113 protein-coding genes, 5 tRNA genes and 1 riboswitch (1 of these 119 running past the window's edge) are annotated in these 115,343 nt (G+C 48.3%); of the genes, 49 read left to right on the forward strand and 69 right to left on the reverse strand.

Annotated features, from left to right (window positions below; all coding sequences use genetic code 11):
• A partial coding sequence (locus JYJ62_RS11420; protein WP_205342356.1) for an RNA-guided endonuclease TnpB family protein occupies positions 1 to 854 on the reverse strand: 854 nt, incomplete at its 3' end.
• Positions 851 to 1,249, reverse strand: a complete 399-nt coding sequence (gene tnpA, locus JYJ62_RS11425) for an IS200/IS605 family transposase (RefSeq protein ID WP_205342357.1) — start codon at positions 1,247 to 1,249, stop codon at positions 851 to 853. The genes JYJ62_RS11420 and tnpA, both read right to left, overlap by 4 nt.
• Before the next feature lie 361 nt (positions 1,250 to 1,610).
• On the opposite strand from tnpA, the gene JYJ62_RS11430 reads away from it, so the two are divergent.
• Complete coding sequence (locus tag JYJ62_RS11430; RefSeq protein ID WP_205342358.1) at positions 1,611 to 2,678, forward strand: phosphotransferase family protein; 1,068 nt, start codon at positions 1,611 to 1,613, stop codon at positions 2,676 to 2,678.
• A 25-nt stretch (positions 2,679 to 2,703) separates the two neighbouring features.
• Positions 2,704 to 3,471 carry an SDR family oxidoreductase gene (locus JYJ62_RS11435; protein WP_205342359.1) on the forward strand — a complete coding sequence of 256 codons (768 nt, stop codon included), beginning with the start codon at positions 2,704 to 2,706 and terminating at the stop codon, positions 3,469 to 3,471.
• A gap of 149 nt (positions 3,472 to 3,620) precedes the next feature.
• On the opposite strand, the gene JYJ62_RS11440 is transcribed toward JYJ62_RS11435, so the two are convergent.
• From JYJ62_RS11440 to JYJ62_RS11505, 14 genes are all read right to left on the reverse strand, one after another.
• Complete coding sequence (locus JYJ62_RS11440; RefSeq protein WP_205342360.1) at positions 3,621 to 5,015, reverse strand: amidase; 1,395 nt, start codon at positions 5,013 to 5,015, stop codon at positions 3,621 to 3,623.
• 84 nt (positions 5,016 to 5,099) lie between these two features.
• Positions 5,100 to 5,969 (reverse strand): F0F1 ATP synthase subunit gamma, encoded by an 870-nt coding sequence (locus JYJ62_RS11445; protein ID WP_205342361.1) that lies wholly within the window; start codon positions 5,967 to 5,969, stop codon positions 5,100 to 5,102.
• Entirely contained in the window at positions 5,970 to 7,538 is a 1,569-nt protein-coding gene (locus tag JYJ62_RS11450) for a F0F1 ATP synthase subunit alpha (protein ID WP_205342362.1), read from the reverse strand.
• 4 nt (positions 7,539 to 7,542) lie between these two features.
• Positions 7,543 to 8,313, reverse strand: a complete 771-nt coding sequence (locus JYJ62_RS11455; RefSeq protein ID WP_205342363.1) for a hypothetical protein — start codon at positions 8,311 to 8,313, stop codon at positions 7,543 to 7,545.
• Between the two features lie 6 nt (positions 8,314 to 8,319).
• Positions 8,320 to 8,598: a F0F1 ATP synthase subunit C gene (locus JYJ62_RS11460; protein WP_205342364.1), complete on the reverse strand. Its 279-nt coding sequence runs from the start codon at positions 8,596 to 8,598 to the stop codon at positions 8,320 to 8,322.
• Between the two features lie 2 nt (positions 8,599 to 8,600).
• Positions 8,601 to 9,293: a F0F1 ATP synthase subunit A gene (locus JYJ62_RS11465; protein WP_205342365.1), complete on the reverse strand. Its 693-nt coding sequence runs from the start codon at positions 9,291 to 9,293 to the stop codon at positions 8,601 to 8,603.
• Positions 9,294 to 9,608 (reverse strand): ATP synthase subunit I, encoded by a 315-nt coding sequence (locus tag JYJ62_RS11470; RefSeq protein WP_205342366.1) that lies wholly within the window; start codon positions 9,606 to 9,608, stop codon positions 9,294 to 9,296.
• A gap of 44 nt (positions 9,609 to 9,652) precedes the next feature.
• Positions 9,653 to 9,934, reverse strand: a complete 282-nt coding sequence (locus JYJ62_RS11475; RefSeq protein ID WP_205342367.1) for an AtpZ/AtpI family protein — start codon at positions 9,932 to 9,934, stop codon at positions 9,653 to 9,655.
• Entirely contained in the window at positions 9,931 to 10,341 is a 411-nt protein-coding gene (locus JYJ62_RS11480) for a hypothetical protein (RefSeq protein WP_205342368.1), read from the reverse strand. The genes JYJ62_RS11475 and JYJ62_RS11480 overlap by 4 nt, the downstream gene beginning before the upstream one ends.
• On the reverse strand, positions 10,338 to 11,804 hold the full coding sequence (gene atpD / locus JYJ62_RS11485; RefSeq protein ID WP_205342369.1) for a F0F1 ATP synthase subunit beta: 1,467 nt from the start codon (positions 11,802 to 11,804) through the stop codon (positions 10,338 to 10,340). Before atpD ends, JYJ62_RS11480 begins: the two co-directional genes overlap by 4 nt.
• 49 nt (positions 11,805 to 11,853) lie before the next feature.
• On the reverse strand, positions 11,854 to 12,555 hold the full coding sequence (locus JYJ62_RS11490; RefSeq protein ID WP_205342370.1) for an RNA ligase family protein: 702 nt from the start codon (positions 12,553 to 12,555) through the stop codon (positions 11,854 to 11,856).
• Positions 12,556 to 13,104, reverse strand: a complete 549-nt coding sequence (locus tag JYJ62_RS11495) for a hypothetical protein (RefSeq protein WP_205342371.1) — start codon at positions 13,102 to 13,104, stop codon at positions 12,556 to 12,558.
• A complete protein-coding gene (locus JYJ62_RS11500; RefSeq protein ID WP_205342372.1) occupies positions 13,097 to 14,482 on the reverse strand; it encodes an AAA family ATPase in 1,386 nt (461 codons plus the stop codon). Before JYJ62_RS11500 ends, JYJ62_RS11495 begins: the two co-directional genes overlap by 8 nt.
• A 40-nt stretch (positions 14,483 to 14,522) precedes the next feature.
• Positions 14,523 to 15,842 (reverse strand): Na+/H+ antiporter family protein, encoded by a 1,320-nt coding sequence (locus JYJ62_RS11505; RefSeq protein WP_205342373.1) that lies wholly within the window; start codon positions 15,840 to 15,842, stop codon positions 14,523 to 14,525.
• Between the two features lie 190 nt (positions 15,843 to 16,032).
• Here JYJ62_RS11505 and pnuC point away from each other — a divergent pair, with 190 nt between their 5' ends.
• The 3 genes from pnuC to JYJ62_RS11520 are packed head-to-tail and all read left to right on the forward strand — an operon-like array spanning position 16,033 to position 17,395.
• Positions 16,033 to 16,605: a nicotinamide riboside transporter PnuC gene (gene pnuC / locus JYJ62_RS11510; RefSeq protein ID WP_420042845.1), complete on the forward strand. Its 573-nt coding sequence runs from the start codon at positions 16,033 to 16,035 to the stop codon at positions 16,603 to 16,605.
• Complete coding sequence (locus JYJ62_RS11515) at positions 16,602 to 17,180, forward strand: AAA family ATPase (RefSeq protein WP_205342374.1); 579 nt, start codon at positions 16,602 to 16,604, stop codon at positions 17,178 to 17,180. The genes pnuC and JYJ62_RS11515 overlap by 4 nt, the downstream gene beginning before the upstream one ends.
• The gene (locus JYJ62_RS11520) at positions 17,177 to 17,395 is read left to right on the forward strand and encodes a VF530 family DNA-binding protein (protein WP_205342375.1); all 219 of its coding nucleotides are present in this window, start codon (positions 17,177 to 17,179) and stop codon (positions 17,393 to 17,395) included. The genes JYJ62_RS11515 and JYJ62_RS11520 overlap by 4 nt, the downstream gene beginning before the upstream one ends.
• A gap of 47 nt (positions 17,396 to 17,442) precedes the next feature.
• On the opposite strand, the gene arcC is transcribed toward JYJ62_RS11520, so the two are convergent.
• The 4 genes from arcC to JYJ62_RS11540 are packed head-to-tail and all read right to left on the reverse strand — an operon-like array spanning position 17,443 to position 22,145.
• The gene (gene arcC, locus JYJ62_RS11525; protein WP_205342376.1) at positions 17,443 to 18,360 is read right to left on the reverse strand and encodes a carbamate kinase; all 918 of its coding nucleotides are present in this window, start codon (positions 18,358 to 18,360) and stop codon (positions 17,443 to 17,445) included.
• Between the two features lie 2 nt (positions 18,361 to 18,362).
• Positions 18,363 to 19,364, reverse strand: coding sequence for an ornithine carbamoyltransferase (locus JYJ62_RS11530; protein WP_205342377.1), 1,002 nt, complete (start codon positions 19,362 to 19,364; stop codon positions 18,363 to 18,365).
• Between the two features lie 56 nt (positions 19,365 to 19,420).
• On the reverse strand, positions 19,421 to 20,650 hold the full coding sequence (locus JYJ62_RS11535; protein WP_205342378.1) for an arginine deiminase: 1,230 nt from the start codon (positions 20,648 to 20,650) through the stop codon (positions 19,421 to 19,423).
• Positions 20,651 to 20,690: 40 nt separating this feature from the next.
• Positions 20,691 to 22,145, reverse strand: coding sequence for a YfcC family protein (locus tag JYJ62_RS11540; RefSeq protein ID WP_205342379.1), 1,455 nt, complete (start codon positions 22,143 to 22,145; stop codon positions 20,691 to 20,693).
• 253 nt (positions 22,146 to 22,398) lie between these two features.
• Here JYJ62_RS11540 and JYJ62_RS11545 point away from each other — a divergent pair, with 253 nt between their 5' ends.
• The 5 genes from JYJ62_RS11545 (at position 22,399) to JYJ62_RS11565 (ending at position 26,364) form a co-directional block, all read left to right on the forward strand.
• Positions 22,399 to 22,953 carry an iron transporter gene (locus JYJ62_RS11545; RefSeq protein WP_205342380.1) on the forward strand — a complete coding sequence of 185 codons (555 nt, stop codon included), beginning with the start codon at positions 22,399 to 22,401 and terminating at the stop codon, positions 22,951 to 22,953.
• A gap of 65 nt (positions 22,954 to 23,018) precedes the next feature.
• Positions 23,019 to 23,345 (forward strand): cupredoxin domain-containing protein, encoded by a 327-nt coding sequence (locus JYJ62_RS11550; RefSeq protein WP_205342381.1) that lies wholly within the window; start codon positions 23,019 to 23,021, stop codon positions 23,343 to 23,345.
• 3 nt (positions 23,346 to 23,348) lie between these two features.
• Positions 23,349 to 24,218, forward strand: coding sequence for an FTR1 family iron permease (locus JYJ62_RS11555; RefSeq protein WP_205342382.1), 870 nt, complete (start codon positions 23,349 to 23,351; stop codon positions 24,216 to 24,218).
• A gap of 8 nt (positions 24,219 to 24,226) precedes the next feature.
• Positions 24,227 to 25,618 carry a 4Fe-4S binding protein gene (locus JYJ62_RS11560; RefSeq protein WP_205342383.1) on the forward strand — a complete coding sequence of 464 codons (1,392 nt, stop codon included), beginning with the start codon at positions 24,227 to 24,229 and terminating at the stop codon, positions 25,616 to 25,618.
• A gap of 116 nt (positions 25,619 to 25,734) precedes the next feature.
• Positions 25,735 to 26,364, forward strand: a complete 630-nt coding sequence (locus tag JYJ62_RS11565; RefSeq protein WP_205342384.1) for a LysE family translocator — start codon at positions 25,735 to 25,737, stop codon at positions 26,362 to 26,364.
• A gap of 84 nt (positions 26,365 to 26,448) precedes the next feature.
• On the opposite strand, the gene JYJ62_RS11570 is transcribed toward JYJ62_RS11565, so the two are convergent.
• Positions 26,449 to 27,864, reverse strand: a complete 1,416-nt coding sequence (locus tag JYJ62_RS11570) for a Cu(+)/Ag(+) sensor histidine kinase (RefSeq protein WP_205342385.1) — start codon at positions 27,862 to 27,864, stop codon at positions 26,449 to 26,451.
• Between the two features lie 3 nt (positions 27,865 to 27,867).
• Positions 27,868 to 28,551, reverse strand: coding sequence for a heavy metal response regulator transcription factor (locus JYJ62_RS11575; RefSeq protein WP_205342386.1), 684 nt, complete (start codon positions 28,549 to 28,551; stop codon positions 27,868 to 27,870).
• Between the two features lie 230 nt (positions 28,552 to 28,781).
• Here JYJ62_RS11575 and JYJ62_RS11580 point away from each other — a divergent pair, with 230 nt between their 5' ends.
• From JYJ62_RS11580 to JYJ62_RS11590, 3 genes are all read left to right on the forward strand, one after another.
• Positions 28,782 to 29,288 carry a cupredoxin domain-containing protein gene (locus JYJ62_RS11580; protein WP_232365776.1) on the forward strand — a complete coding sequence of 169 codons (507 nt, stop codon included), beginning with the start codon at positions 28,782 to 28,784 and terminating at the stop codon, positions 29,286 to 29,288.
• 87 nt (positions 29,289 to 29,375) lie between these two features.
• Positions 29,376 to 29,858, forward strand: a complete 483-nt coding sequence (locus JYJ62_RS11585; protein ID WP_205342387.1) for a c-type cytochrome — start codon at positions 29,376 to 29,378, stop codon at positions 29,856 to 29,858.
• Positions 29,859 to 29,910: 52 nt separating this feature from the next.
• Positions 29,911 to 32,259 carry a heavy metal translocating P-type ATPase gene (locus JYJ62_RS11590; protein WP_205342388.1) on the forward strand — a complete coding sequence of 783 codons (2,349 nt, stop codon included), beginning with the start codon at positions 29,911 to 29,913 and terminating at the stop codon, positions 32,257 to 32,259.
• Positions 32,260 to 32,354: 95 nt separating this feature from the next.
• Here JYJ62_RS11590 and JYJ62_RS11595 read toward each other — a convergent pair whose 3' ends face one another.
• Positions 32,355 to 33,641, reverse strand: coding sequence for a ferric reductase-like transmembrane domain-containing protein (locus tag JYJ62_RS11595; RefSeq protein ID WP_269751419.1), 1,287 nt, complete (start codon positions 33,639 to 33,641; stop codon positions 32,355 to 32,357).
• On the opposite strand from JYJ62_RS11595, the gene JYJ62_RS11600 reads away from it, so the two are divergent.
• The 3 genes from JYJ62_RS11600 to JYJ62_RS11610 all read left to right on the forward strand — a co-directional run bounded on the left by JYJ62_RS11600 (position 33,616) and on the right by JYJ62_RS11610 (position 35,910).
• Entirely contained in the window at positions 33,616 to 33,915 is a 300-nt protein-coding gene (locus JYJ62_RS11600) for a hypothetical protein (RefSeq protein WP_205342390.1), read from the forward strand. The genes JYJ62_RS11595 and JYJ62_RS11600 overlap by 26 nt on opposite strands.
• Before the next feature lie 111 nt (positions 33,916 to 34,026).
• Positions 34,027 to 34,812 carry a 3-hydroxybutyrate dehydrogenase gene (locus JYJ62_RS11605; RefSeq protein ID WP_205342570.1) on the forward strand — a complete coding sequence of 262 codons (786 nt, stop codon included), beginning with the start codon at positions 34,027 to 34,029 and terminating at the stop codon, positions 34,810 to 34,812.
• Positions 34,813 to 34,890: 78 nt separating this feature from the next.
• Complete coding sequence (locus JYJ62_RS11610) at positions 34,891 to 35,910, forward strand: patatin-like phospholipase family protein (RefSeq protein WP_205342391.1); 1,020 nt, start codon at positions 34,891 to 34,893, stop codon at positions 35,908 to 35,910.
• Between the two features lie 118 nt (positions 35,911 to 36,028).
• Here JYJ62_RS11610 and JYJ62_RS11615 read toward each other — a convergent pair whose 3' ends face one another.
• Complete coding sequence (locus tag JYJ62_RS11615) at positions 36,029 to 38,512, reverse strand: DUF3141 domain-containing protein (RefSeq protein WP_205342392.1); 2,484 nt, start codon at positions 38,510 to 38,512, stop codon at positions 36,029 to 36,031.
• A gap of 240 nt (positions 38,513 to 38,752) precedes the next feature.
• Between JYJ62_RS11615 and phaP the strand changes: the two genes are divergently transcribed.
• Entirely contained in the window at positions 38,753 to 39,334 is a 582-nt protein-coding gene (phaP, locus tag JYJ62_RS11620; RefSeq protein WP_205342393.1) for a TIGR01841 family phasin, read from the forward strand.
• A gap of 240 nt (positions 39,335 to 39,574) precedes the next feature.
• Here the strand turns inward: phaP and phaR are convergent, their stop codons facing one another.
• Entirely contained in the window at positions 39,575 to 40,099 is a 525-nt protein-coding gene (gene phaR, locus JYJ62_RS11625) for a polyhydroxyalkanoate synthesis repressor PhaR (RefSeq protein ID WP_205342394.1), read from the reverse strand.
• Positions 40,100 to 40,363: 264 nt separating this feature from the next.
• On the opposite strand from phaR, the gene phbB reads away from it, so the two are divergent.
• The 3 genes from phbB (at position 40,364) to JYJ62_RS11640 (ending at position 44,102) form a co-directional block, all read left to right on the forward strand.
• Positions 40,364 to 41,110 (forward strand): acetoacetyl-CoA reductase, encoded by a 747-nt coding sequence (gene phbB / locus JYJ62_RS11630; RefSeq protein ID WP_205342395.1) that lies wholly within the window; start codon positions 40,364 to 40,366, stop codon positions 41,108 to 41,110.
• 256 nt (positions 41,111 to 41,366) lie between these two features.
• Entirely contained in the window at positions 41,367 to 43,082 is a 1,716-nt protein-coding gene (gene phaC / locus JYJ62_RS11635) for a class I poly(R)-hydroxyalkanoic acid synthase (protein WP_205342396.1), read from the forward strand.
• Between the two features lie 411 nt (positions 43,083 to 43,493).
• A complete protein-coding gene (locus JYJ62_RS11640; protein ID WP_205342397.1) occupies positions 43,494 to 44,102 on the forward strand; it encodes a TetR/AcrR family transcriptional regulator in 609 nt (202 codons plus the stop codon).
• 63 nt (positions 44,103 to 44,165) lie between these two features.
• Here the strand turns inward: JYJ62_RS11640 and JYJ62_RS11645 are convergent, their stop codons facing one another.
• The 5 genes from JYJ62_RS11645 to JYJ62_RS11665 all read right to left on the reverse strand — a co-directional run bounded on the left by JYJ62_RS11645 (position 44,166) and on the right by JYJ62_RS11665 (position 51,521).
• On the reverse strand, positions 44,166 to 45,536 hold the full coding sequence (locus JYJ62_RS11645) for an APC family permease (protein ID WP_205342398.1): 1,371 nt from the start codon (positions 45,534 to 45,536) through the stop codon (positions 44,166 to 44,168).
• A gap of 97 nt (positions 45,537 to 45,633) precedes the next feature.
• The gene (locus tag JYJ62_RS11650) at positions 45,634 to 47,007 is read right to left on the reverse strand and encodes an aspartate aminotransferase family protein (protein WP_205342399.1); all 1,374 of its coding nucleotides are present in this window, start codon (positions 47,005 to 47,007) and stop codon (positions 45,634 to 45,636) included.
• Positions 47,008 to 47,029: 22 nt separating this feature from the next.
• Positions 47,030 to 48,514 carry an aldehyde dehydrogenase gene (locus JYJ62_RS11655; RefSeq protein WP_205342571.1) on the reverse strand — a complete coding sequence of 495 codons (1,485 nt, stop codon included), beginning with the start codon at positions 48,512 to 48,514 and terminating at the stop codon, positions 47,030 to 47,032.
• A gap of 565 nt (positions 48,515 to 49,079) precedes the next feature.
• Complete coding sequence (gene alr, locus JYJ62_RS11660) at positions 49,080 to 50,165, reverse strand: alanine racemase (protein WP_205342572.1); 1,086 nt, start codon at positions 50,163 to 50,165, stop codon at positions 49,080 to 49,082.
• A 96-nt stretch (positions 50,166 to 50,261) separates the two neighbouring features.
• Complete coding sequence (locus tag JYJ62_RS11665) at positions 50,262 to 51,521, reverse strand: D-amino acid dehydrogenase (RefSeq protein WP_205342400.1); 1,260 nt, start codon at positions 51,519 to 51,521, stop codon at positions 50,262 to 50,264.
• 143 nt (positions 51,522 to 51,664) lie between these two features.
• Between JYJ62_RS11665 and JYJ62_RS11670 the strand changes: the two genes are divergently transcribed.
• A complete protein-coding gene (locus JYJ62_RS11670) occupies positions 51,665 to 52,141 on the forward strand; it encodes a winged helix-turn-helix transcriptional regulator (RefSeq protein ID WP_205342401.1) in 477 nt (158 codons plus the stop codon).
• A 221-nt stretch (positions 52,142 to 52,362) separates the two neighbouring features.
• On the opposite strand, the gene JYJ62_RS11675 is transcribed toward JYJ62_RS11670, so the two are convergent.
• From JYJ62_RS11675 to JYJ62_RS11690, 4 genes are all read right to left on the reverse strand, one after another.
• Complete coding sequence (locus JYJ62_RS11675; protein WP_205342402.1) at positions 52,363 to 53,142, reverse strand: hypothetical protein; 780 nt, start codon at positions 53,140 to 53,142, stop codon at positions 52,363 to 52,365.
• A gap of 92 nt (positions 53,143 to 53,234) precedes the next feature.
• A complete protein-coding gene (locus tag JYJ62_RS11680) occupies positions 53,235 to 53,735 on the reverse strand; it encodes a GNAT family N-acetyltransferase (protein WP_205342403.1) in 501 nt (166 codons plus the stop codon).
• 74 nt (positions 53,736 to 53,809) lie between these two features.
• The gene (locus tag JYJ62_RS11685; RefSeq protein WP_205342404.1) at positions 53,810 to 54,217 is read right to left on the reverse strand and encodes an MAPEG family protein; all 408 of its coding nucleotides are present in this window, start codon (positions 54,215 to 54,217) and stop codon (positions 53,810 to 53,812) included.
• A 278-nt stretch (positions 54,218 to 54,495) separates the two neighbouring features.
• On the reverse strand, positions 54,496 to 55,722 hold the full coding sequence (locus JYJ62_RS11690; protein ID WP_205342405.1) for a benzoate/H(+) symporter BenE family transporter: 1,227 nt from the start codon (positions 55,720 to 55,722) through the stop codon (positions 54,496 to 54,498).
• A gap of 169 nt (positions 55,723 to 55,891) precedes the next feature.
• Between JYJ62_RS11690 and JYJ62_RS11695 the strand changes: the two genes are divergently transcribed.
• Positions 55,892 to 57,379, forward strand: a complete 1,488-nt coding sequence (locus tag JYJ62_RS11695; protein ID WP_205342406.1) for a PLP-dependent aminotransferase family protein — start codon at positions 55,892 to 55,894, stop codon at positions 57,377 to 57,379.
• A gap of 64 nt (positions 57,380 to 57,443) precedes the next feature.
• Here JYJ62_RS11695 and JYJ62_RS11700 read toward each other — a convergent pair whose 3' ends face one another.
• From JYJ62_RS11700 to msrB, 8 genes are all read right to left on the reverse strand, one after another.
• Entirely contained in the window at positions 57,444 to 59,147 is a 1,704-nt protein-coding gene (locus JYJ62_RS11700) for a sensor domain-containing diguanylate cyclase (RefSeq protein ID WP_205342407.1), read from the reverse strand.
• A 141-nt stretch (positions 59,148 to 59,288) separates the two neighbouring features.
• Positions 59,289 to 59,990: a response regulator transcription factor gene (locus JYJ62_RS11705; RefSeq protein ID WP_205342408.1), complete on the reverse strand. Its 702-nt coding sequence runs from the start codon at positions 59,988 to 59,990 to the stop codon at positions 59,289 to 59,291.
• On the reverse strand, positions 59,977 to 61,917 hold the full coding sequence (locus JYJ62_RS11710) for a sensor histidine kinase (RefSeq protein WP_205342409.1): 1,941 nt from the start codon (positions 61,915 to 61,917) through the stop codon (positions 59,977 to 59,979). The genes JYJ62_RS11705 and JYJ62_RS11710 overlap by 14 nt, the downstream gene beginning before the upstream one ends.
• Positions 61,918 to 62,281: 364 nt before the next feature.
• Positions 62,282 to 62,357, reverse strand: a tRNA-Gly gene (locus JYJ62_RS11715).
• A 6-nt stretch (positions 62,358 to 62,363) separates the two neighbouring features.
• A tRNA-Glu gene (locus JYJ62_RS11720) sits at positions 62,364 to 62,439 on the reverse strand.
• 129 nt (positions 62,440 to 62,568) lie between these two features.
• Positions 62,569 to 62,976 (reverse strand): PA2817 family protein, encoded by a 408-nt coding sequence (locus JYJ62_RS11725; protein WP_205342410.1) that lies wholly within the window; start codon positions 62,974 to 62,976, stop codon positions 62,569 to 62,571.
• A 97-nt stretch (positions 62,977 to 63,073) separates the two neighbouring features.
• Entirely contained in the window at positions 63,074 to 63,967 is an 894-nt protein-coding gene (locus JYJ62_RS11730; RefSeq protein ID WP_205342411.1) for an ATP-binding protein, read from the reverse strand.
• Between the two features lie 66 nt (positions 63,968 to 64,033).
• Complete coding sequence (msrB, locus tag JYJ62_RS11735) at positions 64,034 to 64,435, reverse strand: peptide-methionine (R)-S-oxide reductase MsrB (protein WP_205342412.1); 402 nt, start codon at positions 64,433 to 64,435, stop codon at positions 64,034 to 64,036.
• A gap of 213 nt (positions 64,436 to 64,648) precedes the next feature.
• Between msrB and JYJ62_RS11740 the strand changes: the two genes are divergently transcribed.
• The 3 genes from JYJ62_RS11740 to htpX all read left to right on the forward strand — a co-directional run bounded on the left by JYJ62_RS11740 (position 64,649) and on the right by htpX (position 67,266).
• The gene (locus JYJ62_RS11740; RefSeq protein WP_205342413.1) at positions 64,649 to 65,860 is read left to right on the forward strand and encodes a pyridoxal phosphate-dependent aminotransferase; all 1,212 of its coding nucleotides are present in this window, start codon (positions 64,649 to 64,651) and stop codon (positions 65,858 to 65,860) included.
• Positions 65,861 to 65,866: 6 nt separating this feature from the next.
• Positions 65,867 to 66,307, forward strand: a complete 441-nt coding sequence (locus JYJ62_RS11745) for a hypothetical protein (protein WP_205342414.1) — start codon at positions 65,867 to 65,869, stop codon at positions 66,305 to 66,307.
• 86 nt (positions 66,308 to 66,393) lie between these two features.
• On the forward strand, positions 66,394 to 67,266 hold the full coding sequence (gene htpX / locus JYJ62_RS11750) for a protease HtpX (RefSeq protein WP_205342415.1): 873 nt from the start codon (positions 66,394 to 66,396) through the stop codon (positions 67,264 to 67,266).
• A gap of 70 nt (positions 67,267 to 67,336) precedes the next feature.
• On the opposite strand, the gene JYJ62_RS11755 is transcribed toward htpX, so the two are convergent.
• From JYJ62_RS11755 to JYJ62_RS11765, 3 genes are all read right to left on the reverse strand, one after another.
• Positions 67,337 to 68,083: a substrate-binding periplasmic protein gene (locus JYJ62_RS11755; protein ID WP_205342416.1), complete on the reverse strand. Its 747-nt coding sequence runs from the start codon at positions 68,081 to 68,083 to the stop codon at positions 67,337 to 67,339.
• Between the two features lie 208 nt (positions 68,084 to 68,291).
• Positions 68,292 to 69,221 carry an electron transfer flavoprotein subunit alpha/FixB family protein gene (locus tag JYJ62_RS11760; protein WP_205342417.1) on the reverse strand — a complete coding sequence of 310 codons (930 nt, stop codon included), beginning with the start codon at positions 69,219 to 69,221 and terminating at the stop codon, positions 68,292 to 68,294.
• Positions 69,221 to 69,970 (reverse strand): electron transfer flavoprotein subunit beta/FixA family protein, encoded by a 750-nt coding sequence (locus JYJ62_RS11765; RefSeq protein WP_205342573.1) that lies wholly within the window; start codon positions 69,968 to 69,970, stop codon positions 69,221 to 69,223. The genes JYJ62_RS11760 and JYJ62_RS11765 overlap by 1 nt, the downstream gene beginning before the upstream one ends.
• 331 nt (positions 69,971 to 70,301) lie before the next feature.
• Between JYJ62_RS11765 and JYJ62_RS11770 the strand changes: the two genes are divergently transcribed.
• Both JYJ62_RS11770 and JYJ62_RS11775 read left to right on the forward strand, forming a co-directional pair.
• Positions 70,302 to 71,957: an electron transfer flavoprotein-ubiquinone oxidoreductase gene (locus JYJ62_RS11770; protein WP_205342418.1), complete on the forward strand. Its 1,656-nt coding sequence runs from the start codon at positions 70,302 to 70,304 to the stop codon at positions 71,955 to 71,957.
• Positions 71,958 to 72,099: 142 nt separating this feature from the next.
• Positions 72,100 to 73,098: a sulfate ABC transporter substrate-binding protein gene (locus JYJ62_RS11775; protein ID WP_205342419.1), complete on the forward strand. Its 999-nt coding sequence runs from the start codon at positions 72,100 to 72,102 to the stop codon at positions 73,096 to 73,098.
• 121 nt (positions 73,099 to 73,219) lie between these two features.
• Here the strand turns inward: JYJ62_RS11775 and JYJ62_RS11780 are convergent, their stop codons facing one another.
• Together JYJ62_RS11780 and fur are read right to left on the reverse strand one after the other, a co-directional pair.
• On the reverse strand, positions 73,220 to 75,943 hold the full coding sequence (locus JYJ62_RS11780) for a LuxR C-terminal-related transcriptional regulator (RefSeq protein WP_205342420.1): 2,724 nt from the start codon (positions 75,941 to 75,943) through the stop codon (positions 73,220 to 73,222).
• 92 nt (positions 75,944 to 76,035) lie between these two features.
• Positions 76,036 to 76,437, reverse strand: a complete 402-nt coding sequence (gene fur, locus JYJ62_RS11785) for a ferric iron uptake transcriptional regulator (protein WP_205342421.1) — start codon at positions 76,435 to 76,437, stop codon at positions 76,036 to 76,038.
• Between the two features lie 96 nt (positions 76,438 to 76,533).
• On the opposite strand from fur, the gene JYJ62_RS11790 reads away from it, so the two are divergent.
• On the forward strand, positions 76,534 to 77,079 hold the full coding sequence (locus JYJ62_RS11790) for an outer membrane protein assembly factor BamE (protein WP_205342422.1): 546 nt from the start codon (positions 76,534 to 76,536) through the stop codon (positions 77,077 to 77,079).
• Positions 77,080 to 77,096: 17 nt separating this feature from the next.
• On the opposite strand, the gene JYJ62_RS11795 is transcribed toward JYJ62_RS11790, so the two are convergent.
• Together JYJ62_RS11795 and JYJ62_RS11800 are read right to left on the reverse strand one after the other, a co-directional pair.
• A complete protein-coding gene (locus tag JYJ62_RS11795; protein ID WP_205342423.1) occupies positions 77,097 to 77,432 on the reverse strand; it encodes an RnfH family protein in 336 nt (111 codons plus the stop codon).
• Entirely contained in the window at positions 77,425 to 77,859 is a 435-nt protein-coding gene (locus JYJ62_RS11800; RefSeq protein WP_205342424.1) for a type II toxin-antitoxin system RatA family toxin, read from the reverse strand. The genes JYJ62_RS11795 and JYJ62_RS11800 overlap by 8 nt, the downstream gene beginning before the upstream one ends.
• Before the next feature lie 239 nt (positions 77,860 to 78,098).
• Between JYJ62_RS11800 and smpB the strand changes: the two genes are divergently transcribed.
• A complete protein-coding gene (smpB, locus tag JYJ62_RS11805; RefSeq protein WP_205342425.1) occupies positions 78,099 to 78,581 on the forward strand; it encodes an SsrA-binding protein SmpB in 483 nt (160 codons plus the stop codon).
• 28 nt (positions 78,582 to 78,609) lie between these two features.
• Here the strand turns inward: smpB and JYJ62_RS11810 are convergent, their stop codons facing one another.
• The gene (locus tag JYJ62_RS11810) at positions 78,610 to 79,041 is read right to left on the reverse strand and encodes a TlpA disulfide reductase family protein (RefSeq protein ID WP_205342574.1); all 432 of its coding nucleotides are present in this window, start codon (positions 79,039 to 79,041) and stop codon (positions 78,610 to 78,612) included.
• Between the two features lie 117 nt (positions 79,042 to 79,158).
• On the opposite strand from JYJ62_RS11810, the gene arsC reads away from it, so the two are divergent.
• The 3 genes from arsC to JYJ62_RS11825 are packed head-to-tail and all read left to right on the forward strand — an operon-like array spanning position 79,159 to position 80,529.
• Entirely contained in the window at positions 79,159 to 79,512 is a 354-nt protein-coding gene (gene arsC / locus JYJ62_RS11815; protein WP_205342426.1) for an arsenate reductase (glutaredoxin), read from the forward strand.
• Complete coding sequence (wrbA, locus tag JYJ62_RS11820; protein ID WP_205342427.1) at positions 79,509 to 80,114, forward strand: NAD(P)H:quinone oxidoreductase; 606 nt, start codon at positions 79,509 to 79,511, stop codon at positions 80,112 to 80,114. Before arsC ends, wrbA begins: the two co-directional genes overlap by 4 nt.
• Positions 80,107 to 80,529 (forward strand): DUF2069 domain-containing protein, encoded by a 423-nt coding sequence (locus tag JYJ62_RS11825; protein WP_205342428.1) that lies wholly within the window; start codon positions 80,107 to 80,109, stop codon positions 80,527 to 80,529. Before wrbA ends, JYJ62_RS11825 begins: the two co-directional genes overlap by 8 nt.
• A gap of 106 nt (positions 80,530 to 80,635) precedes the next feature.
• Here the strand turns inward: JYJ62_RS11825 and trxB are convergent, their stop codons facing one another.
• Positions 80,636 to 81,580 carry a thioredoxin-disulfide reductase gene (trxB, locus tag JYJ62_RS11830; RefSeq protein WP_205342429.1) on the reverse strand — a complete coding sequence of 315 codons (945 nt, stop codon included), beginning with the start codon at positions 81,578 to 81,580 and terminating at the stop codon, positions 80,636 to 80,638.
• A gap of 184 nt (positions 81,581 to 81,764) precedes the next feature.
• Between trxB and cysZ the strand changes: the two genes are divergently transcribed.
• Together cysZ and JYJ62_RS11840 are read left to right on the forward strand one after the other, a co-directional pair.
• Entirely contained in the window at positions 81,765 to 82,508 is a 744-nt protein-coding gene (gene cysZ, locus JYJ62_RS11835; RefSeq protein ID WP_205342430.1) for a sulfate transporter CysZ, read from the forward strand.
• A gap of 354 nt (positions 82,509 to 82,862) precedes the next feature.
• On the forward strand, positions 82,863 to 83,546 hold the full coding sequence (locus JYJ62_RS11840; protein WP_205342431.1) for an OmpA family protein: 684 nt from the start codon (positions 82,863 to 82,865) through the stop codon (positions 83,544 to 83,546).
• A gap of 24 nt (positions 83,547 to 83,570) precedes the next feature.
• Here JYJ62_RS11840 and JYJ62_RS11845 read toward each other — a convergent pair whose 3' ends face one another.
• Entirely contained in the window at positions 83,571 to 83,879 is a 309-nt protein-coding gene (locus JYJ62_RS11845) for a GIY-YIG nuclease family protein (protein ID WP_205342432.1), read from the reverse strand.
• A gap of 83 nt (positions 83,880 to 83,962) precedes the next feature.
• On the opposite strand from JYJ62_RS11845, the gene JYJ62_RS11850 reads away from it, so the two are divergent.
• The 5 genes from JYJ62_RS11850 (at position 83,963) to JYJ62_RS11870 (ending at position 90,874) form a co-directional block, all read left to right on the forward strand.
• Positions 83,963 to 84,445 carry an asparaginase domain-containing protein gene (locus JYJ62_RS11850; protein ID WP_205342433.1) on the forward strand — a complete coding sequence of 161 codons (483 nt, stop codon included), beginning with the start codon at positions 83,963 to 83,965 and terminating at the stop codon, positions 84,443 to 84,445.
• A 15-nt stretch (positions 84,446 to 84,460) separates the two neighbouring features.
• Positions 84,461 to 85,120, forward strand: a complete 660-nt coding sequence (locus tag JYJ62_RS11855; RefSeq protein WP_205342575.1) for an alpha/beta hydrolase — start codon at positions 84,461 to 84,463, stop codon at positions 85,118 to 85,120.
• A 59-nt stretch (positions 85,121 to 85,179) separates the two neighbouring features.
• The gene (locus JYJ62_RS11860) at positions 85,180 to 87,084 is read left to right on the forward strand and encodes an acyl-CoA synthetase (RefSeq protein ID WP_205342434.1); all 1,905 of its coding nucleotides are present in this window, start codon (positions 85,180 to 85,182) and stop codon (positions 87,082 to 87,084) included.
• A gap of 281 nt (positions 87,085 to 87,365) precedes the next feature.
• On the forward strand, positions 87,366 to 88,781 hold the full coding sequence (gene rhlB / locus JYJ62_RS11865) for an ATP-dependent RNA helicase RhlB (RefSeq protein WP_205342435.1): 1,416 nt from the start codon (positions 87,366 to 87,368) through the stop codon (positions 88,779 to 88,781).
• 215 nt (positions 88,782 to 88,996) lie between these two features.
• Entirely contained in the window at positions 88,997 to 90,874 is a 1,878-nt protein-coding gene (locus tag JYJ62_RS11870) for a methyl-accepting chemotaxis protein (protein WP_205342436.1), read from the forward strand.
• Positions 90,875 to 90,951: 77 nt separating this feature from the next.
• Here JYJ62_RS11870 and JYJ62_RS11875 read toward each other — a convergent pair whose 3' ends face one another.
• Genes JYJ62_RS11875 through JYJ62_RS11885 form a run of 3 tightly spaced genes read right to left on the reverse strand, consistent with a single transcriptional unit; the run spans position 90,952 to position 94,453 of the window.
• On the reverse strand, positions 90,952 to 92,796 hold the full coding sequence (locus JYJ62_RS11875) for a GldG family protein (protein WP_205342437.1): 1,845 nt from the start codon (positions 92,794 to 92,796) through the stop codon (positions 90,952 to 90,954).
• 2 nt (positions 92,797 to 92,798) lie between these two features.
• Positions 92,799 to 93,533 carry an ABC transporter permease subunit gene (locus JYJ62_RS11880; RefSeq protein ID WP_205342438.1) on the reverse strand — a complete coding sequence of 245 codons (735 nt, stop codon included), beginning with the start codon at positions 93,531 to 93,533 and terminating at the stop codon, positions 92,799 to 92,801.
• Positions 93,530 to 94,453, reverse strand: a complete 924-nt coding sequence (locus JYJ62_RS11885) for an ABC transporter ATP-binding protein (protein ID WP_205342439.1) — start codon at positions 94,451 to 94,453, stop codon at positions 93,530 to 93,532. Before JYJ62_RS11885 ends, JYJ62_RS11880 begins: the two co-directional genes overlap by 4 nt.
• A gap of 452 nt (positions 94,454 to 94,905) precedes the next feature.
• Positions 94,906 to 95,114: riboswitch (yybP-ykoY riboswitch) on the forward strand.
• Positions 95,115 to 95,121: 7 nt separating this feature from the next.
• On the opposite strand from JYJ62_RS11885, the gene JYJ62_RS11890 reads away from it, so the two are divergent.
• On the forward strand, positions 95,122 to 95,691 hold the full coding sequence (locus JYJ62_RS11890; RefSeq protein WP_205342440.1) for a TMEM165/GDT1 family protein: 570 nt from the start codon (positions 95,122 to 95,124) through the stop codon (positions 95,689 to 95,691).
• A 74-nt stretch (positions 95,692 to 95,765) separates the two neighbouring features.
• Here the strand turns inward: JYJ62_RS11890 and JYJ62_RS11895 are convergent, their stop codons facing one another.
• Positions 95,766 to 96,722 carry an NAD(P)H-quinone oxidoreductase gene (locus JYJ62_RS11895; RefSeq protein WP_205342441.1) on the reverse strand — a complete coding sequence of 319 codons (957 nt, stop codon included), beginning with the start codon at positions 96,720 to 96,722 and terminating at the stop codon, positions 95,766 to 95,768.
• Between the two features lie 129 nt (positions 96,723 to 96,851).
• On the opposite strand from JYJ62_RS11895, the gene JYJ62_RS11900 reads away from it, so the two are divergent.
• A complete protein-coding gene (locus JYJ62_RS11900) occupies positions 96,852 to 98,942 on the forward strand; it encodes a carboxy terminal-processing peptidase (protein ID WP_205342442.1) in 2,091 nt (696 codons plus the stop codon).
• Between the two features lie 113 nt (positions 98,943 to 99,055).
• On the opposite strand, the gene JYJ62_RS11905 is transcribed toward JYJ62_RS11900, so the two are convergent.
• From JYJ62_RS11905 to tcdA, 5 genes are all read right to left on the reverse strand, one after another.
• Complete coding sequence (locus tag JYJ62_RS11905; RefSeq protein WP_205342443.1) at positions 99,056 to 99,532, reverse strand: sel1 repeat family protein; 477 nt, start codon at positions 99,530 to 99,532, stop codon at positions 99,056 to 99,058.
• A 2-nt stretch (positions 99,533 to 99,534) separates the two neighbouring features.
• Complete coding sequence (locus JYJ62_RS11910; protein ID WP_205342444.1) at positions 99,535 to 99,903, reverse strand: hypothetical protein; 369 nt, start codon at positions 99,901 to 99,903, stop codon at positions 99,535 to 99,537.
• On the reverse strand, positions 99,896 to 100,207 hold the full coding sequence (locus JYJ62_RS11915) for a helix-turn-helix domain-containing protein (protein WP_205342445.1): 312 nt from the start codon (positions 100,205 to 100,207) through the stop codon (positions 99,896 to 99,898). The genes JYJ62_RS11910 and JYJ62_RS11915 overlap by 8 nt, the downstream gene beginning before the upstream one ends.
• Positions 100,208 to 100,454: 247 nt before the next feature.
• Positions 100,455 to 101,219 carry an FKBP-type peptidyl-prolyl cis-trans isomerase gene (locus JYJ62_RS11920; RefSeq protein ID WP_205342446.1) on the reverse strand — a complete coding sequence of 255 codons (765 nt, stop codon included), beginning with the start codon at positions 101,217 to 101,219 and terminating at the stop codon, positions 100,455 to 100,457.
• Between the two features lie 176 nt (positions 101,220 to 101,395).
• The gene (gene tcdA / locus JYJ62_RS11925; RefSeq protein WP_205342447.1) at positions 101,396 to 102,202 is read right to left on the reverse strand and encodes a tRNA cyclic N6-threonylcarbamoyladenosine(37) synthase TcdA; all 807 of its coding nucleotides are present in this window, start codon (positions 102,200 to 102,202) and stop codon (positions 101,396 to 101,398) included.
• Between the two features lie 186 nt (positions 102,203 to 102,388).
• Here tcdA and JYJ62_RS11930 point away from each other — a divergent pair, with 186 nt between their 5' ends.
• From JYJ62_RS11930 to JYJ62_RS11945, 4 genes are all read left to right on the forward strand, one after another.
• Entirely contained in the window at positions 102,389 to 103,198 is an 810-nt protein-coding gene (locus tag JYJ62_RS11930) for a putative RNA methyltransferase (RefSeq protein WP_205342448.1), read from the forward strand.
• A gap of 3 nt (positions 103,199 to 103,201) precedes the next feature.
• Positions 103,202 to 103,576 carry a hypothetical protein gene (locus JYJ62_RS11935; protein ID WP_205342449.1) on the forward strand — a complete coding sequence of 125 codons (375 nt, stop codon included), beginning with the start codon at positions 103,202 to 103,204 and terminating at the stop codon, positions 103,574 to 103,576.
• Between the two features lie 34 nt (positions 103,577 to 103,610).
• A complete protein-coding gene (locus tag JYJ62_RS11940) occupies positions 103,611 to 104,483 on the forward strand; it encodes a neutral zinc metallopeptidase (protein ID WP_205342450.1) in 873 nt (290 codons plus the stop codon).
• Positions 104,484 to 104,548: 65 nt separating this feature from the next.
• Positions 104,549 to 106,156, forward strand: a complete 1,608-nt coding sequence (locus tag JYJ62_RS11945; RefSeq protein ID WP_205342451.1) for an FMN-binding glutamate synthase family protein — start codon at positions 104,549 to 104,551, stop codon at positions 106,154 to 106,156.
• 35 nt (positions 106,157 to 106,191) lie between these two features.
• Here the strand turns inward: JYJ62_RS11945 and JYJ62_RS11950 are convergent, their stop codons facing one another.
• A complete protein-coding gene (locus JYJ62_RS11950) occupies positions 106,192 to 107,019 on the reverse strand; it encodes a CheR family methyltransferase (RefSeq protein WP_205342452.1) in 828 nt (275 codons plus the stop codon).
• Between the two features lie 64 nt (positions 107,020 to 107,083).
• Complete coding sequence (locus tag JYJ62_RS11955) at positions 107,084 to 108,016, reverse strand: chemotaxis protein CheV (RefSeq protein ID WP_205342453.1); 933 nt, start codon at positions 108,014 to 108,016, stop codon at positions 107,084 to 107,086.
• A gap of 77 nt (positions 108,017 to 108,093) precedes the next feature.
• On the opposite strand from JYJ62_RS11955, the gene flgA reads away from it, so the two are divergent.
• The 4 genes from flgA (at position 108,094) to JYJ62_RS11975 (ending at position 110,703) form a co-directional block, all read left to right on the forward strand.
• A complete protein-coding gene (flgA, locus tag JYJ62_RS11960) occupies positions 108,094 to 108,849 on the forward strand; it encodes a flagellar basal body P-ring formation chaperone FlgA (protein WP_205342454.1) in 756 nt (251 codons plus the stop codon).
• 163 nt (positions 108,850 to 109,012) lie between these two features.
• Positions 109,013 to 109,345 (forward strand): flagellar biosynthesis anti-sigma factor FlgM, encoded by a 333-nt coding sequence (gene flgM / locus JYJ62_RS11965; RefSeq protein WP_205342455.1) that lies wholly within the window; start codon positions 109,013 to 109,015, stop codon positions 109,343 to 109,345.
• Between the two features lie 40 nt (positions 109,346 to 109,385).
• On the forward strand, positions 109,386 to 109,853 hold the full coding sequence (locus tag JYJ62_RS11970; RefSeq protein ID WP_205342456.1) for a flagella synthesis protein FlgN: 468 nt from the start codon (positions 109,386 to 109,388) through the stop codon (positions 109,851 to 109,853).
• 103 nt (positions 109,854 to 109,956) lie between these two features.
• Entirely contained in the window at positions 109,957 to 110,703 is a 747-nt protein-coding gene (locus tag JYJ62_RS11975; protein ID WP_205342457.1) for a flagellar brake protein, read from the forward strand.
• A gap of 104 nt (positions 110,704 to 110,807) precedes the next feature.
• Here the strand turns inward: JYJ62_RS11975 and JYJ62_RS11980 are convergent.
• The 6 genes from JYJ62_RS11980 to JYJ62_RS12005 form a co-directional block, all read right to left on the reverse strand.
• Positions 110,808 to 110,883, reverse strand: a tRNA-Glu gene (locus JYJ62_RS11980).
• A gap of 149 nt (positions 110,884 to 111,032) precedes the next feature.
• Positions 111,033 to 111,108, reverse strand: a tRNA-Glu gene (locus tag JYJ62_RS11985).
• 57 nt (positions 111,109 to 111,165) lie between these two features.
• Positions 111,166 to 111,241: transfer RNA gene (locus JYJ62_RS11990), tRNA-Ala, on the reverse strand.
• Between the two features lie 103 nt (positions 111,242 to 111,344).
• A complete protein-coding gene (locus JYJ62_RS11995) occupies positions 111,345 to 113,129 on the reverse strand; it encodes an ABC transporter ATP-binding protein (protein WP_205342458.1) in 1,785 nt (594 codons plus the stop codon).
• A complete protein-coding gene (locus tag JYJ62_RS12000; RefSeq protein ID WP_205342459.1) occupies positions 113,116 to 113,754 on the reverse strand; it encodes a DsbA family protein in 639 nt (212 codons plus the stop codon). Before JYJ62_RS12000 ends, JYJ62_RS11995 begins: the two co-directional genes overlap by 14 nt.
• 274 nt (positions 113,755 to 114,028) lie before the next feature.
• A protein-coding gene (locus JYJ62_RS12005; protein ID WP_205342460.1) for an NADPH-dependent 2,4-dienoyl-CoA reductase crosses the window boundary here: on the reverse strand, positions 114,029 to 115,343 show its 3' portion. It continues 722 nt past the right edge of the window; the window shows 1,315 of its 2,037 coding nt (coding positions 723-2,037); its start codon lies off the right edge, out of view; its stop codon occupies positions 114,029 to 114,031.

A 115,343-nucleotide genomic window follows, 5' to 3' on the forward strand; every position in this document is an offset into this window, starting at 1 on the left:
CACCTGTTTTTAACCATGCCTTTGACATTCAAGTCCTCAATAACAATCACATCGTGGTTTTTGATGAGATTGAATGAGGTTTTTTGCAGAAAGTTTTTACGGCAGTTGGCTATTTTCTCATACACCCTGGCAACTTTTAATCGCTGCTTTTGGTAATTGCGGCTTTCAGACAGCTTACGGTTGGCGGCTTTAGCGGCCAACCTGCGCCGAGCTAAAACCCTTTGCTCTCGCGCCAGCTTCTTTTCGTGCTTGGCTAGAAACTTAGGATTAACAACTGCGGTTTTATCTGATAAAACAATAAAGTCTGTTATTCCTAAGTCAATGCCGACACTTCTATTGGTTTTAGGTAAAGGCTGGGTAATAGTTTCAGCCAGTACACTGACAAAGTATTTGCCTGATGGTGCCCTTGATACCGTAGCACTCTTGATATGGCCATTGATCTCACGATCAATCTTGGCTTTGATGAGACCGATTTTAGGCAGCTTAATTGAACGACAGGTAACAGCTACCGTGCCTTTTTGGTTGTTGGTGGTGTAGCTGTCCTTAATGCCTTTTTTCTTGAACTTGGGAAACCCGAAGCTGCTTTTGAAGAAGCTCTGAAAGGCTCTTTGCAGATCAAGCTGGACGTTGGCCAGCGCCAAGCTGTCCACCTCTTTGAGCCATTGAAATTCTTTTTTGTACTGGGCGGGTGTATTTCTCAGCGTGGTTTTGGTTTTTTCGTAATGCTCTATTTTATCGTGAAGCATTTTATTCCAAACAAAGCGAGCACAACCAAACGACTTAGCAAAGAACTCTTGCTGCTCTGCCGTTGGATAGAGCCTGTACTTATAGGCTTTAAGGATTTGCTCGCTCATTTTTGACCCTGACTCATAATGTATTGCTTTATTACTTCAAGCGGCGCACCGCCTGTTGTTATAAGGCAGAACGACTGCGACCAAAACCTATCCTTCCAGAGCTTTTGCTTAATCGCTGGGAACTCTTTTTTGAGTAATCGGCTGCTTGCTGATTTATAAGCATTTATGAACTTGCTTATCTCGCTTTTGGGGTGGGCCTTGAACAGAACATGAATATGATCTTTGTCGTGATTCCATTCCATGCACTCAATTTTGTAGTTAGGCGCAATGCGATCAAATATCTCTTTTGCTCTGCTCGACACAGCAGCATCAAACACTTCCTTGCGGTACTTGGCGACAAGTATCAAGTGATAGTTGAGCAAAAAGACTGAATGTGCATTTGTGTCTAACAGCATTTATATACAGCGCTCTCAGGATTTAAGACTGATCTTATTTTATCATGCTATCATCTAAAAGCAAGATCAAGAGCGCATTCATCCCACCACCTAAGAGGTGGGGAATTCTGCTGGGTATTTGTTAAACGCCTAACACTGCGGCCTATTACCTAACCGCTGATGCCTGCGCTCGTTCTCAAGCGGTGCTTGGATGCCGAACTGAGCGCAGGCATGCCCTCGACCCGCCTCAGTTATAAAGCAAACAGATAAAGTATCAACACTGAAAATGATAATCCCTGCATGACGCTTGAGCATCGCTACGCTGGCCATTAGATTATAAGGGTAACGACTAGCCAATAATTTATAAGCATAAGGGCTCGATATGTCACTTGCTGATCAAACCATTCAAGCGCGCGACGGTGAAGAGCTGGATGCGACGGTGATTGCGCGCTACCTCAAGCCGCATTTGCCGCACCTTACTGGCGAACCTCGTATTCGCCAGTTTCCCGGTGGCGCATCGAATCTGACCTATTTACTTTCCTATCCCGAGCAGGATTTGGTGCTGCGACGGCCACCGTTGGGTAAAAAAGCTAAATCAGCGCACGATATGGGCCGTGAGTTTTTAATTCTCAACCGACTCAACGCGGGCTTTCCTTATTGCCCCAAAGCTTATGTGCACTGCACTGACCCCAGCGTGATTGGCGATGAGTTTTATGTGATGCAGCGTGTGCAAGGCATCATTTTGCGCTCCGATATTCCCGCCGAACTGAATTTCACTGCAGAAAAGACTAAAGCCCTCTGTGAAAGCTTTATCGATAAGCTGGTGGATTTACACCAAGTCGACTATCAGGCTTGTGGCTTGGCCGAACTGGGTAAACCTGAAGGCTATGTGGCGCGGCAAATCAAAGGCTGGAGTGATCGCTATGAAAAAGCCCTGACCCCAGACGCTCCTTTGTGGACGGTGGTTAAAGCCTGGCTGAATCAGAAAATGCCAGCCGACCACCCGCAGCCAGCGATTATTCACAACGATTACCGTTTTGATAATGTGATTCTTGATCCGGATAACCCGATGCAGATTATCGGCGTACTGGATTGGGAAATGACCACCATTGGCGATCCGTTAATGGATTTGGGCAACAGCCTCGCCTACTGGATTGAAGCAGGCGACCCGCCGCCGGTACAAATGATGCGTCGTCAGCCGAGTAACGCACCGGGCATGCTCAGCCGGCAAGAATTTGTCGATTATTACGCCAAGCAAGCTGGGATTGAGATCACTAATTTTGATTTTTATTACACCTATGGTTTGTTCCGTTTGGCGGGTATTGTGCAGCAAATTTATTACCGTTTTTATCACGGGCAAACCAAAGACCAGCGCTTTGCGCCCTTTGTCCAACTTAACGCTTTGTTAGAACAGATGGCGCTCAACGTCATAAAAAAATCAACGCTATAACGCCATTGCAGAGCAGGGAACCCTTATGTCTAAAACTAATTTATTTGATCTCGACGGTAAAATTGCTTTTGTCTCTGGCGCCAGCCGTGGCATTGGTGCGGCCATTGCGCAGTTACTGGCGCAACAAGGCGCGCATGTGATTGTTTCCAGCCGCCGTCTTGAAAGCTGCCAAGCGGTAGTCGATGCCATTACGGCTGCCGGTGGTAAAGCCACGGCGATGGCCTGTCACATTGGCGAAATGGAGCAGATCAGCGCGGTGTTTGCGCAGATTCGTCAGCAGTTTGGTCGCCTTGATATTCTGGTCAATAACGCTGCCGCTAACCCACACTTCGGTAATATTTTAGATACCGATTTGGGCGCATTCCAAAAAACCGTTGATGTCAATATTCGCGGTTATTTCTTTATGTCGGTGGAAGCCGGCAAATTGATGCGCGAAACTGGCGGCGGTAGCATTATCAATGTCGCCTCGGTGAATGGCGTGTCACCGGCGCTGATGCAGGGTATTTATTCTGTGACCAAAGCGGCAGTGATCAGCATGACCAAAGCTTTTGCTAAAGATTGCGCCAGCTTTGGCATTCGCTGCAACGCGCTATTACCCGGTTTAACCGACACTAAGTTTGCTTCGGCGCTGACCTCTAACGAGGCTATTTTGAAGCATGCACTGCAAATCATCCCCCTTAACCGCGTCGCCAACCCTAGCGAAATGGCCGGTGCCGTGCTCTACCTCGCCAGCGATGCCTCCAGCTACACCACCGGCACCACCCTGACTGTGGATGGCGGGATGCTGGCTTAAGCCTCTGCGCTGGGTCTGTGACGAGCGTAGCCATGGATGGCGCAGTGCCCGCATCGAGCCGCGGATGGGCCCGTTGAGGGATAAACAGACTTAGCGCAGCGCGCCACACGCACAGTGTTCACCACCCCGCAACCCACGCAACAGCTGCACTACAAGAGCGGACAGGCACCCAACAACTGCTGGCCATTGCCCAGCACATTTTCAAAGCCTTGGGCCATCGCCAGTAACCTAGCCTCCTGCCCAGCAGCAGCGGTAAGCTGCATACCCACCGGCATGCCATGCTCATCTAAACCAACCGGCATGCTCAGTGCACACAACCCCATCAAATTAGCCATACTCGGATTACGCAGCATTAACATATTGGCCCGACGGTAGTCATCCAGCAGGGCAATCTCCGTTAGCTTAGGCGGACTAATGGGGACGGTTGGATGTAACCATAGGTCCACCTCCTCAAATAACCCCGCCGCGCTCTGCGATGCCTGCTTTACTAACGCTTTGCGACTCAAGTATTCCAACGCAGTTATAGCACCGCCGTCTTGCACACGCATTTTCACCACAGGATCAAGTTCTTCCAACTTATCCGGCATATGTGCGCTCAGGAAGTGCGCGAACTCGGGCACACTCAAGCCACCCTTTTGAAAATCGGCAAATAACTCAGCACACAGCGGCACGGTGATGGGAATCAGCTGCGCACCAGCCTGCTCCAAGCGTTGCATGGCAGTCTTTACTGCTGCGCAAACGCTACTGTCGGCATCCTCCCAGAAAAAGTTTTCCGGGATACCAATACGCACGCCACGACAATCTTTTTGCGGCGCTATCACCATCGGCTGTGCACGCAAGCGACCCTCAATCGCGGCGTAAGCGTAGCGTAAATCTTCAACGCTACGAGCCAACAGCCCCGCTGTATCTAGGCTGTCTGACAAAGGTACAATCTGATCTTTGGGCCAATGGCCAACCGTTGTTTTCAAGCCCACCGTGCCAGTCACTGAGGCCGGAATACGCACCGAACCTGCGGTATCGGTGCCTAAGGCCAACAGCGCTGAGCCTTGACATAACGACACTCCCGCCCCAGCACTGGAGCCACCGGGGATGCGGTGATTGTGCACGTCCCATGGATTTCTTGGCGTGCCCCAATGGGCATTCACACCAATACCACCCAAGGCAAACTCTACGGTATGAGTCTTGCCGGTAATCAGCACCAACTGTGACAGCAGCGCCTGAACCAATGCGCCCGGCCGCTGCCAGTCGGCACCCAGCGCTGACTTAGAGCCGGCATAAATGGGTAAATTTGGCACGGCAAACATGTCTTTTACTGATAACGGCACGCCCATCAAAGGGCCAAAGTCATAACCTTGTTTGAGTAGCTTATCCGCGTGTTTCGCTGCTGTTAATGCAGCGTCTCCGGCCCAGGTTTTATAAGCATTGAGATGAGACTCGCTCTGCTCATAGGCATCAAGACAGCTTTCAATTAATGCTTGGGCCGATAAGGTGCCCGCTCGAAGCTCTGCCGCTAAGGTGGCGATGGGCTTGTTCATGTTTACCATTGTCAATCCTCGGGTAGGAGCCTCTGAAAAAATACATTCCATAGCCATTATCAAGCACTAATATCGACAATCAAAACACTCTTATTAGGCTAAATGACCAATGACGATATCCATCAACTCATTGGTGATTTCATCTTGGCGCACGCTGCTCAGTTCTTGTTTCACCGCATCCAATTGCTCATCGACCGACTGCTCGGCCTGCTGCATTAAGGCTAAGCGGGTGGCATTTTCGGTGACCATCGCTTCGGCGGAAGCACGAAACACGCTGGCAAACACATGATTACGCACCAGCGAAGCCAACAGTGCTTCGGCGTTCATCGTGTAGTCCGGTAGTGAACGTGACTGCCAGCGCTGCTGCGGCTGTAATAAGGTGTGTTCCAAAGGCAACAACGCGCGGGTTACAGTTTCTTGATAGCCGTGTTCGGCGCGCTGGGTAAAAATCAACGTCACCGCCAGATTGGCCAGCGGCTGGCCACGGCCAAGGCGCTCAATACGAGTAACAATATCACCGGCCAGACGACCAACACCATCGGCAGAGGCTGGTGGCATTAACACCGCATCAGGGGTTAATTCGTGCTCGAGCAAGGCATTGCCCATACGAGCGCCAATACAAAGGATATGCTGTTTTGCTATAGGCTGCTGGGTGCTGTAGTCAGCGACCTTATCCGCCAAAAGCTCGTTGTAGTTACCGCACAAACCATGGTCAGAACCAAACACCACCAACAGACGCGTATTGGCTTGGCTGGCCGCAGTGAGCAGACTGACGCCACCAGTACGGTAAATAAAAGCCGCCAGCCCTTGCAAAACAGTGTGGTGATAGGCCTCAATCGATTGCGCCGCGTGCTCATAGGGTGAGGCATTAATCGCTGACAGCGTTTTCATCGTATGCACGATGCCCCTAATACTGGTTAGGGTGTCATTTTTACGCGACAGATGCTCTAGAGTTTGCGCCATCTATACCGTCGCTCCGCCATCATCCATAGCCTTTGTGTCAAACGTGACTAAAGCGTCACGCGCACAGGCAACAATCAAGACGTGATCGTCATTTTGCAGCGTTTCATTATCGGCAATCCGCTGTTCAATCACCGCGAGTTTTTGCTGCGCCGCATCACGCACCAAACGCAGCGCGCCACTGATCTGCTGTTCATTGTACTGATCAAATAAACCTTCCATGGCGGCGACCAACACCGCCAGCTGCTCCAACGCCGGCATCGGGTCACGCTCAGCTTGGCGTAAGGCGCTGCGTACGGCAGACCCGCGCGCTAAACGCGCCCGGGTCGTATTGTCCAAGCGTGTGCCAAAACGCGCAAAGTCTTCCAACTCTTCAAATTGCGACAAGGTCACTCGTAAGTTGCCAGAGACGCCGCGCAAGGTACGGTTTTGCGCTTTGCCACCGACGCGGGACACCGACAAACCTAAATCCACCGCCGGAAACTGATTTTTGCGCACCAATTGCGGCGATAGATAAATTTGCCCATCGGTAATCGAAATGAGGTTGGTCGGAATATAAGCCGAGAGGTTACCGGCTTGGGTTTCCACCACCGGCAAAGCAGTAATCGAACCGCCGCCGATCTCGGCGCCGAACTGTCCGGCGCGCTCTAAGAGGCGCGCATGCACATAGAAAATATCGCCCGGAAAGGCTTCGCGTCCCGGCGGGCGGCGTAGCAATAATGACAGCTCCCGATAGGCGCGCGCGTGGTGGGTCATATCATCCAAGATGACTAAAACATCCTCACCACGCGCGGAAAAGTACTCGGCCATGCTCAGCGCTGCATAGGGCGCGATATAGGCCAATCCCGGCGCTTCTTCATCACCGGCACTCATAACAATACTACGCTGCAACATCGCGCCATCTTTGAGCGCACGAATCACCCGTGCGACCGCATCACCGCGCTGACCAATCGCGCAGTAGATACAGATCACTTTCGAGCGCGTTTGATTGAGCATGGTATCAATCGCGATCGAGGTTTTACCGGTTTGACGGTCGCCAATAATCAGCTGACGTTGGCCTAAACCCACTGGAATTGCCGCATCAATGGCTTTCAGGCCAGTGGCTAAGGGCCGAAAAATCGGCATGCGATTGAGAATACTCGGCGCTTCGGCTTCGACTGGATGCTCCGCCGCTGCAACGATCGCGCCTAAACTATCGCGTGGACGCCCCATCGCATCGATCACTCGTCCCAGCAATGCGTGGCCGACCGGTACACTGACCACTTTGCGGGTGCGATAGACCGTCTCGCCTAAGCGAATCTGCGCTGACGGCCCGAGCAAAATAACACCTAAACGGCCGGGCTCTAAATCGAGAACAATACCTTGCACACCGCAAGCAAACACCAGTAGCTCATCGGCTAAAGCGCGCGCCAGCCCCGAGACAATCGCGACACCATCCGCCACTTCGGTGACCGTACCGGTTTCGGTTAAGAGTGGCGTCGGTGTCTCACCTGAGCTGAGCCCCTCTAGCCAGGTATGAAAGCTCTGCTCAAGCTGCTGCTTTGGAGAATCTTCAAGTTCATTCAATGCCATGTCCTCAACGCCCACTGGAGGATAAGCGAGCGGAAGCCGTCGCTGTCGAGTCCTCTGCCAGTAAGCCTGCTAACTCATCCATATAGCTATCAGTCGTCCACGCCACCTGTGCACCACCGACCTGCATGACTAAACCGGGTGACTGCTGTGGATCAGTCGCAAAACTTAACAGCACGTCAGGTAAGTACTGCTGCACTTCAGTCTGCAACAGCACTTGGGTTGCTTCAGGCAATGGATTACGCGTGCTCACCTGCGCCTCTAGACTGCCAGCAGCGGCATGCCGTAACTCTGCAGCAATCGGCGGCAACTGCTGCCCCAGATGACGAACAATGGCGTCTTCAAGACTCTCGTCAGCGAGATCATGCAAGGCTTTACGGGTTAATTTTAATAACGCCTCAGCACCGTTGTGTTGCAAGCGTGTATTAAACGCTTGCCGCTCATGCTCAAGATGTTTGCGCCAATCTTTTTGCTCTTGCTGCAATGTCGAGCGCGCGTCTGCCAATAAGCCATCACGCTGCTTTTCCGTGGTCTGTAAGGCTTTTTCCAGCAGCGCATCCTGTTCAGACAGCAACTGCGCGCGCTGCTTTACATACTGACTTTCGGCGGCTTTAGCCTCTTGCTGCGCTTGTTCGGCAGCCGCCAGACGCTTGGCAATTTCGGCTTCACGCGCATCAATACCGTCTAAAATCGGACGGTAGAGAAAACGCTTGAGCAGCCACAATAACACCAAAAAGTTAGCCAGTTGCGCCAGCACTGTTACCCAATCAATCGACATAAGGCATTAGGCTCCTGCTGCGACCTGCATGGCATCCCAAAATGGGTTGGCAAAAATAAGAATCATCGCAACAACAAAGCAATAAATCGCCGTGGATTCAATCATCGCCAAGCTGACAAACAGCGTACGTGACAAGGTCGGGGCAGCATCCGGCTGCTGAGCAATCGCGGCAATCGCCGCGGCGGCAGCACGTCCCTCACCCAAGGCGGGGCCTAATGAGCCAATCGCGACAGTGAGACCGGCAGTAAAAATAGATATAGCAGCAATCAGGGCAAGATCAGTCATGATTATTTATCCTTTTGAGAGGTATTAAGAGGTGGTTCGGCCATCGCCGATGAAATATAGACAGTGGCTAAAATAGCGAAAATATAAGCCTGAATTAAACCGGTTAACAGGCCCAGCATATCCATCACTACGGGAAAAAAGAACGGTGCAATACTGAGCAAAATCGCCGCAATCACTGCACCGCTCATGACGTTGCCATATAAACGGATCGCCAAGGATACGCCGCGCGAGAACTCACCAATAATATTAAACGGCAACATAATGATGGAGGGCTCAATAAACTTATGCAGATACTGACGCACCCCACCATTGGCAATGCCAAACAAAGGAATTGCCACCAGCACCGCTAAGGTCAGCGCGACGGTGGTCGATAGAGATGAGGTCGGCGCGGCAAAGCCTGGAATCACCGTTAACAGATTCGCTAAGGCAATAAACAAAAACAGCGTGCCGGCAAAATACAAGACATGCCGCGCGCCACTGCGGGTGACTTCTTCGATTTGCCCTTGTATCAGGGTGACGATCAGCTCTAAAGCACTGCGCCAGCGTCCGGGCGCTTGATCAGCACGTAGATTACGTGTCACCAAGACTGAGATACCCACCAACAACGCCATGACAATCCAAGTGTTAACGATAGTGGCGTTGACCGGCCAATTGCCTAAGGTAAACACCACGGTTTGATCTGGACTCAGCTGCATTTATACGCCCTCCTGTTTTGGCAAGGTTGCGTTACGAGGCACTTGTGCCCGCATCACCGTGACAACTCTGACCAACAAAAACGCCAACATATAACCCGCCAGTGACCACAGCGTAGCGGTCAATGTGCTTAAGCCAAAGCCCACCGTGAGCAACAGCACTAAGCGACACAAGAAACTCAATAGTAACAATCGACCGGGATGCTCTGAGGCTAAGGCTAAACGCATGCCCCAATTTAAGCCCCAAAAAAATAGCACACTGAGCGGCAGTCCCACTGCAAAGCCAAGCACTATCGCGCTGCTATTTACCTCTATCACCGCAACTCTCCCTTGTATTGTTTGCCAAGCAAACCATCAGCCCGTTACTTATCTCGGGTTTTATCAATCCAGCTCCATGCCACCATGGCACCGACAACCACACCACCTAAGATTAACGCGATCGGCCAAGAGAAGCTTTGTGGTGCGACACGATTCAGCCACGCGCCCAGAAAAGCCCCCGCGACGGTCGGGATTGCTATCGACCAACCAATCACACCAAACACACCCAAACCGCTTAGCGGGCTGTAAGTTGGCTGGTTGCGCGTCTGTTGCATACGTTCAGCACGACGCCGGATGGCCTCGGACGTATCATCTTTTTTATTCATGTGAGCGGTTTCCGTAGGTCACTGAAGCGCCGCACAATACCCGCTTCAAGCTTGGATAACGCCGTACGGGCGACCCGCTCATCTTCATCCACCTCAACAAGGGTGGCTTGGATGGTCGCATTTAAGCTAGCCAGGTCAGCGCCTTGCACGCCACGGCGCACGGCAATATCAACCTGATGGCCGTGTTTAACCAAGAGTCCTTGATCAATGCCAAAAAATTTCTCTTCGCCTTCAGCATCGGTAATCACCAGCACTGACGGCAACAAGGCCGCAACAAAATCAGTGTGATTAGGCAGCATGGCAAACGCACCATTCTCTGCTTCTGCGGACACTTTTTTAGCTTCGCAAGTAAAGAGTAAACGAGTGGGCAAACGCAGATTGACCTGCATCACGTCCGCTTGACTCATAATGTCACCTCACGCATAGGTAAGGCTCCGATCATGTAGTAATCCATTTCATCATCGTCAAACTCGGTTTGCTGCAAGATGTGTTCGCAACCGGCCAACGTATCGGCGACTGAGACCCGCGCGCCAGCTTCACCACTAAAGGACTCAGCAGAAAAGAACGGCTGGGTTAAAAAGCGCTCAAGACGACGCGCGCGCGCCACCACCGCGCGGTCTGAGCTGGACAACTCTTCCAAACCGAGCATGGCAATAATGTCACGCAGCTCTTCATATTCAGCCAAGGTACGGCGCACAGCGCGGGCAATATCGTAATGGCGCTGCCCCACCACGGCAGGCGTGAGCATCACCGAGGTCGAGGCCAAGGGATCCACCGCCGGATACAAACCTTCACTGGCGCGTTTGCGCGATAACACGACCGAAGCAGAGAGGTGCGAGAAAATATGGGCAGCGGCCGGGTCAGTAAAGTCATCCGCGGGGACATACACCGCTTGAATTGAAGTAATCGCGCCGGTACGGGTTGAGGTAATCCGCTCTTGTAAGGACGCCAGCTCAGTGGCTAACGTCGGCTGATAACCCACTCGCGAAGGCATACGCCCGAGTAAACCAGAGACTTCAGCGCCGGCTTGGACAAAGCGAAAGACGTTATCAATCAACAGCAGAACGTCTTGCTGTAAATCATCACGGAAATACTCGGCCATGGTCAGGGCGGTTTTACCGATGAGAAAACGCACACCGGGTGCTTCATTCATCTGCCCGAAGAGCATCACCGTTTTATCGCGGACGCCGGCTTCGCCCATTTCTCGATACAGCTCTTCTGCCTCACGAGAGCGTTCGCCAATTCCACAAAACAAGCTGACGCCTTTGTAATGTTGCGCGGTATTGTTAATCAGCTCAGTAATCAGCACTGTTTTACCCACGCCAGCGCCACCAAACAGCCCAGTTTTACCACCGCGCTCAATCGGCGAGAGTAAATCAATGGCTTTAATCCCAGTTTCGAGAATGGCGCTGTGGATGACGCGATCTTCCAGCGCGGGCGGCGCTTGGTGGATCGAGCGTAACAGTGTGGTATTGGCGGCCGGCAGACCATCAATCGCCTCGCCAAAGACATTGAGCATACGCCCTAATACTGCGGCACCAACGGGCACTTGAATCGGCGCGCCAGTGGACCGTACCTGCATACCGAGGCCTAGGCCTCGTACCGGTGCTAAGGCCATGCAGCGCACGGTGCCTTGATCGAGCAGAGCCGCCACTTCCATGGCTAAGTCGCCGGCATAGACTAAGTCGTGAATGCGTGGAATAGGCTGTTCAAACAGCACATCAACCACACCGCCACGGATTTTAATCACCTGCCCTACGCTTGTCTGCTCAGCGACACCTTCAGCAGCAGACGACTCAGCCAGAGTCTGCCGATCAACCGTTTCTAACGAGTGAACCGACTCTGTCGATTGCCCTAACTGCTCATCCATGCCGTACTCCATTCTCACTGTGTTTTGCTATGCGCCGCTGACAGCGAACTTATTGAAAATCTTCTGCGGTCGCTATCTGTACATCGTTCCACTCAATCGCGCGACTGCGCCAATGCTCACTAATGGTTTGCGCAAAATCAGCACGCACCAGTTTTGCCCGCGCTTCACACCAGAGTTCTGAATCATGACGCATCACAATCCCTTCTGGCGTACCTTGACGATAATGACTGCTGGCCTTGGCCAGTAACTCTTTTAACTCATCCGGCGTAGCGCTGCCCTGATATAGAGTGGGTACCACAGCCAGACCCAATTTAGCCGCCAACGCATTGCGCCGCTCGCAACTCCAAAACTTCTGTGCAGTGCGGTCGTAGACATCAAATACGACAAACCAATCGGGTAAATTATCGTAATCAAGTGAGTGCCGCGCCGCGCACCATTCACCAAAGAGGATCCAATCGCTGTCTAAGTTATCACATAACGTATAACGATGCTGGGCCAGCCAAGAGTTCAGCCGAGAGAACTGTCCGGCGAAAGGCTCCAATAAGTATTGGCCTCGATTCTGTGCGCGTAGTTCACCATTGTCACGCATGGAAATGCCAAGATTGGCCCCATCCAGTTTTTCTTCAACGCGGATGGGCTGAGCTAATAACGCTGCAATTTCAGGTTCAGTCAGAACTTTGTCATCACGTGGCATGCCCTCACCCAACCAATCAATGTGCGGGGTATGAGGAAAACGAAAAAAATCAGACATTTAATTACTCTCTGGCATGGCAGGGGCTGGGACATGCCGCTGCCGTGGAAACTTAGTCTCATAAAAGCGCTGCGCATCAGCAACGCACAAAAATTTAACCTTAATGCCGTGCTCAGCTAACACGGGCCACCAATCTATCCACTTACAATCTGCTGCTTGCCAAATAATCGGTTTATCTGGATGGGCATTGGCCACCGCTGGAAAGATCCGATCCGGCGGATCAAATTCCGCCTGTAATTGCTGGTCAGGAAATTCGGCATAACAGTCAATCTGGGTAAGGGTGACATTGACCATCTCAACTCGTTGAGGATTACCCATATTACGCAACAACCATTTTAAAAACACATCGCCAACTCCGCGAGGCGGATTGATACGGGTTTTATTTTGGTACTCATTCAAGATAATAAACGCATCATCAATGACTACGATGCCAGCGCTCTGCATGGCCTGCAAGCGTTCAATACAGCTGGCCACACATTCAATCGATATATCAGAATGCTGCTGATTTGCCACGAGCAGCACATTGGTATCAATCACTGCTTTAAGCATCGTCAGCACCGTTTTCAGTCTGACGTTTACGCTGCAGCGCGGCCAGCGCTCGGGCAGCAATATCGGTCATTTCATCGCCAAACAGATGTTCTGGCCAGTTTGCAATTTCACCGTAGGTATCCACTGACAAGGCTTCAATTTTTGCTTGTGTACCCTCACGGCTACAAAAATATAACGCCACATCTTCGTGACTGATCACGCCTTCGGCAATACGCCGCTGTAAGCGATTAAGAAAGTGTTCGGAATGACTCTCGACGACAATTTGCACATTGCGCGCCTGTCCATTTTCACGCGCGTGTGTAGCGGCAATCAGCATATCGGCTAAACCGGCTTGCACCTGCGAATGCAAATGAGTTTCCGGCTGCTGCAACCATAAGGTTGAATGAGGCTGCGCATAAAAAGCCTGTACCAACACGGGCAAGAGTTGCGAGACTCCAAAGCCCATATCGGCTAAACACACCTCTCGAGTCTCAGCATGGGTTTTAAACATCAGCTGATACTCTGTGGCTGATGCAGAAACAGGCTGTATAGAAAACTCCGTTGCCACGCCCAATTGCTTTAACCAATACGCCACGCCCTCGACAAACGGCAGCTCAGGTTGATCACTGGAAAACTGCAGCCTACGGTGGTCTGCATCCGCCGCCAAGAGCGCGGCCACAGTAAACTCACCGGTGTCACCCACGCTGACCGGTCTCTCACCGGCCCAGTGGTAACGTCGTTGTGGTGCCGCGCGCAACGCAGCTAACGCGTGACAACCCTCGAAGACCTTTTCCGCCTGCTGCGCTAATGCAGCAATAAATCCTGCACCCAGACTCTGCGATACCGGCCAACGGTAAAACTGCTCGGGGCGCAGCGCATCCTCTAAGGCAATGTTATAGGTGCATGCCTGCGGCTTTTTAATATGCACAAGCAGCGTATCGCGCTGAGTATGAGTGTAACTGACAGCGACAATCTCTTGTCCTTGCGCAGAAACGATGTATTGCATGGTCTGTAACTGGAGCTGCTGATTGTCATCAGCTATAGCACTCACCTGCAAGCGTAGTGTGTCGGCGGCAACGCTATTTTGTTGTCCGACATCATCCAGCAGCAACGTATCAGGCAAATGCCATTGCAGCTCAAACGCTAAAGGCTCCGCAAGGCAACCTTGGTGCAAATATTGTGTAAATGAGCCTAAATCCAGTGAACTCTGAGCATCACTTAAACCTAACGACTGCTCGATTTCACTGGAGATTGTGCTGTGTTTTAAAGCCTGTAACAGTTGGCCTAAACTGCTTTTACCAACACTGTTTTCACCAAAAATCACCGTCAACGGCGCCAGTTTAATCGGCCCCGTATCCTGCCAAGCTTTAAAGTTCTTAATCCGCCACTGTGTCAACATTGATTCAGAGCTCCTTTAACACTATGTTAAACAACTCCTATCACAATAGCATCGCCGCCGCCCAGCCGAAGGCTAATAATGGCAAATTATAGTGAATAAAGGTCGGTACCACCGTATCCCAAATATGGCTGTGTTGGCCGTCCATATTTAAACCTGAGGTTGGACCCAGAGTTGAGTCGGAGGCTGGTGAACCGGCATCACCCAACGCACCGGCAGTACCGACAATACTGACAATGGCTAAAGGACTGAAACCCAGCTGCATGGCTAAGGGTACAAAAATCGCGGCGATGATTGGCACCGTGGAAAAGGATGAACCAATCCCCATGGTGATCAATAAGCCCACCAACAACATCAAAATGGCACCAATCGCTTTGCTATCGCCAATCCAGAATACCGATGAATCGACCAAGGTCTGGATTTGTCCAGTTTCACGCATCACTTCAGCAAAACCTGATGCGGCAATCATAATAAAACCGATCATGGCCATCATTTTCATGCCGTCGGTAAACAAATCATCGGTTTCTTTCCAGCGCACCACACCAGAGAGAGAAAACACCACAAAGCCAACTAACGCACCCATAATCATCGAGTCGAGCCATAGTTGCACGACAAAGGCGGCGATCACTGCAGCACCGGCAGCCAGTAAGCTTTTCGGGCTGTAGCTGTTGCTGGCTGAACCCACCTCGCCTGCGGCAACCTCGTGGTAGACACGCTTTTTGCGATAGCTGAACAACACCGCCACCAACAAGCCAAACAACATGCCCGCCGCTGGAATCACCATCGCCTGCATCACGCTTAAACCGCTGACATCAACGCCGCCTTTAGCCACGTTAGCCAGCAACACTTCTTTCAGGAAAATCCCGCCAAAACCGACGGGTAAAAACATATAGGGAGTAATCAAACCGAAAGTCAGTACACAAGCGATCAGACGACGATCCAACTGCAAACGCCCCATCACATAGAGTAAAGGCGGAACCAGCAACGGAATAAAAGCGATATGTATCGGCAAGATATTTTGCGAGGACACGGCCGCGACTAACAGCACCGCGATCAGCAACCACTTCACCATCTCGGTGCCTTTGCCTTGCTGACGGCCGACCATGCTGAGGATCTTTCCTGCCAAGGCATGCGCCACACCAGACTTGCTAATTGCTACGGCAAACGCACCCAGTAAGGCATACGACAGCGCTACCGTTGCGCCGCCACCCAAGCCTTTATTGAACGCTGCTAAGGTGCTTTCAATACCTAAGCCGCCCAGCAAGCCACCGACCACAGCGCCAATAATTAACGACACCACCACATGCACTCGTAGCAAACTCAGCAGTAGCATTAGCCCTACCGCGACAACAACTGCGTTCATAACCGCCCCAATCAGATTATAAATTTTTGCACAGGCAATGCTGCGCTGTACTTTTAAGCTGCGCAGTTTACACGGCTGAAACCAAGAATAAACCGTCGATTCGCTCTGCTGCTCGCCTAAAGCTCGCCTTGACGGAGCAACAGCCTGCTATTATGCGCAACTTTATTGCCTGATTGACTTGGAGCCAAGCATGCTCTCTATACCCTGGATCGAGCTGATTGCCGCCAGTTTAGGCGCACTCTCTGTGTATTGGATGACCCAACAAAAGCCTGCTGCGTGGCCGGTTGGCTTGCTGATGGTGCTGCTGTATGTCTGGATATTTTACGATGCACGGCTGTATTCAGAAATGCTGCTGCAGATTATTTATGTGGTGCTGCAAATCTATGGCTGGTGGCAGTGGTTACGTGGTGGTACGCAACAGCAAGGTCGTGTGGTCAGCAGTCTCAGCGCAACTGGCATCAACCAAGGATTACTGATCGGCGCCAGTATCACCCTTGCATTGGGCTTTAGCATGAGTCAATACACTGATGCCAACCTACCTTGGCTGGACGCGGCACTGACCGGTTTTAGTTTGGTCGCACAATACTGGATGGCGCAAAAACGTCTGCAGTGTTGGCTGCTGTGGATTGTCCTCGATATCATCTATGTCGGCATGTTTATCAGCGCAGAGCTGTACCTTACTGCCGTATTGTATTTACTGTTTACCGCCCTCGCCATCTATGGTTGGCTGCAATGGCGCGGCAACTTAAGGCTGGCAATATGAAAGTCGTGGTGTTAACTGGGCCTGAATCGGCGGGCAAAAGCACGCTGAGCCAAGCGCTGGCAGAGCGTTTTAATGCACCTTTAGTCAGCGAATATGTTCGTGAGTTTATCGAGCACGAGCAGCGTGAGACCTGCTACGCTGATATCAGCACGATCGCCGAGCAACAACTTAAACGCGAATTGGCGGCACGAGCGCAATGTCCACCCTTGTTATTACTCGACACGCATTTATTAAGTAATAAACTATGGAGTGAAACCCTGTTCAAAACCAGCCCAGCGTGGATTGAACAGGCGCTGCAAGCGCTGCATTACGATTTAATTGGTTTGCTCAGTCCAGACGGCCTACCGTGGCAAGCGGATGGACAACGTTGTCAACCTGAACTGGCCGAGCGCCAGCAGTTTCATCAGCAGCTTGAGCACTGGCTGCAGACGCACCAGCAGCCGGTGCTGCGACTCACGGGGACATGGCACGCTCGCTATCAACAGTTAGAGGCTGCTATTGAGCAACTATTAGACGATAATCGAGCAACACCAGCGAACAATCCTTTGACTGTAAAGAAGAGCATTAAACAATGACGAGCCCACACGCCCACGATCCGCTGCACGGTGTCACTTTAGCCGTTATCCTTAATCGCTTAGTGGAGCACTATGGCTGGGAAGCGCTGGCCGAACAGATTCCAGTCAATTGTTTTAAATCTGACCCGTCAGAAAAATCATCACTGAAATTTTTACGTAAAACCCAATGGGCTCGCGATAAAGTTGAAGCCTTGTATATCAGTACGTTTCCTTGAGCGACTGCCGTTATCTGGGGATAGCATAACGGCAAGCGCTGTAGTCTTTAAGTAGGATGTTGACTGACAATATGCGTTCCAGCTTGACCGGACAACAGTGCCAATGCCTCGGATAGGCGACCAATCGCACTAAAACCACCGCTTTCTGCAAAGCTGCAGGCGGCATTGATTTTCGGCCCCATGGAACCGGCAGGAAGATTCAAGGCATGACTTTCAGCGATGGTTAATGCACTTAGCGGCTTTGCCTCAGGCGTGCCAAAGCCTTGGTACACGGCATCGACATCAGTCAGCAGTAATAACGCATCAGCGCCTAATTGCTTCGCTAAAAATGCACTGGAGAAGTCTTTGTCGATGACAGCTTCAACACCTTGCAAACTATTATCGGCTTGGCGTATGACCGGAATACCACCGCCGCCGTTGCACACCACCACCACACCTTGAGCAACTAACAGCTTAATCACGTGCTCATCAGGAATATCGATAGGCTTGGGTGAGGCCACCACACGACGCCACTTATCACCGTCTTGCGCAATCTGCCAGCCCGCCTGTGCCGCGCGAGTTTCTGCTTCTTCTTGGCTGTATACCGGACCAATAAATTTAGTCGGTGTGGCAAAAGCTGGATCATCACGATCGACCACCACCTGAGTTAACAAAGTGGCAATTGAGCAACTGTGCTGCAGTGCATTTTCCATTTCTTGCTCAATCAAATAACCGATCATGCCCGCGGTTTGTGCACCGAGCACATCCAACGGATAGCTTTCGCCAGGGTTATACGCATCGTTCTGTAACGCCAGCAGACCGACCTGTGGCCCATTGCCATGAGTGATCACCAGTTGATGTCCCGCGCGAACAATTTCCGCTAAAGCGCATGCCGCCACTTTGACATTGTCACGCTGCACCTGAGCCGTCAGCGGCTGTCCGCGCTGTAATAACGCGTTTCCGCCTAATGCTGCAACCACTAACATAATTAACGTCCTAAAGTTGCGACCAACACTGCTTTGATGGTGTGCATACGGTTTTCGGCTTGATCAAACACAATCGATGCCGGGCTCTCAAACACCTCTTCGGTGACTTCCATGGCATCAATGCCAAAGGCTTCTTGCATCTCTTTACCCACAGTCGTATCGGTATTATGAAAGGCTGGAAGACAATGCATAAACTTCACCCGAGGATTACCAGCTTTTGCCATCAACTCGGCATTCACTTGGTAAGGCATTAACAGCTCAATGCGCTCCGCCCACTTTTCCTGTGGCTCACCCATCGACACCCAGACATCGGTATAGACAAAATCCACAGCCTTTACTGCCGCATCAAGATCATCTGTCAGCATAATCCGCGCACCAGTTTGCTCAGCAATCGCGCGCGCCTCATCCTGGATCCACTGTGCCGGCCAGCAGGCTTGGGGGGCACACAGACGCACATCCATGCCCATTTGTGCACCACCAATCAACAAGCTGTCGCCCATGTTATTGGACGCATCACCAATAAATACATAGGCTATTTCATGCAAAGGCTTGTCGCTGTGCTCTTGCATCGTCAGAAAGTCAGCCAAGATTTGCGTCGGGTGAAACTCATCGGTCAAGCCATTGTAAACCGGCACTCCGGCATACTCAGCCAGCTCATTGACAATCTCTTGACCAAAGCCACGGTACTCAATCGCATCATAAACGCGACCCAAAACGCGCGCAGTATCCTTAACCGACTCTTTATGGCCGATATGAGTGCCACTTGGGCCTAAATAGGTCACGCGCGCGCCTTGATCGTAGGCCGCCACTTCAAAACTGATACGCGTCCGCGTGGAGTCTTTCTCGAAAATCAACGCAATGTTTTTACCTTGCAGGCACTGCTGCTCGTTGCCTGCATACTTAGCTGCTTTAAGATCAGCAGATAACTTTAGTAAAAATTCGATTTCTTGAGGCGTGTAATCGCGCAACGTTAACAAGTTACGATTTTTAAGGTTAAAAGCCATGCATCTGCTCCTTAGTTAGCAGCGGGGTAAATAAATTGCAGCAAAAAAATTAAATATTAAACAGGATCACGCACGGTTGGACAGCTCATGCAGCGTCCACCACCACGTCCGCGTCCCAATTCAGCGCCCGGAATCGACAGTACTTCAATACCTGCAGCGGCTAATGCGGCATTGGTATCATCATTACGATCATAACCAATCACTACACCAGGGCTCAACGCCAAGACGTTATTGCCATCATTCCACTGTTCGCGCTCGCGTTCAGCGGGATGATCACCACCGGTGGCCACCACTTCTAACGCCGCATAGCCTAAAACTTCAGCTACCACATCAAACATATGTCGCGAGTCTTGGCTGAAGACATGCGACCTGCCGCTCGCATCCGGGCGCAGATCATAGCAAATCATTTCATCGGCGACCTCAGTAAATGCGGTGACAATATTATCACCACAGAAGGTAAACACCGTATCAAGGTGCATCGCCGCGCGAGATTTAGGCATTTGACAGGCAATCACCCGATCCACACTGTCCTTGGCAAACAAGGCTCGCGCCAGCTGCCCAACCGCTTGCGGTGAACTGCGCTCGCCCATACCAACGAGAACCGTACGATTGCCGATCGGCATAATATCGCCACCCTCTAAGGTGGCTAAACCAAAGTTTTGCAAGGGATCACCCCACAGCACGTCAACTTTGCCGGCAAACGTCGGGTGAAACTTATACACAGCAGCGGTGAGCAATGTTTCCGGCTTGCGTGCCGTCCAATACATAGGATTGAGAGTGACACCGCCATAAATCCAAGCACTGTTATCACGGGTAAATAAGAAGTTGGGCAGCGGTGGCAAAACAAAACCATAACGACCAAGGTGATTACCAAATAAACTCACCGGGTTAAACGGCAGATCACCGACTTCCAGCCCGCCAATTAAATACTCAGCCAATTGTGTCGCCGGTAACTCATCCATCCAGGCGCGCAACTCAGAAATCATGCCGACGCCAATTTCATTCCAAGTAATACGCTGATCGAGTACCCATTGACGCGCCGCAGCGATCTCTAAGGTTTGCGCCAGTAAGTCATGGATATCTAAGACTTCAATACCGCGCGCCTGCATGACACTGACAAACACATCATGGTCTTTTTGTGCTTGCTTGACCCAAAACACATCATCAAATAATAACGCATCACAATTTGAAGGGGTTAAACGACAATGCGCCAGCCCCGGGCGGCAAACAATCACCTGACGTAACGTACCGGTTTCAGAGTGCACACCTAAAGTTAATTCAGACATTATTCATTCCTTAAACAAGAAAAAACACCAATTGAGACAATTACAACAACGCACCGATGCTGATCACTACGCTAATAAACACCGTCAAAATCAATAGCAGTGGCCAAATAAATACCAGCCAGCGGTCATACGACACGCGGCCAATCGCCAAACCACCCAGTACCACGGCAAAGGTTGGATTCACCAAGTTGACTAAGCCATTAGCCGACTGGAATGCAGTCACCACCAGCGCACGATCAACATGGGCAAAGTCTGCTAAAGGCGCCAGAATTGGCATCGACAGTACCGCTAAACCGGATGACGACGGCACAAAGAAACTCATGCCCACTTCAATCCAAAACATCAGGTTAATAAACGCCAGCTCGGGCAAACCGCCCAAGGTGGTTTCCGCGCTGTGCAAAATGCTGTCGGCAATCATGCCCTGCTCCATAATCACCACAATGCCGCGGGCTAAACCGACCACCAAGGCAACGCCAAGTAAGTCGCGCGCACCATCAACAAAGCTTTCTGTCAGCCTTTTCTCACCCAGACGCGCGATCAGACCAATCACAATGGCTGAACCCATAAATAAGCCGCCCATTTGCGCCATCCACCAATCTTGTGATGACACACCCCAGATCATCACCATAAAGGTCAGCGCAAAAATAACTAAGGCGATGCTTTGTACGCCGGTCAGGGCCGACTTTTCCGCAGCCTCATCGTGTTCTTGTAAGAAGTAATCACGGTGTGCCTGCCATTGTTTCGCTACGACTGATCGTGTCGGATCATCTTTAACTCGCTTGGCGTAACGCATCACATAGACAGCGCAGATGATCAAGCCACCAATCAACAGCAGCAAACGCAAACCTAAGCCATCGGTAAATGGGATACTCGCCGCATTCGCCGCAATCACTGTGGCAAAAGGATTAATGGTTGAACCCAAGACACCGATACCGGCACCAACCATCACAATCGCCACCCCAGTGACGGCGTCATAGCCCGCGGAAATAATCACCGGAATCAAAATGGCATAAAACGCGAGGGTTTCCTCGGCCATCCCGTACGTCGTGCCGCCGAAAGCAAACAGCGTCATCAGGATTGGAATCATCCATAACTCTCGCCCCTCCAGCCGCCGCATGGCGCTACGAATCCCGGTATCAATCGCGCCAGTGGCATTCATCACCCCGAGGAAACCACCGAGAAACAACACAAATAAAGCCACATCTACGGCATTCGCGACATAACTGTCAGGATTATAAAATCCGGCAGTGGGTGCCAGCATGACATCGACAAATCCTTGCGGCTTAGCCTCAACAATCTGATAGGTGCCAGGCACCGCCACCTCGCGTCCAACCTCATCACTCATGACACGATCGTACTTACCTGCTGGAATAATCCAGGTTAAGGCAGCAACCAAAATAATCAGTAAAAAGAGAATGGTATACGCGGTGGGAAAGCGAGAACTTAATGTTTGCTCAATGTTTTGCTCGTCTGGTTGTTCTTTCTGACTAGCCATGTCGTGTACTCCTTAATGAGACTTTAGTCACAGGCTAGCCCAGCCCAACGATCTTTCATTGATCTTGGTCAATTTTTATCGGGATTATCGCAAGTCTTTATCGAAAATTTTGTCCGCGTGAAGATCAAGCATGTAAATCATTCTCAAGTGGAAAATATTTCACACAGATAGAATTGATTCTCATTAACGATAGGTTTAGGCTTTTCTGCACAGTTTTACCGTCATCTTCTCTCGCTCAAACAAGGACTATTGCATGTTAAAAATTAGCCATCTTGCTCTTGCCTGTTCTGTCGCCTTCTGTACCAGTCAAGCCTTTGCTAAAGAGTATCCCGTCGGTCAGCCCGTGTTAAAAAACGGTATGGAAATCGCTGGTGTCTATTTACAACCAGTGACCATGGATAACGGCAGTGGCCACACTCATCATCTTCCAGCGGTTGACGCCGACCTGCACCTTGAAGCTGATATCCACGCGACCGAAAACAACCGCAATGGTTTTGCCGAAGGCGACTGGATACCCTATTTAAGCATCAGCTATCAACTGCAAAAACTCGATGGCAAAAGCCCAGTACAAGAAGGCAGCTTTATGCCGATGGTTGCCAACGACGGTACCCACTACGGTGAGAACGTTAAAATGCAAGGTCCAGGTAAATACCGCGTCACCTACACCATTTCACCGCCATCAGAAAATCCAAAAGTAGATTTTGGCCGCCACATTGATAAAGAAACCGGCGTTGCCGAATGGTGGCAGACCTTTACTGTTTCTTGGGATTTTGTCTACGCCGGTATTGGTAAAAAAGGCGGCTATTAATCTTACTGTGCGCTGCCAGCAAGGTGTTTGATGTCGTCTTGCTGGCATATTTCAAGGAGACCCTGATGCGTTATCTTGGCGTTGCTTTACTGACTGCACTGCTGAGTTCCAGCGTCAGCGCGGCAGAAGCATTTACTGTACAACTGGAAATGAAAGACGGCGAGTTGATTCCCAACACGCTAACCGTGCCCGCTAATACGCGTATTCGTATTGAAGTCCACAACAGCGGTAGCAGTCCTGCCGAATTTGAAAGCACACAACTGCGCAAAGAAAAAGTTCTCGCGCCTGGCGCTAAATCAGTGGTGGTCATCGCCCGCTTACGCCCAGGGCAATACAGCTTTTTTGACGATTTTCATCTAGATCATCCCCGCGGATTGGTTATCGCAGAGTAAATTATGGCTCAAACATTATTTGTCGTCTGGCGTGAGGCAATGGAGGCGTTGCTGGTCATTGGTATTTTATATGCCTGGTTAAGCAGCTTCCCGGAAGGACAACAAGGCAAGCGTTACCTGTTATTCGGCGTGTTATTGGGCAGTCTGATGGCGGTCTTTTTAGCCGCGAGTATTTACGGTTTATCCAGCCTTCTATCGGGCGACAGCTATGATTTATTTTTAATTGCCATGCAGCTGCTGGCCGCCGTACTAATAGTACAGATGGTGTATTGGATGAACCAACACGGCCGCCATCTTAGACAGCATCTGGAAAACGGCCTTAGCCAGCAGGTCAGTCAAGCCAACTGGCTCGGCGTGACTTTTATTACTGCGATTGCAATTGCGCGCGAAGGCAGTGAAATTGTAGTATTTTTATCCAGCACGATTTTCAGCTTAACCAGCGCGACTCTGCTGCCGTTTATACTGACCTGTGTGCTGGGTTTAGTCTTGGCTTTTATCACCTTCTATATCTTTCAAGCCAGCCAACGCTGGTTGGCTTGGCCGGTGTTTTTCAAAGTCACCAGCGCTATTTTATTATTCCTCGGCGCATCGCTGTTTCTTAAAGGCATGGAAGGCGCGTTTGAGTTCAGCCTTAATTATGACTGGAACATACCAGACTTCTTGCTCGACCCGGCGTGGGATATTTCTGCGCTACTGGATGATTCCAGTCCACTCGGCAGTTTACTAGCGTCCTTATTTGCTTATCGCGCCATGCCCGCCTGGTTTAGCGTGCTCAGCTTTGCCCTGTATTGGCTGGCTGTTTATCTATTATTTAAAGTGATCAAACCGCGCATGGATAGCACTGCAAAACCACAGACACAACACTATGTGTAAGGCTCAGCATGCAAAGTAAAAGCTCTCGCTATATCGCCTATGCCGGTTATTGGTTACGCGATCACCGCAAAGTTATTTTAGCCATTCAGTGGTTCATTGTGCTGTTCTATGCCGCGCTGATCATCATCCCCTGCTTCTATCCGGTACCGGATAACGACGCACGCCTACTTAACAACCTCACGGTGTTTGCGCAGTTTTGCTTCTGGGGTATTTGGTGGCCGTTTGTACTGCTATCGATGGTGTTCTTGGGACGTTTTTGGTGCGGGGTAATGTGTCCAGAAGGCGCGCTAACTGAATGGGCCTCGAATAGAGGCTTAGGCCGGCCGATTCCAAAATGGATGCGTTGGGGCGGCTGGCCGTTTACCGCGTTTGCTTTGACTACTATTTACGGGCAGTTGGTCAGTGTCTATCAATACCCTTGGGCGGTACTGCTGGTACTCGGCGGCTCCACCGTCGCAGCGATAGTAGTGGGCTTTTTATACGCGAAAAACAAACGCGCGTGGTGCAACTACCTGTGCCCGGTTAACGGCGTGTTTGCTTTACTGTCGAAATTGGCGCCGGTGTATTACAAAGTCGACAAATTCGCTTGGGATGAGAATCGCCAGTACGAGAAAGATAACCTGATCAAAGTCGTACAAGTCAATTGCGCGCCTTTGCAACCCTTACGCAGCATGCAAGGCAGCAGTGGTTGCCATATGTGCGGACGTTGCAGCGGTCATCACAATGCGATTGATTTGAGCTTTCGCTCACCGACCGATGAAGTAGTACGCCTCGGCGCCAGCCAAGCAACCTTTTGGCAAATGGCTTTAATTCTGTATGGCTTACTCGGCATCGCGATCGGCGCCTTTCACTGGAGCATGAGCCCATGGTTTATCCAATACAAACTGAGCTTGGCTGAGTTTTTTATCGACCATGATATCTGGTGGATCCTCGACAACAATGCGCCTTGGTTTTTGCTAACCCACTATCCTGAAAATAATGATGTCTTTTCTTGGTTGGATGGCTTGTGCATTCTCACTTATATTCTCGGCACTGCAGCGCTAATGGGCACAGCGCTGCTGGCTTGTTTAACTGCTGCCACCGCCATTGCTGGACCGGTTAGTCGCCAGCGTCTTTACCATCTTGCCCAAGCCTTTATTCCGATTGCTGGGGCTGGGGTGTTTCTGGGTTTATCAGCGACCACTTTGTCGTTAATTAAACACGAAGGCATCAATACTTGGTGGGCCAACGATGTGCGCTTGCTGCTACTGGTGATCGCCAGTCTGGCAGTCGCTTGGTTGGGCTTTAGGATCTTACAATTGTGGACGTCTGGCTGGCGTTTAGTGCTGTCCTTCACTGCTGTTTTAGCGGCTCTGGCAGTGGTCAATAGCGCCTGGGGACTGATGTTCTGGTGGTGGTAAAGTGCTTGCACACAACTCAAGCGCAAGCACTGCGAAAAACATCATTATAGAGTTGTACAGTCAAAGTATTCACTGGCTTACCTAGTAGGTATATATAAATAACAAGGGGGATATAAATGGATTTATTGCATGGCATCGTTTTAATTACGTTGATACATCTTTTGGCGGCAGCATCACCAGGACCAGATTTTGTGCTGGTCACACAACAAACGTTGGCGAGAGGTAAAAAGAGCGGTTTCTTGTGCAGCCTTGGTATTGCGCTTGGCTTATCGATTCATATCATCTATTCATCATTTGGGCTGGCCGCGATTATTGCCAACTCTACAAGCGGATTATGGATTATCAAAATACTAGGTGGGACCTACCTGCTGTACTTGGGCTACAAAGGGTTGCGCTCAAAACCTCAAAACGCAGCAGATGCTGAGTCGCGTATCGCGAGTCGTGAATCATGGATGAAAACGATAAGCATGGGTTTTTGGTGCAATGTTCTTAACCCTAAAGCGCCAATTTATTTTGTTGCTCTGTTCACGGTTGTGCTTTCACCTGACATGCCTTTGTATCAATTGGCCATTTATGGCATCTGGATCATGCTGGTGCAGTTTTTTTGGTTTTCATTGGTGGTTATGTTTTTATCTCAACCCGCAATTAATGCTCAGTTTAAAAAGCTGGGGCATTGGATTGACCGTCTATTTGGCGGAGCAATGGTATTGCTGGGGCTAAAAGTCTTGAGTACGAAAATAAACTAACCCCCGCCTGCAGGTAGCTGAAACGCTGTAGCTGCTCAGCTCATGTCCTTGGTATTAGGTTGCAGCACACACTCATCATTGCTTTTATGAGTCGATGGACACGCGGGGAAGCTGGATCTCAAAAATCATTTTCTCAGCCGCGCTTTTTGCCGTAATCGTGCCGCCATGTGCAGCAATGATCGACTTCACAATGGCTAAGCCTAAACCGGCCCCATCGCCTTTACGTTGGCGTGAAGGATCGGCCCGATAAAAGCGATCAAATAATTTCGGTAGATGCTTAGGATTGATGGTTAATCCAGGGTTTTCAACTCGAATTATCACTGTAGCGTCGTTGTTCATCACTAGACTCACTGTGACTGCCTGCCCGGCTGAAGTATAACGTATGGCATTGGATAAAAGATTACTCAGTGCGCGGCGAATCATCAGTCTATCGCCCTGAACATACACGACTGGACCTTGACACAGCAAGGAGACGGAGCGCTCCTCAGCCCACGCCTCGAAGTAATCAAAGAGCATCTGCACTTCAGTGCGCACGTTGACTTCAATCCGCTCCGCTTGCAACTGATTATTATCGGCCTGAGCCAAAAACAGCATATCGCCGACCATTTTGGCCATACGCTCATATTCTTCCAAATTCGAATACAAGATTTCTTGATACTGCTCGGCATCACGCGGTTGCGACAGAGCCACTTCAGTTTGCGTGCGCAGATTAGTTATCGGGGTACGCAACTCGTGGGCGATATCAGCAGAAAAATTTGACAGACGCTGAAAACCTTCTTCGATTCGATCGAGCATGTCGTTAAATGATACGGCGAGTTCGGTTAATTCGACCGGAACCGTGTTCGGTGCCAATCGAATAGACAGTCGATCGGATTTAATTCGACGGATTTCTGCACTGATACGACGCAGAGGTGCATGACCTTGATAAACCGCAAACCATGTTGCCAAAATAGCAACCAAGCAAGCGGCCAAGGTAATCAGCTGTAAGTAAGTACGAAAACTGTCAAGGTAGTGCAGATGAAAACCAATATCTGTCGCAACCGCTAAGGTTAAGGGCTTGTCATCCAGAACGCCCGCTGGCATTAATTGCACAGCAGCACCTCGGTAGGTCTGCCCCTTGTCCTGCCACATTTTTACCCTACCAATATTGATTGTATCTGCCGAAGGAGTCAGTCGCGTAAAGCCATCAAGACCTGTAGTAACCGTCGCGTAAATCACTTTTCCGTTAGAGTCGGATAGCTGAAACTGAGCATTGTGATGTCCAGAAATCGCACCCGCCAATCGACGTTTAATCTCGGCAGTTGTAGCGCCTGGCAATGGCTCGGCAAGTGACTGGGTAACAGCCTGCACCAGCGCATTCAGCTCATCAACATCCTGTTGGATAAAATGGGTATCAATCGAACGCTCGATTATCCAGCCAACGCTCAGAAGCACCAGAATGATGACCGCACCGATGGATAGAGTTAGGCGCAGTACTAGCGATGCAGGGCGAGGTGTCACCCGTCAAGCCTCACTACTGACGTCAAGCATATAACCCATGCCACGCACCGTATGAATAAGCTTGGGCTCAAAGTCATCATCAATTTTGGCACGCAGACGCCGAATCGCCACATCGATAACATTAGTATCGCTATCAAAATTCATATCCCAAACCTGCGATGCAATTAAAGACCGTGGCAACACCTCACCTTGGCGACGCACCAACAACTCCAACAGGGTAAATTCTTTATTGGTCAGATTAATGCGCACAGCGTGCCGTTGGGCGCGCCGTCGCGGAAGATCCAAAACAAGATCGGCAACCTGTAACTGGTCATGCAAAACAGGCGTGCTACCCCGGCGCAGTAACGTCCGCACACGTGCCAGCAATTCTGAGAAAGCAAACGGTTTAATCAAATAATCATCAGCACCGAGCTCCAAACCCTTTACGCGGTCTTCGACGCTATCGCGTGCGGTCAAGAACAATACCGGTGTCGTCGCTTTCGCTTCGCGCAGCGCTTGCACAATACGCCAACCATCAACATCTGGCAGCATCACATCCAAGATAATCAGATCATAGTGCTCTGTCAGCGCGAGGTGGTGTCCGTCGAGTCCAGTGTGGGCCAGATCCACGACAAAACCTGACTCCGACAAGCCTTGGCGTAGATACTCACCTGTTTTCAGCTCATCTTCAACCACTAGCAGTTTCATAGGTGCGCCCCGCGAATTCGTTCTATTTATGTCCATGAGAGATCATTAGCCTGCCTTGTCCGAGCAGGATAAAACCACTCTAACCGAGTTGTACTGTCGTGATCATGACCTATTCATTACAAAACTGTAATGTTCGTGTCATCTGACCGACAGTAACGCTGGGTTAAAGTGGCTCTATCAATTGAAGTGCAGTATGCACGGCCATTTATTTTACTGTTGCCGAGGTAGTCATGATCAAAAAAACATTATCAATACTTATTTTAAGTACCCTCTCCACCTTAGTCCTCGCTGCAGGCCAACACGCAGGGGATCACCATGCGCACGGCATGCCAGAGCATGACATGAGCACGATGTCGCACGCTGCGTCTTTTTATGGTCAGCCCGGTGAAGTGGCGCAAGTGAGTCGCACAATCGAAGTGCGTATGGATGACAATATGCGTTTTACGCCGGACAAAATCGACGTAAAAGCCGGCGAAACCGTACGCTTTCGCATTATAAACTCAGGCCAAATCCCTCATGAAATGGTAATCGGCTCATTAGATGAACTCAAGGCGCATGCTGCCGAGATGCTAAAAACGCCCGACATGCAGCACTCAGAACCTAACATGATCACCCTTGATGCTGGCCAACACGGTGAGCTGATCTGGCAATTCGACAAAGCCACAAAAGTGGATTTTGCCTGTTTGATTCCAGGTCATACGGAAGCCGGCATGGTGGGCAAGATACATGTTAAATAAGCTGTATTAAACACAGCTGTGTCGTCCGAGCAACGCCACCTTGCACCCTATATTTAAGCGAGTAAAAAGTAAGTGAGGATAATCAAGATGGCAGCATCGGTAAAAAAAACAGCGGTAATCATCAGCGCGCTTGGTGTTTTGCTGCTTGGGGCCAGCGTATTGATCTATGGATCGTCGCAGCGGTCACAGCTCTCTTATATTAATCCATCCGATAAACAGCTCGTAGCCAGCGGTAAACACCTCTATGCTAAAAACTGCGCATCCTGTCATGGTGCCAAGTTAGAGGGACAGCCTGATTGGCGAATACGCAAAAGCAATGGCCGCTTACCCGCACCACCGCATGATCAGAGCGGGCACACCTGGCATCATGCCGATGCTGTTTTAATTGATATTACCAAAAACGGTTTAGTGCCTGGTGTGACAGCGCCAGATGGCTATGTCAGTGATATGCCAGCCTATAACCAGTTACTAAGCAATCATGACATCCGGGCGGTTCTTGCTTATATTAAGAGTTCTTGGCCACAGCATGTGTTAGCGACTCAGAAGGATATCAGCCAACGACAAGAGTAAGGTCTTGGGCATGTTGTTCTTCTATTTGCCTCTAAAATAGGATGTAAACAGCATGACTGAGCACAACGTAAAACCTCATGACCATCAGCAGCATCAGGCGGCGCCCTCTCTGTCCGCAACCACTGAATTAAAGGATCCTGTTTGCGGGATGACGGTAACAGCAGACTCGCCGCACCATCTTCAACACCTAGGCCATGCTTACTATTTTTGCAGCGCTAAATGTCACAGCAAATTTAAGGAGCATCCAGAGAAGTACAGCAACCCAAGCACACCTGCTGAGCAACCGTTGAATGAGCTTGCATCTGCTACGAGCTACACCTGTCCAATGCACCCCGAGATTCAGCAGGATCATCCAGGCAGCTGTCCTAAATGTGGTATGGCGCTTGAGCCGCTGATGCCAAGTTTGGAGGATGACGATAACTCAGAGTTCAAAGACTTCACTCGACGATTCTGGTGGACACTACCATTAACGCTTATCGTCGCCACTCTCGCCATGTTCGGCCATCAACTTAGCTTGTTCAACATAACCACGCAAACATGGATCGAGCTGGTTTTTTCACTGCCCGTCGTGCTTTGGGCTGGACAGCCGTTTTTCATCCGCGGTTGGCAGTCACTCATGAACCGCAGCCCCAATATGTGGACGCTGATCAGCCTAGGAACAGGCGCTGCATTTATTTACAGCGTTGTCGCAACTCTTGCCCCTGGTGTGTTCCCAGAGACTTTTATGTCGATGGGACGGATTGCGGTTTATTTTGAAGCCTCAGTGGTTATTATCTCGCTGACATTATTCGGGCAAATGCTTGAGCTACGCGCCCGCTCGCAAACTTCAACGGCGATCAAAGCATTGCTCGGCCTCGCCCCGAAGACAGCCCGCCGGATTAATGCTGATGGCACAGAGGAAGATATACCTTTAACGCATGTTCATGAGGGCGATCAATTACGCGTACGTCCCGGCGAAAAAGTACCTGTTGATGGTGTAGTCGAAGAAGGCTCCAGCTCGCTTGATGAGTCAATGTTGACTGGCGAACCTTTGCCCGTCAGTAAACGACCTGGTGATAAGGTGATTGGCGCCACCATGAATACCTCCGGCGCACTGATAATACGTGCGGAGAAAGTCGGCTCGGCAACGGTATTGGCGCAAATTGTACAGCTTGTCGCCCAAGCTCAACGCTCGCGCGCACCCATGCAGCGTATGGCCGATCTGGTCGCGGGCTACTTTGTGATGACGGTGGTGTTGATCGCGGTACTGACATTTTTTGTCTGGGGATTTTTGGGTCCGCAACCGAGTTGGGTCTATGGCCTTATTAATGCCGTTTCGGTATTAATTATCGCCTGCCCTTGCGCACTTGGTCTCGCCACCCCGATGTCGATTATGGTGGCAACAGGACGTGGCGCAAGCCAAGGTGTCTTGTTTAGTGACGCTGCTGCCATTGAAAACCTGCGCAAGGTCGACACATTGATCGTTGATAAAACCGGAACGCTAACCGAGGGGCGACCCACTTTTAATAAAGCGCTGCCGGTAGAAGGTGGCAGTGCCGATGAAGTATTACGTCTCGCCGCAAGCCTTGATCAGGGCAGCGAACACCCACTGGCAGAAGCCATTGTCAATGCTGCACGTGAACGCGGTCTAACTCTGAGCGCTGTTAATGATTTTGAATCTGGCAGCGGCATCGGTGTGCGTGGCATGGTCGATACAACTAAGCTGGTCTTAGGCAATACGGCCTTAATGCAGCAAGAAAATATCAGTATTGATACCTTGTCAACTAGCGCAGATGCACTGCGCAGCGAGGGTGCTAGCGTTATGTACTTGGCGAGCGAAGGTCAATTAGTTGGCTTGCTGGCGGTATCAGATCCAATCAAGTCAAGCACTTCAGAAGCGGTCAACGATCTGAAAGCCGCAGGGATTCGCGTGATTATGGCAACCGGCGACGGCCTCGCTACCGCCAAAGCAGTTGCTAAACAACTGGGTATTGATGAGGTACACGGTGACGTTAAGCCCGCTGACAAGCTTGATTTGGTCAGCAAGCTGCAAGCAGAAGGCCGGATTGTCGCTATGGCAGGTGATGGCATCAACGACGCTCCAGCGCTGGCCAAAGCGGATGTTGGCATTGCCATGGGAACCGGTACCGACGTAGCAATGAGTAGTGCGCAGGTCACCCTAGTCAAAGGTGATTTACGCGGTATTTCCATTGCCCGTCACCTTTCAGATTTAACCGTGGCCAATATGAAACAGAATCTGGGCTTTGCCTTCGTTTATAACGCTCTTGGTATACCTCTGGCTGCTGGCGTTCTCTATCCGTTTGTGGGGCTATTACTCTCGCCAATGTTTGCCGCACTGGCGATGAGCTTAAGCTCTGCTTCGGTGGTGTTTAACGCACTACGACTGAGAAAATCAGGATAAGAACCTAGTTTTCTTTAGCGTTTTTCAGGTCAGATACCCGCTCCGCAGAAACAGGTCAGAGCCATTACACAACAGTAACGGCTCTGACTTGAGTTTTAGCGAAATTCAAAACATTCTTGATGAAAGCGCAAGGAAATGCGCTGCTGCTTGAGCCCGCTGCGCAGAGCGGTGGCCAGACCTTGCGGCCCGCAAAACCAAATATCGACCTTAAGGCCATGGATCTGCAGCTGGTTCGCGCTCAAACGCTGTCCCTGCTGACTGTCATGGATATGCAGTGTTATATCCGTAAGTTGCTCTGTCAGGTGTTTTAGACGAGTCAGCATGGGATCTTCTGCGGCCCCAGCCGTGCAGTAATGCAGTGTCAATGCGGGAGTTCCTTGTTCGCTATTAATCAAACGGTTTTCCAGCGCAGCCAGAAAGGGTGTCACGCCAATACCGCCCGCCACCCAGATCTGCTGGGCATTTTTTCTGCCTTTCTCGGGGTTAAAACGACCATAAGGACCTTCTAGCGTCACCGCCTGCCCATTGTGCAGTTGCTGCGGGAGTGCACGGGTGTAATCGCCCAGCGCCTTGATCTGAAAACTGAGCTGCCCGCTGCCATTATCAGCACTCGACAAGCTAAAAGGATGTGCGCCTTCGAAACGATCAAAAGTCACCAGGGCAAATTGTCCAGCTCGATGCCCAGGCCAGCGCTTGCCCATGTTACACACCACTTCAGTGATGTTGGCGGATGTCTGCTTAACCGCCTGCACCAAGCCCTTGTAGCTGCGACGCTTACCGATTTTCCCCGTCAGAGATTGCACGCTGGCGATCACCCCACCCATCATCAAGAGCGCCATCAGCCAACCGGTGGGCTGTTGCCACCATTTTAGCGGTGCCAACAATAACGCATGGGATACTAGTGCCAGATAAATCAGTGGCATCACTCGGTGCAAGTAACGCCAATACACGTAAGGCACCCAGCGAGTGAGGGTAATCGCAACCAGAAACAGCAACAGATACAAGCCGGGTTCACCCAAGTCTTCCGCGCCATCTTGCAGGCTGCCCAACAGTCCAGAGAAGTCAGCTTCGTGCAAGCTTCGATCCTTGCCAAATATAGCTTCAAGCGCATCATCGGCCATTTCTATCAGCCAATGTGCCAGCGCCGCAGTAACGGCCAGAATACCGGTCCATTTATGCAGCTGATACATTTTATCCAGACCGCCCAATGGCATTTCCAGCCAACGAGGCCGAGCGGCCAGCAGCAGGGTAATGGACATAAAATTAATGGCAAGGTATCCACTTAGTGTCAGTAATTGCTCATAACTCGGGCTTAGGCTCAAGAAACTGAGCTGAAACGTCACAAGTATAAAAAGCATGACACTGGTACGTAGATTAGGCATAAAACAAACTCACATTGGGTTTGTTTCAAGTTTACTGATTGAATCTGAAAGCAAGCTTAATAGCCCACTAATCTACTGGCTTGAAAGTGCAACGTGTCATGGCTATCGCAACATTCACCTTGATCTTGCTGAGCTCGGTACCAAATGTGGCCGCGCCGAACCAGCGGCGGGTGAGAAATATCATCTATATTCACAGCCAAGAAGGCTTCTTATTCTTGACGATGGTGATGGACTTATTCGCCCGCAGGATTGCAGTTCAGTAGAAAATATTTAGATGATTCGCCAGATTCAGCCAAGGCAAGAAACGCAATCACTGTCTAATTGACTGTACTAGAGTGCTGCAACTGTAGTATTGATGCAGTGTATAAACTTTATCAGGGGATAGATAATGCTAAAAGATAAAAATGCGGTAGTAACAGGTTCTACTTCAGGAATAGGTTTAGCGATAGCCCGTGGTTTAGCTGAACAAGGCGCTAATGTAATGATTAACGGCCTCGGTAGTGCAGAAGATAATGAAGCTGTAAGACAGTCAATCGAAGATGATTTTGGTACCAAGGTGCTCTTTTCCGCAGCCAACATGCTTAAATCAGAGCAAATTATAGCGATGATCGCTGAAGCCGACAAAACTTTTGGTTCTGTCGATATTCTAGTGAACAACGCTGGTATCCAGTTTGTCTCGCCGATCGAGGATTTCCCTGAGGAGAAGTGGGATGCCATCATCGCCATTAACCTCACATCAGCTTTCCATACTATTAAAGCTGTTACCCCCGGCATGAAGAAACGTGGATGGGGTCGTATTATCAATACCGCTTCGGCGCACGCTTTAGTCGCCTCACCTTATAAGTCTGCCTACGTTGCAGCCAAGCATGGTATTGCTGGTCTGACGAAAACTGTTGGCTTAGAGCTTGCTGAGTTCGGCACTACGGTGAACTCGATTGCGCCTGGTTATGTTTGGACTCCACTAGTAGAGCAACAAGTGGCTGATACAGCTAAGGCCCGCGGAATTACCGAAGAGCAAGTGATACAAGATGTATTGCTCAAAGCACAACCCACGAAAAAATTTGTCACTGTTGAGCAAGTTGCTGCTGTTGCTGTATTTCTCTGTAGCGATCATGCGGCATCCATTACCGGCTCTACACTTCCTGTTGACGGTGGCTGGACTGCGCAATAATAGCTTTGAACTCTCAGTTTTTATTATTAGAAAATACTGCGTTTTAGCTGACCTATAAATATAAAGGATAAAATCTCGATGAGTAAAAAATCGATTAACCTTGCATTGCAAGGTGGCGGCTCACATGGAGCGTTCACCTGGGGAGTGCTTGACTACCTCATGGAAGACGGGCGCATCAATGTGCAGGGTATTTCAGGCACAAGCGCAGGCGCAATGAACGCTGTCGTATTTACTCAAGGTTTTATGGAAGGCGGCGCTGAGGGCGCACGCGAGTCGCTTAAAAACTTTTGGTGTAAGATATCAAATTTATCCATGTTTAGTCCTATTAAGCGCAGCCCCCTGGGTATTTTGACGGGTAGCTGGGATATTAGTGGCTCGCCAGCTTACGCTATGATGGACTTTATGAGCCGAGTTGCCTCGCCTTATGAGACTAACCCGTTCAAGTTCAACCCGCTACGTGAACTGGTTGAAAGCACGATTGATTTTGAAAAAATCAGAGCATGCAAAGATATAGAGTTATTTATTGCCGCCACTAACGTGCGCTCGGGCAAGATTAAGGTATTCGAAGGCCACGAACTAACGGCAGATATGATTTTAGCCTCCGCGTGTTTGCCGACCATTTACCAAGCGGTTGAAGTGGATGGTATACCCTATTGGGATGGTGGTTTTAGCGGTAACCCGCCTCTGTTCCCGTTGTTCCAAACAACAGAGTCTCAGGATATCGTCATTGTTCAAGTTAACCCAATTGAGCGTCTCGAAGTACCAAAAACTGCACGAGAAATACAGAACCGCATCAATGAAATTTCCTTTAACTCGTCATTACTCAGAGAGCTGCGTAGCATTGAGTTCGTGCATCGTCTACTTAAAGAAAACAAACTCGATGCAGATCATTATGCAAATATTTTAGTGCACCGTATCGAAGCCACGGAAAAAATAAATCCGCTGTCAGCTTCCAGCAAGATGAACTCTGAGTGGTCGTTTTTAACCCACTTGCGTGATATCGGGCGTGAGGCTGCAAAGAAATTCTTGGATGAGCACTATGAGAACATAGGGGTGGAATCCTCACTCGATCTAGAACATGAGATTCATTGGTCGTAAATCTGACATAACCTTTCTTAACTCTAGAAAAGCCCAGCACTACTGAGACAACTGACGAAAGTAGGTACTGGGCAATAGGTACTGCGCGCTATAACTCACAGCGCACAGTTGGCTCCCCTTATTTGTCTTTTTTTGCCTCAGGTGTCGAGGCTAACAGCTGCTGTTTCTTAGCTTGCGCTTTTTGGCGTTTCTTGGACTTCTGTACTGGCTTGTTCACAGCCTCTTTAACCTGCGCCGTAGTTACTGCGTCCTTAACCTGGAACACAGGCTCTGTCTTATCGATAGCAACTGACGAGGCAGGCGCCTTCGGCTGAACAAAAGCAGGTATGGGCTGAACAAAAGCAGGTATGGGCTGATCAAACAGCTGGTGCAATTGGCGCCACAATTCACCAACAGTTCCCTCAGCCGTCAATAGCTCAGGTACCAGCTCTATCACTGTATCGAGTAACACTTTGCGCTTTTCATTATCAACCAGCAGTTGCGGTAAAGTTGCTAAACTTTCTGTAGGAAGAGCAAAAACCAATAATCCTTGCTGGTCGATAATCTCGCGAATATTGCTGAAATCCATGTCGAACTCTTGCATTAGACTGCGGCTTTTCTCAGCAAGCTGCTGCACACGGTCTTTACTGAACTTGCCACTCTCATAACCAAGCAATAGCAAGATTCTCGACAAGGCTTGCAATCCACCGCCCTCAGTCAGCGATTGACGCAAGTGTTCAGTGACGCTCTGATCCTCTAACTGGCTCTCACTCTGCTGGGTATCAGGTTTTTGCATGCCAGTTAACGTTGCTAGAGCTCCGTATACAGCATGGAATTTCATCTCTTGCCAAGCGTCACGCACATCACGAAAACCGTTTAGTTGCGCCTCAACTAAATTAGAAAAGCTCTGTTGCCAAGCTAACAATGGGTTATTAGGAGAAACCAGCTGACGATTAGCACGTACTAGAGGCGCACTACCCGCCAATCCGCTAAAGCTTGGATTTAAGCTACTGGCTAAATACTGCTGCATGCGGAACGGGTGCGCCTTGCGTATCATTTCAGCGGATTGCTCATTCATTGCTGGAATCAACCAAGGTCGTACACACCACTCGTAAAGCGTACTGTTGACCTGTGAAACTTGGTCGACCATGGCAAACTCACGCTCATCATCCCTTTCCCGCTCACTATTGTCATCGCTCAAAATATCAACGATCCGCCGAGGCTCGAAATAGACTTCATAGTTTGACTCGGACTCATGTGTAGCAGGCATGTCTTCAATAATCATTTCGTAAAGTCCGGGTGCCAGTAGCCCTATGGCTTCGCTCGCATCCAGCAGCTCGCGATGCTCGCGACGCGCTACAGCGCCAGACACAAAAATCCCCAAATGCCCCACGCTGGCATGTTTCAGGTAAATAATAGTACGACCCGCTTTTCGCAGTGCAAGATCACTCGGGTAAATATCAGCAATCCAGTTTAACGCCTGTTGTGGAGGCGTAATGTCATCACCATAGGAGCAAAAGACCACCACAGGGGCCTCAATTTTCTTCAGATCGACCTCACTGCTCTGCGCTCCTAGGCCACCGGTTAGACGATTACCGATGAAAAGATCATCAACAATCGTCTCAATTTCCTCTCTATTGAGTAGCGTTGGACTCCCCCACCAGCGCTCAAAGTCAAGAAATCGCGGTACTTCGCTATCGATATTGCTAAACAGGTTGTAATACTTATTCCAATAGGTATTGGCTGGATTTAAGCCTTCAAAATTGCTTACCAGCCACGCACCGTCAAAACGACCATTGCCTAAATCGCTCGCTAATCGAGTCATCCAAGCACCGCCAAGTAAGCCTCCCGAGTAGCGCATCGGGTTGTGTCCTTCTTCACCAGACCAGTACGACAGTGGCGCACCGTTAATGATCACTAACCCTGGTAACTCGGGTCGCGCTGCCGCCAGTCCCATCAGCGCCCAACCGGCCTGACAGTTGCCAATCACAATCGGCTTATCTGCATTGGGGTGGCGATGAATCACTTCCTCAAGAAAACGAGCCTGCGCCGCACCCACGTCATGCAACGTTTGACCCGACTCTGGCCAATGACTAAAAGCGATAAAATAGGTTGGGTGCCCTGCTCGCAAGCTTTCGCCAACCGCTGAATCTTGCTTAAAACCACCAATGCCAGCGCCATGCCCACCCCGCGGATCAATAACAATAACGGGAGCACGCTCCCTATCGTTCAGCTGATCAGTTTCAGGAATAACTCTCAATAATGAATAGTTAACTGGACGAGGCAAATCACGCCCATCAATGAGTGTTTCATAGGGGAATTTCAGCAGTAATGGATAGCCTGCACGCTCATAGGCCAACGTATTATCACCACGCTGACGCAGTGCATCCCAATACAGCACGCTACGTTGGCAAAAGTCTATCCAGTACTCTAAACATTCAGAGGGACTCGGTTGGCGCAGCTGCCCTTCACGCAGCGGTGAGAGAATAGTTTGATAACGCTGCTCAGAGGCTGTAAGGAGATTATCAAATTGCAAACGCTGCAACTGACTCAAGTGTTTAAGTAGCGTTTGCAAAGAAGAAAAGCGCTCCTTCTCCTGTGTAAAAAAACCTTTATCGTTCATATGTGTCTCCTACATGCGGGGTTCTTTCATCTCTACCTCACCCAACAATGAATTGAAAACATCATGACAACTCACTGTTATAGCGTGATCAGGCAAGCTAAAGAAACTTCTTTGTGCAGCGCACAAAAAAACAGTTGCAAATAATCTTTTTGCAGTGCAACATAATAGCATGACTGAGCATCTGACAGCTCAAACACATTAAGTCGAACTCGGCAATACAACTATTAGGAAACTACGAATATGTCTTTATTTAATTCAGAAAAAATCCAAAACGCACAGAAAGCTCAACTGGAAATGCTACAACAAATCAGCAGCAGGGTTTTTGAAAGCGTTGAGCAGCTGACCCAACTGCAACTTAAATCACTGCGTGCAGCAAGCGGTGAGCAGTTCGAAAGCTTACAGTCTATGCTAACTATTACTGATCCAAAGGATCTAGCTAGCTTGCAGACAGCTTTACCACAGCCTGCAGCACAAGCTGAGCGCTTAATGGAATTCAATCGTGAAGTATACGAGCTGATCTCTAAGACCCAAGCAGACATTGCTAAGCTTGCTGAAAGTCAGGTTGATGCAACCAGTCAGCAAACTCAGGAATTGATTGAAACACTCAGCAAAAACGCACCAGCCGGTGCTGAGCCTGCTGTTGCCATGTTCAAAACTGCTTTAGAAACTGTTGGCAGCACCTATGACAGCGTTCAAAAGGCTGCTAAACAAGCCTCTGAAATGGCTGAAGAAGGTATTGCCGCTGCCGCATCTGCTGCAGGTAAAGCAACTGCCACAGCAACTGCCGCAACTGAAAGTCCTAAAGCTGCAGCAAAGAAGTAAGATCTCTTCTGCGAGATATTGAAAATCTCGCTCAACAGATCCGATCGACAAAAAGGGAGTAGCGCTGCATCGCTACTCCCTTTTTTAATTAAACAGTCACTCTCTCAAGCCATTGATAACAATATAACTCACAGACATTGCGCTCCCCCAGCAGCTCATCAGAAACAGTCCGCTATAATCGTCTCAATCTAAACCCCGCACAGCTGTACGGATACTCACTGTCAGTATCTGAAGTGACCTCTATTCATCATCTTTTTTAACATCAGCGTCCTCTGACTTGCGTGAAGAAGTCGTACCAAATAGACCAAACAAGCTCTGAGTGCTCTGATAAAGTTTTTTCGACTGCTCCATGTAATCGCTCATCAAATCGCTCGTCACTGGAGTCTTCGTACGCATAAACTCACTCCAAGCTTGCGATGACTGCACACTCGCTTTTGTCTGCAGATCAACCACAGTTTGAATACTTTGCTCTAAGTAACTACCGAGCACACCTTGCAGTGGGCCATAAAATCGAATAATACCTTGGAGCATATCGCTAGAGAAAATTGGCTCACCGTCATTCTCCGCCTCCTGAATAATTTGCAAAAGGATGCTTCGCGTTAGGTCTTCGCCACTTTTGGCATCAACAACCTGAAAAAGAACGTTATCGATCACTAACTGACGAATATCATTGACATTCACATGCGTGCTAGTACAAGTGTCATACATGCGACGGTTCGCATACTTCTTGATTAAACGTGGCTGGGAATGATTGTTGTCTGACATGGATAAAAATTCTCACAGATAGCATGCATAAGCATACTATCTTACTCTATCGGCGCATCTGCCGTCCTGCATGGCCGACAAGCAATAACCGACATACATCATTTAAAGAAGCTAATTACCTTTAACTCATAGATCAATACCACCTAAAAATCATACATTCTTCACTTAAATATTTAGCAATAATACATCGTCCACTTAAATATCTAGCAATATTAAGGTAGATTAGTAATGCTAAATCAAAATAAACGTAATGGAGGATGGTTTATGAGCAATGAAAAACGCATTGCAGTGGTCACAGGTGGCATGGGCGGCATAGGGACAGCTATAAGTCGACGCATGCATGATGAAGGTTTTACCGTTGTAGTCGGATGCAGTCCTTCTTCATCGCGCAAAGACGCTTGGATCGCCCAACAGTCTGAGGAAGGTTACACATTCCACGTTTTAGAGTGCGATATTGCTGACTGGGAATCCACATCTAAAGGATTCGAAAAAACACAGAAAGAAGTCGGTTCAATCGACGTATTAATCAACAATGCCGGCATCACTCGTGACGGCACCTTTCGTAAAATGACCCCAGAAAACTGGAACGCAGTGATCAACACCAACCTCAACAGCTTATTTAACACAAGCAAACAAGTTGTTGAAGGCATGCTAAACAAAGGCTGGGGACGGATTATTAACATTTCCTCAATTAACGGCCAACGCGGTCAGTTTGGTCAAACAAACTACTCTGCAGCCAAAGCAGGTGTGCACGGCTTCAGCATGGCGCTCGCACGTGAACTCAGCGGCAAAGGCGTAACAGTTAATACGGTATCTCCTGGTTATATCGAGACAGATATGACCGCGGTTATTCGACCTGATATTTTGGAGGGTATGATTTCTACAATTCCCGTTGGTCGCTTAGGACAGCCGGAAGAAATTGCCTCAATTATCGCTTGGTTAGCATCCGATGAAGCGGCTTTCTCCAGTGGTGCTGACTTCACCCTTAACGGCGGTATGAACATGCAGTAATAAGGCCGACCCTTATTGACTTCTTAAACTATTGTTCCCCCTGTTGGTAAAGCTAATAAAGCAAGCATATGCAGCTCTTTCCTAGGGCTGCATATCGGGTGATCCCATAGCGGCTAAAGAAAGCTCCTAAACTATTTTTGCGCACAATCAAAAATTCACTAGCGACACTTTAATCACTCAAACATGGGCCGCCTTAAAAACCTGAGATAAATCATTCATCTTCTAAAAGTATAATTAATAAGGATTTTTCATATTTATGGACATAAACCAAAACTCTTTATACTCCTACTGGTCAGGTCAGACACCTTTTGTCGCGAACCTGTGCTTGCAACAGCTACGTTTCGGGGTCATGCAACACGATTGGTTCAAAGATTGCGACAACAGTGAGTGGTTCAATGTGCCAAGCGAATCACTTGAGCTACTGCAAACTGAGTTCAACCAAGACTGGATGAAACTCGGCCAGCAAATGTTAAGTCAACAAGATTTCAGTTTCAAAGACAGACGCTTTTCCAGCGAAAATTGGAATAACCCCGTATTTGGCTCACTCGCAACGTTCTACCTGCTTAATTCAAGCTTTCTACTGAAACTGCTGGGTTTACTGCCTATTGACGATAAAAAATCCAAGGATCGTTTATATTATCTTGTCGAGCAGATGATTGCCGCCAACGCCCCTAGCAACTTCCTACTGAGCAACCCTGACGCTCTCAAGCGTGCATTTGAAACTCAGGGAGTCAGCCTCTTGAGTGGCCTCTTACACTTAGCCAGCGACCTACAAGACGGCAAATTACGTCAGAGTGACAAAGACCACTTTGAAGTCGGCAAAAGTTTAGCAGCCACGCCAGGTGCAATTGTATTCGAGAACGAACTGTTCCAATTGATACAGTACACACCAATTGGCACAACCCAGTACAAAAAACCGTTGCTGATCGTACCGCCAGCAATCAATAAGTACTATGTGCTTGATCTGCAACCCGAAAACTCTCTAGTACGTCATCTTCTTGAGCAGGGTCATCAGGTATTTTTAATTTCTTGGCGCAACTTTGGCCAGCAACACGTCCATGTGACCTGGGATCAGATCGTTCAGGATGGCGTCATTAGCGCCCTGCGGGTGACTCGAGCGATTAGCGGTGAGCGCCAGCTTAACACCATGGGATTCTGCATCGGTGGCACCCTACTCAGTTGTGCTCTAGCGGTTCTAGCTGCGCGTGGTGATCGTGATATAGCCAGCATAAGTCTATTTGCCACCTTCCTTGACTACCTAGATACAGGCCCAATCAACGTATTTGTCGATGAAAAAATGGTTGCCGAAAAAGAGCGCACCATCGGCGGCCAAGATGGTAAATATGGTTTGTTCACCGGTGAGGATATGGGCAACACCTTCTCCCTCTTGCGGCCTAACGAACTGTGGTGGAATTACAACGTCGACAAATACCTCAAAGGTCAAAAGCCTAGAGCCTTTGATCTGCTATTTTGGAATAACGACAGCACCAATATGCCCGGCCCTATGTATTGCTGGTATATACGCCATACGTACCTGCAAAACGATTTAAAATCTGGCGAACTGGATCTATGCGGGGTAAAACTGAACTTAAACACTATCGAAGCGCCAGCCTACATTCTTGGCACCCAGGACGACCATATCGTCCCTTGGCGTAGCACATATGCGAGTACTGCCATACTCAGCGGCCCCAAGCGCTTTATTCTCGGTGGCTCAGGGCATATCGCCGGGGTCATTAACCCTCCTGCTAAAAAGAAACGTAATTACTGGGTCAATGAAACCCTATCGAAATCACCTGACACTTGGTTCAAATCAGCCACAGAGCATCCTGGTAGCTGGTGGACTGATTGGTTTGCTTGGCTGGACAAACATAGCGGTGAGAAGCGCCCTGCCGTAACGGACATGGGCAGTGCGGAATATCCACCAATAGAGGCAGCCCCAGGCCGTTACGTTCTGGAAAAATCAAAACCTTAAAGTAAGACGCTATTGATACGCTATTACCGCTTCCGGCAACACTTCTTGGAGTGCAGCAGGAAGCGGTAACTCGATCTAAAACATCATAGGCAACCTCACCAAGCGGCCACTATTGAGACAATGGGTCAAGCAAACGAATAACTGGCGCATTATCGAAAAACTCTAAAATTGTCATACATGTGCACCACAACAGTCACTATAAGTGAGTTAAAGCACTGAAATATTTAGATGCTGTTATTATTAGTCGTACTTTGCTCTGCAAAAAACCGATAAAAAATCCAGTAAAAAGTCCCCATCGAGTTTGAATATAAGCAGCGCAGAATGCATTATCCAAATATTTTCAAAGCAAAGATTCGATGCTGATCGATTCGATTAATTCAGATTTAAAACCTAGAGGTTAAACAAAGAATTATGGCTAGACCCAAGAATCAGAGCCAACGACGCATGGAAATAATTCAGGCAACTCATCGGGCAATCAATAGTCGCGGAGTCGCCAGTTTGCGACTTAAAGACATTGCTAGCGAAGCTCAGCTTTCCATCGGTCTGATCCATTACTACTTCCCTAACATGGAAGAACTGGTCTTTGCTGTTCACCAATCGCAGATTGCAGCCTTCATTGAAAAACGAAAAATTTTACTCGAATTACCTGAATCTCCTGCGCAGTTACTGTATCGCATGATCAGTATGGGTCTGCCTGAAAACTCGGACGACGAAGTGTTCCGGTTATTCTATGAGTTGCACTCCTTGGCGGTCCGCAGCCAACCGCACGCTGAGCTGATGGCAACACTATGGAAAGAAGAAGTGCAGAATGGCTATCTCGAGATTTTTAAGCGAGGCGTCGCCGATGGATCGTTCAAGATGAGCTGCGATCCGCACGACTGCGCTATTCGTATGGTCGCTTTTGAGGACGGTCTCAGCGTACAACTGCTATCGCGCAATAACTACATAACTCTCGAACGGGCGTTGCAAGTGATGCTCGATTACGCCAGCGAAGCAACCGGCTGCGCCATTATCAAGTAAACAGATAGGAAAACGGGGCCTATCATAGTATGACAAGCCCCGTTTTTGTAGCACATAGAACTATTATAGTGCTTCAGCGACCTTTAACTCGGGTGGCTTCACTGTAAACATTCGAGTCAGCACCGCCAAGTACACGACTCCAGCTGCCAACCAAACCAGCCCCAGAGTAAAAGTCGCACTTGAAAGGCTGGTCCAGAGCCAAATACAGCATAAGAATCCAATGCCAGGCAACAGACCATAACGCAACAAATGCTTCGTACCGGTGAGCCGCTCATCTATCAAATAATGCTTGATCACCGATAGATTCACTGCAGAGAAAGCGATTAGGGCACCAAAACTGATCAGTGTAACAATCAAGTCGAGACTGATAATTACAGCTAACAAAGAGATGATACTCACGACTGAAATCGCAAAAACGGGTACTCGTCGTTTCAGCGTTCCGAACGCCTTAGGCAACATACCATCACGTCCCATGGCAAACAGGATGCGAGAAACACTTGCCTGCGACACCATCGCTGCGGCAAAACAGCCCGCCACATAAGTTGCAGTAAAGAAAGTCACCAACCACTCGCCACCCACACTGCGCATCACATCCAGACCCGCGGCATCTACGTTAGTGAATAACCCCCATTGCGGAAATACGATATGTCCTACATAGGACACTAGAGTAAATGACAAGCCACCAATTAAAGTAACCAGCATGATAGCAAGTGGCAAGCGACGACGTGGATCATCGGTTTCCTCTGCTAGAGTGGATACAGCATCGAAGCCAAGGAATGACAAACATAAAATCGCAGCGCCAGCCATGATTGAGCTGAAAGAAAACCCTTCACCATAAAACGGTTGAACCAACTCTGCAGACGTCACTTGACCATTCAGCTTACTAATCGCCATAACAATAAACACTGCGATAAAGATCAGCTGAGCGCTTATCAGCACCCAATTGGCTCGAGTGATGGAGCTGATGCCAATCATATTTAATACAGTGACCAAAGCGATAGAACCCAAGATCCAAACGGTTGTTGGAACCTGCGGAATATACTCTGACATGTAAATGCCAATCAGTAGATAACAGAGCATGGGCAAGAAGATATAATCAAGCAGCAGCGTCCAACCGGCAAGAAAGCCTAAACTGGAACCGAAGGTTTTCCTTGTATAGGAATACACAGATCCAGCATAAGGGTGCGCATACACCATCCTACCGTAACTATATGCGGTAAATAGCATCGCTAACAAAGTCACTAAATAAGCAGTCGGTAAGTGCCCAGCTGTTATTTGCGTCACTAAACCATAGGTTGTAAAAGCGGCCAATGGAACCATGTACGCCAAACCAAACAGTACTAGCGCAGGTATACCTAGAACCTTTTTGAAACCCTCAGTGGATTGAGCAGAATGGAGGAGTTTGTTTGTGGATTTATTTGTTATTGTTACCATAACTTGTACTCCGAACGATACTTTGGAATTATTTTATTTAGCATACAACGGTGACAGCAGATATATTTTGATGCCACCGTTGTGTCAGATAAAATGACTAGGCAAGCGCCGCTTCTCGTTGACGTGACTTCACCACACCGTCGGTACCTGTTCGCACCAGAACCTCCCGAAGAGATTCGACAATAGACAATGCCTCGTCCTCAGTCAGGATCAACGGTGGCGACATCACAAGCATGTGACCACAATCACGGACAATCACCCCATGCTCACGACGAATGATGTCTGGAATAGACGGCTGCAACATCGCTAACGGTTTGCGTGTCTGCCGATCACTAACAAGCTCAATAGCGAACATCATTCCCAGCTGTCGTATTTCACCGACAATCGGTAAGTCACCCACTGCTTCGGTAAGTTTCTGCGCCATAAACGCACCCATTTTCACCGCTGCAGGCAATAACTGTTCACGCTCAATAATGTCCAAGTTAGCCAGTGCTACGGCACATGCAGTTGGGTGGCCGCTATAGGTGTATCCCATCGGGAAACCGAAATCATCTTGCAACACAGCACCAATATCAGCAGAAACGAGTACCGCACCCAATGGGATATAACCACTGGTAATGCCTTTTGCGGTGATAATAATATCGGGCTGAATATCGTAATATTGTGCGGCAAACCAGTGCCCTGTTCGACCGTAGGCTGTAACGACCTCATCAAAGACCAAAAGAATGCCATGGCGGGTCAGCACTTCACGGACACGAGACCAGTAATCAGCCGGCGGTACCAGCATTCCGCCGACGCCCATGATTGGCTCAGCCAACATCATGGCAATGTTTTCTGCACCAATCTCGGCGATTCGTGCTTCAAGTTCGTTGATCAAAAAGTCTGTTGGGTCCATACCGTCATACAGTTCAGTCCGGTAAGGCCAAGGGGTACTTAAGTGCGACACTTGCGGCAATAAAGGACCAAAGCCAGTATGGAAAACGGGAAAACCTGTTGCCGTTCCACCACCAAAAGCCACGCCATGATAAGCATTTTGACGTGATAAAATCCAAGTTCGATTAGGTTCACCACGGCGGTGAAAATAGTAGCGTGCCATTTTAATCGCTGCTTCGTTCCCTTCAGAACCACCGCTGGTAAAATAAACGTGCTGAATATTATCTGGAGCGAGACTGACTAAACGCTCTGCTAGTTTGATAGACGGCACGTTAGAAAACTCCCAGAAGCTGGTGAAATATTCTAACGTCTGCATCTGTTCATAAGCTACGCGAGCGACTTCTTCATTACCGTGGCCGATTTGCGCTAACCACAAGCCACCGGTAGCATCCAGATAGTCCTTACCCTCGGTATCAATAAGAGTGCAACCCTTCCCTTCGGTCATTATTACTCGGTCTTCACGACTAGCCGGTAAGTAAGGGTGAATCAAAGTTTTACGATCAGCGGCCAACAATTCTTTATGGTTATAAGTAGTCATAATAAGATTCCTGCTCAAGGCATTATTTGTGGTTGTAATGAATCCAAGTGGTTTTCAGACCAGAATATTTATCAAAAGCATGCAGCGAGAGATCGCGACCAAAACCGGTCTGTTTGAAGCCGCCAAAAGGGGTGGCTAAACTTATAGCATCCATCGTATTAACGGAGACCGTGCCTACTCGTAACTGTCGGGCAACCCGGTGAGCTCGAGAAATACTACCGGTCCATACGGAAGCTGCCAGTCCATAGCAACTGTCATTTGCCATACGCACAGCATCGGTTTCATCCTCAAAAGGAATGACCACTAACACCGGGCCAAAAACCTCTTCTTGAGCAATGCGACTGCTATTACTCACACTACTGATAACTGTCGGCATGACAGATGCGGGAAGAGGACCCGCTTCGCCACCGAAAACAATCTGTCCTTCCTCGGCACCAATGGCGATATAACGAAGAACACTGTCGGCATGGCGTTGATCGACCATAACGCCAGAACCAGACTTAGAATCCAGAGGGTCGCCTGGAATATAGGCTTTTGATTTTTCACGTAACAACTGGAGAAATTGCTCATAGATGCTACGTTCAACAAACAGTCGCGAATTCGCTGAACAAATCTGCCCCTGACTGCCAAAAATACCGTAGCACGCCATTTCCGCGGCCATGTCGAGATCGTCTGTGTCAGCAAAAACGAGATTAGGGCTTTTGCCGCCACACTCCAACCAGACGGGCTTCATATTGGATTCAGCAGAGTATTTCATCAGCTGTTTACCCACTTCGGTAGAGCCAGTAAACGCCAGACAGTCAACATCAAGGTGACGTCCTAGAGCTTGCCCGACAATAGAGCCAAGACCGGTGATAACGTTAAAAACACCTGATGGCAGACCCGCTTCAATCGCAAGTTCTGCGAGTCGCAAAACTGAATGTGGTGATTGCTCGGAAGGTTTGAGTACGACACTGTTACCGGCAGCCAAAGCGGGAGCCAATTTCCAGATTGCCATCGTCAAAGGAAAGTTCCAAGGAACGATCGCAGCCACGACGCCCAATGGCATACGCTCGATCATGCCAACACTACCCGGTCCAGAAGGTGCCAACTCACCGTAGATTTTATCGACAGCCTCTGCGTACCACTGCACCGTAGCAGCGCTACTGGGCACATCGACCTCGAAGGCATCCTGTATTCGTTTTCCCATATCGAGGGTTTCAAGCAGAGCCAACTCCACTGCATGCTCTCGCATAAGGTCTGCAAGTTTTAGCAAAACAGTTTTACGTGTCTCAGGCGCAGCCGATGACCACTCTCCCCGTTCAAACGCTTTGCGTGCCGAAGCCACTGCAAGGTCAACGTCGGCGATATCACCTGAGGCGACTTCGTCTTGGATTTGACCCGTAGCAGGATTAGTAGAGCTGTAGGTTTTCCCAGAAAGTGCGGGATGGAAACTACCATCGAAGAAGAGCCCTTGGCGAAACTCTAGCGTCTGCACGCGCGCTTGCCAGTCGATAGCATCAGGCATAGTCATAATTAGAACCCCATTACTCAATCATTATTGTTGTTGTTTTCTAAAGATCTCCACAGGTGACCAGGAGTTCTTTGAAAACATATTCAATTAAGTAAATGGCACTGTCAAGGCTAATTTGCGTTAAATCAATTTCTTTCAAAAACCAGATGAATTCCGACAGTTTTATAGTTGATACAGATCTGCTTCATCACGAAAAAAACGATAAGCATTAAATTTACATGCTTAAGATTGACTCTTTGAATGGAGTCAGAATGGTTTAAAAAACACAAAGATAGACGAGTAATATTCACACATATGTGGCGTATAAGGCGCAGTAATCCAATGATTAAAGATAACTAATCAGGTGCTATAACGAGCGCACATACAAATATTAACGATGAGAAAAACTCATCATAATTATTATTCACAACTCAATTTAAAAGCAGTACCAACGGCATTAGATAAAGGCTACTGATAAGTCCTCTGGCCCTAATGAGCTATCGTCGGTCTAGACATAAGATAATCTAAAAAACATTTAGAAACAGTTGATCACTACAGAAACGTAGTGATCAAGAGCCGACTAAAACGAGTCAATATATTTTTTATGCACGCGGCGAGTAATGCCGGTAAATAAAGTGTAGGCCACCGTATCGCAATAACAAGCGACCTCTACTGCAGGCAGGTTTTCACCCCATAACTCTACTTTTGAACCCACTTTTGCGCCATTAATATGGGTTAAGTCTACGGTTAGCATATCCATAGAAACACGTCCGATAATGTGCGTTCGTTGCCCATTGACAATCACAGGAGTGCCGTCTTTAGCATGACGCGGATAACCATCGGCGTAACCTATGGCCACCGTGCCCACTTTTGTTGGCACATCACAGACATGATGATGGCTATAACCAATGCCATCGCCGGGCTCTAAATCGCGTATAGCAATAACCTCTGATGTCAGCGTCATCACCGTTTTGAGCTGATTAGCCAGTGGATGTGGGGCATCGAACGGTGTGGCACCGTAGAGCATGATTCCAGGCCGCTGAAAATCACGGCGAGCATTCTCATGCCCTAAGGTGGCAGCACTATTGGCGATGCTTACTGGAGCATTTAGCTCACGGCTAATGTCATCAAAACAGCTAACCTGCTGCGCAGTGACAGCACTGGAAAAATCATCAGCACTAGCAAAGTGACTCATGAGAACAATGTTATTCACCTGTTTTATATGTTTGAGCCTTGCAAACGCGTGACGATAATCTTTCGGTAAAACACCTAAGCGGTGCATACCACTATCCATCTTTAGCCAAATATCAATAGGTTGAGCTAACCGTGCCTGGGCAATAATGTCGATTTGCTCAAGACTATGCACGGCGCACCAAAAATTATTATCGCTAATAATCGGCAGTTCATCTGCAGTAAAAAACCCTTCTAACAAGAGAATCGGTTTGCCAATGCCTGCTTCTCTTAGCTCAAGTGCCTCCTCAATACAGGCGACGCCAAACGCATCTGCCTCGTCTTCCAATGCCAAAGCAAGCTTAACCGCGCCATGCCCGTATGCGTCAGCTTTAATGATAGCTACAGCCTTTTGTTGTGGCGCAACGGACTTGGCTAAACGATAGTTTTCTCGGAAGGCCGCTAAATTTATAGTGGCGGTGGCTGCTCTACCCATAATAATTTTCTCAACACTCAAGGTAAAATTCTTTATTTTGACTGGCGATTTCCACATCGACAGGTCCCATATTGTTCTTAACTCGTCTGACCTCATCTAAGCGTAATAGCGCTCGATCGATAAACCTTCTGGATCAATATCAGGTGTTTTTTTATTTATAACGTCACTTACAAATTTTGCTGAGCCTAACGACATGGTCCATCCCAAGGTGCCGTGCCCCGTGTTTAAGAACAAATTAGAGTATTTGGTGCCCCCAAGTATTGGCGTACTGTCGGGCGTCATCGGACGCAAACCGCTCCAAAACTCAGCTTTTGCCACATCAACAGCACCTGGAAACATATCTTGAATCACAAAGTCCACGCTGGCACGACGTTTATCTGGGCGATCCAAGTTGTAGGAAGCGATCTCGGCAGTACCACCCACGCGAATACGATCTTCAAAACGAGTAACGGCTACTTTGTAGGTTTCATCCATAATAGTGGACTGTGGCGCACGGCTTTCATCTTCAATTGGCAGTGTTAACGAATAACCTTTAATGGGATAAATGGGCACATTAATACCCACCGTCTTCAGTATCTGTGGTGAATAACTACCTAATGCACATAAAAACGCATCAGCAGTGACCGCCCCCGTATCTGTAGTGACGCTAACGATCTTGCCATCGCTCTCATTCAAGCGCTCAATGCGCGTGTTCATTTTAAAAACCACACCGAGCTTTTCGCATTCTTTGGCCAACGAGGTCGTAAATTTGAAACAATCGCCCGTTTCATCACCGGGTAAGCGTAAACCGCCCACAAATTTTTCCTGCGCATGGATCAGAGCAGGTTCGTATTCGATACATCCATTCATGTCCAACGCTTGATGCTCAATACCCAACTCTTTTAATATCTGTATATCTTTCTGTAGAGCGTCAATTTGTTTTTGCTTACGAAATAACTGCAAAGTACCAAGCTGCCGACCGTCGTAATCAAGGTTCAACTCTTTGCGGATATCCACGAAGCAGTCGCGACTGTATTCGGCAATGCGTAACATACGAGCTTTGTTGGTTTGATAAGATCGAGTGTTGCAGTTGGCCAGCATCTTGGTCATCCAAGATAACGTGTAACCGTCTAACTCTTTGACGTTAATCATAAAAGGAGCCAGATCTTGCAGCATCCAACCTATCGCTTTGATGGGTACGCCTGGAGCAGCCCAAGGAGAACTGTACCCAGGGGAAATCATGCCGGCATTACCAAGACTGGTTTCTTGAGCGACGCTATCTTGACGATCGATGACTGTAACCTGATGCCCGGATTTCGCTAAATACCACGCACTGGCCACACCTAAAACACCACCACCTAAAATTGCAATATGCATGATTAACCTCGAAATATCGTGTTTTTGTTAGTATTTGTATTGCCTATTCTAGAGAATAAATACGAGATTAATATTTTGAACTTTTCATTAAAATAGGGTAAAAACCTAAAATAAATTAAAATAACAGTGGAAAGCTCGATTCTATGAAAAAAACAAAAAAACGCGAACTGGACCGTCTGGACTTAAATATTTTGCGGATCCTGCAAAAAGATGCACGTATTAGCTACGTGGATCTGGCTGAAAAAGTAGGCTTGAGTTCTACGCCCTGTATCGAGCGAGTGAAGCGCTTAGAGAAGGATGGCTTCATCGAGGGCTACTACACCCGTCTGAATCCTGAAGCGCTTGGGTTTGGGATGTTGGTGTTTGTAGAAATATCTCTTTCATACCAGTCTCCCGATGCCTTTCAGAAATTCAACGAAGCGGTGGTTAAACTGCCCTATATTCTGGACTGCCACTTGGTATCCGGTGATTCAGATTATCTGATTAAGGCTCGTATTGACGGAATGTCAGAGTACCGTGCTCTATTAGGAGATATGTTACTCACCTTGCCGGGAGTGAAACACTCTAAAAGCTACATCGTAATGGAAGAGGTCAAGGAGACCCAAGTGCTGCCGCTGTAGCACTGAATAGCACTGACAGCGCTGTAGCTGATTGATGCTATAACGCCTAAGTATAGGTTGTGTAGTGGCATAGCGGTTCTCATACCGTCACCAAGGATGTAGGCCAGATTGAAATCCGCTTCTTCAGCAACATATATTTGATGCTCAAATTGTAAAGTCGAGCAAGCACATACACCGCCATTGCCATCAATATCAATGAGCAGTCCTTTAGATCAAGCTCCTCACTTTAACTGACTCACCAGTGTTTTCCAGTTATCAGCACCCTTACCGTCAAGGCCAAAAGGAAGCGTGATCCAAACAGGTTGCTGCCCAGAGGCAAGCTGTATCTGTATGTCCAGAGTGTAAGTCGTGGTGACACTTGTCTGCGTGGTCGTTTCTGTCTTAGATTTCCCTTTGCCAAGCATGCCGATATGCTGACTGGGCATGAAGATCGGCCGTCGGCCATGAGTCGTCTTAGTGATGGTACGCTCGCTGACGTGCTGCTCAGCGGCAACGCTGACCTGCAAAACCGTACGCTGTGGCTCAAGCAGCACATGCTGGTCCTTGCTCACAGAACCAAAATAGTAAAGTAAACCGGCATCAGCAAGAAGCGCGAGATAGTCCCCACCCCGCTGAATCCATTGATAGCGTCCCTGATTCAGGCCTGTGAGATAGCTCTCCACCTCGTTTTTTCGTACTTTAGCAAGATGACTCTGAGCAGCCACCAAGCGTTTCTTGTCCGCACGCGTCAATAAACCGACAAAAACATGGAACACAGTGAGTACACATAGCACCAAAAGGGACATAAATGCCGCACCAAGCAGCGAATGGCCCCACAACCAACGAATAAATAACAGCCCAGCAACGAGGCATTGAGCGTATATGATGCGCTTATGCCATAGCGCAAGCGCTTGTGTGTGCGCTTGAGAGGCGGCCATATACTCGCTTCGCGCTTGCGCCAAAGCAGGCGATGATTGAACCACTAGATGCGTTGCATTATTCGCTAAAGGGGTTGAGTTCATGAGGTTTAAGCGTCCTTGCACTACAGGTAGAAAAATAAACAATTATACTCATTTTATTACGACAGTAATGATTTGAGCGCTTAACCCTGCATTCAGTGGTTCCTCCGCTGTAATGCTTGGCTATACAAGTCTAAATTCAATCCTAAAAAGTGTGTTCCTGGAACAGGGTTATTCGTTACAGGTGGATGTTCAATAAACCCATATGATTTGTACAATTTCAAGGCCGTCTTGAACTCTGGCAGAACATCTAGACACATTTTATTGTATCCACTGAGAATCGCCTCCTGCAATACCCGATCAACCAGCTTAGCCCCCATATTGCTCCCACGAGCACTTGGTCGAATATAAACGCGCTTCATTTCACAGGTCGTTGCATCCAGCTGCCGAAATGCAGCACAGCCAACAGGCTTCCAATTTTTCCTCAGCAAGAAAATCTTTGACTCTGCGCAACTATACTTTTCAGGTAGCTGGTTAAACTCCTCATCGTTACCTTGAAAAGAAAGATCTGCCGAGGTGCTGTTGACATACTCGTGGTAAAGATCAAGAACCTTCTTTAAGTCATCAGGAAAAACTGCTCTTACTACATCAAACACTACACTCTCCTTGCGGATAACGTCCGCCTAAACGGTACGTCTTTTACGTCCGTGTTGCTTTATTTATTATGTTGTTAAATGATGGTCGTAACCAACTGTATCCACATAATTAAAACGATACTACTTGATAATAAAAACACTAAAAACCTATGCATTGGATTGTTATAAGTGACATGGATAATCGAGTGAATTATCCGAAGAATAACAAAAGCCCAAGCAAACCCGATCATCAACTTGTCATTAAAACCTAAAGTAAGATTAATAATACCAACCGCATAGAACAATACTGGAACCTCAAAAAGATTCGAAAAATTGCGCCCCAGTTTAAGCATGCTGTCCGGTGGAGTGTGTCCAGCGAATAATCTAAAGTACTTCGGGTCTACAAGCCCTTTTTTAGCACTCACTAGACGAGATATTCCAGTACTAAACCCGACAATAAATGTAAGAACCACAAGTGCAAACATTGGATAAATAATGTCCATTTATTCATAAACTCCTGATATCAGATAAAAACACAGTCAGAATAGAGAGACGACTCACGACGCCTCGTCGCCCACACCACGGGGCATACAGATCACCTACCACGGAGTTTCACATCTCCTTAAACTTCAACTCGCCACCCGTTCTGGCAGCCCCAAGCTGAGCACCTTCGTCACGCACACAAGACACATTTTAACGGGCATAGGCATAGATGGGCATAAGGTAACTCTGCTTTTTATTCATTATTTACAGTTCTATCGGATATTAAACAACTACTCACTTACTTTTTATGTGATTGCACTGTCACAGCTTTATATACTAAATTCAGTACACGCCCATTGAGTACTGCATAAGCAATCAACCCGATTAACAAGCCCCAGAACGCACCGCCAATACCAAATAATTGAATATTAGAAGCTGAAGCAAGAAAAGTTATCAGCGCAGCTTCGCGAGTCCTACTGTCTGACAAAGCATTGGTTAAACTGCCACCAATCGTTCCAAGTAATGCCAGTCCAGCCAGTGTGGTAATAAAAGCACTGGGTAACGCCATAAATACAGACGCTAAAGTGACACCAAACAAGCCCACCACAATATAGAACACACCAGCAGCAATACCCGCAACCCAACGTTTAGAGGGTTCCTCGTGCGCTTCTTTACCCGTACAGATCGCCGCAGTAATAGCCGCAATGTTAAAAGCGTGCGAGCCAAAAGGTGCCATAAGTAATGAACCTAATCCTGTTAAAGCCACAATGGGATTGGCACTGGTTTTAAAGCCATCGTTGCGCAGTACTAACATGCCTGGCATGTACTGACCGGTTAAAGTAATCAAAAACAACGGCAGCGCGACACTCAACAATGCATGCCATGAGAACGATGGCGTTGTGAATATAGGAACGGCAAACTGCAACTCAACTCCAGAAAAATCTACGCGATTTTGAAGAAGCAGAAGTATTAAGCCCAGAGCTAAAATACCAACCACTGCATACCGTGCAGTCACACGTTTAAGGAGAAGATAAGCAACAATTAAGCAGGCCGCCAGAACAGGTTCAAGCGTCATCCCAGAGAAAGCATTAATGCCAAACTGCAAGAGAATCCCTGCCAATAAACCCGAGGCAATGCTCGACGGAATCAGTCGAATCACTTTTTCAAAATAACCTGAAAGACCAAGGATAAGAAAAGCCAAAGCGGAAATAAGGTAAGCACCAACCGCCTGTTCATAAGGCGTTGAGGCTAAAGCGACAACCAAGAACGCCGCGGCTGGGGTAGACCATGCGGTGATAATGGGTTCGCGGTAGCGCCAACTTAATACAATCCCAGTAATCCCAACACCAATTGAAATTGACCAAACCCAAGAAGCGGTTAACTCTGGGCTTAAGCCAGCAATATGAGCGGCTTGGAAAACCAAAATAAAGGTCCCACCGTAATTGACCAAGACAGAAACCAGCCCAGCAATTACTGGGTTCCAGTAATCCGTCAGTTTGTTTTTATTCACTACTGATGTACTCACAACTCATCCTATTAATCGGCATTTAGCCTTTTAAAGGTTCAGCCTATCTGTGCAAAAACGCTCAGAGGGCATCACCATTAAATCGCGCAAGCCACGCGAAGAAGAGTTGTTTTATATGCCGCATTTGGCATGATGTAACCATCCATTTAATAGATGATAGGCATACCATTTGTTTAAGCACTCACAGTTGGAGTCCGTCAAAGCAGCGCTGTTGCATCCAGCCTATGCAAAATACCCGTTGTATTTGCGCATTCAGCGGGCACTACGTCAGCTAATACTGGATGGCGCATTGCCAGCAAGTAATCCCTTACCCGCTTCTCGTGCGTTAGCTCTGTCGCTGAACGTCTCACGTGATACGGTCGAAAATGCCTATAGTTTATTGCATGCAGAGGGCTATATTGAACGCCAAGTTGGCAGCGGCAGCTTTGTAGCAGAGGTACCGCAACTGCATAGACCCAAGTGCAAAATCGCTACGCAGCCTAAAGAACAACCAGCCATTCAGTTAAGCAAACGCGGGCAAGGCATGCTCAACAATAAAGGGGTTAGAGAGGCATTAACGCCACGCCCGTTTGCTCCGGGCATCCCTGAAACACGCCTATTCCCACTGCCGCTGTGGGAGCGTCTAGGGCGACAAGTGATTCGAGAGTATCAATTTAAAGCGTTACAGCACAGCGACCCGCAAGGCACTAAAGAACTGCGGCATGCCATTGCTCACTATGTGAATTTAGAACGTGGCGCTCATGCGACAGCAGAACGTATTTTAATTTTAACCAGTTCACAACAAGCCATCGCCCTCTGTGCACAGCTTTTATTAGATGCGGGTGATCATATTTTTACTGAAAACCCTATGTATCAAGGTGCGCGTAAAGCTTTTAAGGCAGCCGGGCTGATCCCTGTGCCTATTCCGGTAGATCAGCACGGCATACGTGTTGAACTATTAAAACAGCACCCCACGCCAGCAAAAGCAGTGTCTTTAACACCCTCGCACCAATACCCTACAGGCGCGACATTATCGCTTGAGCGTCGCTTAGAACTCATTGAGTGGGCAGAACACAATCAAGCCTGGATCATTGAAGATGATTATGACAGTGAGTTTCATTACGCGGGAAAACCGACCGCCTGCGTGCAAGGTTTAGACCCTTATCAGCGCACTATTTATATTGGTACCTTTACCAAGTCTGTCTTTCCTGGTGTGCGCATTGGCTACATGATTTTACCAACACAACTCGTCGCCCCGATGACCACTGCACGAACATTGCAAGATGGGCATACGGCGGCAATCTCCCAGCTAACCCTGGCTCGTTTTATTGAAAATGGTCACTTCGGAGCCTATATTCGGCAAATTCGTCAAGTCTATGCCAAACGATTAATAGTACTTGAGCAACTCGTGCGTACACAGCTGAAAGACTTTGTCGAACCATTGCCGCCTCTAGGTGGCATGCAAATGCCCTGTGTGTTGACCTGCGGCCTGAGTGAAGAAGTCGTTATTAAACAGGCTCAACAACAGGGTATTGCTCTAACTGGCTTGTCTAGCTTATACATCACAACACCCGCACAGACAGGGTTTCTGCTTGGATTTGCCGCCTATACAGAACGTGAAATGGAACTGGCTATACGCGTAATAAAAAAGATATTTATAGATACTTTAGGCAAGTAACGCAATCAGAACACTTATCAAATAGCAGTCAGCAACTGCTATTGATTTCGAGGGAGATCGCCCACTACGCAGCTTGCAACTCAGCCCCACAGACACGGTTTCTACCAAGGGATTTTGCTTGATATAACGCCTTATCGGCTCGATTAACAGCGCTCTCTAGCGACTCCAAGGTGGTAACATCCACTTGTGCGACCCCAATACTTACCCTAACTTGAAGGCTTAAGGCATCACTGACTTGAAAGGTATGCTTTTCAATACCCTGACGAATACGCTGCGCGCACTCTAGAGCTTCTGTGTAATCCGCGCTGGGTAGAAGAACCACAAACTCCTCACCGCCAAACCGCGCAATTAAATCTTTATCACGACTCCAACGCTGGAAAACGCTCGCCACACCGATTAAAACCAAATCACCAACATGGTGCCCATGGTTATCATTGATTGCCTTGAAATGATCAATATCGATAGTAAGAACTGATATTGGCGTGCCATTTTCTTTTGCTTTCTTGAGCATATAGCAGCCTTCAGTCATGAAATAGCGGCGGTTATACAGCTGAGTAAGCGGGTCCGTAGAGGCTTGTGTTTTTAGCTCATCTTGCTTGGAACGGATATCCTCCAGTACTTTTATTCTGTACGAAATAATAAACGCCAACGTGAGCGCTTCGAGCACGATGCCAATCCCGACACCGTGACTATTTACGTAGTTGGGTTTAACGAGCCCCATGTAGTACATCACAGCAAAACCGTTAAAGATGATAAAAAATGTATGACCAATTAAAAAAAACTTGGCCAAGAGGTTTCTCTTGCGAAACAGCGAGATACTCACCGAAAAAGTCACCACCATCATGAGTGCAGCCAAACCCGTCGCCGGCTTCAATGCCTGCGTAATATCAAATAAGCCGTATACAAACGAAGCCAGTAGCAACAGCAAGACGCCCTGCAGGGCCCGATGTTCCTTAAGATACAGTTTACGCGTCTCAAAAATGGCCATCATGAACAGCAATAGAAAAATCGGCATGGTGAAGACCGAAAGATTCAAGATAAAAAGACTATCGCCATAGACATTAAACGCTTTGCTAATCAAACCATAGGACAGTGCAATCCAAGTCAGCCCTGAGATCAGATATAGAGAATAGAGAATGTTTTCTTTTCTGCTGGTCGCAAAATAGAGTAGGCCGTTGTAAAACACCAATGCCAGCATCATTCCAACCAGTAGAGCAATATCTAGATGCCCTCCCACAAGCGATCGGCGAGAGTGTTCTTCATCGTAGATTTCTGACGAAAACCATTGATGAGAGTAGACATGGCTGCGAACGTAAAGAGTGGTAGTCTCCCCTGCTGGCACAGTGAAAGGATACACAACTGCTCCGCGGTACATCAGCGGATGATCACTTGCTTGGTTGAGATCAATCAAGGCTTGATTGATGAGATTTTTCGAGCGCCCTTCGAATATCTGAATCGATCGTACGTGATAAGCCTTGGGTAAATTTAAGAAAAGAGTTTTATCCTGCTGCTTTGAATTGTAGAGATTAATTCGGTACCAGGTGACTGTTGCTTGAGTTCCAAGAGTCGTGGTGTTCGTTGTTTGCTGAAACGTCTCCTGACCAACGGATTGATAGTCGAGTGCCTGCGACTCATCAATAAAATACTCTATCGAGAAGTTGGTCAACTGAACTGTTTCTTGACCAACGTCTATAACCGTCGATGCGTGTCCAGTGGCACTCATGGCCCAAAGAAAAAAGCAGGAAAAAACCACTCTGCAATAGGCCACTTAGTGAGTCCTTTCAGATATTGATAGGGCCTTATCATTCATCACACCACCCTCACGTTTGCATAAACAGCTGTTACGGGCAGTCTACGAAAGAAAATCTCAGTGCATCATTCTCAATTCTCTCAAAAGTCTTGGTTTCGCTTAACTTATTACGTGACCGGTAAACACCACACCCTTACCGAATATTGAGTGAATCGGTAATTTGAAGTTTTTCTCACGCGCTTTTTTACGCAGCCGATTAAGAATCACGTCAATACGGTGCTCATCACTGTCTTCTTCGTATTGAAACAGTAGGCTGTGCAGTTCCTCTTTAGTAAAAACCCTCTGTGGCGAAACACTCAGTGCTGCAACCAAATTACATTCTTGCGGTGAAAGTTTAAGTTCACCATCGGCTTGCGATGTTAAAGTTCGCGCTTGGATATTTAACACCCAACGCTCAACGTTATCAGCTGCGCCAACAGAGTAAGTTTTGTTGCTTTGCATTCTGTGCCACAACGCATCGATAGACGATATCAAATGCGAAAAACTAATGGGTTTCACCAAATACAGGTCTGCACCACTTTGTAGCCCACGATTATTGTCTTCTTGACTGCCACGAGCAGAGATAATGATTAAGCCAAAGTTTTGCATTTTCCCCAGTTGCTCAACCACATTAAAACCGTTTTCACCTGGCAGGCCAATATCAACCAAAACGATATCAGCTGAACTCAGATGCAGTTTTTTCCAAAATACTTCAGCGCTACCAACACTCCAAACGCTGTAGCCTTTTTGCGTCAGAAAAAAACTCAGTTCTTCACGTAGATCAGCACAATCTTCAATAACAGCTATATTAGGTTTGCTCATCTGATGTTAATCCCTCTGCTGCCTGCTCTAAAGTAAATTCAAAACAACTGCCCTGAGCACTACTACTTACAAGCTTTAGGTTGCCACCTGAAGCATAAGCGATTTGTTGGGCAACAAATAAACCTAATCCTGTTCCATGCTTTGATGAATTGCCGCGACGATAGCGTTGAAAGAGGCCGTCCGAGTCCAGATTGCCAATACCCGTGCCTTGATCACAAATCAGAATTGATACGGTTGCATCCGATAAGCTGCAATCAATTCTAATTTCGCCACCATTGGAGTACTTTACGGCATTGTCGATCACGTTAGAAATGGCAATTCTCATCATGGCGGAATCGACCAACACCTGACAATTGAAGCCCTCGGCTGCAGTCGCTCGGCCATTCACCGTTAACATCAACTGATGTGTATCAGAAACTTGCACAAGTGAGGCTGCCGACACAAGCAACCGCATCAAATCTGTCGGTTCAAGATACAGCGCTGTTGCATCAGCCGATAGACGTGCATCTGCCAAACAGTTATCGGTAAGCTGAATCAAACGCTCACTCGCTCGTGCTATCTTCTGATAACGTGCAAGACGCGAACTCTCGACCTCACACTCAGAGAGTCGCAAATTTTCTAATGCCGCAGAAATAATAGCCAAGGGGGTGCGAAACTCATGCGATACCGTCCCCATAAACTGACGCTGGTTAAAGCTGGCCTCCCGCTCTGCTTCTAAGTCGTTGGCCAGCTTTTGGCGTTCAAATTCCTCTTGTTTCACTTTCCGTATGCGATAAACGCTGATAGCAAGCACCAACAACATATTCTCAACCAATACGTATTGCCAAATGACATAGACTTGCTGATAAAAAGGAATCCATCCAAAAGCAGAGAAAATTCCAAACAGGCTGGCAATCATACAAAGCATAGGACTTATTCCAAGCCCTAGTGTCGACAATGGAAACTTATCTCTGACCCAGATATGAAAGACCGAATAAATAAATAACGTATAAGTCATCAGCAAGATAATTGTTTTTATCTTAATCGCCAGCTCATATTGATCTAAAGGTATCAAAACCAACAACGACAAAGTGACGCCACATGCCATCATCAAAATCTTATGCGCCCACGGCAAGTGCTTTCTAAGATTGATTGTTTCGCTGCTCATCCACATTAATACTGCAAAAGAAATCAATACCAGCGCGCTGGTGGCATAATGTTGCAATGGAATTGCAGTGGACGGAAAAATCCAATTAACATAGCCCTGAATGCTTGCGACAAAGACATAAGCCACTGAAAACGCAGTAGCAGTCCAGAGCAAATGCGTACGCAACATGACAGCCAAGACTAACGCCAGCAGACTGCTAAGCGCGGCCAACCCGAAGTAGAAACTCCAGAACGATGTACTGCGCGTGGCATAACCAAGAAACTCTTCCGGCGTCCATACAGTAGCCGCTAAAATAACGGTACTGGTACTGCGAACCCGCATAATCACTTCATACCCATCTGTGCTAGCACTGGGTGCTGGCAGTAAAAAGACTGGATTACGATAATCTAGATCGCTGACACTATTGAGTAGATCGCCAGTTTGGCGACTTTGCCAAGGAACATCCGAGCCTTTTTCTCGAAAAAATAACTGAATATCATCAACAAAATTAGGGCCCAGCTCTAGCCAGCGCTCCTTCTGATTGAACACTGTCTGTGTGAGCTCAAATCTAAGCCAAAACGTATCCCGGGTATAACCGCGAGAAAGAGTTGCTTGCTGTTTTCTAGTGTCGTAACGCAAAGCCTGTTCAGCCTGCGCAAATGTGAACGCACCCTTGACATCCACTAACACACTGTAGGGAATATCCTCACCGATACTCAGAGGCTCGGCCAACGTAGATTTGTTGAAACACAGCACAGTCACTAGCGCGGCTAAGGTTAATAGCGTTTTTAACGATGTCATAAGATTCTAACGATCTCCAGCGTCAAAGTAGTTGGCTGTCTTTAAGTCGAACGTCTCTCTCGTCTTGTCGTCACCGACCAATAAAATAATGACACGCTCTCGCCGCATTATGTAAGACACAGGATAGCCTAACCCTGATAAAAGCCGTATCAATCGATACCTCTTTTCTCACCGATTGAAAAAAGCACAACTTAACGCCACTAATTAGCCTTAGAAGAAACGCTAACCAGTCGAATCAAAATATTTTAAAGCAGCCAGAACGGCACAGAGAAAAGTGAGCAAAGCCAGTAGAATCAAGGGCTCAAACAGCAGACGAAAAAAAAGAGCCCTTAGGCTCTTTCTTTCTTTAGCTTGACGCCAAATTTGGAGCGGAAAACGAGACTCGAACTCGCGACCCCGACCTTGGCAAGGTCGTGCTCTACCAACTGAGCTATTTCCGCAAAAACTGGCGTCCCCTAGGGGACTCGAACCCCTGTTACCGCCGTGAAAGGGCGGTGTCCTAGGCCACTAGACGAAGGGGACGCATCCTTGAGCTTGTTACAGCTTGCAACTTCCTAAACCTTTGCTGTTTGCAGTATTGCTTGGAAGTGGCGCGTATATTACGTACGATCTATTATTCCGTCAAGCACTATTATGAAAATAGTTTGTATTTCAATGCTTTGGAGCGCTTTCTGGCATAAACATTAATTGAATCTCATGATTCCAATCAAAATCCTCGCCATTCTCTAGCGCCTGGTAACGGCGATCTTCTAACTCCTGATATTTTTCAATCTCTTCATCCGGCATAAAATGTAAGCAGTCACCGCCAAAGAACCACAACAGATCACGCGGGACTAAATGTGCAATTTGCGGATAGCGTTGAAAAACCTGACTGATAATATCCTGACCAACATATAAGTCTTCTGTACTTTCACGCAAGTCCAGCACCATCTCATCAAAACGTTCTAAAAATAACGCGTGATGATTCTCTGGCACCACTTCTGCATCGGCAACTGCGACTAAAATAGTGCGCAAATGCGCTAATAGCTGTAAATGCTGTTCGACGTGCGGCGTGACCATAACAATATCCCCTTAAAAACAAGCCGCGCAGTATAGAGCCTGCACGGCATTTACCCAACAGACGGTCGGCAATAAATCAACAACCACCTCGGCGCAACTAGAGCGATTGCTCCAATAGCTGCAGACCAACCCATTGTTTCGCGAACTGCGCTGCGCAACGGCCATTACGGTTACCGCGTGCCAGTGCCCAACTGATCGCCTCTTTCGCCGCGTCCTCACTGAACTGCCAACTCAGCTGTGTTGGACGTGCATACTCAGCGATCCAGTGTTGCACCACATCCAAATAATGCTCTTGGCTAAAAGGATAAAACGACAACCACAGACCAAAACGATCAGATAGCGCAATTTTATCCTCCACTGCTTCACTGGGATGCAACTCACCACCGTCACCATGCTGCCAATGCTGATTATCGCTGTGCTGCTCAGGTAATAAGTGGCGACGATTAGAGGTGGCGTACAACAATACATTATCTGGTGCACGCTCTAAGGAGCCATCTAACACACTTTTTAAAATGCGGTAGTCGCCCTCACCCGCCTCAAAAGAGAGATCGTCGCAAAACACAATAAAATGCTGCGGCAAACCCGCTAGCGATTCAACAATCAACGGTAAATCAGCCAACTCATTACGCTCTACTTCGATTAAGCGCAAACCCTGCTCGGCATATTCAGCCAGCAGCGCACGCACTAAAGAAGATTTACCGGTGCCGCGCGCGCCCCATAGCAACGCATGGTTGGCTGGAAAACCACGCATAAACTGTTGCGTATTGCCCAGCAATTGTTGGCGTTGGCGGTCGACACCTAATAAGTCAGACAGTTGAATATCTGCACCTATCTTAATCGGTCGAAAAAAACTGTTATTGCCTTTGCGCTGCCAACTCGCGGCATACACCTTATTCCAGTCAACCGACTCAGTGGGCTTAGGTAACAAAGGCTCAATCTGCAGCAAGACTTGATTGGCACGCTGTAAAAACTCACTCAATAACTCAGACACAACGCCCTCCTTATGGGTCGATGGCTCTCGCCTGCGCATTAACTGCACGCCCTTGCGTACAATGGATCAATCAACGACAGCTGGCTCTAGCTGTAAGGCCACTGAGTTAATGCAGTAACGCAAGCCGGTCGGCTGAGGACCGTCAGGGAAAACATGCCCTAAGTGCGCCTCACACCCGGAGCAGACCACTTCTACACGTTGCATACCGAGGCTGTTATCAACATTCTCCGTCAGCGCCGTCGGGCTAATGGCCTGCCAATAACTGGGCCAGCCACAACCCGCATCAAACTGGTGCTGAGCGTCAAATAACGCTTGCCCACAGCAGACACAATGAAACACACCACTGAACTTCGGTGCCTGATACTCACCGGTAAAGGGCCGCTCAGTACCGGCCATCCGACAAACACGAAACTGCTCATCAGATAATTGCTCGCGCCACTCTTCTAGGCTTTTTTCAATCTTTTTCATCATATTCTCCAATTAAAGCCTTAGCATAAACCTAACGCTCCCTTTCACCTTTGCCAACACAGTCGTATGATAGGCATCTTTAAGCGCCTCTATATGACTTGCTGATTAAATGCAGCATGGGTGCTCGGGCTACTTATGCGACAGCGCTCAAAATCGCTTCTTATCGACAGAACGCCCCCTTATTGACCTATTTTATTCGGGATACTCAACATCATGCAGTTCAGCAAATCGAACAAGCTCGCTAACGTCTGTTATGACATCCGAGGCCCAGTACTTAAGCACGCCAAACGTCTTGAAGACGAAGGCCAACGCATTATCAAACTCAATATCGGTAATCCTGCACCGTTTGGCTTTGAAGCACCAGAAGAAATCTTACAAGATGTCATGCGCAACCTGCCTAATGCGCAAGGTTACAGCGACTCTAAAGGCTTATTTAGCGCCCGCAAAGCGATCATGCAGTATTATCAGCAAAAAAACGTTGAAGGCATTGGTATTGAAGATATCTATCTCGGCAATGGCGTCTCTGAGCTGATTGTTATGGTGCTGCAGGCCTTACTAAACAACAATGATGAAGTCCTGCTACCTGCTCCAGACTATCCTCTATGGACTGCAGCTACCAGCCTAGCTGGCGGCAAGCCTGTGCATTATTTATGTGATGAGCAAGCCGGATGGTTTCCAGACATTGCTGATATGCGTTCAAAAATCACCAGCAACACCAAAGCCATTGTTTTGATCAACCCCAACAACCCAACCGGTGCAGTGTATTCAAAAGAAGTACTGCTCGACATTTTAGAGTTGGCTCGCCAGCACAACCTGATGGTTTTAGCTGACGAAATCTACGATAAAATCTTATACGATGGCGCCGAACATATCTGCATAGCATCATTGGCCACAGATGTGTTGTGCTTAACCTTTAATGGTCTGTCTAAATCCTACCGTATTGCTGGTTTTCGTTCTGGCTGGGTTGCTATTTCTGGTCCTAAGCACCGTGCCCGCAGCTATATTGAAGGTTTGGATATTTTGTCCAATATGCGTTTGTGCGCTAACGTTCCTGCTCAGCATGCCATTCAAACCGCATTGGGCGGTTACCAGAGCATCAACGATCTAGTGCTACCTAACGGTCGTTTACTTGAACAACGTAACCGTACGTGGGAGCTGCTCAATGCTATTCCTGGCGTCAGCTGCGTGAAGCCAATGGGTGCGCTCTATGCTTTTCCGAAAATAGATCCGAAAATCTGCCCGATTCACAATGATGAAAAATTCGTGCTGGATTTACTGCTGTCAGAAAAACTCTTAGTCGTACAGGGCACCGCCTTTAACTGGCCTTGGCCGGACCATTTTCGTGTAGTGACGCTGCCCCGCGTGGATGATCTTGAACAAGCCATTGGCAGAATTGGCAACTTCTTAAAAACTTATCGTCAGTGAGTGTGCATGGACCTTCATATTGACGATTTTTACACGGATGCAGCTAAAGGTTTGGTTGTGCTTTACCAAGCCTTTCCTAACAAAATCACGTTATATTTCGATGATTTAATCGGTTATATAGCGCCTGAAGAGTTTGGTTTGCCCAGTGACCGCCAGCAACGCTGCTTAAGTACTTTTTTATGGCTCGCTGAAGAAGGCTATTTGCGTTACAAAAGCACCGTTCGTTTCGAAGCTTTAGATCAGATTCAACTCTGCGAAAAAGCTTTTTTACGTCTCAGTAGCGCGGTTACAGCATTGCCTGCAACGATTGAACAGGCGCCTGCCAGTGTTCGCCGCGTGCAAGCAAGTCTAGCCAATCAACTACGTGCAGCCCTGAAAGCTGAACGTAGCGAAGCGGTGATTGAACTGATGCAGCTGTTCTTTCAACGCCAAACTCAGCACACTTGACACAGCTTGCAACAGTCAGCCCCTTGAAGCGCATCCGCGCAGCCCTTATATAGTTCATCTGTTTACACTTTTGGAGTTTTTCGCACATGATGCGTATCTTTTTATTCTTAGCAACTAACATTGCAGTATTGTTAATTGCCAGTGTTACCCTCAGTTTACTGGGTGTAGACCGTTTTACAGGCCAGAACCATGGTGACTTGTTAATTTTCTGTGCCGTATTTGGTTTTGCCGGCTCCTTAGTGTCCCTGTTTATTTCTAAATGGATGGCAAAAAGAAGTACCGGTACGCAAGTGATCGATCAACCACGCACACGTCAAGAACAATGGTTAGTCAATACCGTTGAAGAACTGGCCAGCAAAGCCGGTATCGGCATGCCAGAAGTCGGCATTTTTCCTGCACACGAATCCAACGCCTTTGCGACTGGCTGGAACCGCAATAGCGCCTTAGTCGCGGTCAGCCAAGGTATGCTGGATCGCTTCTCACAAGATGAAATTAAAGCCGTATTAGCCCATGAAATTGGTCACGTGGCCAATGGCGATATGGTGACCATGGCGCTATTACAAGGTGTGGTCAATACTTTCGTGATGTTCTTTGCGCGTATTTTTGGTGACTTTGTTGATAAAGCCATTCTTAAAAACGAAGAGGGTCGTGGTATTGGTTATTTTGTCGCGACGATTTTCGCTGAAGTGGTGCTTGGTATTTTAGCCAGCACCATCGTGATGTGGTTCTCCCGTCGTCGCGAGTTCCGTGCCGATGAAGCTGGAGCAGATCTAGCCGGTAAACAAGCGATGATAGGTGCTCTACAACGCTTACGCGCTGAACAAGGTATCGAATCAGAGATGCCTAAAGCCTTAACGGCATTTGGTATCAGCGGTGGCTTAAAGGAAGGTCTAGCAGGTTTGTTTATGAGCCACCCACCTTTAGAAGTACGGATTGCCGCACTGCAACAAAGACGTTAACAGCAGCGGCATAAAAAAGCCCAGTACGTGATTCCTGCGTACTGGGCTTTTTTGTCACTGATGCTGACGGTTACTGTGTCTCAACCAGCTGCGCAAGCGCTTTGTTTAAGGTACTGCGTAACCCTGCAGTATTACAGGCTGAATCCTTAGCGATCGCGATAAAACGCCTTTGAGTCTCAACGGGCGGATCAATTGCTTCAAAACGTCGTGTTAAATCATTTTCAACAAGATACTGCTGCATAGACTGCTGTTCGGCTACCACATAATCGGCTCGCCCTTCCTGCACCTTAGCAATGGCTATCTGAAGGCTCTGCGCAGTGCGTACTGGCCAGTTCAATAGCTGCGCTTGCAGATCAAAATCTATTAAACGTGCCGGTGGCATAACTCGTACACCACGCAAGCCCGAAAGCTCAGGCCATTGCTTGAGTGACACTTGTTCGCCTGTTCGCAGCCATAGACGGTACGTTTTTTGTGCATAGGCCGGCGACAAATAATCCAATCGCGGATCTTTCTCAGGCTCTAGGCTTACACCAATAATCAGATCAACACGACCGCTACGCACCTCTGCCAAGGCTTTTTGCCCTTCAGCAGCGTCAACTTTAATACTCAACTGTGTTTTCTTCGCTAGAGTCTTTAAGAACTCAAGGCTGATATTACGCTGCACCTGTTGATCATCCTGATCCTCAACTGCTAAAGGCACAGTAAAATAACTCACCGCTACTAGGGTTTCACAGGCCTGCTGATCAGCATACAGCACTCGAGGCACCGTGCTACTGACTGCCGCCCATACCGCACAAACTACAAATCGCCAGTTCATAACACCCCTGTTAACCATTTTCTCTATCAAGGCAGTTATATTACACGGCCTAGTAGCAACAAGCGCTATGCCTATTAATACAACGCTATAGCAGTGGTCACTTTAAATAAGACGGCAAACCAACAGCAGCTCTAAAGCACTATTAAAGTGATAAAACAGGTATAAAAAAACCCGCTAAAAAGCGGGTTTCTCTACCGATGAATCAGTCTTACAGGGCTTTTTCTAACTCAGGAATAGCTTCGAATAAATCCGCAACTAAACCGTAGTCTGCCACTTGGAAAATCGGTGCATCTTCATCTTTGTTGATCGCAACGATCACTTTAGAATCTTTCATGCCCGCCAAGTGCTGAATCGCACCGGAAATACCAACAGCGATATACAGATCTGGCGCAACAATTTTACCTGTTTGGCCGACTTGCATATCATTAGGTACAAAACCTGCGTCAACCGCCGCGCGTGAAGCACCAACCGCAGCGCCCAGTTTGTCGGCAACACGATTAAGCATTTCAAAGTTGTCGCCGTTCTGCATACCACGACCACCAGAAACAACGATTTTCGCAGCCGTTAATTCAGGACGATCAGATTTCGCTAACTCTTCGCCAACAAACGCAGAAATACCTGCATCGCCGCCAACAGTAAGCGCTTCAATGCTAGCAGAACCGCCTTCAGCAGCAACTGCGTCGAAACCTGTACCACGTACGGTAATCACTTTAATCGCTGCATTAGATTGCACGGTAGCAATCGCATTACCGGCGTAGATTGGGCGCTTAAAGGTGTCAGCGCTTTCTACTGCGATAATCTCAGAGATCTGATCCACATCCAGCAACGCAGCAACGCGTGGCAGTATGTTTTTACCATTACTGGTGGCAGAGGCAAGAATATGCGTATAGTTTTTACCCACTTCAGCAATTAAAGGGGCAATATTTTCAGGCAGTTGATGAGCAAATGCAGCGTTATCCGCTGACAATACTTTGCTCACGCCATCAATTTTTGCAGCAGCTTCTGCAACCGCAGCGCATTCAGCACCAGCAACCAGTACATGAATATCGCCACCAATAGCTTTGGCCGCCGCAACGGTGTTCAGGGTAGCAGCACCCAGAGCGACGTTAGTGTGCTCAGCAATAACCAAAATAGCCATTAAATCACCTTCGCTTCATTTTTCAGTTTTTCGACCAGTTCAGCCACATCTTTCACTTTGATACCAGCACTGCGCGCGGCAGGTGCTTCAACTTTCAAAGTGGTGACTGTGGATGCAGTAGAAACGCCTAAAGAATCTGGAGTGATAATTTCCAGCGGCTTTTTCTTAGCTTTCATGATGTTAGGCAAAGATGCATAACGTGGCTCATTTAAGCGCAGGTCAGTGGTAACAATCGCAGGCAAGTTCAGCGCGACCGTTTGTAAACCACCATCGATTTCACGAGTGACATTAACTTTATCGCCAGCTACTTCAACTTTAGAAGCAAAAGTACCTTGCGCATAACCTGTTAACGCAGCCAACATTTGACCGGTTTGGTTGTTATCAGTATCGATCGCTTGCTTACCCAGCATAATCAACTGGGGTTGCTCTTGATCGACCACTGCTTTAAGCAGTTTGGCCACAGTCAGTGAACGCAACTCATCATTGCATTCAACCAAAATGGCACGATCAGCACCTAAAGCCAGCGCAGTACGCAGTTGCTCTTGAGCAGCATTAGGGCCAATGGAAACTACAACTACTTCAGTTGCAATACCTTTTTCCTTTAAGCGAATGGCTTCTTCAACGCCAATTTCGCAGAAAGGATTCATAGACATTTTAACGTTGGCGAGATCAACGCCAGTGTTGTCCGCTTTCACGCGGACCTTGACGTTATAGTCTACCACTCGTTTGACAGCTACTAGAACCTTCATGGATTCCTCGTTATCTCGGGTGAATAAAAAATGTCGCCAAGACAAGCCTGGCCAGAGTGCTGCGCTTGGTTGAATATATAACCAACTCATTAGATAAGCACAAAACTTCTGCTATCTTGAACGTAAGACTTAGGTCGGTCAATACAACAATGCAACCTTTGTGCTCAACCTTTACATATTTATACTAGCAGAGCTTTAAAAATTCAAACGAGCGTTTGTATTGGAAGAACGCGCAGTGATGGATATAATGCACAAAAACCATCACGATAATAAGTGAAAGATCCGAGCCTACCAAAATAAAATAATGAACAGTGTCAGTAGGAGATAGCTTGTGGAACGCGAATTTATGGAATTTGATGTCGTCATCGTCGGCGCAGGCCCTTCAGGCCTTTCAGCCGCATGCCGACTCAAGCAGAAGGCTTTAGAAGCCGGTCAAGAGATCAGTGTTTGCGTCGTTGAAAAAGGCTCCGAAGTTGGTGCACATATTCTTTCTGGTGCTGTTTTTGAGACCCGTGCGCTCGACGAATTGTTTCCAAATTGGAAAGAATTAGGTGCGCCACTCAATACGCCAGTCAAACGTGACGACATTTATTTACTAAAAAATGCTGAAAAAGCACAAAAAATTCCTGATTTTTTTGTGCCGAAAACGATGCATAACCAAGGCAACTACATTATTTCTCTGGGTAATTTATGCCGCTGGCTTGCTCAGCAAGCAGAAAATCTCGGTGTAGAAGTCTATCCAGGCTTTGCCGCCCAAGAAGCCCTGATCAATGAAGACGGTGCTGTATGTGGTATTTTAACCGGCGATATGGGCGTTGACCGTGAAGGCAATCCGAAAGAAGGTATTTACACGCCGGGGATGGAATTGCGCGCGAAATACACTTTATTTGCTGAAGGCTGCCGTGGTCATATTGGTAAGACACTGCTCAAACGCTATAACCTTGATAGCGAAGCAGATGCTCAACATTACGGTATTGGGATCAAAGAAATCTGGGATATCGACCCTGCTAAACATGAAGAAGGTCTGGTGGTGCACACCGCAGGCTGGCCTCTCGACAATGACAATCCAGGTGGTTCTTTCCTCTATCACATTGAAAACAATCAAGTGGTCGTGGGCTTAATTGTTGACCTATCCTACAGCAATCCACACTTATCACCTTTTGATGAGTTCCAGCGTTACAAGCACCACCCAGTGATCAGTCAATACTTAACAGGCGGCACCCGCGTAGCCTATGGCGCCCGCGCGCTGACTAAAGGCGGCCTCAATTCACTGCCGAAAATGGTTTTCCCAGGTGGAGCCTTGATCGGTTGCGACTTAGGCACTCTGAACTTTGCCAAAATTAAAGGCAACCACACTGCAATGAAGTCTGGCATGTTGGCGGCTGACGCTGCTGCGGATGCTATTTTGCAAGGACGTGAAGGTGGTGATCTGCTGACGGCATATGTTGATACGTTTAAATCAAGCTGGCTGTATGAGGATCTGTTCTGCAGCCGTAACTTTGGCGCAGCAATCCATAAGTACGGTGCAGTATTGGGTGGGGCATTTAACTATATCGACCAAAATATTTTTGGCGGTAGAATACCTTTTACCCTACGGGATACCACCCCAGACTATGCCAAGCTCAAGCTGGCGTCTGAGTCAACGAAAATTGTTTACCCTAAACCCGACGGCAAACTGAGCTTCGATAAACTCAGCTCGGTATTTCTGTCGAACACTAACCATGAAGAAATACAGCCATGCCACTTAAAACTGGCCGATGCGAGTATTCCATTGGGTAAAAACTTGTCGATGTATGATGAGCCTGCGCAGCGCTACTGCCCTGCTGGGGTGTATGAAATCGTCACGCAAGAGAACGGTGAGCAGAAGTTTCAAATCAACGCACAAAACTGTGTGCACTGTAAAACCTGCGATATTAAAGACCCTGCTCAAAATATCACCTGGATCGCACCGGAAGGTACTGGCGGCCCTAATTACCCCAATATGTAAAGCTACATAGTGTTCAAAAGCCCTCTTAGCGAGGGCTTTTTTATTCAATAAAAGCATATCAAAATTACTTCTAATTCTTTTACAGCATAACAAGTACCCCCTATAGTGATTGCCTTCTCCTCTTCTCCCAAGGGATCGCGATATGAAACGTTTGTTCACTGCCTCAATTTTTGCCTTAGGCTTTAGCGCCGCAACCGCACTCAATGCAGCGCCATTATTAAATGTTTCTTACGATGTAATGCGCGATTTCTATAAAGATTACAACCCTGCCTTCCAAAAGAACTGGCAAGAACAAGGCCATAAAGCAGTACAAATTCAAATGTCACATGGCGGTTCCAGCAAACAAGCGCGCTCAGTGATTGATGGGCTACCGGCTGATGTGATTACCATGAATATGGCTACGGATATCAATGCGCTGTATGAGTACGGCAAATTAATTCCAGAAAACTGGGCCGAGCGTTTACCCAATAACAGCGCACCTTTTACCTCAGCAACAGTATTGATTGTTCGTAAAGGCAATCCAAAAAACCTACAGGATTGGCCTGATTTGCTGAAAGATGGTGTACAGATTATCGTTCCTAATCCAAAAACATCGGGTAACGGTCGTTATACCTACTTATCAGCATGGGCCTACGTTTTAAAGCATGGCGGCAGTGAACAAGACGCCAAAGACTTTGTAGGTAAGTTATTTAGACAAGCGCCTGTTCTGGACACCGGCGGTCGCGCTGCGACCAGTACCTTTATCCAAAACCAAATCGGTGATGTGTTGATCACGTTTGAAAACGAAGCAGAGATGATCGCTCGTGAATTTGGTCGCGGCGGTTTTGAAGTGGTCTACCCAAGTGTCAGCGCTGAAGCTGAGCCTCCGGTGACCGTGGTTGATAAAGTCGTTGATCGTAAAGGGACTCGCGATATTGCTGAAGCGTACTTAAAGTATCTGTGGTCAGATGAAGCTCAACGCATTGCTGCCAACAACTACCTACGTCCGCGCAATCAAGAGATTCTTGCTGAGTTTGCCGATCGCTTCCCTAAAGTTGATTTTATGCCGGTAGAAGCTACTTTCGGCACATGGACTGAAATCCAAAAGACTCACTTCAATGATGGCGGCATCTTCGATCAGGTCTACGCTGACCAGCAATAAGCCTCTCTAAATACCTGTCACCGTCCTGCCCTACTGCGCAAGACGGTGACATAGCGTGCGCCCACAATACCTCCCACTGCAAGCCCTGCGCCAATCGAGCATCATTGCAGTCAGATCAAAATCAGGCCAACACACCCAATGCTTGCGCTCGCGCAACGGCTTGGGTACGGCGCTCAACACCAAGTTTAAAATTGATATTACGCGCATGAGTTTTCACCGTATGCAGCGAAATAAACAACTTATCGCTCACCTCTTGATTAGAACAGCCCTGCGCAATCAGCTGCAACACAGCCAACTCACGAGCACTTAACGCCTCATATTGCGCCAGCTGCGCAGCAGACACCGTATTTTCAGTATCCTGCGGTAAAGCCGCAAGCAGTTCATCACGAACGGAATCTTGAGGGCGTTGATTCAACTGTTTACGCAACCATTGCGGATGCAGGGTAAACAACGATTGAAAAGCCAAGACAGCGCCGCCTTGTGCTAGCTGCAAAGCAGCGGTTAATGCACAAACAGCCCGCACAGTAACGCCTTGCGCTAACGATAAGACACATAACTGCACCTGAGCCGCCTGCTCAATCACCACACACTCATGTTGCTGGGCATACACAATCAGTGCGTGCAAACGCCGCTCAGCAGATGCCTCCTGCTGAGTCGCAGACTCCAACAAAGCCATCTGCAACTCAACATGCAAAGCCAGTTGTGGATGAAACTCTGATGCCTTATCCATCTGCTGTAAATTATAGGTCGCTGATAAACGCTCAAGCCAAGACTGTGCCAGTTCAAACTGCCCTTGCTGCAACCACAACTCACACTTACTCAACGTCAGCATGGCTAAATAATAAATACTCGGCACATCCCATCGGTGCATCATTCGCTCAGCTTCAGCCAACTGCTCAAAAGCTTCCGCCTCACGCCCACTGACAGCCTCTAGGGTTGCTTGCATCCGATAACCAATCAGCACACTAACATCGCGACACGCATGCGCCTCACTGATGCCAGCACACAGCTTTACTCGCGCCTCTGCAATATGCCCTCGTATCCCTAGCAAAAAGCCTTCATACATGGTTAAACGAGCACGTACAGCATACACACGCTCGCGGGGTGTATCCGCCAACAATTGCAAAGCCTCGCGCACCATCGCCAATGCACGATAAATCTGTCCTCGAACCTGCAATACGCGGGCTCGGTCATAGAGTGCCAAAGCAGTATAAAGTCGACACCCCATACGTTGCGCAAACTCAACATTATCCCGCGTCAGTCGACGCGCGTGCTGAATATCACCCCGTAAAATAGCAATATTACTCAGGACAGAGAGACAAATTTGTCGCTGACCATGGCGTTCAGAGGGCAAATCCAATACCGCTTCACTGCAAAATTGCCAAGCTGCTTGTGCATCACCTCGGCCGCGCGCTAACAAGCCTTGTAACGCTTGCCATTGCGCCAATAAACTACGCTGTTGAGCTTGACTCGGCGCCGGTAAAAACTTACTTAATTGTGCCAGTAGCTGATCGGCGGCATCCAGCTGACACGCCAAGCCTAAAGCCCAGCAATACAAAACAATTAAGCGCGGGGTGCTGGCTAAAACACTATCAGGTAAATCCATTTTCCAACGCAACAGCATACTGATATTTTGCTCAGCCAATAACAGCTCTTCGGCGCTACCTTGCACCAAGCTAGCAGCCACCTGCGGCTGTTCAGCTAACAAAGCATGCTCAACCGCCTCATTGAGCATGCCCTGCTCGGCAAACCAAGCACTGGCACGCGCATGCAGGCCCAGAACTTGTGTCTGTGAGGTCTTTTGTGCCTGCAACAAATCAGAAAACAGATGATGATAACGGTACCACTCGCCACGCTCATCCAACGGCACTAAAAACACCTGATGCGCTAATAAAAACTCAATCATCTCAGCGCTATCATGTGCCTCACGCACCGCATCGCAGAGACTGGTATTAAAACGCTCCAGTACCGCTGTCGCCGATAAAAAGGCTTTAATCGACTCGGGTTGTTGAGCCATAATTTCTTCGAGCAAATAATCTCGAATCAAGCCCTGCGCTCCATGCGGCCCCGCTAACAAAGCATACTCATCATCAGCCGAGCTCATAGCCAATAGCCATAAACGCAAACCCGCCACCCAGCCTTCACTGCGTGACAAGATATTTTGTAAAACAGCCACCTCGACTTGTGCATGCCCTTGCTCAGTGAGCAGCGCTTGCACTTCATTTGAATTAAGGCGCAAGTCTTGCTCACTGACTTCGACAATATATTCGGATAAACGCCAGCGAGCCAAATGCCAATTAGGACGCTGGCGGCTATTAACCAACAGCAGTAAGCCCAAAGGCAGATGATTTAAAAAATATTGTAAGCTGCGATCAAGTACTTCACTTTGCACCAAATGATAGTCATCTAAGACAATCAGTACCGGAGCATTGCTATCTAAGTCATCACTGATTTCATCAAGAAGATCATCCAACCAAGCCTCATAAGGAAAAGCTTGGTGGCTTTGTCTGGTTTTTAAAGCCGCCAAAGCCTGTTCAGCAATATCAGGGGAAACACTGTGTAGAGCCGCTAAGAAGGTTTCAAAAAAACGTCCTGGATCTCGGTAACGCGGGCTTAGTGCCAACCATACAGTGCGCCACTGTTCAGGCAACTGCTCACAAAACTCACTGGCTAAGGCGCTCTTACCAAAGCCTGCAGGAGCACACACCAACAGCAAGCGACCTTGTAAGCCATGGTTAAGCTGCTCACACAAGCGTGGACGACGAATATAACCGACCGGAACCGGTGGTTGATAAAAACGTTCAGTCAAAACCTGTGCGGGGAGCCTATGTTTAGACAAAGTCATGCGCCTAAAATCATGGGTGATTAATATAGACGCTAACCGCGAATCAGACTAAATACTAACTTGCGGTGTGTTACGCCCGATACAGCACACAATTATTTCTTTTTAACGTACAACACTAAATTATGATCAATCATCTCATAACCCAGATCGTCAACAATTTTATGTTGACGTTTTTCAATCTCTTCGTCAAAAAACTCAAAGACTTCACCGGTATCAACACACACAATATGGTCATGATGCTCACCATCATCGAGCTCAAATACCGCGTGCCCGCCATCGAAATTATGGCGGATCACCAAGCCTGCCGCTTCAAACTGCGTCAACACACGGTAGACCGTAGCCAGCCCCACATCCTCGCCAGTGTCCATTAAGGTTTTATATACATCCTCCGCACTCATATGGCGCGGCTCGCATGTTTCTAGAATTTGCATGATTTTAACGCGCGGTAAAGTTACCTTTAAACCCGCTTTACGTAATTCAATATTTTCAGCCATAGTCGTTTTCTCACTAATGCGGTTTCGCTGAGGCGCACAATGCAGGTATGATCAGCGTATCTGTTACTTATTCACGATAGTGGAAGTCCGTCTCCAATGCAAAATAGAACACGTATTATTCGCAGTTTTACCCTTGCCGGCTTATTGGTACTGGCTGGATGCTCATTCCCTGGCGTCCATAAAATCGATATCCAGCAAGGCAATGTTGTTACTCAAGATATGGTCGACCAGCTACGTCCTGGTATGACTACCCGTCAAGTGCGCTTTATTATGGGCACGCCATTGATTACTGATACCTTCCATAGCAATCGCTGGGATTACTTATACAGTATCCAAGTGGCAGGCGGAACACGCAAACAAGAGCGCATCGGTTTAATCTTTGACGATAATAATCAACTGCAAGGTTTATCCGGTGACTTTGTTCCTGGGATCAGTCGTGACCAAGCTATTCTCGGCGAATCCGGAACAGCAAGCAGTCTCACTGAGACGCCTGAGAGCAGTGCAGAGACGGTTATTGTCATTCCGCAAAACAACGTACCAGCGCCAGCACCCGGCTCATTACAAGAGCAAATTCAACGCGAAGTTGACGATGCTGAAGCAGCGCCTATTCCAAAGTCACGCTTAGAAGACGACGAACTCTAAGCCGTTGACATCAGCTATTACTCAGCAGAAGTGGTTTGCGCCGCTTCTGCTGCTTTAGCTTGTGCTGCTCGCTCTGCACGTTGCTTGCGGACCTCTTTCGGATCAGCAAGTAACGGTCGATAAATCTCGACGCGATTACCGTCCTCAAGACAATACTCTTCTGGGCGCGCAACCCCTTTACCAAAAATACCCAAAGGGCTCTGCTGCAAGTCTAAATCTGCAAACTCGCTATCCAGCCCTGAGCGTATAGCTGCTTCGCGCGCAGTAGTGCCTTGCGGCACCTGCAGCTGTACAATTTTCTGCTTGTGCGCTAAAGCGTAAGCGACTTCAACGGTAATTATTTGCTTATCCATAAAGTTCTTTCGCTCGCTGACAAAATGCATCCACCATGGTATTGGCGGCTTGAGTAAACAAAGGACCCAATGTCGCTTTCATAATGGATCCAGCATAATCAAACTCTAAGTCCAGACTGATTTTACACGCTTTGTCACCGAGTGCTTTAAATTCCCAAACACCCTGTAACTGACTAAACGGGCCCTCTTCCAATGCCATAGTGATACGTTGATCAGGCACTAAGGTATTTTTTGTAACGAAGCGCTGCGACAAATGACCTTTAGCAATCACTAAGGCTGCTCGCATAAAGTCGTCACCTTGCTCCAAGATTTCACTGGCTGAGCACCAAGGTAAAAACTGCGGGTAACTGTCGACATCGTTAATCAAAGTATACAATGCAGAGGCACTGTACGGCAGCAGAGCAGAACGTTGAATGTGCGTGGCCATAGTTAGTCTTTATCCATCAAAAAATCGCTTGCGAACGCCTTAGATTACACATTATCGAAAAACCGTCCTGCCATAGCACAATGATTTTCCAGTAAGGCTGGCAATCTCCGATAACAGGCTGCATAACGCATCAAATAAAACACTATTGTCGTGCATTCATGGCTACCTCTCAAGTAAACCATAAAGATTCCTTAGCAGCCTCTCGCCAGACGCCGCATAACGTCTTATAATCCTTCGTTATGGCTAAACATAAAAAACAACCGAAAGGCACCATCGCGCTCAATAAAAAAGCGCTTCATGATTACTTTGTCGAGCAGCGTATGGAGGCAGGTATTGCTCTGGCTGGCTGGGAAATTAAAAGCTTACGCGCTGGCAAAGCACAGTTGGTGGACAGTTACGTCTTACTCAAAGACGATGAAGCATGGCTGATGGGCTGTCATATCAGTCCGTTGACGGCTGCCAGCACCCATGTGATTACCGACCCAACGCGCACGCGTAAACTATTACTCCACCGCAGCGAACTGGATAAGCTTTTTTCCGGCGTACAGCAAAAGGGTTACACCTGCGTCGCTTTGGCGCTGTATTGGAAAAACCATCTGGTCAAATGTGAAATTGCCTTGGGTAAAGGTAAAAAAGAATACGACAAGCGTCACGTGGAAAAAGAACGTGACTCTAATCGTGAAATGCAACGCGCTTTACAAGACCGTAAAAAAGCGCTTTAACTCATTTTTACTCGGCCAGGTCAGTGCATTAAGGCGCTGACCACCCTGCCTCGCGCAACGCCTGAAGAATACTCGCGGCATTTTGTTCACCGCGCAACTGGCTGACGGGCTGTCCCTGCTGATTAACAATATACGTCACTGGTAAGCCGCGAACATCAGGCAGATTAAAGCGCAATGCTGGATTGGTACTGAGCACTGGAAACTCAATGCCTAACTGCTGGCTATCAGCTAACAGTTCCTCACCCTGTAACTGATCGTAGTTAACCCCTAATACCTGTATACCCTGGTTATGCCACTCATCATGCAAAGCATTCAACTCGGGAATTTCTTTACGGCACGGCACACACCAAGCCGCCCAGTAGTTAATCACCAGCCACTGCTCAGCCAGTAACGACTCCGGCACCTGCTTGCCATATTGATCAGTGCCAAGTGGCTCCGCCTGACTGCATGCAGTCAGCATCAGAATAAAAACGATTCTAAGGTATTTTTTCAAAATTATTCTCTCTTCTGCCAAGGCATACCGCCCAAGCCGCTTAGCCTGCTAGAATGCCTCATACGTTTTTTTGAGGTCACTGTTATGACTGATATAACCCTATACCACTATTCACGCTGCAGTAAGTCACGCGACGCCTTAGCGCTGCTTGAGGAGCGCGGCATCAAGGCTAATATTGTGCACTATGTAGAGACGCCTCTGAATGCACAACAATTAACTGTTTTGCTAGAGCAACTGGGTCTCCCTGCTCGTGACTTAGTGCGCACCAGTGAGCCCGCCTATAAAGAGTTGGGGCTAGATAATCCAGAGTTAAGCGAAGCACAATTAATTGACGCTATCGTGCAAGTACCGATTTTGATGCAACGTCCAGTCTTAGTCGTTGGTCAGCGTGCTGCGCTGGGTCGCCCACTGGAGAATCTACTCGAGATCTTGCCATGACACCACCCTATATTTTAGTGCTTTATTATAGTCGTTATGGCGCTACAGCTGACATGGCACGGCATATTGCCCGTGGTATCGAAAAAGGCGGGATGGAAGCGCGGGTACGCACCGTACCAGCAGTCTCCAACGAGTGCGAAGCCGTTGCAGCAGAGGTTCCTACTGAAGGTGCGATGTACGCCAGTCTCGATGATTTAAAAAACTGTTCGGGCTTAGCCTTAGGCAGCCCGACTCGCTTTGGCAATATGGCCGCGGCGATGAAGTATTTTTTAGATGGCACCAGCAACCTGTGGTTAACCGGCGAACTTGTTAATAAGCCGGCAGGCGTCTTCACCTCCACTTCAAGCCTGCATGGCGGTCAAGAAAGTACTTTACTCAGCATGATGCTGCCTTTGCTGCACCATGGCATGTTGATCTGCGGCCTCCCCTATAGCGAACCGGCCCTCATCAATACACAAAGCGGCGGCACACCTTACGGCCCAAGCCATGTTGCCGGTGCCGATAGCAAGCGTGCGCTGGATCAAGATGAAATCAGTCTATGCCTTGCCTTAGGTAAGCGCTTAGCGCAATTTGCCCAACAACTGGAGACGCCCCGTGGCTAAAAAAAGCCCTAAACCGCTACCTGAACTCAGCTGGCTAGAGCCTCGCTTGCGCATCAGTCGCATCATCAGCTTAGTCTCACTGGCTGCATTAGCGGTGCTCTTGGTCGCGTGGAATATGTTTTTCACGAACCAGCATAACACCCCAGGCCTGGGCGCTTTGGCGATTATCAGCTTTGCTCTTGTGCCGTTGATAATCGTGGCCCTGGGCATGCTCTTAGGTTCAACCAAAACGCATATCTGGGCCTGTATTCTAATTAACATCTACTTTGTCCACGGCGTGCTGGCCAGCTTCTCTACAAGCAATGCTTGGTTAGGTTACGCCGAGACATTTTTAAGCGTACTGCTATTTTGCAGCGCATTAATGTATACCAGCTGGCGCTTTAAATACGACCGTAAGCTGGCTGGCGAAGTTTAATCAACGTCAAGCAACAAAAAAAACCCCAAAAAGTTAGTCCAACTTTTCGGGGTTAGCTCAGTATGCAAGAGCGGCTTTTTTGTAACGCAACTGGATTAGCACATACTTATTGCTCTAAGTATTTTTCCACATCCAATGCTGCCATACAGCCGGCACCGGCTGAAGTAATCGCTTGACGATAGATATTATCGGCCACATCACCAGCGGCAAAGACACCTTCAATACTGGTCGCAGTGGCATTACCGTCACGCCCACCATTGACCACCATATAACCGCCTTTCAATTCCAATTGGCCTTCAAATAAGCTGGTGTTCGGCGTATGCCCAATAGCGACAAATAAGCCATCGACCGTCAGCTCACGCGTGCTGCCATCGTTATTGAGTAAACGTACACCTGTCACGCCCATCTCATTACCGAGCACTTCATCAACCTGAGCATTCAGCGCCAGCTCGATTTTGCCTTCAGCCACTCGTGCCTGCAGTTTATCTTGTAAGATCTTCTCAGAACGGAAGGTCTCACGACGGTGAATCAGAGTGACTTTGCTGGCGATATTAGATAAATACAGCGCTTCTTCAACCGCCGTATTCCCACCACCAACCACTGCTACCTCGCGGTTACGGTAGAAAAAACCATCACAGGTGGCACAAGCAGACACACCCTTCCCCATAAAGGCTTCTTCAGACGGCAAGCCTAAGTAGCGTGCACTGGCACCGGTGGCAATAATGAGTGCATCACAGGTATAAGTACCGCTATCACCGATCAGGGTAAAAGGCTTACTTTGCAGTTGTGCAGTATGAATATGATCAAAAATAATTTCTGTTTCAAAACGCTCAGCATGCTCTTGCATACGCTGCATCAACGCCGGACCGGTAAGGCCCTCAGGATCGCCTGGCCAGTTATCCACTTCAGTGGTGGTGGTCAACTGTCCACCCGCTTGCATTCCCGTAATCAATAGCGGCTTTAAATTAGCGCGCGCAGCGTATACCGCAGCACTGTAACCGGCAGGACCAGAACCAAGAATAAGCACAGGGGAGTGACGAACTTCAGACATAAATAACTCCTAACAAGGGACCTAAGGCAAAATAATGTGTCATAGAGTACAGTTTGCAGACTCGCGCTCCAAACTCTAACCTTAATGGTGAATATGCACAGACTACACCACTTAATCACTGTTTGACTCTGCCCATATCGTCTACCAACAACACTTCTCATGCCACTCGGATAGGAAACATGCTATGCCTGCTCAACCTCTTGGCGGCCCCCAGTATTTAAATGCGGGCTTTAAAATGATTATGCGTCCTGATTTACGCATCTTCGTCTTATTACCACTCTCAATTAATATCGCAGTTTTTTTCGGATTGATTTACTTTGCAGTACAACGCTTTAATGGCTGGGTTGCACAACTAATGCCTAATCTACCCAGCTGGTTATCATTTTTAGACTATATTTTGTGGCCGCTGTTTGTAGTGTTAGTGTTGTTGATTATATTTTTCACCTTTACCACCATCGCCAATTTGATTGCTTCGCCCTTTAATAGCTTTCTCGCTGAAAAAGTTGAGGTCATTGCTCGCGGAGAAGATCATTTCCCGCCTTTTAGCTGGGGTGAACTGCTGGCAATGGTACCGCGCACGATGTGGCGGGAAATGCGTAAACTGGGCTATTTCTTGCCTCGCGCACTGGGCTTATTGATTTTATCTTTTATACCTGGAGTCAATATTATTGCAGCACCACTCTGGGTGTTATTTAATATTTGGATGATGGCGGTGCAGTATATTGACTACCCAGCTGATAATAATAAAGTTAGCTGGACAGTGATGCTGGCATGGCTGCGCAGCAAACGCTGGCTCAGTTTAGGCTTTGGCGGCATCACTTATTTAGCGCTAATGGTGCCTTTTTTTAATCTGATTGCCATGCCCGCAGCGATTGCCGGTGCCACGTTACTCTGGGTTGAACAGCGCAAAACGGAACCGACGGTTTAGCGAAATAAGCCAGCTGCACTGTCAAACAGTGCAGCGACTCAGCAGACATTTAGACTAATGCATCTTGCTCTTCTTGCGGCAAGACTTTAAAGCCTGATAAATCATGCACCCAATACTGGATCGCCGCTCGACTATCACTGCTAAGCGGCGCAGTGCTGTAGCAAGATGTTCGCTCGACTCGAGGGTAAAAACATGGCGTGCAAGGGGCTGACGCTCAACGGTGCAAGGAAATACGCAGCGAATCACCAGTGCCTTTATAGCTGTTTAAAACTTATTTTGATAAAGACGGTCTAAGTTGCATAGAATAAAGAATAAAGCTGCTTACTCTACCATTAAGCCTCTAAGGAATTGACCATGCTAAAACTCTCAACATCTCGCACTCTGATTGCCACCAGCCTCTTTGTTGTGCTGGCGGGTTGTGCCAATAACAATCCTTATGAGGGACAACAAGGTACTTCGAACAAAACAGCCGTTTATGGTGGTTTAGGTGCACTTGGTGGTGCGGTTATTGGTGCCGCCACTTCCAGCAAGAAAGACCGCGGTAAAGGCGCTCTAATTGGTGCTGCGGTCGCCGGTGCAGCCGGTGCAGGTTATGGTTACTATGCAGATAAACAAGAAGCTGAACTGCGTCGCAGCATGCAAGGTACAGGCATTGATGTACAACGGGATGGCGATAACTTAACTCTAGTGATGCCCGGCAATGTCACTTTTGCCACCGATTCAGCGACCATCTCAGGCAACTTTTATGGCACGCTCAACAACCTAGTGCAATCCTTTAACCAATATGATCAAAATACCATTGAGATCGTTGGTCATACTGACAGTACTGGTCCCTATCAGCACAACATGAACCTGTCACAACGTCGTGCACAAAGTGTTGCCGACTACTTGCGCAACCAAGGTGTCAACGGCATGCGCATGAGCGTTCGCGGTGTCGGTCCAGACCAACCCGTTGCTGATAACAACAGCGCACAAGGTCGTCAACAAAACCGTCGAGTAGAAATTAATCTACGTCCGATCCCAGGCGCTTACCAGTAAACGACACGCCTCGCTGGCTATCTGCTAGCGAGGCGTATCTGTCATCATCGCCTTAACTAATAACCGATTACTTGACGCCAGCAACAGCTGTTCTTTAGCGACTTTAGGTAAACGTTTAATCGCCAGCTCACGCTTCAATGCCGTAGATTTATCGGCACACTCTTCGATATAGACCAACGCCTGCGCTGGACTGGTCGAAAAAAACCTCGCACCCTTCCCTGCACAATGCTGAGCAAAACGCTTCTGCGCATCTAAACTGATCCCACAATATAAAGCCTGATTGGCCGCACGTACTAAGTACACATACCACGCGGATTGTAATGCTGCGGTCATACCGTCCTCTGTCTCTATGTGGCTTTTATAGCGCAACCTAAGCAATAATCCGCTACAAACACCCTTTGATACGGATTCATCTGATGCATATTCATATTCTAACTACAGGTGGCACCTTTGATAAAATTTATCATGATGCACTATCTGAGTTTGCCATTGGCGAGCCAATGGCATCTGAGTTGTTGCAAGAAGCTGGCGTTAATCTATCCTATAGCGTCGACAGTCTGCTAAAAAAAGACAGCCTTGAACTGACCGATGTCGATCGCGAATTACTCCGTAAGCAGGTCTATAACAGCCCGCACCAACATATTCTCATCATTCATGGCACTGATACCATGTCATTAAGCGCCCAACACTTAGGCACTGTCACCAATAAAACCGTGGTCTTTACCGGAGCTATGCAACCGGCGCGTATGCGCAAAAGCGATGCGCCTTTTAATTTAGGTTTTGCTATTGGCGTGCTGCAATGCTTAGACTCAGGCATCTATATTGCCATGAACGGGCAAATTTTTAACGCGGACAATGTGCAGAAAAATCGCAGTATGAGCCGTTTCGAAACCCTTTAAGAAGACTTATTCATGATCAAAAATGCCTTAATTGTTGAATCCTTACAGCCCGCTGACGCCTGCGTTATTTGGTTACACGGTTTAGGTGCTGACCGCACTGACTTTGAACCAGTGGCGCGCATGCTGCAGCCGCAATTACCCAGTATGCGCTTTATTTTGCCGCAAGCACCCACTCAAGCAGTGACCATTAATGGCGGTTACGTGATGCCCAGCTGGTACGATATTTTATCCATCAGCCCTGGTAAGCGCGCGATTAACAGCGAGCAGCTGGAAGCCTCCGCACAACAACTGATCACCCTGATGGAACAGCAGCGCGACAGCGGCATCAGCCCCACACGTCTATTCTTAGCCGGCTTCTCACAAGGTGGCGCTGTAGTTTTGCACACGGCATTCTTACGCTGGAATGAAGCCTTGGGTGGCGTTCTGGCGTTATCTACCTACGCCCCCACCTTTGAGAACGTCAGCGCAATCAGTCCTCTACAGGCACGCACCCCCACCCTGTGTATGCATGGCCGCAACGACCCAGTCGTACCCTTTGCAATGGGCCAAGCCGTACAGCAACAACTGAATGTTTGGGGTGTGCCCGTATCGTGGCAAGACTACCCAATGGAACACGCGGTTTGCCAAGAGCAAATTACTGATATCGGTAACTGGCTCAGCACACAATTACAGTAAGAACACAGCCCTAATCAGCGCTTACAGCAGACATCATTGATAATAATAAAAGGTGCAGTATGACGATAACGGCAAAAGAGATTCGTTCACTGGCAGACATCCAAACCATTGAACGCACACCACTGGCACAACGTGATCTACCTAAAAGCACCTATGAGTTAATCGGGCGTAGCGCACAGCGCGCGCCCGATGCCACGGCCCTAACATTTTTACTGCAAGGCAGTGATGATGAGCAGCCTTTTACCTTAAGTTACGCAGAGCTGTTTGCAAAAATCACGCAAACAGCTAATGCCTTGCACCGCCTTGGTTTAGCTAAAAATCAAGCGGTGTCTTTTTTATTACCCAACTTGCCACACACTCACTACAGCATTTGGGGTGGCGAGGCCGCAGGAATTGTTAACGCCATTAATCCGTTACTCGATGCAGAGCATATTCTCGAGCTGATTAAGGCGTCCAAGTCTGAGATTCTGGTAACTCTCGCCCCCTTCCCTGGCACCGAACTCTGGGGCAAAGTCGCCGCGATGCGCGATCAACTCAGCCATTTAAAAGCCATTATTGTTGTCGATCTGGCCAATTTTTTACCTGAGCCACAACAAACTGCAATCAAAGCGATGCGCGGCCCGCTGCCAGAGGGTGTGCTGGAATTTGATGCGTTGATTGCTCAGTGCCCCGCCGACCATCTGGAAAGTCAGCGCGTTTTTCATCCCGACGATATCGCCAGTTACTTCCACACTGGCGGCACCACTGGCACGCCCAAGTTAGCGCCGCACAGCCACCATAATGAAGTAGTCATGGCCTATAGCATGTCGTTGATCACGGGCTTCGATCAAAGTGATACGGCGCTATGTGGATTGCCTTTATTTCACGTTAATGCCGTAATTGTCACTGGTTTAACGCCGTTCTTAACCTGTTCACAGGTACTACTGGCCACCCCACAAGGTTATCGCACTCCGGCACTGCTGAAAAACTTCTGGAAAATTATTGAACGCCATAAAGTCTCCTTTTTCAGTGGCGTGCCAACTATTTACGCAGCGCTTCTCGAAGTACCCAGTCAAGACCATGATTTATCCAGCTTGAAGTATGCCCTCTGTGGTGCAGCACCGATGCCGGTTGAACTCATTCGCCAGTTTGAGCAACGCACTGGCGTGCGTCTGATTGAAGGGTATGGCTTGACCGAAGGCACCTGTGGCAGCTGCGCCAGCCCAGCAGGCGGCGAGCTGCGTCCCGGCTCAATTGGTTTGCGTATGCCTTATTGCGAAGTGGTGATTAAGATCATCGACGCAGAGGGTCAGTTCATCCGTGATGCAGTTACCGATGAAGTGGGCCAGCTGTGCATTCGTGGCCCCAGCGTCTTTAAAGGCTACTTAAAAGAGTCGAATAACCAAGACATTTGGCTGGATGGCGACTGGTTTAATACCGGTGACTTAGGCCGCCAAGATGCCGATGGTTATTTTTGGCTAACCGGGCGCAGTAAAGATTTGATCATTCGTGGCGGCCACAATATTGACCCACAAATGATTGAAGAAGCCATGTATCAACATCCAGCGGTGGCGGTGGCTGCAGCGGTCGGTAAACCGGATGAGCGTGTTGGCGAGCTGCCGGCGGTGTATATCCAGCTTAAACCTGGACACAGCGCCAGCAACGCAGACTTACTGCAGCATGCACAACACACGATTCACGAACGTGCGGCAATTCCTAAAGATATTTGGTTACTCGAACACATCCCAGTGACCGCGGTAGGGAAGATTTTTAAACCACAATTACGTTTAGATGCTATGCGCCGCGTGCTGCTTGAGCGTTTAGCCGATCTAGCCGAAGAGGTGCAGATTGAGGTGAGCGCTGATGCTACATACGGTATGTTTGCCGAGATTAAGTTGCAACATCCTAGTCTTAATTGGCAAGCCAATGCTAAACAACGATTAGACCTGTTTAAGCTGCGCTACAGCTTGGTATCCGCGCAATAACTATAGTTTGAAACGCTGCCTGGCACATTAAAATACGCCAAGGCAGCGCCCGCATATCACTCAACTAGCTCAAAAAACTGATCATTAACCCACATGACAGGGTGCACTAATGCGTGCCAACTGAGCTTTTATCTATCGCAGATAGCGCTGCAAGACTCTTGAAGGCCAGCAATAACGCCATCAGCAACACCGCACAAGTCAGCAACAGTGAAACAATTTCTACAAAGCGCTGCTATGGCTTACACTACAGAGTATTCATAAGCTATTAATAAGAGAACGCCGTGCTTAAAGCACTTAAAAGTATTTTCAAAAAAGACCCAGAGCCAACCGTAGCGCCCAAAGAGACTGCGGTTACGCCACAAGCGCCCCGCCCTGAGTCAGAAACCAAGCCGGCTCAGCATAGCGCAGAGCAGAGCAAACCTTTGCCTAAAAAGCCTCGACCACAGAAAGCCCAACCTGCAAAATCACACATACCACAAATACCTTGGTCATTGACTGACTTTGAGGTTGAGCCTGCAGAAGGTAAAGTCCGCTTCCACGACTTCGCGCTGGCTCCTGAACTGATGCATGCCATTCAAGACTTAGGTTTTCCGTACTGCACTCCAATTCAAGCGCAAGTCTTAGGTCACACCTTAGTGGGTAAAGATGCGATTGGTCGTGCGCAAACGGGCACTGGTAAAACCGCAGCATTTTTAATATCGACGATCAGCCAGTTGACGCAAACGCGTCCACCAGATGAGCGTTATATGGGCGAACCGCGTGCGTTAATTATCGCACCAACCCGTGAACTGGTAGTACAGATTGCTAACGATGCCATTGCTCTAACCAAATACACCAACCTCAATGTTATGAGTTTTGTTGGCGGTATGGACTTTGACAAGCAACGCAAGTTATTGGAATCGCGCTACTGCGATATTCTAGTGGCGACGCCAGGTCGTTTACTCGATTTTAATCAGCGCGGTGAAGTACACCTCGACATGGTTGAAGTACTGGTGTTGGACGAAGCTGACCGCATGCTGGATATGGGCTTTATCCCTCAAGTACGCCAAATTATTCGGCAAACACCGCATAAAGAAGAGCGTCAAACGTTGCTGTTCTCGGCGACCTTTACCGAAGACGTGATGAACCTGTCCAAGCAATGGACTACAGATCCAGCTATTGTTGAAATTGAACCCGAACAAGTCGCCAGTGACTCAGTTGAACAGCATGTCTACGCCGTTGCCGGCAGTGACAAATACAAACTGCTGTACAACCTGATTCAGAATAACAACTGGCCGCGCGTGATCGTCTTTGCTAACCGTAAAGATGAAGTGCGTCGTATTGAAGAGCGTCTGACTCGCGATGGTATTAGCGCGGCACAGATGTCCGGTGATGTGGCTCAGCATAAACGTATTAAAGTATTGGAAGATTTCCGTTCCGGTCGGCTACGCGTACTAGTAGCGACTGATGTTGCCGGTCGCGGCATCCATGTCGACGATATCAGCCACGTCGTTAACTTTACCCTACCGGAAGATCCAGATGACTATGTACACCGTATCGGTCGTACCGGTCGTGCTGGCACCACCGGCGTGTCGATCAGCTTTGCCGGCGAAGATGACTCCTATGCCCTGCCGCCGATTGAAGCACTGCTGGGTCATAAGATTCAGTGTGAAACACCGACAGAAGATTTATTAGTGGCACCACCGAAAAGCCGCTAATTGTTACTGAAATAAATCGACCACTACCAGCCGTGTACATAGCATGGGTTGGTAGTGGTTTTTTATTGTGCTATTGGTCAAAAATTAAACTATAGATCCAAACTCAAGCCTTTTAGATCGTTGCCGATAAAATACTATTGACCCTTATTTATAAACTGCTCATCAACAGTTTCCTGTAAGAGAAAACCACCGATTAGCTTACTGGAAGCATGTCCATGACTAAAAACCTCAAGTTCAGTCACAAAATTCTTCTCGCCGCCTCACTGGTAGTGATAACAGCCTTTTCAGTGTTTACCCTGTATAACGATTATTTACAGCGCAATGCAATTAAAAATGACCTAGAAAACTACCTTAATGAAATTGGCAATCTTGGCTCGAGCACGATTGAAAACTGGCTATCAGGACGTATCCTACTGCTAGAAAGCACTGCACAATCTGTAGCTCGTGACAGTGAAGACGCTCAGGTCATTAGCTTAATTGAGCAAAAAGCACTGGCCAATACGTTTTTGTACACCTATCTCGGCACGCGCAGCGGGCAGTTTATTTCACGACCTAAAGATACCATTCCTGACGACTACGACCCTCGTACTCGGCCTTGGTATAAAGATGCCAGTAGCGCTGGCAAAACCACACTGACAGAGCCCTATATTGATGTCTCTACCAATAAGCTCGTAATTACTATTGCCACTCCAGCAGACAGAGTCGGCGTGGTCGGTGGAGATTTAAGTCTAGAAACGCTTACCAAGACACTGGCCAGCTTAAAAATTGATGGCATGGGTTATGCCTTCTTGGTCAGCGCCGACGGCAAAATACTGGTTCACCCTGACAGCACAGTGGTTAACAAGTCCATTAAACACGTTTATCCAGACCGTACACCGCTGATTAACAGCAGTATGAGCGCAACCTCACTGAATGGTACGGAACAAATTCTAACCTTCGCACCGATCAAAGGCCTACCGACTGTGGATTGGTACATTGGATTAGCCGTTGATAAAGACCAAGCCTATGAAATGCTCAGCGAGTTTCGCGCCTCAGCAATCATTGCCACTATTATTGCCGTGATCATTATTATTACCTTGCTGGGTATGCTCATCCGCGTCCTAATGCAACCGCTCCATACCATGAGTCAAGCAATGCGTGATATCGCTCAAGGCGAAGGGGATCTAACCAAGCGTCTGCAGATCCAATCAAACGATGAGTTCGGCCAACTTGCTGGCTCTTTCAATCAGTTTGTTGAACGTATTCACAGCTCCATTAGCGAAGTGTCGTCCGCGACCACGCTGGTGAATGAGGTGGCTAAACTGGTGGCTAACGCATCCAACGCCTCGATGCTCAACTCCGATGAGCAAGCCAGCCGAACCAGCAGTGTTGCCGCCGCGATTAATGAGCTCGGTGCAGCCACTCAGGAAATCGCTCGTAACGCCGCAGATGCTTCCAATCACGCCTCTTCAGCGCGTCTACAAGCAGAAGACGGTCGTCAAGTTCTCGGCAAAACCATTCAGTCCATGAACGCTCTATCTGCACAAATCAGCGGTTCTTGCAGCAATATTGAGATACTGAACAGCAAGACAGTCGATATTGGCCAGATACTTGAAGTGATTCAAAGCATCTCCCAGCAAACCAACTTGCTTGCTCTCAACGCCGCGATTGAGGCCGCGCGCGCAGGTGAAGCGGGCCGTGGCTTTGCGGTGGTGGCCGACGAAGTGCGGAATCTGGCGCATCGCACTCAAACATCCGCGCAAGAAATCCAACAAATGATCGAAGAGTTACAGGTCGGTTCACGTGACGCAGTCACCACGATGACTGAAAGGCAGCGCCATAGTGAAGACAGCGTCACTATTGCCAATCAAGCCGGAGAGTCTTTAGGTACAGTGACCAAGCAAATCGAAGACATTGACGGCATGAACCAGTCCGTAGCCACAGCGACCGAGGAGCAAACCTCAGTGGTTGAATCGATCAATATCGATATCACCGAAATCAATACACTGAATCAAGAGGGCGTAGAAAACTTACAAGCAACCCTGCGTGCCTGTGAAGACCTTGCACAACAAGCCAATCGCTTAAAACATCTGGTGGACAGCTTCCGCATCTAACCACTGGCCAAAAAAGCCAGACGCCATTATTGTATGGCTCTGGCTTTTTTATGACTCAGTCTCTGCTCTGCCCTAGCTTAATGCACCTGCATCCGCCGAATACGTCGCGACAAACTGAGCATAATCAGCATAAAGGTCAGTAAGATTGGCATCACCCCAATATTAAAGAACTTCAGTTTAGTACCCAGCGACTCAATATCAGCGTTGAGCTGGTAACGCACTTCGCGCAACTCTTTACGCAACTGCAGCTTCTCTTGTAAGAACTGCTGCACAGTGGCTTGCTGCTCATCAGTCAGCTCTAAGTGTTGCTCTGGATCTATGGCTTGCTGTAACACATAAAGCTTTTCTTCTGTGGCGGCTAAACGGTTTTGTAACTCTTGCTCTGTTTGTCGAAAACGTTCTTGTGCACTGCGCTGTAAAGTATCGACCATGGTAAAGGGACGATTAAAATTGCCCCGTGAGCGAATATTAATTAAGGCATCCGAACCGGACAAGTTATCCAGCGCATTAATCGCAAAACTGCCGTTATCTGCCCAAGGTTGTGGCAAACGTTGACCAAAGAAATCTTGCACATGCACCCACATGCGATCACTGAGCATATCGCTATCAGCCACGACAATGACATTGATATTGTCAGCGCTTTGCAACCCTTGCTCGCGCCCTTCAATCCCCTGAGCAAAAGCTGTCTGTGCTGGCCCAGAGATGCGTGCGGCCAACACATAACGCTCACCCGTGGGTTCAAGCTCCGCCAGTAATTCTTCTGGATTTTCCAGCATAGCAAAGCGCTCTGTGGCAAATGGCATCGCATATTCAGAACTGTACAATAACGGCGTAAACAGTGTTTTCGCGCCGTCCTGCGGCTGTAAAATACCCGCTGTAGCTAAAGTAATGCTGCTGAGTTGCGAGGTCAGTACATCAGTACTATCAAGTGCTTTTTTGGGCAAGGTTAACCAGCCCAGATGCCGTACCGCACGCTGCTGCGGACCCACAGCAACTGACATAGCATAAGCGCCATCACCGACGACTTGATCCGGCAGCATACGCAAACCCCACGCCTTAAACAGCGCCGGCAAGTCTGAACCTTTATCCACAGCCAACTCACCCGGCATGCCCATACCGGTATCGGCTTCACTGTAGGGATCCACAAAAACCAATAACTTACCGCCACCCAACACAAACTGATCAATGGCGTATTGCGTCGCTTCGCTGAGGTTTTTCGGATGCACCAAGAGCAAGGTGCTGACCTGTTCTGGAATCAGATCAATATCATTCTTTAAACTTTCAATCTGAAATTGTTGACGCACCTCTTCAAGAATGGTCCAAGATGGCCGCGGTTGTCCTGCTTGCATATCAAAACCGCCACTGAGCGGTAAGCCAGATAACACAGCAATTATTGGACGTTCAGGTTGCGCTAAGCTGCTAATTAAACGGCTTAACTCATACTCCAGTAACTCTTCTTGATCTAAGGCGAAAAACGGAATCACTTGCTGATCACCTTGAGTATTTTGTGCAGCCAAACCGAAATACAGTTGCGCCCCCTCCTGCTCTAAAGGCACCGCTTGTAAGCCTAAAGCTGCTGCACGATCTTCATCTTCCGAGAAAGCTTCTGGATCAATCACCTCTAAGTGCAGTTTGCCATCGGCCATACGCACATAGGCATCCAGCAACTCTTCAACCCGCTGCGCATAGTTGCGTAACATCGGGACGTCGCGAGTGGCTTTATTGGAGTAAAAGTACTGCAAACTGACAGGCTCTTGCAGTTCGCTCAGTAACTGCTTGGTACCACTGGAGAGGGTGTAGAGTTTTTGTTCGGTAAAATCCAGCTGAGTATTTTTAAGCAAACTATTGGATAGCACATTAAAACCGACAAACGCCACCGCAATCAGTGCTAAGCCAACACTGGAATACATTAATCGTCTCATGCTCACTCCGCCTTCTTCAAATCAATCATTACCGCAGTAGCCATCAACCAAGCTGCAATAAAACTTAGGAAATACAGGAGATCACGCGCATCAATCACGCCCTTACTGATGGCTTGGAAGCGCGTTAAGAAACTAAAAGACGCCACTGCATCCAGCAACCATTGCGGCGCCCAGCCATTAAAAGCATCGAGCACCAATGGAAAACCACTGACGACAAAGACAAAACATACGCTGACGGTCAAAATAAAGGCTATTACTTGATTTTTTGCCAACGCCGACATACAGGAGCCAACGGATAAGTAAGCGCCAGCCAACAACCAACTGCCGACATAACCGGTCAAAATCGCGCCATTATCAGGATCACCCAAGTAATTCACCGTCAGCACCATGGGAAAGGTCAGCAATAAGGCAATACCGGCAAATACCCACGCGGCTAAAAATTTACCGACCACGCTTTCAAAGCGAGTAATGGGTAAAGTCATCAACAATTCAATGGTGCCACTTTTACGTTCCTCCGCCCACATGCGCATCGCCAGCGCCGGCACGAGGAACAAATACAGCCATGGATGAAAGTTAAAGAACGGATTGAGGTTGGCTTGACCGCTTTCGTAGAAACCACCTAAGTAAAAGGTAAAAACACTGGAGAGCACCAGAAAAATTAGCAAAAACACATAGGCTAAAGGTGTGGCAAAAAAACTGGAGAACTCGCGTTTAAAAATAATAGGTAGCTGTCTCATGCGGCATCTCCACGGGTCAAACTACGGAACACTTCGTCTAAACGGCCACGCTCCACTTCCAATTCGCGCACTTGCCAGCCTTGCGCATGGATTAATTGATTAACTACTGGAAAAATCACCTGACCCGCTTCGGCTAATACAGTGATACTGCCATCCAACGGATTATCTTCTATTCCTGCAACGCCTGGTAACGCCTGCAATAATGAGCGATCCACCGGCTGCTCGGCCAAAATCGTTACAGCTTGGTGATAACGCGAACGACTTTGTAACTCATAAGGCGTTTCATCCACCAACAAACGACCGTGACTGATCACCATTGCTCGCGTACACAAGGCACTGACTTCTTCTAAAATGTGGGTGGAAATAATCACAATACGATTCACCGCTAAGCTTTTAATCAGCTTGCGCACCTGATGTTTTTGATTAGGATCGAGACCGTCAGTGGGCTCATCAAGAATCAATACTTTGGGATCATGCAGCACGGCTTGGGCTAAACCAACACGACGTTTAAAGCCTTTAGACAAGGTATCAATCGTTTGCTCAACCACCTGTTGCAATTCAACTAGAGCAATGGCTCGAGCGATACGTTGTTTGAGTTCTTGACCACGGTAGCCACGAATTTGGCCAATAAAATGTAGAAACTCAGCCACTGTCATATCGCCATAGCAGGGCGCACCTTCTGGCAGATAGCCAATCTGGCGCTGCGCTTGTAAGGTCTGCTTGCCAATATCAAAACCACAAATACTAACTTTACCTTCACAGGGGGGTAAAAACCCGGTCAGCATTTTCATTGTGGTGGATTTACCGGCACCGTTTGGACCTAAAAAACCCACCACCTCACCCGGCTCAATGGTAAATGACAGGTCATCCACCGCCACCTTTTGCACAAAGCGTTTGGTTAAGTGCGTTACTTTTATCATTATGATTCCTACCCCACCATCACTACGGGTCTACTGCCAACTATAAAGAGGCTGAAGAAAACTGCAGAACTGCGCCACTGCATATTTAAAAAAGAAAGAGCATAACAGCCAAGCCGTGCATTTAAATGGCCTTTCTCGCGTTATCACTGCAGAGCGCCTCTTTTACTCTATCAATATTTGCAAAAAGCCTAATCCTCTTAAAGGATCTACCTACTATTGGGTTGCTTGGCCTGTGCATTGTTGCAAATCTTGTTCAAGGGGGATGGGTTGCAAAGCAATCCGTGAGATCAGTTAAGCTATACCTCAAGCTGCACTCTTTGTCTGAAAACACTGCCAAACGGGTACGCTCAGTAGAAATCAGTCTTTCGATCCGTCAAGTGACCGAAGATGATAATACACCGCGCTAATACGGCTAAAGCCCATTGCTTTAAAGGTAAAAATTACTTAGTATCATCGCCGTCTTGGGGGAGTAGTCTGCTGTGGAATGATCCACAGCGTGCACGTCAACATACTTGATCAACCGATCATGGCGTGTACACCTCAGTTGATACGCATAGTGTTATAGCGCATTACTGTGGCTGACGAGACCCATGACATACATAACCTTACCGGGTGGCAAGGCTGTGTGTGTCATGGTTGTCTAATCTGTCCGCCCTAAGGTCTATTCGATGTTTGAAACCCTACTGGTCTCCACCGGCATTGTTGCTTTAGCAGAAATCGGTGATAAAACCCAATTGCTTGCCCTGCTGCTGGCTGCACGCTATCGCAAACCTATTCCTATCATCGCCGGCATCTTAATCGCAACCTTAGCTAATCATTTCTTGGCCGCCAGTCTTGGCCACCAAATTGCTCAACTTTTATCAGAATCGACATTATTGTGGCTGCTGGCTGCCAGCTTTCTCGCCGTTGCGGCTTGGACGTTGGTGCCGGACAAACTCGATGATGACGGCCAGATTGCGGTCAAACACGGTCCTTTTATCGCCACTGTGATTGCTTTCTTTATTGCCGAAATGGGTGATAAAACTCAAGTCGCTACCGTTATGCTCGCCGCACAATTTGAGTATTTCTGGATGGTCATCGGCGGCACCACCATTGGTATGCTGTTGGCCAATGCACCGGTTGTGCTAGTCGGTAATTTTGCCGCGGAACGCTTACCGCTCAAACTGATCCGCACTCTGGCTGCCACAGGTTTTTTAGCGTTCGCGCTCTACTGCGCATGGCAAGCATTCAGCTTGTAGCAATAACAGAATAACCCTGCCTAGCGCGTCACCAAGGACTAACATCCTCTCGCGCCAGGCAGCGTACCGTCTGCTTACTCTTCTGAGATCTGCAGTACCACTTTACCGTTAACCTGATTACTCGCCAGTCGTGCAAAAGCTGCTTCGGCATCTGTCCAAGCAAACACTTCATCCGCTTGCGCTTGTAGCGCAGCGCTGGCAAACAATGGCCAAACTTTCTCAGTCAGCTGCGCGACCAGTTCGCCTTTAAAGGCATCACTGCGGCTGCGTAAGGTAGAGCCAATCAACTGAATACGTTTACCCAGCAATTGCGCTAAGTCCAATTCAGCGCGGCGACCACCCATCAAGCCAATATTCACCCAACGCCCATCCAGCGCCAGCATTTTCAAGTTTTGTGCGGCATAACTGGCACCCACCGGATCAAGAATGACATCAAAGGGGGCAAAATCTTGTAAGCCGTCAATGCTATCGCCACGTACCACGCCACCTTCGGCACCGAGTGCTTGGCAATAGGCTAAACGCTCAGCCGAGCCAACACTGACCCAGCACGGGCTAGCAAAGGCTTTACACAACTGAATCGCCGCTGAACCAACACCACTAGCCCCAGCGTGCAATAGAACTTTCTCACCGGGTTGCACCTGCGCCAACTGAAATACATTGAGCCAAGCGGTGGCATACACCTCAGGAATAGCAGCCGCTTCTAACATGCTTAAACCTTGCGGCAACGGCATCACATGACGCGCATCGACGCACACTTCCTCTGCCATACCGCCGCCTGCTAATAAAGCACAGACGCGATCACCCACCTGCCAAGCACTGCCCTCACCGACTTCGCTAATGACCCCAGCACACTCTAAACCCAGCACATCGCTGACGCCTGGCGGTGGTGGATATAAACCTGCTGCTTGCAGTAAATCGGCACGGTTAAGACCCGCCGCGACAACTCGAATACGTACTTGACCAGCAGCACAGATCGGCGCTGCACACTCAATTAATCGTGGACGACCTTCACTACCTTGTAATGCTTTCATTGTGCCTCCATATCAGTAATCATAAACATAACCTATAGCTATTTATTGGTTGAATACAGCTTACAATGGAACTGTAAACACTTTAGGTGGCCTAACATGTGTCATTACTCACTCAGACGAAGAATCAGCATGAAGCACACTTTAACTCGCTCAGCCTTGGCTTTAGTCATTGGACTAGCAGCTTTACCTGCTGCGTATGCAGTGAGCAAAGCACAACAATGGGACTATTTACAACCCGATCGCGACCAAATGATTGCCAGCCTTAATGTTGTTGAGCTGCTTAAGCGCCATCATTACAGCAAACCACCTTTGGATGATGCCCGCTCACGTAAAATGTATGCAGGCTACTTAAAGATGCTTGACCCTGCGCGAATGTACTTTACCGCAAAGGATGTTCAAGAGTTTGATCGCTGGGAAACAGAGTTTGATGACTTCCTTAAAGCCGGCAACCTCAAGCCAGGCTATGCGATGTATCATCAACAACTGACTCGTTTAGACCAATATTTAGATTACGCCTTGGGCGAACTGAACCAAGGGATTGCTAAAATTGACTTTAGCATCGCCGAATCGTTTGAGACCGATCGCGAAAAAGCCCAATGGGCGCCTGATGAGAACGCACTCAAAGATTTATGGCGTAAGCGCTTAAAAGATGAAGTATTACGCTTAAAAATCGCTAATAAAGAACCGCAAGCGATTGAGACACTATTGGTCAAACGCTATAAAAACCAAAAGAAGCGTCTCCAACAAACGCGCAGCGAAGACGTTTTCCAAGCCTACATCAATGCTTTTGCGCAAACCTATGACCCGCATACCACCTATCTGTCACCGGATAACGCGGAGAACTTTGACATCAACATGAGCCTCTCGCTTGAAGGGATTGGTGCCATGCTGCAAGGTGATAATGAGCACGTGAAAATTGTTCGTTTAATCCCTGCTGGTCCCGCAGAAAAAAGTAAGCTGGTTGCTCCTGCCGACAAAATCATTGCCGTCGGCCAAGGCAATAAAGAGCTGGTTGATGTCATCGGCTGGCGTTTAGATGAAGTGGTTAAGCTGATTCGTGGTCCAAAAGGTTCGCAAGTACGTCTGGAAATTATTCCAGCGAGTAATGCGCCCACTGATCAAACCAGCAAAACCGTCACTATTACGCGTGAAGCGGTCAAGTTAGAAGAGCAAGCGGCGAAAAAGTCGATTCTCAATCTATCCAAAGAAGGTCGTGACTATAAACTCGGGGTGATTGAAATCCCAGCGTTTTACTTAGACTTTAAGGCCTACCGCGCTGGCGATCCTGAGTACAAAAGCACCACTCGTGATGTCAAACGTCTGATCACTGAACTGCAAAAAGAAAAGGTTGAAGGCATTGTCATTGACCTGCGCAACAACGGCGGTGGCTCATTACAAGAAGCAACGGAACTGACTGGCTTATTTATTGAGCAAGGACCAACCGTGCTAGTGCGCAACAGTGATGGCCGCATTGATGTATTGGCTGACGAGCATAAAGGTGCCTTCTATAAGGGTCCCCTAACCGTTTTGGTTAACCGTTTATCCGCCTCTGCCTCAGAGATTTTCGCCGGTGCCATGCAAGATTATCACCGTGCATTAATTATTGGCGGACAAACCTTTGGTAAAGGTACAGTGCAAACCATCCAGCCACTGAATCATGGTGAGCTGAAGTTAACCTTAGCCAAGTTCTACCGCGTTTCAGGTCAAAGTACCCAGCACCAAGGTGTGATTCCTGACATCAGCTACCCAGCCGATATGGATATTACTGAGATTGGTGAAAGCGCCTTACCTGAAGCCATGCCTTGGGATAGCATTAAGCCCGCTTTAGAACCGGCCAATGATCCATTTAAACCGTTTATTGCCGAACTTAAAGCGCGTCACGATGCGCGTACCGATGAAGATCCAGACTTTGTCTTTAGTCGTGCTCGTTTAGCCTTAACTCAGCGCTTAATGCAAGACACTGAAGTCAGTCTAAATGAAGTCGAGCGTCGTGCGCAGTATGCCAAAATCGAGAAAAAACAACTCGATATTGAAAATGCTCGCCGTATTAAGAAAGGTGAAGAGCAACTGAAAACGATGATCAAAGACGATGAAGAAGATCACGTTGCAGCGGCTGAAAAAGATAAGAAAACCAAACCAGAAGAAGATGCTTACTTAGCTGAAACCGGACGGATTTTATTGGACTGGTTGAGCTTAGTACCCGTCGCCAGCCGTCAATAAAATCAGCTGATCTCTTGCTGTAAAATAATTATCCCGCCTCGATGGCGGGATAATTATTTCTAGGACATGTCCGCAACACCAAGTTAAGCCTCAAGCAGTGCGACACCTCGGTCTTATGCTAAACCCTGGGTAATCGCTAACTGCTGTTTGATCCTTTGCGCATCTTCTACGCTAGCAGGCAGTTGTGGTCCGCCCTGCTCATAGAGTTCCAATAAACGTCGTAGCGCTAATGGATGTCCAGCACGTCCGGCCAGTTCCCACCAGTGAGCGGCTTGTAAAGCATCAGCAGGCTGATTTATCGCACCCTTTAAACTGTATAGGCCCAACTGATAAGCTGACTTGGCATCGCCGGCTTCTGCGGCTAAACGCAGCAAGCGCAAACCTTCATTTTTGGCGCCTAAACCCTGGCCACGATGCAACAACACATGCCCATAAAACGCACGCGCCGACACATCATCGTAGCTACTCATACGCGCAAAGCGTTCTTGCATCCATGGCCATACTCGCTTATTTTCAACTGCCCAACGCTGATTAAACAGCTTGCGAGCAATGGCATAACCGATCTGCGCACGTAACTTAGCAAATAACATATTTACACCTCTGGATAGCTAAATAGATACACCTGCGCCAGCTCGGCGCTGAGCCAAGCGGCGACATTGGCTTCATCAATGGTCGCCTGAAAACATCCTAGTTTTTGCACACACTGGATAAAACCCAGCTGAGGATGCGCTGGCTGTGCTTGACTGACCACCAACGCACTGCGCAATGGCCAGCCCTGTGCGTGATCGGCACACGCCAACTGTTCTAATGCGCTGGCTAAGCGCCGCACGCTCGGCGCTGGCAATTGTAATTGCTCAATAACTTGCCGATAGGTAATAACGCCACGCTGTCGCTGCGTTGCCGCCAGTAGTTTTAATAAACCGCTGTGCTGCTCTGCGCTAAGCATCAAGACATCACTCATCTTGCCAGCCGGACACTTTTAAGGCTCGAGCTAAGGTACGCTTTACAACATCACTGACTTCGCGCTCACCGCTCTCAATCATCTGCAAATAATGCGGACTAATACCCGCCTCACGCGCTACATCTTCCAAGGTTAAAGCCGCTTGTTCACGCAATGCTTTTAATTCACGCAAATTGGCTAAAGGTTGCGGGGTCTCCGCTGCTGGCTTATCACGTCCAGCATCCCTTAACAGTTGCTGATACTGCTCCCATGGCAGCACCGCATACTCAGGTTTACCGTCACGCGCAATCACTTGTATATCCATAGCGTTACCCAATCCAAATCAGCTGCAAATAATGTCTTATACTACGCCACAGTGCTGAAAAATACATAGGCAGGCAACAACACACCCCGGCACTCAAATGCCTCATGCGACAAACAGTTAAGTCTAAGTCAGCCGTAGTTATTTTTAATCGGGGTCTAACGACTCCGCCCCAACGATATATTTTATTGCGCACAAACAAAAACGCCCCGCTTATAAGAGCGAGGCGTTTTATAGCGAAGAGAAAATATTACTCTTCAGTCACTGCCGCAGGTTCAGTTGCTTCAAGTTCAACTGCACCAGCATCTTCAGCCTTAGGCTGACCAACGATATCTAGCAGCTCAACATCAAACAACAAAGTGGAGTTCGCTGGGATATCAGGTGTTGGGCTTTGTGCACCATATGCCAATTCACTTGGAATATAGAACTTGTACTTTTCGCCAATTTTCATCAACTGTAAGCCTTCAACCCAGCCAGGAATCACACCACCGACAGGAAACTCAACGGGCTCGCCACGTTCGACTGAACTGTCAAACACAGTGCCATCAACCAAAGTACCGGTGTAATGCACTCGCACGACATCACTGACTTTAGGTTGCGCGCCTTCAGCGCTCTTAACCACTTCATACTGCAAGCCTGACTCGGTGCTTTTCACACCATCACGCTTAGCATTTTCTACTAAGAAAGCAGCACCGTCTTTGGCTGTTTTATCATTCAATGCAGACGTACGCTCTTGTGCACGCGCCTGTAAGAAACCAAAGGCTTCCATCAATTCTTCATCAGTCAGACGCTGATCTTTTTTAGCTAAAGCATCTTCAATACCTAATGCTACTGCTTGCGAGTCAAGATCATCCATACCGTCTTGGCTGAGGTTTTTGCCCATGCTAAGACCAATACCGTAAGAGGCTTTCTGCGCTGGTGTTTTTAAATCAGAACTTACCGCTGCTTTGTTATCACAACCTGCTAACACGAGGGTGAGCACAGCAACCGAAGCCGCTAAACGATGTAACTTCATTATAATGTCCTTGCCTTACGCCTTACGGCTTATTTGGTGTTCAAAGGTCACGATCTTAACAGCCGACCCTATTAACTGGCTACCGTCTTAAGAAGGTAAAACTGTGAGTTAGTTCAATACTTTAGTGTCTGCTGAAGATAGCACAGTCATGGATCGCAGAAATGCTTCTGCTTCGATCACTTCTCAATAACGCGGCGCTCTGCAGGCCTGCGCGCGCCAGCCACCAATTTATCCATCGCTCGTGCCGCAGCGACTAAACCAAAGGTTGCAGTCACCGTCATCGCCGCACCAAAACCACCCGCACAATTGAGTTTCACGCCATCACCAACAAAGCTTTTACTCTTGGAGACACTGCCATCCGGGTTGGGGTAACACAAATGCTCGGTAGAAAACACACAAGGTACACTGTAGTGACTGGTTGCAGTGCGGGAAAAATTGTAATCACTGCGTAGCAATGAGCGCACCCTAGAGGCGAGCGGATCATTAAAAGTTTTATTTAAATCACCCACACGAATCTGCGTCGGGTCAATCTGTCCACCAGCACCACCCGTGGTAATGATTTGAATTTTGCGGCGCTTGCACCACGCAATCAGCGCGGCCTTGGCCTGTACGCTATCAATACAATCGACGACACAATCGAGCTGTTCAGTGATGTATTCAGCCATCGTCTCTCTGCTCACAAAATCCGCGACAGCATGTACTTTACAGGCCGGATTAATCGCCAGCAGACGTTGCGCCATCACATCAACCTTGGTTTGACCAATAGTGTCTATTAAGGTGTGTGCTTGGCGATTGGTATTGGTAATACAGACATCATCCAAATCAAATAAAGAGATTTCGCCCACTCCTGAGCGCGCTAATGCTTCTGCGGTCCAAGAGCCAACGCCACCAATACCCACCACAGCAACGTGCGCTTGCTCTAAACGCTCTAAGCCTGCAACGCCGTATAAGCGGGCAATGCCGCCAAAACGCAAATCATCCATCAGACAACCTCAATAAAATCGCTGCCACATTCTAACAGTAATCCCCGCAGTGCTTACAAAACAGAGGCTGTTTCACTACACTATATAAAAAACTTACTGTCCTACGCAGCGTTGTCCTGCACAATAGTGCGTAGACACATGCGTATTTTAATACCTCTCTTAATCTTCTAAGGTCCGGTGACTGGCATGCTTATTTGCCCTATCTGCCAAGCGGCACTGACCGCGCATGACAACAGCTTGCGCTGCATCTATCAGCACAGCTTTGACCGTGCCCGCCAAGGCTATATCAATTTATTACCAGTCCAACATAAAAACAGCCGTGCTCCAGGTGATAATCCAGCGATGGTGCAAGCGCGTCGCAATTTCCTCTCAGCCGATCATTACGCTCCTTTAGCAGAACGTTTTGCTGCGCTCATGCAAGAGCGTCAGCCAAAACAGTGGCTGGATATTGGTTGTGGTGAAGGCTATTACACCGCGCATATTGCTAAAGCCCTGCCCGATAGCCAAGGCTATGCTTTAGATATTTCCCGTGAAGCAGTAAAACAGGCCTGTAAGCGTGATGCCAGCACCATTTGGCTGGTCGCCAGCATGGCACGCTTACCCTTAGCTAATAATAGTTGCCAAGCTATTGCCAGTATTTTCAGTCCTCTCGATTGGCAAGAAGCACAACGCGTACTCGCCCCGGGCGGCGCGTTATTAAGAATGGGACCCTGCAGTGATCACCTGCTAGAGTTACGTCAACAACTGTATGATGAAGTTCGCAGTTATGATGACAGTAAACACTTACAGCTGATCCCTGCAGGCATGCAGCTCGTACACAGTGAAACCTTGCGCTTTACCCTTACTCTAAACGATGCTAAAGCACGTAGCGATCTGTTAGCGATGACCCCGCACGGTTGGCGTGCTAACGCCCAACGACGCGAGGCAGTGATTGAAAACACACTCACGACAACAGTCGCGATTCGTTATGATTGGATCGAAAAAACGGAAACCTAATTGATGCGCCAACCCGATATTGAAATTTACATAAAAGATAGCAACCGTGAAGCCATTAGTACGTGGCTGACTGCAGCGTTGGATGCGCCTTGTGTCTGGCAGCAAAAAGGACGTGTCTCACGCTGCCAATGTGCTGGCATTGCAGTGGTTTGGTTTGAGCAAGCAGTCGGTAAATGGCACAGTTTGCTACTAGAAAGCGATAGCACCCCTTGGGCTGATGATCTGCAATGTGCTCAAACTGCCGCAGACCTCCTCCAAGTCAATGTGCGCTGTGCTCCGGGTAGTTGGCAAGAAGCTGATGGCGAAGCCGACGCTGACAGCTGGTTACAGGTCCGCGCCGACGGCAGTATAGAAAGCATTATATGGCACACGTCTTAGTCGTGAGTCGGTTGAGCTAAGCAGAGGATCTCTTATGCGCTGGAAAAAAGCACGTCGCAGTGACAACGTCGTCGACCAACGTGGCAAACGCAGTTCGTTGGGCGGCAAAGGCCTGAGCTTAGGCGCGGTTGCAGTGATCGTTATTATCGGCTTACTGAGTGGCCAAGATCCGCTGCAAATTGTCGGCAATCTTGCCGAGCAAGCGCTTGGCCAAGGCGGGATTAATACAGGTGCGGTGAGCCAGCCAGCGCCCCCTCGTAATGATGCTCAAAGTGATTTTGTCCGCGCTATTTTAGGTGACACTGAAGACACCTGGCGCGCGCTGTTTCAGCAGGCAGGTCAATCCTATAAAGATCCTAAACTGGTTTTATTCAACGGCAGTGTCAGTTCAGCCTGTGGTTTTGCCGATGCGGCTGTCGGTCCTTTTTACTGTCCTGGCGATCAACAGGTGTATTTAGATCTATCCTTCTTTAAAGAAATGGCACAACGCTTTGCCGCCACCGGCGAGTTCGCCCAAGCCTATGTCATCGCTCATGAAGTGGGTCATCACGTACAAACTTTACTGGGTGTTTCGGCTCGCGTACAGGCGGCTCAACAGCGTGGCGAGCGCGTCACTGGCGACAACGGCTTACTGGTACGCCAGGAATTACAAGCCGACTGTTTTGCTGGCGTTTGGGCGCATCATGCTCAGCAACGTCATGCGTGGCTTGAACCTGGCGACTTAAAAGACGCGCTGAATGCCGCACAAGCGATTGGCGATGATCGCCTACAAAAACAGGCTCACGGCCAGGTAATACCGGATTCATTTACCCACGGCACCTCGGCACAACGTGAGCGTTGGTTTAGCCAGGGTTATAAATACGGCAGTGTCAGTCAATGCGACACCTTTGCTGCGCAGCGACTGTAATTCACTCAGGGTTCGCTATAGCATCGCTAGTTAGGGTGCCATAGCACTCACTTACTGGAGACTTTATGCTTGTTATTCGTTACGCAGTCTTTGCTGCAGCCATTTTCGGTAGCCTGATAACGCTACTCTTGGCCTTTGCCAACCCGTGGTGGTTACTGCTTAGCGTTCTCTGTATCGCTTTAGTTGTGCTAGGCATTATCGATATGCAGCAAACGCATTCAACCTTACGGCGTAACTATCCAATTGCTGCGCATATTCGCTATACCTTTGAAGAATTACGTCCCATGTTGCGCCAATATATCGTTGAAGCCGATGATGATGAGGTGCCTTTCTCACATGATCAGCGCGCTTTAGTCTATCAACGCTCCAAATCTGAGCTTGAAACGCGCGCTTTCGGTACTGAAAAAAACGTGTATGGCACACGCTATGAGTGGATTAACCACTCTATCAGCCCAACAACAATTACCGATCATAATTTCCGTGTCAGTATTGGTGGTCCAGATTGTAAGCAGCCCTACTCCGCCAGCATCTTTAATATTTCCGCGATGAGCTTTGGCTCTTTATCGCCCAATGCCATTCGAGCACTGAATAAAGGTGCTCGTCTCGGTCAGTTTTACCACGATACTGGCGAAGGCTCGATTTCCAGCTATCACCGCGAACAGGGCGGCGATATGGTCTGGGAGCTGGGCTCTGGTTATTTTGGTGCTCGCAATGCTGATGGCACCTTTAGTCCAGAGCGTTTTGCCGAGCGCGCCACCCTCGATCAAGTCAAAATGATTGAATTAAAGTTGTCTCAAGGCGCAAAACCTGGACATGGCGGTATGCTGCCTGGCGCTAAAGTAAACGCCGAGATCGCTCGGACACGCGGTGTCCCTGAAGGCCAAGATTGCATTTCACCGGCCTCCCATTCTGCTTTTTCCACTCCAGAAGAATTACTGCACTTTATCGCGCAATTACGCGATTTATCCGGAGGCAAACCGACAGGCTTTAAACTGGCAATCGGCCATCCATGGGAATGGTTTGCCATTGCCAAAGCCATGCTCAGCACTGGCATTACCCCTGACTTTATTGTCGTGGATGGTGCCGAAGGCGGTACTGGCGCAGCTCCGTTGGAATTTGCTGACCATATTGGTACACCGATGCGCGAAGGTCTGATGCTCGTGCACAACACTTTAGTGGGTATTGGTTTGCGTGATAAAATCAAAATCGGTGCGGCAGGTAAAATCATCACAGCCTTTGATATCGCTCGCACTTTAGCGCTAGGTGCAGACTGGTGTAACTCAGCGCGTGGTTTTATGTTTGCTTTAGGCTGCATTCAATCACAACTGTGTCATACGGACCGTTGTCCGACAGGTATTGCCACGCAAAATCCAAAACGCTGGCAAGGCCTTGATGTACCCGATAAAGGCACGCGCGTACATCATTTCCACGCGCGCACCGTAGCGACTTTAGGTGAACTGGTTGCCGCAGCCGGCTTACAGCATCCAAAAGATCTCGGCCCTGAGCATCTTATTCGTCGTATCTCGCCGACCTTGGTACGCTCATTAGCGACCTTACACCCTTACCTGCAACCGGGTGATTTACTCAATCCAGAGCAATTGCCCGAGCACATTGTCTTCCAGCGTTTCTGGCCTGCGGCACGCGCTGATAGTTTTGCATTTTTCAAACAATAACGATAAAAACGGCCTTTAAATAGGCCGTTTTGGTATTAGAGTGCTTGGTAAATGATGCCTGGACTGCACTGCACCATGCAATACAGTTCAGGTAAGTTATTCAGGGCTTCAGAGGCGCCTAAAAACAAATAGCCTCCAGGTTTTAGGGTGGCATGGATACGCGTCAAAATATCTTTTTTGGCTTCTGCGGAAAAATAAATTAACACATTTCGGCAAAAAACCACATCAAACTTACCCAGCATGACATAGCTGTCTAATAAGTTTAATGAGCGAAACTCAACACGACTTTTAATCGCCGCTTTAATGGCCCAACGGCCCTTTACCGTCTTATCAAAGTAACGCTGCAAGCGCTCATCTGATAAACCTCTGGCCATTGCCAAGCCATCATACTCACCCTCTTTACAAGCCTGCAGCATCGTTGGCGACAGGTCTGTCGCAACAATTTGCACCCCCGCACGCAGTTGACCTAAGTTGCTACGCTCATACTCATCAATCGTCATCGATAACGAATAAGGTTCTTGTCCTGAAGAACAAGCAGCTGACCATATACGCAAACGCTGGTTAGGGTGTTTTTTCAACAATTCAGGCAACACTTTGTTTTTCAGGACTGTAAACGGGTAGGCATCTCTAAACCATAGGGTTTCATTGGTGGTCATGGCATCCACAACCTGCTCTTGTAAGAGACCACGCGGCTGCGCCTGAATCCGCAGCATCAACTCGGTCAGTGATTTAACACCTTGCTCTTGCTGCAGCTTTTTTAAGCGACTGATGACTAAGTACTGCTTATTATCACCTAAGACGATGCCTGACTTCTCTTCAAGGAACTGTCTGAAAACATTAAACTCAGCTTGCGAGACCGACACATTCACCGCCTTTTAAAATAGAGCTTTAGAAGTATTTATACATACGCACAAAAGTATCGCGCAACTATAGTGCATCAGCGATTTTTATGCGCTCAACAACACGATCAACCAGATCATCTGGGCGAAACTTAGCTAAAAAATCATCCGCACCGACTTTCTTGACCATTGCCTTATTGAACACTCCAGACAACGAAGTATGCAGCAAAATATGTAAATCCTTCAGACGTGGATCATTACGCACTTCAGCAGTGAGGGTGTAGCCATCCATCTCTGGCATTTCAATATCAGAGATCATCATTAGTAACTCTTCTGCAGGGCTTCTTCCGGCTGCCAACATCTCTTGCAAATACTCATACGCCGCACGGCCATCATTAAGTGCAATCACCTCAACACCAACCGCTTGCAAGCAGCGCAGCACTTGCTTACGGGCAACGGTCGAATCATCAACAATTAGTATTTTTTTGCTCAGTGCACTGATACGTACTTGCTCAGTCAGCGTTTCAGTGGAAATAACCTCAGAGGTGGGCGAGACTTCAGCAAGAACTTTTTCAACATCAATCACCTCAACCATCTGACCATCGAGGTGCGTCACTGCAGTCAAATAGTGGTCGCGGCCTGTCCCCTTTGGTGGCGGATGAATAGCCTCCCAATTAAGATTAACGATACGCTCAACGGCACTGACTAAAAAACCCTGCTCGCGCATATTGTACTCAGTGATAATCACGAAGCCCTCGCCCGCTTTCTCTAAGGCTTTACGACTCGTCGCTAAGGCAAGATCCATCACTGATATAGTCCGGCCACGAATACTGGCCACACCCCGCACAACAGGGTCAGATTTGGGTATGACTGTGAGCTTGGGACACTGCAAAACCTCACGCACCTTAAACACGTTAATACCGTATAGCTGTGGACCATTAAGCCTAAACAACAGCAACTCTAAACGGTTTTCCCCGACCAACTGGGTTCGCTGGTTTACTGAATCCAATACACTGGCCATACTTAGGCTCCTAACATTTCTTACACTGTTGCACGATAAAAACTAAAATACGGCATATTTATTGCTTTAGTCTTCTTATGAACTTATATACGGCATTTTCTTGGCGCATAGCCAAACTTCAACAGCTTTTTCTCCAAGCTATTCTGCTATGTCTACTCATCACACCCGCGCTGTGCATCAGCGCAGAAAGCACCCAACAACAAATTATCGGCACCAGTCAGGCTTTTCTTGAGGAAATAACCAGTCAATATCTAGCGGACAATACAATCACTGGCCGCCATAGCGTAACCATTGGCCGTCTGGACCCTCGCCTACGTTTGCCCGCTTGCTCAATTCCTCTACAAGCCAGCCTAGAAAGCCCAGCACAACCGGTTGGAAGAGTAACGATTCGTGTGCGTTGTGACAGCAATGCACCTTGGACGATTTTCGTACCTGGGCATGTTAATTTATATCGAGAAGTCGCTATCGCTTTACGCTCGCTGCCTCGTAACAGCGTCGTTCAAGCCGCTGATGTACAGCTCTCTGAACGTGATGTTAGCAGCCTAAGACAAGGCTATATACTTAATCTTGAAAATGTTATCGGGCAAAAAACCACACGCCCCATGCAGCCTAATCAGGTTGTTTCAGCCAACTATTTAAAAGCCGCAGCAGCGATCAATAAAGGCGACGAAGTGGTTATCAGCGCTCAGGGTAGTTCCATGTTTGTACGCATGCCTGGCACCGCCTTAGAAGAAGGTGCTATTGGCCAGCAAATTCGCGTACGCAATACCCGCTCAAAGCGCATTGTACATGCTCGCGTTACCGCACCCGGTCAAGTCGAGGTGGCAATGTAAAACCGTCTGCAGTAAAGTAACAACCACTTAAAACTGACTCTCAGTCTCAAATAGCCTAGAGCAACGGCAGTTACTTTCGTCTATAAAATTAGGCGCTAAAGTTTCTCAAATAACGGCCGATTACTTAGCAAGTGTTCCAATACAGTATTTGAGGTTTATCCATATGGCTATCGAATTTAATCGCCCACACAACACGGCAGGACTGAATAAGCCAGCGGCTCAAGGCTTAAAACATAGCCCTGCACAAACACATGCACAAGACACTGCTAAAAACAGCAGCCTTGAGCAAACAACTAAAGCTCCAGCCTCAGGCGAGTCAGTGCAACTGAGCAAAGATGCACGCCAGTTACAGGGTCTCTCTGAAAAGATGAGCAATACGCCTAGCGTGGACTCTGAAAAAGTCGCACAACTGAAACAAGCTATCGCCAACGGTAGCTACCAAGTTGATAGTGAGCGGGTTGCCAGCAAACTACTTGATTTAGAAGCTCAGCTGTAACGCTCAGCAATCCCATTTATAACAGTAGATAAAAGCCACCATGTCTGATCAGCGCCTACTTGAACTTTTGCTAAAGGATATTGAGACAGCACAGCAGCTACTGACTCTCCTCGAACACGAGTTTAGCGCATTAAGCGAGCGCGATCTAAGCGCGCTGCAAGAGCTGCTGACGCAAAAACAACCTGCTTTACTGGCTTTGCAACAGCACAGCCACGAACGTAGTCAATTACTACGCCAAAACAATTTAAGCGCCGACCAGCAAGGCCTAACAGCGCTTGCTGCTCATTCAGCCATTGGCCCACAACTGTTAGACAGCAGCGCACAACTCAACGCACTGCTTGATCAATGCCAACAAGCTAACCTTCGCAATGGCCGCTTAATTCGTAGCAATCAAACCAGCGTTAATAGCATGCTTAATATTATTCGAGGCACAGACACCCCTTCGCTGTATGACAAAACCGGCAGCGCCACCAACAGCAGCAAACAGCGTCCTTTTAGCCAAGCTTAAACAGTCAGCAATCAAGCAAAGCAGGTTAAAAATTACTGCTATACTGCGCCCCATCCAATGACACCACACAGATAAAAAGACAGATAAGGGAAGGGAAATACGGATGGCCTCTGACTTACGCTCTGACGACACGGCTGCACTGCCGCCTCAGCTTCTCACCTCACCCATAGAGATTACCGGCCATCTTCGCGCTCTTATGCAGAACCGTGACCCTCTAGAAATACAATTCAATGATCGCCAACAGGTGTACCAGAGCTACATTGTTGAGGTCGACCGCGAAAACAACCGTGTCGCTTTTGATGAACTGATCCCCAATACTGGCGAGCGACACTTACTCAACGGTGAAGCTTTTAAAGTTATGACGCGCCGAGATGGCGTCTGCATTACTTGGTCGCACAGCCAACCAGCGCTTGCCGATACGCTTGATAAAGCGCCCTGCTACTGGCTCACCCTGCCAGCAGAGATCATTTATCATCAACGACGCGACGCTTACCGCGCTGACACGTTACCCGAGCAATCCTTGGAAGTGTACATTAATAGCGCAAAACTGATTAACCCTATAAGCGGCCGCCTGCTGGATATCTCCGCTACCGGTTGCAAAGTATATATAAAATCAGCCATCACTCCGCTACAACCCGGCCAACTCTACGAAACTTTTTCTATACTCTTACCGGGTGGCAATATCACCTTAAGCGCTGAGTTGCGCCATTTATCCAGCGATGAAGAAAGCAACTCAACATTGGCAGGTTTTAAGTTTCATGCTCTGAACGGCGCCAGCCAACGCATTATCGAGCGTTTCGTCTACCAATTACAGCGTGAAGCTCGCCGCAGTGATGACGCGCTATTTTAAGGCGCGTTTTACACAAAATAATATTACTAGCCGCGATAAATCACAGAAACAAAAAAACCAACACTAGGCTGGTTTTTTTGTTTTAAAGACTTAATCTTTAAATATGGCGTCCCCTAGGGGACTCGAACCCCTGTTACCGCCGTGAAAGGGCGGTGTCCTAGGCCACTAGACGAAGGGGACAAATCCTTCTAAATAAACATATTAAAATGTTTACTAGTGAATAACTTAACTAAACGCTTTAAGCGTTCAGATAGCTTACTATATTACCCTTTTTGCTAACAACTTATATCTATCAGCAGGAGTTTAAATAAACTATAATTTTTAAATATTGGCGTCCCCTAGGGGACTCGAACCCCTGTTACCGCCGTGAAAGGGCGGTGTCCTAGGCCACTAGACGAAGGGGACAAAACCTTCTAAAACATAACACATTCATGTTATGCCACTTTTCATATGATTGAGAAGTGGTGGAGCTAGACGGGATCGAACCGTCGACCTCTTGCATGCCATGCAAGCGCTCTCCCAGCTGAGCTATAGCCCCATTTCGTGGACGGGGCGTAGAATAGGCTTAAAGCTTTCCCAAGTCAACTTAATTTTATAACTTTGTGTTTAATTTAAAACTCAGCATTTTCACGACTGCAAAACTAACACTGCAAACGCCCATACAGCTGGGCATACAAGCCTTCTTGAGCAATAAGCTGTTGATGAGTACCATCTTCAGCTACACGACCGTTAGCCAGCACCAAAACTCGATCAGCCTGCTTTACTGCGCTTAAACGGTGCGCAATAATCAGCGTGGTACGCCCCTCTAGAAACTGACTCAAGGCTTGGTGCACAGCAAACTCAGTAGCGCTATCTAAAGCCGATGTCGCTTCATCTAAAATGACCACCGTCGGATCGCTCAGCACCATTCGCGCGATGGCTAAACGCTGACGCTGTCCACCTGACAAGCGCACCCCAGCTTGCCCTATAATGCTATCCAGGCCTTTCGGTAAGGCACGCACAGTATCTGCCAACTGAGCAATCGCCAAGGCCTGCCAGCACGCCTCATCACTGCGCTCACGCCCCATACATAAGTTGGCGCGCAAGCTATCATTAAACAATGCCGGTGCTTGCAGGACAACTGCAACATGCTCGCGCACACAGGCTAAGCCTGTTTCTTGTAAGCTGGCATCGCCATAACGGATCTGCCCCGACTGAGCACTATAGAGACCTAACAGCAACTGCACCAAAGTGCTTTTACCACCACCACTGGCGCCAACAATCGCTACCTTTTCGCCAGCAGCAATATTAAAACTTAAATGATCCAGAACCTGCTCTTCAGCGTAAGCAAACTGTAGCCTCTCAACGCTAATCGGTACCGTTTTATGCCCAGCAAAAGGATTTTTATTAGCGGGGTAATCCACTTCATCTTGGCGCTCAAGCAGCTGATTAATCCGCACCATTGCACCATCTGCAGCATAGAAGGCATATTGCAAGTTAAGTAACTGCTCGATAGGCCCAATCATAAACCACAGGTAACTGAATACCGCCAACATTTGCCCGATCGATAAATCAGAAAACAACACGGTCAGCATCGCTATCGCGCGAAAAATATCAATACCGTATTGGAACAACAGGCCACTAGCGCGTGTGGAAATATCAGTTTTCCACTGTGAATTGATCGCACGATCACGCACATTTTTTGCACGATCCAACAGTCGTTGAAAAAAATAACCTTGATGATTTCCCGCTCGTACCTCTTGAATAGCATCTAAGGTTTCATTCAAGGTTTGGGTAAACACCGCAGTACTGTCATTTTCAAGCTTTTTTAAGTGTTTAACACGCTTACCAAGCTTGATCGTAAAGTACACCACAATGGGGTTAAGTAATAAAATCAACAGTGCCAATTGCCAATTCATCCACAGCAGTACCGAAGCAGTTCCAAGCAAGGTCAGCATCGAAACTAAGAGACGACTTAGAGTTTCACCAATAAACTTATCCAAGGTGTCTAAGTCGGTGACCAGATGCGTGGTCACCGTACCACTGCCTAAACTTTCATATTCGCGCAGAGAAATACGTTTCAGCCGCGCCAGCAAGCGCATCCGAATCTGATACACCACATCTTTGGATAGATGGGTAAACATCTTACTCTGACCAACGTTAAACAAGAGCGAGCTAAAGCGCAGGACAAACGTCAAAGCCAGCATAAAACCAATATAGCCCACCGCTTGCTGCCAGTCACTGGGCAACCAGCGATCCATAAACTGTAATGCTTTCCCACTCTGTCCGAGCAACACCTCGTCCACCAATAGCGGCAGTAATAAAGGGATAGGCACACTGCATAGAGTTGCTAATACGGCGAGAATATTAGCCAGAATCAAACTGCGTTTATGCTGCACAGCCAAGCGACGAATGTCTGGCCAGCTGATTTGATCAGGTACTTGCATTAATTGAGATCCAACGACTTAGAAGAGGTTCAAGCACCGTATAAGGCTGATAACCATTGGTAATTAGAGCGTACTGCTGCTGATGCTGGGCCAGTAACGTCGGAAAGCCGCTGACCGCTAAATGACGTACCCAAGTAAAATCAGCTTGGGTGGCTGCCTGCGTATCGGCGGCATCGAAGGCATCACAAAAAGCTTCGCTAGGGTAACCTGCCGCCACCGCCAACTCTCGCAACACCTGAGGCTGGGTAATATCTTCAGCATCTTGGTAGAAAGCCTGCTGCAGCTTATCGAGCAAGTTAAACATTCGTGCTTCATCCAGTTGACGAGCAACCACTAACGCTCGACAGGCGGGTTCAGTGTTATAAAGAAAACCACTGGGCAACGCTTTAGCAAAATCAAATGGCTGCCCTGTACTGTCTGCCACTGCGCGCCAATGCTGCAAAATATAAGCGCGCTTGCTGTCATCTAGCACAGCTTGTTGTCCTGTACGCAAACCACCCACGCGCAAAGTGACCTTAACCCCTGCTGCCTGGGCTTGCTTAAGCACCTGTTGCAGTACTGGATTAAAGCCCCAACACCACGAGCACATAGGATCAACAATATAAATCAGCTGCGTGCTATACATCGCTTTCTCCGACTACTGTGTGGTACATGGCAAACGTTAAGCAAGCGCATTGCACACGAACCGGCTGACGAACCGTTCGCGCCTACGAACGGCTCGTCCTTGTTTAGGGGCCAGAGTTTACCCGATTCAGCCTAGCGTTTAAGGTTTTAAACCAGACTTTTTTACCAGCCTAGACAATTAAAACTTTATCACCCGTCTAAGTTCAGAGCACTTAAAACAAAAACAGCGCTGCAAGCTTTCGCCGACAACGCTGTTTTAGCTCTAACTATTCAGTTCACACGGCAGCAGCTACCCGCGAACCTTGATCGATGGCGCGCTTCGCATCCAACTCAGCAGCGACATCAGCACCACCGACTAAATGCACAGCTACACCAGCAGCTTCCAACTCAGCTTGCAATTCACGTAACGGCGTTTGCCCTGCGCAAAGAATCACATTATCGACTGCTAAAACCTGTGGCTCACCACCGTCTATACTGACATGTAAACCCGCATCATCGACACCGAGATACTCAACTGCAGCCAGCATCTCTACGTGCTTACTTTTCAAACCTGCACGATGAATCCAGCCGGTAGTTTTACCTAAGCCAGCGCCTACTTTGCTCTTTTTACGCTGCAGCAAATACACGTGGCGAGCAGCCGCCTCAAGCTGTGGTTGTACCCCTTCAATACCACCACGCGCCTCTAAACCTAGATCAATGCCCCACTCCTTCCAGAACGCCTCACGGTCTAAGCTACTCGACTCACCACTGTGGGTTATCAACTCGGAAACATCAAAACCAATACCGCCAGCACCAATCACCGCAACGGTTTTACCGACCGGCTTGCGTCCTAAAATCGCATCCAAATAACTCAACACTTTCGGGTGCTTGATACCTGGAATATCCGGCACACGCGGCACAATTCCAGTCGCCAAGATCACGTCATCAAAACCCTCGGCTAATAATTCTTTAGCTGTAACGCGTTTATTGAGCTGCACCTTGACTTGGGTCGACTGCAGCTTATGGTCAAAGTAACGCAACGTTTCATAAAACTCTTCTTTACCCGGAATCAGCTTAGCAACATTAAACTGCCCGCCAATCTCACTGGCCGAATCAAACAAAGTCACCGCATGCCCACGCTCTGCGGCCACGGTTGCCGCTGCCAAACCTGCAGGACCAGCACCCACCACAGCAATCTTTTTTACTCTAGTGGTGGCAATATAGTTCAGTTCAGTTTCATGACAGGCTCGAGGATTAACTAAACACGAGGTCAATTTACCGCTGAAGGTGTGATCTAAACAGGCTTGGTTACAACCTATGCAGGTATTGATTTCATCCGCTTTACCAGCCGCCGCTTTATTAACAAACTCAGGATCAGCTAGGAATGGGCGCGCCATAGAAATCATATCGGCGTCATTCTCTGCCAAAGCACGCTCAGCCACTTCTGGAGTATTAATTCGATTGGTCGCCACTAACGGAATCGAGACCTCGCCACGCAATTTAGCTGTTACTTTGGTAAACGCTCCCCGCGGAACTTTAGTGGCAATGGTCGGAATCCGTGCCTCATGCCAACCGATACCGGTATTAATAATACTTGCGCCAGCCGCTTCA

This window comes from Denitrificimonas caeni (assembly GCF_905120345.1).
GTDB lineage: Bacteria > Pseudomonadota > Gammaproteobacteria > Pseudomonadales > Pseudomonadaceae > Denitrificimonas > Denitrificimonas caeni_A.

Coding starts and splice junctions, on each gene's coding strand:
- tnpA (WP_205342357.1), bottom strand. CDS start 1,249: ATGCTGTTAGACACAAATGCACATTCAGTCTTTTTGCTCAACTATCAC.
- JYJ62_RS11430 (WP_205342358.1), top strand. CDS start 1,611: ATGTCACTTGCTGATCAAACCATTCAAGCGCGCGACGGTGAAGAGCTG.
- JYJ62_RS11435 (WP_205342359.1), top strand. CDS start 2,704: ATGTCTAAAACTAATTTATTTGATCTCGACGGTAAAATTGCTTTTGTC.
- JYJ62_RS11440 (WP_205342360.1), bottom strand. CDS start 5,015: ATGGTAAACATGAACAAGCCCATCGCCACCTTAGCGGCAGAGCTTCGA.
- JYJ62_RS11445 (WP_205342361.1), bottom strand. CDS start 5,969: ATGGCGCAAACTCTAGAGCATCTGTCGCGTAAAAATGACACCCTAACC.
- JYJ62_RS11450 (WP_205342362.1), bottom strand. CDS start 7,538: ATGGCATTGAATGAACTTGAAGATTCTCCAAAGCAGCAGCTTGAGCAG.
- JYJ62_RS11455 (WP_205342363.1), bottom strand. CDS start 8,313: ATGTCGATTGATTGGGTAACAGTGCTGGCGCAACTGGCTAACTTTTTG.
- JYJ62_RS11460 (WP_205342364.1), bottom strand. CDS start 8,598: ATGACTGATCTTGCCCTGATTGCTGCTATATCTATTTTTACTGCCGGT.
- JYJ62_RS11465 (WP_205342365.1), bottom strand. CDS start 9,293: ATGCAGCTGAGTCCAGATCAAACCGTGGTGTTTACCTTAGGCAATTGG.
- JYJ62_RS11475 (WP_205342367.1), bottom strand. CDS start 9,934: ATGAATAAAAAAGATGATACGTCCGAGGCCATCCGGCGTCGTGCTGAA.
- JYJ62_RS11480 (WP_205342368.1), bottom strand. CDS start 10,341: ATGAGTCAAGCGGACGTGATGCAGGTCAATCTGCGTTTGCCCACTCGT.
- atpD (WP_205342369.1), bottom strand. CDS start 11,804: ATGGATGAGCAGTTAGGGCAATCGACAGAGTCGGTTCACTCGTTAGAA.
- JYJ62_RS11490 (WP_205342370.1), bottom strand. CDS start 12,555: ATGTCTGATTTTTTTCGTTTTCCTCATACCCCGCACATTGATTGGTTG.
- JYJ62_RS11495 (WP_205342371.1), bottom strand. CDS start 13,104: ATGCTTAAAGCAGTGATTGATACCAATGTGCTGCTCGTGGCAAATCAG.
- JYJ62_RS11500 (WP_205342372.1), bottom strand. CDS start 14,482: ATGTTGACACAGTGGCGGATTAAGAACTTTAAAGCTTGGCAGGATACG.
- JYJ62_RS11505 (WP_205342373.1), bottom strand. CDS start 15,842: ATGAACGCAGTTGTTGTCGCGGTAGGGCTAATGCTACTGCTGAGTTTG.
- pnuC (WP_420042845.1), top strand. CDS start 16,033: ATGCTCTCTATACCCTGGATCGAGCTGATTGCCGCCAGTTTAGGCGCA.
- JYJ62_RS11515 (WP_205342374.1), top strand. CDS start 16,602: ATGAAAGTCGTGGTGTTAACTGGGCCTGAATCGGCGGGCAAAAGCACG.
- JYJ62_RS11520 (WP_205342375.1), top strand. CDS start 17,177: ATGACGAGCCCACACGCCCACGATCCGCTGCACGGTGTCACTTTAGCC.
- arcC (WP_205342376.1), bottom strand. CDS start 18,360: ATGTTAGTGGTTGCAGCATTAGGCGGAAACGCGTTATTACAGCGCGGA.
- JYJ62_RS11530 (WP_205342377.1), bottom strand. CDS start 19,364: ATGGCTTTTAACCTTAAAAATCGTAACTTGTTAACGTTGCGCGATTAC.
- JYJ62_RS11535 (WP_205342378.1), bottom strand. CDS start 20,650: ATGTCTGAATTAACTTTAGGTGTGCACTCTGAAACCGGTACGTTACGT.
- JYJ62_RS11540 (WP_205342379.1), bottom strand. CDS start 22,145: ATGGCTAGTCAGAAAGAACAACCAGACGAGCAAAACATTGAGCAAACA.
- JYJ62_RS11545 (WP_205342380.1), top strand. CDS start 22,399: ATGTTAAAAATTAGCCATCTTGCTCTTGCCTGTTCTGTCGCCTTCTGT.
- JYJ62_RS11550 (WP_205342381.1), top strand. CDS start 23,019: ATGCGTTATCTTGGCGTTGCTTTACTGACTGCACTGCTGAGTTCCAGC.
- JYJ62_RS11555 (WP_205342382.1), top strand. CDS start 23,349: ATGGCTCAAACATTATTTGTCGTCTGGCGTGAGGCAATGGAGGCGTTG.
- JYJ62_RS11560 (WP_205342383.1), top strand. CDS start 24,227: ATGCAAAGTAAAAGCTCTCGCTATATCGCCTATGCCGGTTATTGGTTA.
- JYJ62_RS11565 (WP_205342384.1), top strand. CDS start 25,735: ATGGATTTATTGCATGGCATCGTTTTAATTACGTTGATACATCTTTTG.
- JYJ62_RS11575 (WP_205342386.1), bottom strand. CDS start 28,551: ATGAAACTGCTAGTGGTTGAAGATGAGCTGAAAACAGGTGAGTATCTA.
- JYJ62_RS11580 (WP_232365776.1), top strand. CDS start 28,782: ATGATCAAAAAAACATTATCAATACTTATTTTAAGTACCCTCTCCACC.
- JYJ62_RS11585 (WP_205342387.1), top strand. CDS start 29,376: ATGGCAGCATCGGTAAAAAAAACAGCGGTAATCATCAGCGCGCTTGGT.
- JYJ62_RS11590 (WP_205342388.1), top strand. CDS start 29,911: ATGACTGAGCACAACGTAAAACCTCATGACCATCAGCAGCATCAGGCG.
- JYJ62_RS11600 (WP_205342390.1), top strand. CDS start 33,616: ATGACACTGGTACGTAGATTAGGCATAAAACAAACTCACATTGGGTTT.
- JYJ62_RS11595 (WP_269751419.1), bottom strand. CDS start 33,641: ATGCCTAATCTACGTACCAGTGTCATGCTTTTTATACTTGTGACGTTT.
- JYJ62_RS11610 (WP_205342391.1), top strand. CDS start 34,891: ATGAGTAAAAAATCGATTAACCTTGCATTGCAAGGTGGCGGCTCACAT.
- JYJ62_RS11615 (WP_205342392.1), bottom strand. CDS start 38,512: ATGAACGATAAAGGTTTTTTTACACAGGAGAAGGAGCGCTTTTCTTCT.
- phaP (WP_205342393.1), top strand. CDS start 38,753: ATGTCTTTATTTAATTCAGAAAAAATCCAAAACGCACAGAAAGCTCAA.
- phaR (WP_205342394.1), bottom strand. CDS start 40,099: ATGTCAGACAACAATCATTCCCAGCCACGTTTAATCAAGAAGTATGCG.
- phbB (WP_205342395.1), top strand. CDS start 40,364: ATGAGCAATGAAAAACGCATTGCAGTGGTCACAGGTGGCATGGGCGGC.
- phaC (WP_205342396.1), top strand. CDS start 41,367: ATGGACATAAACCAAAACTCTTTATACTCCTACTGGTCAGGTCAGACA.
- JYJ62_RS11640 (WP_205342397.1), top strand. CDS start 43,494: ATGGCTAGACCCAAGAATCAGAGCCAACGACGCATGGAAATAATTCAG.
- JYJ62_RS11645 (WP_205342398.1), bottom strand. CDS start 45,536: ATGGTAACAATAACAAATAAATCCACAAACAAACTCCTCCATTCTGCT.
- JYJ62_RS11650 (WP_205342399.1), bottom strand. CDS start 47,007: ATGACTACTTATAACCATAAAGAATTGTTGGCCGCTGATCGTAAAACT.
- JYJ62_RS11655 (WP_205342571.1), bottom strand. CDS start 48,514: ATGCCTGATGCTATCGACTGGCAAGCGCGCGTGCAGACGCTAGAGTTT.
- alr (WP_205342572.1), bottom strand. CDS start 50,165: ATGGGTAGAGCAGCCACCGCCACTATAAATTTAGCGGCCTTCCGAGAA.
- JYJ62_RS11665 (WP_205342400.1), bottom strand. CDS start 51,521: ATGCATATTGCAATTTTAGGTGGTGGTGTTTTAGGTGTGGCCAGTGCG.
- JYJ62_RS11670 (WP_205342401.1), top strand. CDS start 51,665: ATGAAAAAAACAAAAAAACGCGAACTGGACCGTCTGGACTTAAATATT.
- JYJ62_RS11675 (WP_205342402.1), bottom strand. CDS start 53,142: ATGAACTCAACCCCTTTAGCGAATAATGCAACGCATCTAGTGGTTCAA.
- JYJ62_RS11685 (WP_205342404.1), bottom strand. CDS start 54,217: ATGGACATTATTTATCCAATGTTTGCACTTGTGGTTCTTACATTTATT.
- JYJ62_RS11705 (WP_205342408.1), bottom strand. CDS start 59,990: ATGAGCAAACCTAATATAGCTGTTATTGAAGATTGTGCTGATCTACGT.
- JYJ62_RS11710 (WP_205342409.1), bottom strand. CDS start 61,917: ATGACATCGTTAAAAACGCTATTAACCTTAGCCGCGCTAGTGACTGTG.
- JYJ62_RS11725 (WP_205342410.1), bottom strand. CDS start 62,976: ATGGTCACGCCGCACGTCGAACAGCATTTACAGCTATTAGCGCATTTG.
- msrB (WP_205342412.1), bottom strand. CDS start 64,435: ATGAAAAAGATTGAAAAAAGCCTAGAAGAGTGGCGCGAGCAATTATCT.
- JYJ62_RS11740 (WP_205342413.1), top strand. CDS start 64,649: ATGCAGTTCAGCAAATCGAACAAGCTCGCTAACGTCTGTTATGACATC.
- JYJ62_RS11745 (WP_205342414.1), top strand. CDS start 65,867: ATGGACCTTCATATTGACGATTTTTACACGGATGCAGCTAAAGGTTTG.
- htpX (WP_205342415.1), top strand. CDS start 66,394: ATGATGCGTATCTTTTTATTCTTAGCAACTAACATTGCAGTATTGTTA.
- JYJ62_RS11755 (WP_205342416.1), bottom strand. CDS start 68,083: ATGAACTGGCGATTTGTAGTTTGTGCGGTATGGGCGGCAGTCAGTAGC.
- JYJ62_RS11760 (WP_205342417.1), bottom strand. CDS start 69,221: ATGGCTATTTTGGTTATTGCTGAGCACACTAACGTCGCTCTGGGTGCT.
- JYJ62_RS11765 (WP_205342573.1), bottom strand. CDS start 69,970: ATGAAGGTTCTAGTAGCTGTCAAACGAGTGGTAGACTATAACGTCAAG.
- JYJ62_RS11775 (WP_205342419.1), top strand. CDS start 72,100: ATGAAACGTTTGTTCACTGCCTCAATTTTTGCCTTAGGCTTTAGCGCC.
- JYJ62_RS11780 (WP_205342420.1), bottom strand. CDS start 75,943: ATGACTTTGTCTAAACATAGGCTCCCCGCACAGGTTTTGACTGAACGT.
- fur (WP_205342421.1), bottom strand. CDS start 76,437: ATGGCTGAAAATATTGAATTACGTAAAGCGGGTTTAAAGGTAACTTTA.
- JYJ62_RS11790 (WP_205342422.1), top strand. CDS start 76,534: ATGCAAAATAGAACACGTATTATTCGCAGTTTTACCCTTGCCGGCTTA.
- JYJ62_RS11795 (WP_205342423.1), bottom strand. CDS start 77,432: ATGGATAAGCAAATAATTACCGTTGAAGTCGCTTACGCTTTAGCGCAC.
- JYJ62_RS11800 (WP_205342424.1), bottom strand. CDS start 77,859: ATGGCCACGCACATTCAACGTTCTGCTCTGCTGCCGTACAGTGCCTCT.
- smpB (WP_205342425.1), top strand. CDS start 78,099: ATGGCTAAACATAAAAAACAACCGAAAGGCACCATCGCGCTCAATAAA.
- JYJ62_RS11810 (WP_205342574.1), bottom strand. CDS start 79,041: ATGCTGACTGCATGCAGTCAGGCGGAGCCACTTGGCACTGATCAATAT.
- arsC (WP_205342426.1), top strand. CDS start 79,159: ATGACTGATATAACCCTATACCACTATTCACGCTGCAGTAAGTCACGC.
- wrbA (WP_205342427.1), top strand. CDS start 79,509: ATGACACCACCCTATATTTTAGTGCTTTATTATAGTCGTTATGGCGCT.
- trxB (WP_205342429.1), bottom strand. CDS start 81,580: ATGTCTGAAGTTCGTCACTCCCCTGTGCTTATTCTTGGTTCTGGTCCT.
- cysZ (WP_205342430.1), top strand. CDS start 81,765: ATGCCTGCTCAACCTCTTGGCGGCCCCCAGTATTTAAATGCGGGCTTT.
- JYJ62_RS11840 (WP_205342431.1), top strand. CDS start 82,863: ATGCTAAAACTCTCAACATCTCGCACTCTGATTGCCACCAGCCTCTTT.
- JYJ62_RS11845 (WP_205342432.1), bottom strand. CDS start 83,879: ATGACCGCAGCATTACAATCCGCGTGGTATGTGTACTTAGTACGTGCG.
- JYJ62_RS11850 (WP_205342433.1), top strand. CDS start 83,963: ATGCATATTCATATTCTAACTACAGGTGGCACCTTTGATAAAATTTAT.
- JYJ62_RS11860 (WP_205342434.1), top strand. CDS start 85,180: ATGACGATAACGGCAAAAGAGATTCGTTCACTGGCAGACATCCAAACC.
- JYJ62_RS11870 (WP_205342436.1), top strand. CDS start 88,997: ATGACTAAAAACCTCAAGTTCAGTCACAAAATTCTTCTCGCCGCCTCA.
- JYJ62_RS11875 (WP_205342437.1), bottom strand. CDS start 92,796: ATGAGACGATTAATGTATTCCAGTGTTGGCTTAGCACTGATTGCGGTG.
- JYJ62_RS11880 (WP_205342438.1), bottom strand. CDS start 93,533: ATGAGACAGCTACCTATTATTTTTAAACGCGAGTTCTCCAGTTTTTTT.
- JYJ62_RS11885 (WP_205342439.1), bottom strand. CDS start 94,453: ATGATAAAAGTAACGCACTTAACCAAACGCTTTGTGCAAAAGGTGGCG.
- JYJ62_RS11890 (WP_205342440.1), top strand. CDS start 95,122: ATGTTTGAAACCCTACTGGTCTCCACCGGCATTGTTGCTTTAGCAGAA.
- JYJ62_RS11895 (WP_205342441.1), bottom strand. CDS start 96,722: ATGAAAGCATTACAAGGTAGTGAAGGTCGTCCACGATTAATTGAGTGT.
- JYJ62_RS11900 (WP_205342442.1), top strand. CDS start 96,852: ATGAAGCACACTTTAACTCGCTCAGCCTTGGCTTTAGTCATTGGACTA.
- JYJ62_RS11905 (WP_205342443.1), bottom strand. CDS start 99,532: ATGTTATTTGCTAAGTTACGTGCGCAGATCGGTTATGCCATTGCTCGC.
- JYJ62_RS11910 (WP_205342444.1), bottom strand. CDS start 99,903: ATGAGTGATGTCTTGATGCTTAGCGCAGAGCAGCACAGCGGTTTATTA.
- JYJ62_RS11915 (WP_205342445.1), bottom strand. CDS start 100,207: ATGGATATACAAGTGATTGCGCGTGACGGTAAACCTGAGTATGCGGTG.
- JYJ62_RS11920 (WP_205342446.1), bottom strand. CDS start 101,219: ATGAAGTTACATCGTTTAGCGGCTTCGGTTGCTGTGCTCACCCTCGTG.
- tcdA (WP_205342447.1), bottom strand. CDS start 102,202: ATGGATGATTTGCGTTTTGGCGGCATTGCCCGCTTATACGGCGTTGCA.
- JYJ62_RS11930 (WP_205342448.1), top strand. CDS start 102,389: ATGCTTATTTGCCCTATCTGCCAAGCGGCACTGACCGCGCATGACAAC.
- JYJ62_RS11935 (WP_205342449.1), top strand. CDS start 103,202: ATGCGCCAACCCGATATTGAAATTTACATAAAAGATAGCAACCGTGAA.
- JYJ62_RS11940 (WP_205342450.1), top strand. CDS start 103,611: ATGCGCTGGAAAAAAGCACGTCGCAGTGACAACGTCGTCGACCAACGT.
- JYJ62_RS11945 (WP_205342451.1), top strand. CDS start 104,549: ATGCTTGTTATTCGTTACGCAGTCTTTGCTGCAGCCATTTTCGGTAGC.
- JYJ62_RS11955 (WP_205342453.1), bottom strand. CDS start 108,016: ATGGCCAGTGTATTGGATTCAGTAAACCAGCGAACCCAGTTGGTCGGG.
- flgA (WP_205342454.1), top strand. CDS start 108,094: ATGAACTTATATACGGCATTTTCTTGGCGCATAGCCAAACTTCAACAG.
- flgM (WP_205342455.1), top strand. CDS start 109,013: ATGGCTATCGAATTTAATCGCCCACACAACACGGCAGGACTGAATAAG.
- JYJ62_RS11970 (WP_205342456.1), top strand. CDS start 109,386: ATGTCTGATCAGCGCCTACTTGAACTTTTGCTAAAGGATATTGAGACA.
- JYJ62_RS11975 (WP_205342457.1), top strand. CDS start 109,957: ATGGCCTCTGACTTACGCTCTGACGACACGGCTGCACTGCCGCCTCAG.
- JYJ62_RS11995 (WP_205342458.1), bottom strand. CDS start 113,129: ATGCAAGTACCTGATCAAATCAGCTGGCCAGACATTCGTCGCTTGGCT.
- JYJ62_RS12000 (WP_205342459.1), bottom strand. CDS start 113,754: ATGTATAGCACGCAGCTGATTTATATTGTTGATCCTATGTGCTCGTGG.